The sequence below is a fragment of the Streptomyces odontotermitis genome (genome assembly GCF_050510915.1).
In the GTDB taxonomy this organism is placed as follows: domain Bacteria; phylum Actinomycetota; class Actinomycetes; order Streptomycetales; family Streptomycetaceae; genus Streptomyces.
The window spans coordinates 55,454-145,592 of sequence record NZ_JBNJLS010000025.1; the positions used below are offsets into that span (position 1 = coordinate 55,454).

Annotated in this window: 65 protein-coding genes, 1 tRNA gene and 1 pseudogene (1 of these 67 only partly in view); 32 read left to right on the top strand and 35 right to left on the bottom strand. The window is 71.6% G+C overall.

Annotated elements, in window-relative coordinates:
• From ACQB60_RS40095 to ACQB60_RS40115, 5 genes are all read left to right on the top strand, one after another.
• On the top strand, nucleotides 1-29 hold the end of the coding sequence (locus ACQB60_RS40095; protein ID WP_496931031.1) for an alpha/beta fold hydrolase. Its footprint begins 763 nt before the window's first position; only the last 29 of its 792 coding nucleotides appear in the window; its start codon lies beyond the left edge, outside the window; the stop codon is at nucleotides 27-29.
• A 200-nt stretch (nucleotides 30-229) separates the two neighbouring features.
• Complete coding sequence (locus ACQB60_RS40100) at nucleotides 230-2,056, top strand: acyl-CoA dehydrogenase (RefSeq protein ID WP_496931032.1); 1,827 nt, start codon at nucleotides 230-232, stop codon at nucleotides 2,054-2,056.
• 118 nt (nucleotides 2,057-2,174) lie between these two features.
• Nucleotides 2,175-3,479 carry a M18 family aminopeptidase gene (locus tag ACQB60_RS40105; protein ID WP_496931033.1) on the top strand — a complete coding sequence of 435 codons (1,305 nt, stop codon included), beginning with the start codon at nucleotides 2,175-2,177 and terminating at the stop codon, nucleotides 3,477-3,479.
• A 31-nt stretch (nucleotides 3,480-3,510) separates the two neighbouring features.
• Complete coding sequence (locus ACQB60_RS40110) at nucleotides 3,511-6,330, top strand: AfsR/SARP family transcriptional regulator (protein WP_496931034.1); 2,820 nt, start codon at nucleotides 3,511-3,513, stop codon at nucleotides 6,328-6,330.
• 216 nt (nucleotides 6,331-6,546) lie between these two features.
• On the top strand, nucleotides 6,547-7,047 hold the full coding sequence (locus ACQB60_RS40115) for an LURP-one-related/scramblase family protein (RefSeq protein WP_384829352.1): 501 nt from the start codon (nucleotides 6,547-6,549) through the stop codon (nucleotides 7,045-7,047).
• 35 nt (nucleotides 7,048-7,082) lie between these two features.
• On the opposite strand, the gene ACQB60_RS40120 is transcribed toward ACQB60_RS40115, so the two are convergent.
• Entirely contained in the window at nucleotides 7,083-8,606 is a 1,524-nt protein-coding gene (locus ACQB60_RS40120; protein WP_496931035.1) for a hypothetical protein, read from the bottom strand.
• A 320-nt stretch (nucleotides 8,607-8,926) separates the two neighbouring features.
• Between ACQB60_RS40120 and ACQB60_RS40125 the strand changes: the two genes are divergently transcribed.
• The 5 genes from ACQB60_RS40125 to ACQB60_RS40145 all read left to right on the top strand — a co-directional run bounded on the left by ACQB60_RS40125 (nucleotide 8,927) and on the right by ACQB60_RS40145 (nucleotide 13,462).
• Nucleotides 8,927-9,922: a hypothetical protein gene (locus ACQB60_RS40125; RefSeq protein WP_496931036.1), complete on the top strand. Its 996-nt coding sequence runs from the start codon at nucleotides 8,927-8,929 to the stop codon at nucleotides 9,920-9,922.
• 105 nt (nucleotides 9,923-10,027) lie between these two features.
• The gene (locus tag ACQB60_RS40130) at nucleotides 10,028-10,411 is read left to right on the top strand and encodes a hypothetical protein (RefSeq protein ID WP_496931037.1); all 384 of its coding nucleotides are present in this window, start codon (nucleotides 10,028-10,030) and stop codon (nucleotides 10,409-10,411) included.
• Nucleotides 10,412-10,443: 32 nt separating this feature from the next.
• Entirely contained in the window at nucleotides 10,444-11,274 is an 831-nt protein-coding gene (locus ACQB60_RS40135; protein ID WP_496931038.1) for a hypothetical protein, read from the top strand.
• A 138-nt stretch (nucleotides 11,275-11,412) separates the two neighbouring features.
• Nucleotides 11,413-12,387: a hypothetical protein gene (locus ACQB60_RS40140; RefSeq protein ID WP_496931039.1), complete on the top strand. Its 975-nt coding sequence runs from the start codon at nucleotides 11,413-11,415 to the stop codon at nucleotides 12,385-12,387.
• A gap of 136 nt (nucleotides 12,388-12,523) precedes the next feature.
• Nucleotides 12,524-13,462 (top strand): FKBP-type peptidyl-prolyl cis-trans isomerase, encoded by a 939-nt coding sequence (locus ACQB60_RS40145; protein WP_496931040.1) that lies wholly within the window; start codon nucleotides 12,524-12,526, stop codon nucleotides 13,460-13,462.
• An 81-nt stretch (nucleotides 13,463-13,543) separates the two neighbouring features.
• Here the strand turns inward: ACQB60_RS40145 and ACQB60_RS40150 are convergent, their stop codons facing one another.
• Together ACQB60_RS40150 and ACQB60_RS40155 are read right to left on the bottom strand one after the other, a co-directional pair.
• Nucleotides 13,544-15,709, bottom strand: coding sequence for an L-type lectin family protein (locus ACQB60_RS40150; RefSeq protein ID WP_496931041.1), 2,166 nt, complete (start codon nucleotides 15,707-15,709; stop codon nucleotides 13,544-13,546).
• A gap of 206 nt (nucleotides 15,710-15,915) precedes the next feature.
• Nucleotides 15,916-16,809, bottom strand: a complete 894-nt coding sequence (locus ACQB60_RS40155; RefSeq protein ID WP_496931042.1) for a carbon-nitrogen family hydrolase — start codon at nucleotides 16,807-16,809, stop codon at nucleotides 15,916-15,918.
• 146 nt (nucleotides 16,810-16,955) lie between these two features.
• On the opposite strand from ACQB60_RS40155, the gene ACQB60_RS40160 reads away from it, so the two are divergent.
• Entirely contained in the window at nucleotides 16,956-17,780 is an 825-nt protein-coding gene (locus tag ACQB60_RS40160) for a maleylpyruvate isomerase family mycothiol-dependent enzyme (RefSeq protein WP_496931043.1), read from the top strand.
• 16 nt (nucleotides 17,781-17,796) lie between these two features.
• On the opposite strand, the gene ACQB60_RS40165 is transcribed toward ACQB60_RS40160, so the two are convergent.
• A complete protein-coding gene (locus ACQB60_RS40165) occupies nucleotides 17,797-19,116 on the bottom strand; it encodes an MFS transporter (RefSeq protein ID WP_496931044.1) in 1,320 nt (439 codons plus the stop codon).
• On the bottom strand, nucleotides 19,113-19,775 hold the full coding sequence (locus ACQB60_RS40170; RefSeq protein WP_496931045.1) for a GntR family transcriptional regulator: 663 nt from the start codon (nucleotides 19,773-19,775) through the stop codon (nucleotides 19,113-19,115). Before ACQB60_RS40170 ends, ACQB60_RS40165 begins: the two co-directional genes overlap by 4 nt.
• A 223-nt stretch (nucleotides 19,776-19,998) precedes the next feature.
• Between ACQB60_RS40170 and ACQB60_RS40175 the strand changes: the two genes are divergently transcribed.
• Complete coding sequence (locus tag ACQB60_RS40175; protein ID WP_496931046.1) at nucleotides 19,999-20,907, top strand: D-alanyl-D-alanine carboxypeptidase family protein; 909 nt, start codon at nucleotides 19,999-20,001, stop codon at nucleotides 20,905-20,907.
• Between the two features lie 110 nt (nucleotides 20,908-21,017).
• Here ACQB60_RS40175 and ACQB60_RS40180 read toward each other — a convergent pair whose 3' ends face one another.
• From ACQB60_RS40180 to pdhA (ACQB60_RS40190), 3 genes are read right to left on the bottom strand one after another with little or no spacing between them, the layout of a single operon-like run.
• Nucleotides 21,018-22,421: a dihydrolipoamide acetyltransferase family protein gene (locus ACQB60_RS40180; RefSeq protein WP_496931090.1), complete on the bottom strand. Its 1,404-nt coding sequence runs from the start codon at nucleotides 22,419-22,421 to the stop codon at nucleotides 21,018-21,020.
• A gap of 33 nt (nucleotides 22,422-22,454) precedes the next feature.
• Nucleotides 22,455-23,435: an alpha-ketoacid dehydrogenase subunit beta gene (locus ACQB60_RS40185; RefSeq protein ID WP_496931047.1), complete on the bottom strand. Its 981-nt coding sequence runs from the start codon at nucleotides 23,433-23,435 to the stop codon at nucleotides 22,455-22,457.
• 2 nt (nucleotides 23,436-23,437) lie between these two features.
• Nucleotides 23,438-24,700, bottom strand: a complete 1,263-nt coding sequence (gene pdhA / locus ACQB60_RS40190) for a pyruvate dehydrogenase (acetyl-transferring) E1 component subunit alpha (protein ID WP_496931048.1) — start codon at nucleotides 24,698-24,700, stop codon at nucleotides 23,438-23,440.
• Nucleotides 24,701-25,058: 358 nt separating this feature from the next.
• Here pdhA (ACQB60_RS40190) and ACQB60_RS40195 point away from each other — a divergent pair, with 358 nt between their 5' ends.
• Together ACQB60_RS40195 and ACQB60_RS40200 are read left to right on the top strand one after the other, a co-directional pair.
• On the top strand, nucleotides 25,059-25,718 hold the full coding sequence (locus tag ACQB60_RS40195) for a response regulator (protein ID WP_496931049.1): 660 nt from the start codon (nucleotides 25,059-25,061) through the stop codon (nucleotides 25,716-25,718).
• A 147-nt stretch (nucleotides 25,719-25,865) separates the two neighbouring features.
• A complete protein-coding gene (locus ACQB60_RS40200; protein WP_384829321.1) occupies nucleotides 25,866-26,300 on the top strand; it encodes a pyridoxamine 5'-phosphate oxidase family protein in 435 nt (144 codons plus the stop codon).
• Nucleotides 26,301-26,383: 83 nt separating this feature from the next.
• Here ACQB60_RS40200 and ACQB60_RS40205 read toward each other — a convergent pair whose 3' ends face one another.
• Nucleotides 26,384-27,988 carry a protein kinase domain-containing protein gene (locus ACQB60_RS40205; RefSeq protein WP_496931050.1) on the bottom strand — a complete coding sequence of 535 codons (1,605 nt, stop codon included), beginning with the start codon at nucleotides 27,986-27,988 and terminating at the stop codon, nucleotides 26,384-26,386.
• A gap of 307 nt (nucleotides 27,989-28,295) precedes the next feature.
• Here ACQB60_RS40205 and ACQB60_RS40210 point away from each other — a divergent pair, with 307 nt between their 5' ends.
• Nucleotides 28,296-29,930, top strand: coding sequence for a protein kinase domain-containing protein (locus ACQB60_RS40210; RefSeq protein ID WP_496931051.1), 1,635 nt, complete (start codon nucleotides 28,296-28,298; stop codon nucleotides 29,928-29,930).
• 100 nt (nucleotides 29,931-30,030) lie between these two features.
• Here the strand turns inward: ACQB60_RS40210 and ACQB60_RS40215 are convergent, their stop codons facing one another.
• Nucleotides 30,031-30,576: a bacterial proteasome activator family protein gene (locus tag ACQB60_RS40215; protein ID WP_384829315.1), complete on the bottom strand. Its 546-nt coding sequence runs from the start codon at nucleotides 30,574-30,576 to the stop codon at nucleotides 30,031-30,033.
• Between the two features lie 157 nt (nucleotides 30,577-30,733).
• Between ACQB60_RS40215 and ACQB60_RS40220 the strand changes: the two genes are divergently transcribed.
• Nucleotides 30,734-31,312 carry a hypothetical protein gene (locus ACQB60_RS40220; RefSeq protein WP_496931052.1) on the top strand — a complete coding sequence of 193 codons (579 nt, stop codon included), beginning with the start codon at nucleotides 30,734-30,736 and terminating at the stop codon, nucleotides 31,310-31,312.
• Between the two features lie 48 nt (nucleotides 31,313-31,360).
• On the opposite strand, the gene ACQB60_RS40225 is transcribed toward ACQB60_RS40220, so the two are convergent.
• The 7 genes from ACQB60_RS40225 to pdhA (ACQB60_RS40255) all read right to left on the bottom strand — a co-directional run bounded on the left by ACQB60_RS40225 (nucleotide 31,361) and on the right by pdhA (ACQB60_RS40255) (nucleotide 39,860).
• Nucleotides 31,361-32,341 carry an NAD(P)H-quinone oxidoreductase gene (locus ACQB60_RS40225; protein ID WP_496931053.1) on the bottom strand — a complete coding sequence of 327 codons (981 nt, stop codon included), beginning with the start codon at nucleotides 32,339-32,341 and terminating at the stop codon, nucleotides 31,361-31,363.
• 90 nt (nucleotides 32,342-32,431) lie between these two features.
• The gene (locus tag ACQB60_RS40230; protein WP_496931054.1) at nucleotides 32,432-33,556 is read right to left on the bottom strand and encodes a potassium channel family protein; all 1,125 of its coding nucleotides are present in this window, start codon (nucleotides 33,554-33,556) and stop codon (nucleotides 32,432-32,434) included.
• Nucleotides 33,544-35,073, bottom strand: coding sequence for a molybdopterin molybdotransferase MoeA (locus ACQB60_RS40235; protein WP_496931055.1), 1,530 nt, complete (start codon nucleotides 35,071-35,073; stop codon nucleotides 33,544-33,546). The genes ACQB60_RS40230 and ACQB60_RS40235 overlap by 13 nt, the downstream gene beginning before the upstream one ends.
• Nucleotides 35,070-36,056: an NTP transferase domain-containing protein gene (locus ACQB60_RS40240; protein ID WP_496931056.1), complete on the bottom strand. Its 987-nt coding sequence runs from the start codon at nucleotides 36,054-36,056 to the stop codon at nucleotides 35,070-35,072. The genes ACQB60_RS40235 and ACQB60_RS40240 overlap by 4 nt, the downstream gene beginning before the upstream one ends.
• A gap of 176 nt (nucleotides 36,057-36,232) precedes the next feature.
• The gene (locus ACQB60_RS40245) at nucleotides 36,233-37,648 is read right to left on the bottom strand and encodes a dihydrolipoamide acetyltransferase family protein (RefSeq protein WP_496931057.1); all 1,416 of its coding nucleotides are present in this window, start codon (nucleotides 37,646-37,648) and stop codon (nucleotides 36,233-36,235) included.
• Nucleotides 37,648-38,673 (bottom strand): alpha-ketoacid dehydrogenase subunit beta, encoded by a 1,026-nt coding sequence (locus tag ACQB60_RS40250; RefSeq protein ID WP_384829302.1) that lies wholly within the window; start codon nucleotides 38,671-38,673, stop codon nucleotides 37,648-37,650. The genes ACQB60_RS40245 and ACQB60_RS40250 overlap by 1 nt, the downstream gene beginning before the upstream one ends.
• On the bottom strand, nucleotides 38,670-39,860 hold the full coding sequence (gene pdhA / locus ACQB60_RS40255) for a pyruvate dehydrogenase (acetyl-transferring) E1 component subunit alpha (protein WP_496931058.1): 1,191 nt from the start codon (nucleotides 39,858-39,860) through the stop codon (nucleotides 38,670-38,672). The genes ACQB60_RS40250 and pdhA (ACQB60_RS40255) overlap by 4 nt, the downstream gene beginning before the upstream one ends.
• A 191-nt stretch (nucleotides 39,861-40,051) precedes the next feature.
• Between pdhA (ACQB60_RS40255) and ACQB60_RS40260 the strand changes: the two genes are divergently transcribed.
• Complete coding sequence (locus ACQB60_RS40260) at nucleotides 40,052-40,552, top strand: Lrp/AsnC family transcriptional regulator (protein ID WP_496931059.1); 501 nt, start codon at nucleotides 40,052-40,054, stop codon at nucleotides 40,550-40,552.
• A gap of 45 nt (nucleotides 40,553-40,597) precedes the next feature.
• Here ACQB60_RS40260 and ACQB60_RS40265 read toward each other — a convergent pair whose 3' ends face one another.
• Together ACQB60_RS40265 and ACQB60_RS40270 are read right to left on the bottom strand one after the other, a co-directional pair.
• Complete coding sequence (locus tag ACQB60_RS40265; protein WP_496931060.1) at nucleotides 40,598-41,191, bottom strand: TetR/AcrR family transcriptional regulator; 594 nt, start codon at nucleotides 41,189-41,191, stop codon at nucleotides 40,598-40,600.
• Nucleotides 41,188-42,717 (bottom strand): 3-hydroxyacyl-CoA dehydrogenase, encoded by a 1,530-nt coding sequence (locus ACQB60_RS40270; protein ID WP_496931061.1) that lies wholly within the window; start codon nucleotides 42,715-42,717, stop codon nucleotides 41,188-41,190. The genes ACQB60_RS40265 and ACQB60_RS40270 overlap by 4 nt, the downstream gene beginning before the upstream one ends.
• Nucleotides 42,718-42,941: 224 nt before the next feature.
• Between ACQB60_RS40270 and paaN the strand changes: the two genes are divergently transcribed.
• Nucleotides 42,942-44,627, top strand: coding sequence for a phenylacetic acid degradation protein PaaN (gene paaN / locus ACQB60_RS40275; RefSeq protein WP_496931062.1), 1,686 nt, complete (start codon nucleotides 42,942-42,944; stop codon nucleotides 44,625-44,627).
• Between the two features lie 22 nt (nucleotides 44,628-44,649).
• On the opposite strand, the gene ACQB60_RS40280 is transcribed toward paaN, so the two are convergent.
• The 3 genes from ACQB60_RS40280 to ACQB60_RS40290 are packed head-to-tail and all read right to left on the bottom strand — an operon-like array spanning nucleotide 44,650 to nucleotide 47,563.
• Nucleotides 44,650-45,444, bottom strand: a complete 795-nt coding sequence (locus ACQB60_RS40280; protein ID WP_496931063.1) for a TrmH family RNA methyltransferase — start codon at nucleotides 45,442-45,444, stop codon at nucleotides 44,650-44,652.
• Nucleotides 45,445-45,461: 17 nt separating this feature from the next.
• A complete protein-coding gene (locus tag ACQB60_RS40285; RefSeq protein WP_496931064.1) occupies nucleotides 45,462-46,697 on the bottom strand; it encodes an HTTM domain-containing protein in 1,236 nt (411 codons plus the stop codon).
• Nucleotides 46,694-47,563 carry a DUF5819 family protein gene (locus tag ACQB60_RS40290; RefSeq protein WP_496931065.1) on the bottom strand — a complete coding sequence of 290 codons (870 nt, stop codon included), beginning with the start codon at nucleotides 47,561-47,563 and terminating at the stop codon, nucleotides 46,694-46,696. Before ACQB60_RS40290 ends, ACQB60_RS40285 begins: the two co-directional genes overlap by 4 nt.
• Before the next feature lie 258 nt (nucleotides 47,564-47,821).
• Here ACQB60_RS40290 and paaA point away from each other — a divergent pair, with 258 nt between their 5' ends.
• The 6 genes from paaA (at nucleotide 47,822) to ACQB60_RS40320 (ending at nucleotide 52,670) form a co-directional block, all read left to right on the top strand.
• Nucleotides 47,822-48,847 (top strand): 1,2-phenylacetyl-CoA epoxidase subunit PaaA, encoded by a 1,026-nt coding sequence (gene paaA, locus ACQB60_RS40295; protein ID WP_496931066.1) that lies wholly within the window; start codon nucleotides 47,822-47,824, stop codon nucleotides 48,845-48,847.
• Nucleotides 48,844-49,134, top strand: a complete 291-nt coding sequence (paaB, locus tag ACQB60_RS40300; protein ID WP_384829287.1) for a 1,2-phenylacetyl-CoA epoxidase subunit PaaB — start codon at nucleotides 48,844-48,846, stop codon at nucleotides 49,132-49,134. Before paaA ends, paaB begins: the two co-directional genes overlap by 4 nt.
• Nucleotides 49,131-49,853, top strand: coding sequence for a 1,2-phenylacetyl-CoA epoxidase subunit PaaC (gene paaC / locus ACQB60_RS40305; protein WP_496931067.1), 723 nt, complete (start codon nucleotides 49,131-49,133; stop codon nucleotides 49,851-49,853). The genes paaB and paaC overlap by 4 nt, the downstream gene beginning before the upstream one ends.
• Complete coding sequence (gene paaD, locus ACQB60_RS40310) at nucleotides 49,847-50,347, top strand: 1,2-phenylacetyl-CoA epoxidase subunit PaaD (RefSeq protein ID WP_384829284.1); 501 nt, start codon at nucleotides 49,847-49,849, stop codon at nucleotides 50,345-50,347. Before paaC ends, paaD begins: the two co-directional genes overlap by 7 nt.
• The gene (locus ACQB60_RS40315) at nucleotides 50,347-51,423 is read left to right on the top strand and encodes a 2Fe-2S iron-sulfur cluster-binding protein (protein ID WP_496931068.1); all 1,077 of its coding nucleotides are present in this window, start codon (nucleotides 50,347-50,349) and stop codon (nucleotides 51,421-51,423) included. The genes paaD and ACQB60_RS40315 overlap by 1 nt, the downstream gene beginning before the upstream one ends.
• A gap of 113 nt (nucleotides 51,424-51,536) precedes the next feature.
• Complete coding sequence (locus tag ACQB60_RS40320; protein WP_496931069.1) at nucleotides 51,537-52,670, top strand: acyl-CoA dehydrogenase family protein; 1,134 nt, start codon at nucleotides 51,537-51,539, stop codon at nucleotides 52,668-52,670.
• A 31-nt stretch (nucleotides 52,671-52,701) separates the two neighbouring features.
• Here the strand turns inward: ACQB60_RS40320 and ACQB60_RS40325 are convergent, their stop codons facing one another.
• From ACQB60_RS40325 to ACQB60_RS40340, 4 genes are all read right to left on the bottom strand, one after another.
• Entirely contained in the window at nucleotides 52,702-53,031 is a 330-nt protein-coding gene (locus tag ACQB60_RS40325; RefSeq protein WP_496931091.1) for a rhodanese-like domain-containing protein, read from the bottom strand.
• A gap of 105 nt (nucleotides 53,032-53,136) precedes the next feature.
• Nucleotides 53,137-54,150: a J domain-containing protein gene (locus ACQB60_RS40330; RefSeq protein WP_496931070.1), complete on the bottom strand. Its 1,014-nt coding sequence runs from the start codon at nucleotides 54,148-54,150 to the stop codon at nucleotides 53,137-53,139.
• A 172-nt stretch (nucleotides 54,151-54,322) separates the two neighbouring features.
• Nucleotides 54,323-55,762 carry a DUF2252 domain-containing protein gene (locus tag ACQB60_RS40335; RefSeq protein ID WP_496931092.1) on the bottom strand — a complete coding sequence of 480 codons (1,440 nt, stop codon included), beginning with the start codon at nucleotides 55,760-55,762 and terminating at the stop codon, nucleotides 54,323-54,325.
• A 239-nt stretch (nucleotides 55,763-56,001) separates the two neighbouring features.
• A tRNA-Leu gene (locus ACQB60_RS40340) sits at nucleotides 56,002-56,085 on the bottom strand.
• 404 nt (nucleotides 56,086-56,489) lie between these two features.
• On the opposite strand from ACQB60_RS40340, the gene ACQB60_RS40345 reads away from it, so the two are divergent.
• The 6 genes from ACQB60_RS40345 to pknB all read left to right on the top strand — a co-directional run bounded on the left by ACQB60_RS40345 (nucleotide 56,490) and on the right by pknB (nucleotide 64,648).
• Nucleotides 56,490-57,350: an FHA domain-containing protein gene (locus ACQB60_RS40345; RefSeq protein WP_496931071.1), complete on the top strand. Its 861-nt coding sequence runs from the start codon at nucleotides 56,490-56,492 to the stop codon at nucleotides 57,348-57,350.
• Nucleotides 57,351-57,360: 10 nt separating this feature from the next.
• Nucleotides 57,361-57,882, top strand: a complete 522-nt coding sequence (locus ACQB60_RS40350) for an FHA domain-containing protein FhaB/FipA (protein ID WP_496931072.1) — start codon at nucleotides 57,361-57,363, stop codon at nucleotides 57,880-57,882.
• 120 nt (nucleotides 57,883-58,002) lie between these two features.
• On the top strand, nucleotides 58,003-59,538 hold the full coding sequence (locus ACQB60_RS40355) for a Stp1/IreP family PP2C-type Ser/Thr phosphatase (RefSeq protein ID WP_496931073.1): 1,536 nt from the start codon (nucleotides 58,003-58,005) through the stop codon (nucleotides 59,536-59,538).
• Nucleotides 59,539-59,564: 26 nt separating this feature from the next.
• Nucleotides 59,565-60,998 (top strand): FtsW/RodA/SpoVE family cell cycle protein, encoded by a 1,434-nt coding sequence (locus ACQB60_RS40360; RefSeq protein ID WP_496931074.1) that lies wholly within the window; start codon nucleotides 59,565-59,567, stop codon nucleotides 60,996-60,998.
• A complete protein-coding gene (locus tag ACQB60_RS40365) occupies nucleotides 60,995-62,458 on the top strand; it encodes a peptidoglycan D,D-transpeptidase FtsI family protein (RefSeq protein ID WP_496931075.1) in 1,464 nt (487 codons plus the stop codon). The genes ACQB60_RS40360 and ACQB60_RS40365 overlap by 4 nt, the downstream gene beginning before the upstream one ends.
• A gap of 168 nt (nucleotides 62,459-62,626) precedes the next feature.
• Nucleotides 62,627-64,648 (top strand): Stk1 family PASTA domain-containing Ser/Thr kinase, encoded by a 2,022-nt coding sequence (gene pknB, locus ACQB60_RS40370; protein ID WP_496931076.1) that lies wholly within the window; start codon nucleotides 62,627-62,629, stop codon nucleotides 64,646-64,648.
• Between the two features lie 87 nt (nucleotides 64,649-64,735).
• Here pknB and ACQB60_RS40375 read toward each other — a convergent pair whose 3' ends face one another.
• Genes ACQB60_RS40375 through ACQB60_RS40400 form a run of 6 tightly spaced genes read right to left on the bottom strand, consistent with a single transcriptional unit; the run spans nucleotide 64,736 to nucleotide 69,153 of the window.
• Nucleotides 64,736-65,485 (bottom strand): class E sortase, encoded by a 750-nt coding sequence (locus ACQB60_RS40375; protein ID WP_496931077.1) that lies wholly within the window; start codon nucleotides 65,483-65,485, stop codon nucleotides 64,736-64,738.
• A 41-nt stretch (nucleotides 65,486-65,526) separates the two neighbouring features.
• Nucleotides 65,527-66,783: a class E sortase gene (locus ACQB60_RS40380; RefSeq protein WP_496931078.1), complete on the bottom strand. Its 1,257-nt coding sequence runs from the start codon at nucleotides 66,781-66,783 to the stop codon at nucleotides 65,527-65,529.
• Nucleotides 66,780-67,433, bottom strand: a complete 654-nt coding sequence (locus ACQB60_RS40385; RefSeq protein WP_496931079.1) for an aminodeoxychorismate/anthranilate synthase component II — start codon at nucleotides 67,431-67,433, stop codon at nucleotides 66,780-66,782. Before ACQB60_RS40385 ends, ACQB60_RS40380 begins: the two co-directional genes overlap by 4 nt.
• Nucleotides 67,430-67,591, bottom strand: a complete 162-nt coding sequence (locus ACQB60_RS40390) for a hypothetical protein (protein ID WP_496931080.1) — start codon at nucleotides 67,589-67,591, stop codon at nucleotides 67,430-67,432. Before ACQB60_RS40390 ends, ACQB60_RS40385 begins: the two co-directional genes overlap by 4 nt.
• Before the next feature lie 32 nt (nucleotides 67,592-67,623).
• The gene (locus ACQB60_RS40395) at nucleotides 67,624-68,322 is read right to left on the bottom strand and encodes a class E sortase (protein ID WP_384829255.1); all 699 of its coding nucleotides are present in this window, start codon (nucleotides 68,320-68,322) and stop codon (nucleotides 67,624-67,626) included.
• 36 nt (nucleotides 68,323-68,358) lie between these two features.
• Nucleotides 68,359-69,153: a DUF881 domain-containing protein gene (locus ACQB60_RS40400; RefSeq protein WP_496931081.1), complete on the bottom strand. Its 795-nt coding sequence runs from the start codon at nucleotides 69,151-69,153 to the stop codon at nucleotides 68,359-68,361.
• 142 nt (nucleotides 69,154-69,295) lie between these two features.
• Here ACQB60_RS40400 and crgA point away from each other — a divergent pair, with 142 nt between their 5' ends.
• Complete coding sequence (gene crgA, locus ACQB60_RS40405) at nucleotides 69,296-69,553, top strand: cell division protein CrgA (RefSeq protein ID WP_496931082.1); 258 nt, start codon at nucleotides 69,296-69,298, stop codon at nucleotides 69,551-69,553.
• Nucleotides 69,554-69,806: 253 nt separating this feature from the next.
• Here the strand turns inward: crgA and ACQB60_RS40410 are convergent, their stop codons facing one another.
• Both ACQB60_RS40410 and ACQB60_RS40415 read right to left on the bottom strand, forming a co-directional pair.
• Nucleotides 69,807-70,700, bottom strand: coding sequence for a rhomboid family intramembrane serine protease (locus ACQB60_RS40410; RefSeq protein ID WP_496931083.1), 894 nt, complete (start codon nucleotides 70,698-70,700; stop codon nucleotides 69,807-69,809).
• Between the two features lie 118 nt (nucleotides 70,701-70,818).
• Nucleotides 70,819-71,346, bottom strand: coding sequence for a peptidylprolyl isomerase (locus tag ACQB60_RS40415; RefSeq protein WP_496931084.1), 528 nt, complete (start codon nucleotides 71,344-71,346; stop codon nucleotides 70,819-70,821).
• A 337-nt stretch (nucleotides 71,347-71,683) separates the two neighbouring features.
• Between ACQB60_RS40415 and ACQB60_RS40420 the strand changes: the two genes are divergently transcribed.
• Entirely contained in the window at nucleotides 71,684-72,421 is a 738-nt protein-coding gene (locus tag ACQB60_RS40420) for a DUF5324 family protein (protein WP_496931085.1), read from the top strand.
• A 175-nt stretch (nucleotides 72,422-72,596) separates the two neighbouring features.
• Here ACQB60_RS40420 and ACQB60_RS40425 read toward each other — a convergent pair.
• Nucleotides 72,597-90,139 (bottom strand): annotated as a pseudogene (locus ACQB60_RS40425) (amino acid adenylation domain-containing protein); the annotation flags it as partial.

The following is a 90,139-nucleotide window of genomic DNA, read 5'->3' on the forward strand; positions in this document are numbered from 1 at the left end:
CGGAGTTCCTGGCCGCGCACGGCGCGTGACGCGGGCGGCCCCCGCGCGGGCGGCGGCGGGGGCGGGTCCCGGGCGACGAAAACAGTTGGCCGCACGATGCGGCCAAGAGCGACAGCGCTCACACTTCGGGCATCAGGGGTTGCGCCTTATTACCGACGGGTAGCATCATCAGTAGCTACTAACCGGTACTGATCCTGATGATCCCTTTCCTGCTTACGGAGACGTCGCCATGGGGCACTACAAGTCGAATCTCCGCGACATCGAGTTCAACCTCTTCGAGGTGCTCGGGCGCGACAAGCTGTACGGCAGCGGCCCGTTCGCGGAGATGGACGTCGAGACCGCCAAGAGCATCCTGAGCGAGATCCTGCGCCTCTCGGAGAACGAGCTGGCGGAGTCCTACTCCGACGCCGACCGCAACCCGCCGGTCTTCGACCCGGAGACCAACACCGCGCCGGTCCCGGAGAGCTTCAAGAAGAGCTACCAGGCGTTCATGGACTCCGAGTACTGGCGCCTCGGCCTGCCCGAGGAGATCGGCGGCACCACCTCGCCGCGCTCCCTCATCTGGGCCTTCGCCGAGCTGATCCTGGGCGCCAACCCGGCGGTCTGGATGTACTCCTCGGGCCCCGCCTTCGCGGGCATCCTCTTCGAGGAGGGCAACGAGGCGCAGAAGAAGATCGCCGAGATCGCCTGCGAGAAGCAGTGGGGCTCGACGATGGTCCTGACCGAGCCGGACGCCGGTTCGGACGTGGGCGCGGGCCGCACCAAGGCCGTGCAGCAGGAGGACGGCTCCTGGCACATCGAGGGCGTGAAGCGCTTCATCACGTCCGGCGAGCACGACATGTCGGAGAACATCCTCCACTACGTCCTCGCCCGCCCCGAGGGCCACGGCCCCGGCACCAAGGGCCTCTCGCTCTTCCTGGTCCCGAAGTTCGAGTTCGACTGGGAGACCGGCGAGCTGGGCGAGCGCAACGGCGTCTACGCGACGAACGTCGAGCACAAGATGGGCCTCAAGGCGTCCAACACGTGCGAGATGACCTTCGGCGACCAGCACCCCGCCAAGGGCTGGCTGATCGGCGACAAGCACGACGGCATCCGCCAGATGTTCCGCATCATCGAGTTCGCCCGCATGATGGTCGGCACGAAGGCGATCTCGACCCTGTCGACGGGCTACCTGAACGCCCTGGAGTACGCCAAGGAGCGCGTCCAGGGCCCGGACCTCGCCCAGTTCATGGACAAGACCGCGCCCAAGGTGACGATCACCCACCACCCGGACGTGCGCCGCTCGCTGATGACGCAGAAGGCGTACGCGGAGGGCATGCGCGCCCTGGTCCTGCACACCGCGGCCGTCCAGGACGACATCCAGGTCAAGGAGGCGGCCGGCGAGGACGCGTCCGCGCTGCACGCCCTGAACGACCTGCTCCTGCCGATCGTGAAGGGCTACGGCTCGGAGAAGGCGTACGAGCAGCTGGCCCAGTCGCTGCAGACCTTCGGCGGCTCCGGCTATCTGCAGGAGTACCCGATCGAGCAGTACATCCGGGACGCCAAGATCGACACCCTCTACGAGGGCACCACGGCCATCCAGGGCCAGGACTTCTTCTTCCGGAAGATCGTCCGCAACCAGGGCGCCGCGCTCAACGGCCTGGCCGAGGAGATCAAGAAGTTCCTCGCGGTCGGCACCGGCGGCGAGGAGCTCGCCGCCGCCCGTGAGGCGCTCGCCCAGGCCGCCGTGGACCTGGAGGCCATCGTCGGCGCCATGCTGACGGACCTCGCGGCCACCGAGCAGGACGTGAAGTCCATCTACAAGGTGGGCCTGAACACCACGCGCCTGCTGATGGCCTCGGGCGACGTCGTCGTCGGCTACCTGCTGCTTCGCGGTGCCGCCGTCGCCGCCGAGAAGCTGGAGACGGCCTCCGCCAAGGACGTCGCCTTCTACCGGGGCAAGATCGCGGCCGCGAAGTTCTTCGCCGCGAACGTCCTGCCGGGCGTCACCTCGGCCCGCCAGCTCTCCGAGCGCGTCGACCTGGACGTGATGGAGCTGGACGAGGCGGCGTTCTAGCCCCAGCCGTACGTGTGTGGCCCGGCCGGCGCATCCGGCCGGGCCGCGCGCGTGTGAGGTCGGCAAAGGGATCACCACAGCCCGGAAAGCCACCGGGCTCCGAAGTTATGGTTCAGGCATGAGCAACGCGCCCCGCTTCGACCGCGGTCACACCGACGACCTGATGTCCTTCCTGGCGGCCAGCCCCACGCCGTACCACGCCGTGGCGAGCTCGGCCGAGCGCCTGGAGAAGGCCGGTTTCCGGCAGGTCGAGGAGACCGACGCCTGGGACGGCACGTCGGGCGGCAAGTACGTGCTGCGGGGCGGCGCCATCATCGCCTGGTTCGTCCCCGAGGGCGCCGCCGCCCACACCCCGTACCGGATCGTCGGCGCGCACACCGACTCGCCCAACCTCCGCGTGAAGCCGCTGCCCGACAGCGGTGCGCACGGCTGGCGGCAGGTGGCCGTCGAGATCTACGGCGGGCCGCTGCTCAACTCCTGGCTCGACCGGGACCTGGGCCTGGCCGGGCGGCTCTCGCTGCGCGACGGCAGCCAGCGCCTCGTCGACGTGGACCGGCCGCTGCTGCGCGTGCCGCAGCTGGCGATCCACATGGACCGCTCGGTGAGCACCGACGGGCTCAAGCTCGACAAGCAGCGCCACATGCAGCCCATCTGGGGCCTCGGCGACGACGTCCACGAGGGCGACCTGATCCGCTTCCTGGAGGCGGAGAACGGCATCGGCGAGGGCGAGGTCACCGGCTGGGACCTGATGACGTACTCGATCGAGGCGCCGTCCTATCTGGGCCGGGACCGCGAGCTCGTCGCCGGGCCGCGCATGGACAACCTCATCTCCGTGCACGCGGGCACCGCCGCCCTCGCCGCCACCGTCACCGCGCCGGGCGCGGCGGACCTCCCGTACATCCCGGTCCTGGCCGCCTTCGACCACGAGGAGAACGGCTCCCAGTCCGACACCGGCGCCGACGGCCCGCTGCTCGGCTCGGTCCTGGAGCGCTCGGTCTTCGCGCGCGGCGGCACGTACGAGGACAAGGCGCGCGCCTTCGCCGGGACGGTCTGCCTCTCCTCCGACACCGGGCACGCCGTGCACCCCAACTACGCGGAGCGGCACGACCCGACGCACCACCCGCGCGCCAACGGCGGCCCCATCCTCAAGGTCAACGTGAACAACCGTTACGCCACGGACGGCGGCGGCCGCGCGGTGTTCGCGGCGGCGTGCGAGCGGGCGGGCGTGCCGTTCCAGTCGTTCGTCTCCAACAACGCGATGCCGTGCGGCACCACCATCGGACCGATCACCGCGGCCCGGCACGGCATCAAGACGGTGGACATCGGCGTGGCCATCCTCTCGATGCACAGCGCCCGCGAGCTGTGCGGCGCCGACGACCCCCACATGCTGGCGAACGCTCTGTCGGCGTTCCTGCAAGGCTAGGAGGGGAGGCAGGTTCGAGGAGGGACGGCACGTGGAATTCCAGCTGCTCGGTCCGGTCTCCGTCACCGGTGGCAGCGGGCCTCTCCCCCTCGGCCCCGCCAAGCGCCGCAGCCTGCTCGCCGCGCTCCTGCTGCGGGCGGGCACCCCGGTCACCGTGGACTTCCTGACCGAGGCGCTCTGGGACGTCGAACCGCCACTGCACGCCCGTACGGTGATCCAGGGCCATGTCTCCCGGCTGCGCGCGCTGCTCGTCGAGGCGGGACTGGACGCGTACGGGGTCGAACTCGCCACGCAGGGACGGGCGTACGCGCTGCACCTGCCGGAGACGCTGGTCGACGCCCGCCGCTTCGAGGACCTGGTGAAGCTCGCGGGGCGGCAGAGCGACCCGGCGGACGCGGCCCTGATGCTGCGTGAGGCGCTCGCCCTGTGGCAGGGCCCCGCGCTCACCGGGACCGTCGCGACGCCCCCGCTGCTCGCCTCGGCGGCCGCCCTGGAGGAGAGCCGCCTCGAAACGGTCGAGCAGCTCGCCCGCACATACGGCCGACTCGGTGCGCACGCCCAGGCGGTGGCGCTGCTCAGCGCCGAGGTCGTCGCCAAGCCGCTGCGCGAACCGCTGGTGGCGTGCCTGATGCGGGCCCTGTACCGGTCCGGCCTCCAGTCCGACGCGATCGGCCACTACCACCGCACGCGGCGGCTGCTCGCCGACGAGATGGGCGTCGACCCGGGTCCGGCGCTGCGGGAGGCGTACGAGGAGATACTCAACGGGGACGGCAACGGAGGCGGCAGCGGAAACAGCGGCAGGAGCGGCGACAGGAGCGGCGGTGGCGCCGAGAGCCTGGCCCCGCCGCCCGAGCCCGCCGTGGACGGGCCCGCCCCCGCGGCGGCCCCGGAATCCGCCGAGCCCACCGCCCCCCGCCAACTCCCGCGCCCCCCACGGGGTTTCACCGGCCGCACCGATGAACTCGCCGCCCTCGGCCGGACCCTGGACGCGCAGGCCGACACCCCCATCGCGCTCATCACCGGGCCCGCGGGCGTCGGCAAGACCTCCTTCGCCCTGCACTGGTCGCACCGGCACGCCGACGCCTTCCCGGACGGGCAGCTCTTCGCGAACCTGCGCGGCCACAGCGGCACCGACCCCACCGAACCGGCGCGCGTACTGCGGGAGTTCCTGCTCGCCCTCGGGGTGCGGGCCCAGGCGATCCCCGGCTCCACCGAGGCCGCGGCGGCCCTGTACCGCTCCCTCGTGGCGGACCGGCGCCTGCTCGTCGTCCTCGACAACGCCCTGGACTCCGCACAGGTGCGCCCGCTGCTGCCCGGCGGCCCCGGCTGCACCACCCTCGTCACCAGCCGCACCCGCCTGGACGGCCTCATCGCCTCCGACTGGGCCCGGCCCGTGCCCCTGGACGTGCTCACCGAGGCGGACGGCGCGCGCCTGCTCGTCCGCGCACTCGGCGCCGAGACGGAAGCAGCCGCGGACGACGCCGACGTACGCGAAGTGGTGCGGCTCTGCGACGGGCTGCCGCTCGCGCTGCGCATCGCCGCGGCCCGGGTCAGCGGGCGGCGGCACTGGACCGTGGCCGGGCTCACGGCCGAACTCGCCGACGAACAGGAGCGGTTGGCGGTCCTGTCCGCCGAGGACCGGGGAGTCGCGAAGGCGCTGAGCGGGTCCGTCGCGCGGCTGCCGGAGGGAGACGCGCGACTGCTCGCGGCGCTCGCGCGCGGCTTCACGCGGGATACGGACGTGTACGCGGCCGCCGCGCTCGCCGCGGCCCCGGTGGCCACCGCACGGGCGGGTCTCGACCGGCTCGCCGCCGCGCACCTGCTCCAGGAGGAGGCGCCGGGGCGCTACACCCTGCACGATCTCGTACGGCTCTACGCGCGCGGGCTCGAAGGGCCGGACGAGCCGGAGGCGACCCGGCGCCTCGTCGACCACTGGCTGCGCGCGGCGCACGCCGCCGTGAACGCCATCGACACCACCGGATACCGGGGCATCCCGCTGCCCGACGGCTGCGAACCCGGTCTGCCCGTACCGGAGTTCACGGACCGGGACGCGGCGCGCCGCTGGTTCGCCGTGGAGCAGGACGGCCTGGTCGGTGCCGTCTTCGCCGCCGCCGGGCTCGGCGACGACGAGCGGACCTGGCGGCTCGCGGCCCTGCTGTGGCCGCTGGTGCTGTGGCGGCCGCACCCGGGCTGGCAGGCGCCGCTGGAGGCGGGGCTCACCGCCGCCGAGCGGACCGGGAACCGGGAGGGCACCGCCAGGATGCGGTCCACGACGGGCGTACTCCTCATGGAGATCGGGCAGTTCGCCCTCGCCGAGGAGCACTTCGAGCACTCCCTGGGCACCTACCGTGAGCTCCTGCCGGAGCTCGCCGCCCAGGTCCTCGTCCTCATCGGCATCGCCCGCAACCGCCTGAACGACCCGGAGGCCGCCCTCGAATCGCTCGCCGACGCGCGGCGCACCGTGCTGGACGCGGGCCATGCCACCGCTCCGATGCTCGACCATCACGTCCAGGCCCAGCTCGCCCTGAATCAGGGCAGGTTGACGGAGGCCGCCGAGCACGCGGGGCGCGCCCTCGCCGCCGTGCCCGCCAATGAGACCGCCGGGTGGCGGCCGCTGATCTGGGAGTCGTACGGCATCGCCCTGCACCGGGCCGGCCTGCACCAGGAGGCCCGCGACGCGCTGCTCGCCGCGCTCGCGGCCACCGAGGAGGAGGACCTGCCGGCCCGCACCGCCCGCGCCCTCACCCACCTGGGCGACATCGCCGCCGTCCTCGAAGGCCCCGCGGTCGAGGAGGCGTACCGGCGCCGTGCGGAGCAGGTCCGCAACGGCATACCGGATGCCCGCGCATAGCCGTGCGCCCCTGCCCTGAAAGGCGAGAACGTCACGTTAGTCGGGTGTTAGCGGAACGCCAACGGCGGGCGGGAAGCTCGACGTGCGGCAGGGCCCCGGCGGCACAGGCCCCTCCAGTAGGACCCCGCCCCACAGACCACAGCCGGCTCGCGTTGCTGTCCCCCACGGGGCGCGGGCCGGCTGTGCCGTGCCCGGCCCGGTGGTAGGCATGACGGCATGAAGCTTCTCGTACGCGACCGGCTGCTCGGCATCGGTGACGACTACTGGATCGAGGACGACCGGGGCCGCAAGGTCTTCTTCGTCGACGGCAAGGCGATGCGCCTGCGTGAGACCTTCGAGCTGAAGGACATGCAGGGCCGCATCCTCGTCGAGATCAAGGCGAAGCTGCTCGCCCTGCGCGACACGATGGTGATCGAGCGGGACGGCGAGGCCCTCGCGAAGGTCAAGCGCAAGCGCCTGTCGCTGCTGCGCAACCACTACCGGGTGGAGCTCGTCGACGGCACCGAGCTCGACGTCAGCGGCAAGATCCTCGACCGCGAGTTCGCCATCGAGTACGACGGCGAGATGCTCGCGGACATCTCCCGGCGCTGGCTCACCGTCCGCGACACGTACGGCGTGAACATCGTCCGGGAAGACGCCGACCCCGCGCTCCTGCTCGCCGTGGCGGTGTGCGTGATCCGCCTGGCGGAGAAGGAGCGCGGGGACGGGGACGACTAGTCAGTCGGCCAGTCAGTTACCGGCTGGTCGGACGGTCAGCGCAGGGCGCTGCCGAAGAGCGCCGACGCGTACGGGCCGCCGACGTCCTTGGGGCCGAACGCCACCGACTTGGTCGCGGTCACCCCGGACGCGGTCCCCGGCAGGGACCACAGGGCACCGGCGTTGGCGTTCTCCTTCACGGACGAGGCCGCGAGGTCCCGGTGGCCGTCGCCGTTGGAGTCGGCCAGCGCCACCGCCGCGCCGAACTCGTCGCCCTTCTCGGCGACACCGGGCACGTTCGCGGTGTTCTGGTGGAACACCTGCGCCCCGGTCCCGGTCACGCCCTCGGCAGAGCCGTGGAGCACCGCGACCGAGCCCGCGTCGGTCACGCTGCCGACGTCCTCGCCCGGGATGCCCAGGGCCACGTCCGCGTAGCCGTCGCCGGTCACGTCGGCCACGGCGACCGAGGCGCCGAGACGGTCCCCGCTCTCCTCCGCGCCGGGGAAGCCGGGCAGGCCCTGGTCGAACTTCTGGACGTCGCCCTCGCCCAGCTGCAGGCCCTTCTTCGAGCCGAACGCGACCTGGACCTTGGACTCGTAGTCGCTGTCGCCCACCACCACGTCGTCGTAGTGGTCGCCGTTGATGTCGCCCACCGCGAGCGCGCCGCGGGAGCCGGGGGCGTCGCCCCGCGTGAAGCCGGTGGGCGAGCCGTACAGGACGCTGTTGCCCCACTCGCCGTCACCGGCGTAGTCGTTCATCGCGATGTCGTCGCGGCCGTCGCCGTTGATGTCGCCCACGGCCTTCGGCACGACCGGGCCCTCCACGGAGCCCGGACCGTCGACGCAGGTGTCGGTGCGGCCCGGCAGCGGGGAGCAGTTCGGGTTGGGGCGCTGGTCGGTGTCGTAGCTCCACCACAGCGACTTGTCCATGAAGTCGAGGGTGGTGGCCGGCTTGCCGGTGCGCTTGATCGGGCCCTTCCACAGGCGGGCCTGCTGGTCGGCCGGGTCGTCCCCGAAGGCGCTGACCTTGGTGAACAGGGCCAGGTCCGTGGTGCCGTCGCCGTCGAAGTCACCGGCCTGCGGGTTGAGCCCGAAGGTGTCGATCTTGGTCCCGCCGGTCAGGCCCGAGGCGGAGCCCCACAGGATGACCGAGCCGGCCTTGGCGTCCCCGGACCCGATGACCAGGTCGCTGTAGCCGTCCTTGTCCAGGTCGCCCTTGGTGAAGCTGGTGCCGAACCCCTGCTTCGCGGTGGCCGAGCCGGGCACGCCCGCGGTGGAGCGGCTGATGAGCTTCTTGTGGGCGGGGTCGAGGCCCTTCGCCGAGCCGTACGTCACCGCGACATAGCCCGCCTTGGCCTTGCCGGAGATGGTGGCGCCGGGGGCTCCGGCGACGACGTCGGCATAGCCGTCGCCGTTGAAGTCGTCCGCCTTGTCGGCGGCTCCCTTGGCGTTCGCTGGGGCGGCGTCGGCGTGGTCGGACCCGAAGGACCAGGCCGTGAGACCGCCGCCGAGGAGGGCTGCGGCTATCAGGGGCGTGGCGAGCCGGGCGCTGCTGCGGCTCCGGCGACGTGCGCGTGACATGCGGCGTGTTCCCTTGCGATCGGAGGTGCACCGGGACAGTGCCGGTGAGGGGTGGCGTGAACGTACGGCGCAATTCACCGCACGTTCACGCCAGTTGACCTACCGGGCGCCCCAATGGTTGCCCAAGGTCACAAAATCCCCATGAATCCGAGACCGGCCCGGAACAGAGCGGGTACCGGCCGGGGGCACCCGGACGGCGGCTCCCCGGATGGCCAGCCACCGCATGCGCGCCACATAACGCGATGTTCCTCTTACGCACAGTGGCCGAACGATCGCAGCGATCACCCGGCCTTCACCCGTAACGAAGGGAACAGGTGGCTATGTCTGCATGGCGCACCTCGGGTCTGCGCGCGGTCGTCGCGTCCGGGCTCGCAGCGGCAATGGCGGTCACGGTGGCGGGCACGGCGCAGGCCGCGCCGGTCGGCGACGGGCCGGGCCCCGACGACTGGGGCACCGTCGTCAAGACCAAGGACGGCGTCCAGGCCAACTCCTGGCTGATCGGCGTCACGGGCCTCGGCCGGATCGTCAACGCGCGGCTCTTCGAGTCCGCCTCACCGACCACCCCGAAGGCGCCCAAGGACGAGGCCGGCGGCAAGGAGCTGATCAACCTCGCGCCCGGCGGCTTCGGCCTCGGCAAGGCGTCCGCGCTCTACTCGCGGGCCATGACCAACTCGACCCCGGCCAACAGCTCGGGCGGCAAGGTCGTCGCTCCCGGTGTCGCGTACGGCGGCGCGGGTGCCGCCTCGGTCGACGTCGGCGTGCCCTACATCCAGCCCACGACGCCCGAGGGCACCCAGCTCTCCGGCATCGGGCTGCACATCAACGCCATCGACGTGCACGCCATGGCGGTGCCCGGCAAGCCGGTGCAGTTCGAGGGCGGCGCGGCCAGCGGCTACCTCTCCATCGCGGGCCAGCGCCTCATCGACATCCCGCGCCTGTGGGCGGTCAACCTCGGCCTGAACATCCCGAGCGGCAAGACCGGCGCCCCGATCGCGCTCGCCATGACCAACGAGCAGATCACCACCGACAACAAGGGTGTGCCGACGCTCGGCAAGGACGGCGACTACAAGTACGACCCGAAGGCCACCAGCGGCTACGTCAACGGCATCCACGTGAGCGTCCTGGGCCAGGAGGTCGCGGACATCACGGTCGCCCACGCCGCCGTCATCCGGGACGCCGCCAAGACCGACTCGCTGGTCCCGAAGCTCCCGAAGAAGCTGCCGACCCTCGCGGACCTGGCCAAGGACGCCATGGAGCCCATGAAGCCCACAAAGCCCACGGAGCCCATGAAGCCCATGGTGCCGAAGACGTCCTGACCGTTCCGCCGTCCACCGGCCGCCGCGCGTCCCGCCTGCGGACGCGCGGCGGCCGGACCGGTTTCCCCGACCGCACCGGATTCCCGACCGAGAGGGGCCACCTCTGTGTTCTTCCGTACGTCGTCCTTCCGCACGTCGCCCAGCCGTACGCCGCTGCGTATCGCCGCCCCGCTGGCGCTCGCCACCACGCTGCTCCTGGGCGGCACAGCCGCCGCCCACGCCGCCGCCCACGCCGAACCACCGCCGTTCCCGCCGCCCGCCGGGGTGCCGGTGAGCAAGGACGGCACCACCCCGGCCACGTCCGACCCGGGCAAGCCGGAGCCGACCGAGCCCGACAAGCCGCACACGATCGTGGACGACTTCTGGCAGGCCATCGGCACCGGCGTCGGCGACATGATCCACGGCGCCACCGACATCTGGAACGGCGTCTTCGGCATCAAGAAGCCCGCCGCCGAAAAGCCCGACTCCCCTACCGACCCCACGAGTTGACCCCCCATCGCCCAGCCGAGGAGCCCCCCGTCATGCCCACTCCCACCCGCCGCGCGGCCCGCACGGCGCTCGCCGCGGCCGCCGCGCTCACCGCGGTGACGGCGCTCGGCGCGGCCGTCGCCCCCGCCGCGGCCGCCGACCCCTCCCCACCGCCCCCGGTCAACTGGGGCACCGTCCTCGACCTGTCGGCCCCCGCGCAGGCCAACGCCTGGAGCCTCCGGGTCCTCGGCCGCGGCGTGGGCGACGACATCCGCGTCGCCGAGGCCCACCACCCCGCGGCCCCCGGCACCCCCGCCCTGGTCAGCTCGGCGCCCGAGCGCACGTACCCACTCGCCACCCGCCGCTACACGTTCGGCTCGCTGCGCGGGGTGCGCTCCGCCACCGCCGAGCGCAAGGGCACCGTCACCGCGAGCTCCCACCTGGAGCAGGTCACGCTCGGCCTGCCCTATCTGACCAAGCCCGGCAGGCCCTCGGCGCCGCCGCCCGTCCTCGCCCTGGAGCTGACCGGCGCCGACGCCTCCGCGTCCTCCGCGCGGGGCAAGCCGCTCGCCCTCGCCACGACGACGCGGAGCGGCAGCGTGAGCGCGTACGGGACGAAGCTGCGCACCTTCAAGGAGGCCCCGGCCGCCAACACCGGCCTGCGGGTCCCCGCCAACCCGCTGCTGCCCGCGCAGGCCCTGGTGACCCTCAACGAGCAGATCACCACGGACGCGCAGGGCCACCCCAGCACCGCGGCACTCGGCGGCTACCGGCGCGACGCGCACGCGACGAGCGGCTATGTGAACGCCGCCCACATGACGCTCCTGACCCCCGAGCCCACCGACATGACCGTGGCCCACGCGGCGGTCATCAGGAGCGACTGAGGTGTCCCGGGCGCCGGAGCGGGCGGAGGTTAGTGGCTCGCACCCCCGGATGGCCGCTACGACATGCGCACATCGCTCTGTGTAGCGAACCTTTCACTAACAGTGGTCATCACTTTGGATCGAAAGAGAGGGTCGGCCATGGCCTCATGGCGCACTCAGGGGCCGCGTGCCCTGCTGACAGCGGGGATCGCCCTGACCGCGGTGGCGGCGGCCGCACTCCCCGCCCACGCGGAAGCAGCCGCTCCGATCGGCGTCGACGACTGGGGAACCGTCGTCGACACCGACGACTGCGTCCAGGCGGACGCCTGGGTCGTCGGCGTCAAGGGACTCGGAAAGATCGTGAACGCCGCGCTCTTCGAGTCGCACTACCCGACGACCCCCAAGGCCCCCAAGCAGCACGCGGGCGGCAAGGACCTCGTCAATCTGGCGCCGGGCGGCGTGGGCATCGGGCAGGTCTCGGCCCTGTACTCACGGGCCATGGGGCACAGCCACCCCTCGTCCACCTCGGGCGGCCCGGACGTCCCGGCCCGCGGCGAGGTGTACGCGGACGCGGGCGGCGGCGCCGTCGACGTCGGCATCCCGTACATCGCCAGCCCCACCGGCGACACCCAGCTCTCCCCGATCGGCGTACACGTCGAGGGCATCACCGTCTCCGCGTACTCCAAGCCCGCCAAGGCCGTGGAGTTCACCGGCGGCGCGGCCCGCGGCTACATCTCCATCGGCGGCGTCCGCATGGTCGACATCCCGCCGATCTGGGCGGTCAACCTGGGCGTGCGCGTGCCGGACGACTACAGCAAGTCCCCGCTCGTCCTCGCCACCACCAACGAGCAGGTGACGACCGACGAGAAGGGCATGCCGACGCTCGGCAAGAACGGCAAGTACGCCTACAACCCCAAGGCCACCAGCGGCTACGTCAACGCGATCCACGCCTCCGTGCTCGGCACCGAGGTCGCGGACGTGACGATCGGGCACGCGGCCGTCATCCGTGATCCGAAGATCACGGACAAGTTCGCCAAGCCGGCCCCGAAGACCGCGGAGCGGGCGACGACACGGGCCGGGGTGCCCGAGGTGCGCACCCGCGCCCCGTTCGCCCCGCCGGTCGGCAACGGATAACCGGTACGCGAAAAGCCGGGTGCCGTACGCCGAAAGGGCGTACGGCACCCGGCTTTTCGCGTGCGGTCCGAGGCCCCGCGCGCCCCGGCGGCAAAGGTGGTGGTCCCCCCACCCGAACCGCCTGAAGGAGGCCGCGATGATCCCCCGCACCCCCCATCGCCTCGCCCGTGCCGCCCTGCTCCTCGCCACCGCGGCCCTCGTGTCCGGCTGCGCGGACCCGGGGCCCAAGAACATCCCCACCGTCTCCGGCGAGTTCGGCAAGCGGCCCACCGTCGTCATGCCGAAGCTGCCCGCCCCCAAGCAGGCCCGCATGACCGTCCTGAAAGAGGGCGACGGGCCCGTCACCCGCAAGGGCCAGGTCATCGTCACCGACGTCGACATGCGCCTGTGGGAGTCCGGCAAGCCGCTGATGGACACCTACCGGCTCGAACAGCCCACCACCGCGGTCCTCGACGGCAAGCACGTGGCGCGCACCTGGGACCAGTCCCTGATCGGCCGCAAGGCGGGCAGCCGCGTCCTCCTCGTCTCCCCGGCCACGCACGGCTTCGGCCCCAACGGCATGGCACCCGCCCAGGTCAAGCCCAGCGACCACATGGTCCTCGTCTTCGACGTGATCGGCGGTTACGACCCCAAGCAGCAGGTCAGCGGCGGCAGCTCGGCCTCCGGCGCGGCCTCCGCACACCCGGCCGTCTCGGTCCGCCCCGGCCAGGAGCCGGTCCTCTCCGACTGGGGCCCGGCCCCGAAGAAGTTCGCCGCCCGCACCCTGGTCGCGGGTACCGGCCCGGAGCTGAAGCCGGGGCAGCGGATGGTCGTCCAGTTCAGCGGCGTCGAGTGGGGCAAGAAGGGCTCCTTCAACTCGACGTACCGGCGCAGCGGCCCCAACGGCTTCCTGCTCAAGGACCGGGCGCTGCTTCCCGGCTGGTACGAGGGCCTGACGGGGCGGCGCGTCGGCAGCCGGGTCCTGCTCACCGTCCCGGCGGGGCACCGGCCCGGGTTCACGCACACCGACGGCGGGCTCGCGGCGCCGAAGAACCGCCCGGTCGCGTACGTGGTGGACATCCTGGACGCGCGCTGAGCGCACCCCCCCCCCCGTACGCGCGAACCGGCCCCCGGAGCACCAGGCTCCGGGGGCCGGTTCGTGTACTACCGAAGGGGGTCACTCACACGGCTTGCCCGCGCGGTTCAGCCCCTCGACCCAGCCACCACAGCTGATGTCCTGGTTCGCGTTCTCCTTCACGACGAACGTGTCGAAGACCTTGGAGCCGCTGTTCGGGTCGCCCTTCGTGGTGAAGTCCGTGGCGCCCTCCAGCTGGCCCTTGGCGTCCTTGTCGACCTTCGTCTCGATGCTGATCGGCGGGAACTTGCCGCCGGGCTTCAGCACGTCGGGACGCTGACAGCTGACCGTCTGGCCGCCGATGACGCACTCCCAGCCGTCGCCGGACGCCTTGGTCGGCGTGACCCCGTCAGGGAAGGTGCGGGTGACGACGGTCCGGCCACGGGTCGGGCCCGCGTCCTTCGCGTTGTCCACGTCGACCTGGAACTTGGCGGGCTTGCCCGCGACGACGTCGCCGACCGGCTTCGTCGCCACCGTCAGGTTCGGGTCCTTGACCGGGGCCGGCTTGACCGTGGTGGTGTCCTTCACCGGGCCCGCCGGGTGCTGCTGCCCCGGCGTCGTGGTCTCGGTGGTGCCGGTCAGGTCGCCCTTGGCGTCGTCGGCCACCCGGGTGCCGATGTTGATGGTCGGGTAGGACTTGCCCGGGTTGAGCACATCGGCTCCGGTGCCGGGACGCGTGCAGGTGACGGTCTGTCCGGCGATGGCGCACTTCCAGCCGTCACCGGCGGCCGAGACCGGGGTGATGCCCTTCGGGAAGGTGCGGACGACCTTGACCTCGCCGTTGGTCGGACCGGCCGTGGGCTTGTCCGCGACGTCGATCGTGTAGCCCGCGTTCTGGCCGCCGACCACGTCGCCGACCGGCTTGGTGGTGACGGTCAGGTCCGGGCCCTTGGCCGGGGTGACCGTGAACTTGCTGGTGTCGGGGACGGCGGGGCCGCTGCCCGGAGTCGTGGCCTGCGAGGTGACGGTCTTGTCGCCCTTGGCGTCGCCCGCGACCTTCGTCTTCACCTTGACCGGCGGGTACTTCTCGCCGGGCTTGAGGGTGTCGGGCCGCTTGCAGGTGACCGTCTGGCCCTTGATCTCGCACTTCCAGCCGTCGCCCGCCGCCGAGACCGGCGTGACGCCCTCGGGGAAGGTCTGGGTGGTGGTGACCTCGCCGGTGGTGGGGCCCGCCAGCTTGTCGTTGGCGGTCGTCATCTCGAACTCGGCGTCCTGGCCCGCGTTCACCGGGCCCGTCGGCACGACCGTCGTCGACAGCTTCGGGTCGAGGGTCTCCAGCTTTCCGTTCCACAGCTCGTGGATCTCGGTGCTGTCACCGGTGGACGCCGCGAAGCCGAGCCGGAAGGTCTCGGGCACCTTCGGCTGGCCCTTGATGTCGTCGAGGTCGAGGGGCTCGATGACGTCCCGCCAGCCGCGGCCGTCGTGGAAGTCGATGGCGACGGCGAGCTTGCCCGCGGGCGACAGCTCGATCTTGGCCGTGCGGACGGCCTCGGTGCGCGTCTTGGCCGTGGTGACGGCCAGCTTCCGGCCCGACTGGTAGGTGGCGACCATGGGGTTGTCGACCGAGGTCGCGCCGCGCACCGTGATGGAGTTGGGCATCCGCTTGGGGGTGCCGCCCGAGCCGTACGCCTGCTTGGTGAAGTTGCCGAAGACGTCGAGGCCGACGCCCAGGTAACCGCCCTTGATCCCGGTGTAGCCGAGACCGCCGCCGTAGATGCCGCCCGCCTTGGGCATGGGCGCCGTGCCGTCGAGGAGCATCAGGGAGATGCCGTCGGCGGCGTCCTTCGTGGTCGGGTCGTAGGCGGCGAAGTCGATGGTGAACTTCATGCCCGCGCGCGACGGGAAGGTGTTCTTGGTGGCGACGAACCCGGTCTGCTTCCCCTTGTTCGTCGTGAGTCGCAGCGCGCCCTGTCCGGGCTTGTCGCCCACCGGCGTCTGACACGCCTTCAGGGGGGCCTTCTCTCCGGTGGCCGCCGTGAGACAGCCGTAGCCGGTCGGGTCGTCCGGTCCGGTGGCGCCGCTGAACCACTTGTTGGTGTCGATCGTCGTGCCGGTGAACGACTCACTGGCGATCTCGTCCGCCACCGCCTGCTGCGGCGCGGCCAGCGAGAGTCCGAGCGCCACCGCAGTGGCAAGGCCGAGCGGTCCGGTCAGACGTGCTCTGACCTTCCCGGCTCTGCTTGCGCGACCATGTCCAATGTCCGTCATGTGGGGTGCCTCCTTGGGCGCACCGAGCCCTGCCACGTGTCTGATGGATTACGTTCTGTATGCAGTTGACTGCACACAGTGACCAGCTTTTCGATCATCAGAACACCGGGCCCGGGATGCCGCGATCGGCGAAGCCCAAGCGAGTGAGAGCCCCAGGGCACATCAGGCCCCGCCAGGGCCTGTCAGGACCTGGCGGGCGGGGCCACTCAGGCCCTATCGGGCGCGGCCACCCCGAGCAGCCGGTCCTTGAGCGCCGGGAACTGCTCCCTGGTCCTGGCCACCTTGCCCAGGTCCAGGTCCACGGTCAGCACCTCCTCGCCCGCGCCCGCCTCGCCGAGCACCTCGCCCCAGGGGTCGACGACGATGCTGTGCCCGGCCTGCTCCACGCCGCCGTTCGTGCCGACGGCGCCGCAGGCCAGGACGTACGCCTGGTTCTCCACGGCGCGCGCCTGGGCCAGCAGCGTCCAGTGCGCGCGGCGCCGCTCGGGCCAGCCCGCGGGGATCACCAGGGTCTCGGCGCCCGCGTCGACCAGGCCCCGGAAGAGCTCGGGGAAGCGGAGGTCGTAGCAGGTGGCGAGGCCGAGGGTGGTCTCCGGCAGCCGCACGGTGGCCAGTTCGGTGCCCGCGGCCATCAGGACGGCCTCGCCCTTGTCGAAGCCGAAGCGGTGGATCTTCCGGTAGGCGGCGGCGAGTTCACCGTCGGGGGAGAAGACGAGCGAGGTGTTGTAGAGGGCGCCCTCCCCGGCACCCTTCCCGGCGCCCTCCCCCTCGGCGGAGCCGCCGTCGGGGGCGCCGCCTTCGGGGGCGCCGCCTTCGGGGGCGGCCCGCTCGGTGATCGAGCCCGCGTGCAGCCAGACCCCGGCCTCGCTCGCGGCCTTCGCCATCGCCTCGTACGTGGGGCCTTCGAGCGGCTCGGCGTCGGCGGCGAAGGACCGGTAGGCGAAGGCGCCCGTCGTCCACAACTCGGGCAGCACGATCAGCCCGTCGCCCTCGAGTCCCTCCCGAGCCGCCACCTCGCGCACGCGGGAAGCCACGCGCCCCCGGCGGGAGTTGACCGATTCGTCCTCGTCTGCAGCGATCTGGATCAGCGAAGCGCGCACAGTACCACCGTCCTGGCATTCGAGCCCTGGGCTACCTTCGGGAACAGCCTACGATCGTCACACGAAAGCTCTGCCGGGGTGCCTTTGGGCGGCGTAACTTATCGTTCCAGACACCCACCGCCCGCGTACGACCGCCGAGGGGTCCCGTGAGTCTCCATCCCAGCCTGCAAACCTACGCCGATGCCTGGACCCACTCCGTGGAAGCGATATCCGAGTTGGTCACCCCGCTCGCCGAGGGGGAGTGGAGCTGGGCGACGCCCTGCCCCGGCTGGTCGGTGCGCGACATCGTCTCCCATGTCATCGGTCTGGACTGCGAGATGCTGGGCGACCCGCGGCCCATCCACACCCTGCCGCGCGACCTGTACCACGTACAGACCGAGGGCCAGCGGTACATGGAGATGCAGGTCGACGTCCGCCGCCACCACACGGCGCCGGAGATGACCTCCGAGCTGGAGTACACGATCATCCGCCGCTCCCGCCAGCTGCGGAACGAGTCGCGGGAGCCGGGCACCAAGATCCGCGGCCCCCTCGGCAGCGAGGTCACCCTCGAACTGGCCACGCGCATGCGGGCGTTCGACGTCTGGGTCCACGAGCAGGACCTCCGCACCACCCTGAACAAGCCCGGCAACCTCGACTCCCCCGGCGCGTACGTCGCCCGGGACCTGCTCCTGCACGGGCTGCCGAAGGTCGTCGCCAAGAAGGCCGGCGCCCCGGCGAACTCGGCGGTCGTCTTCGACGTGAGCGGCCCCGTCGAGTTCCTGCGCACGGTCCGCGTGGACGCCGAGGGCCAGGGCACGGTGGACAACGCCCCCTCGCTCGGCCCCCTCGTCACGTTCAGCCTCGACTGGGAGACGTACTTCAGGCTGGCCTGCGGCCGGGTCACCTACGCGTCGGTGGCGGACAGGGTGAAGGTCGACGGGGACCAGGAGCTGGGCGAGGCGATCCTGCGGGAGTTCGCGGTCACACCCTGACGCCGCGCGCTACGCGCTACGCGGGAACGTGCACCATCTCCACCCGGCTGGCCACGAGCCGTTCCCGCTCCCGCGCGACCGCCCGCCTGCGGAGCCGCAGGATCTGTGAGACCCCCAGCGCCTCCAGGACGAAGACCGAGCAGAAGGCGAGCTGGTAGTTGTCGCCGGTGGCGTCGAGGAGGACGCCGATCGCGAGCAGCGTGGTCATGGAGGCGATGAAGCCGCCCATGTTCACGATGCCGGAGGCCGTCCCCTGCCGCTCCGGCGGATTCGCGGGGCGGGCGAAGTCGAAGCCGATCATGGACGCGGGTCCGCAGGCGCCGAGGACCACGCAGAGGGTGACCAGGAGCCACATCGGCGCGTGCTCCGCGGGGTACGCGAGCGTGGCCGCCCACATCGTGGCGGTCACGCCGACCGTGCCGAGCGCGATGGGGGCGCGCGCCGTGTGGTGCCGGGCCACGATCTGCCCGTACACCAGGCCGATCACCATGTTCGAGACGACGACGAGGGTCAGCAGCGCCCCGGCGGTCCCGCGCGAGAGCCCCTGCGCCTCCACGAGGAACGGCAGCCCCCACAGCAGCAGGAACACCATCGCCGGGAACTGCGTCGTGAAGTGCACCCACAGGCCGAGCCGGGTGCCGGGCTCCCGCCAGGACGCGGCTATCTGACGGCGCACGAAGGCGGCCCCGGTGTGCTCGGCATGGTGCAGCGGATCCGGCGCATGCCCCTCCGGGTGGTCCTTCAGGAAGAGCAGCAGGAGTACGAGGACGACGGCCCCGGCGAGCGAGCTGCCCGCGAACGCGGCGGTCCAGCCCACCGAGTGCAGCAGGCGCGCGAGCACCAGGGTCGAGACCAGGTTGCCCGCCATGCCGACGAGTCCGGCGAGCTGGGCGACGAGCGGCCCGCGGCGGGCCGGGAACCAGCGGGTGCCCAGGCGCAGGACGCTGATGAACGTGAGCGCGTCACCGCAGCCGAGCAGCGCGCGCGAGGCGAGGGCCATGCCGTACGAGGGCGAGAAGGCGAAGCCGAGCTGGCCCACCGTGAACAGCACGACGCCCATGGTCAGCACCTTCTTGGTGCCGAGCCGGTCGACCATGAGGCCGACGGGTATCTGCATGCCCGCGTACACGAGCAGCTGGAGGATCGAGAAGGTCGACAGGGCCGAGGCGTTCACGTGGAAGCGGTCGGCGGCGTCGAGCCCGGCGACGCCGAGCGAGGTGCGGAAGATGACGGCGACGAAGTAGACGGCGACGCCGACGGACCAGACGAGGACGGCGCGCGAGCCGCCGGGGGGATCCCCGGGCAGCCGGGCCTCCCGGGCGTCGAGACTGCTCAACGGACCGCTCCCTGGGCCAGGTTCTGGAACCAGCCGACGTGCCGGGTCACCACGTCGACCGCCTCGGCCGCGTCGCCGACGCGCAGCGCCCGCAGGATCTCGCCGTGCTCGGTGAGGGTCTTGGCGATCCGGTCCGGGTGCGAGTGCATCACCGCGACGCCCATCCTCAGCTGCCGGTCGCGCAGCTGGTCGTAGAGGCGGGAGAGGATCTCGTTGCCCCCGCTGCGGACGATCTCGGCGTGGAAGCAGCGGTCGGTGGTGGCGGCGCCCGCGAAGTCCCCGGCGGCGGCCTGTTCCCGCTGCTGTTCGAGCAGTTCCTCCAAGCGCGCGATGAGCTGCGGGGGCGCGGGCGCGGCCTTGCGCACCGAGTGGGTTTCGACCAGGAGCCGCGTCTCGACGACGTCCGCGATCTCCTGCGCGGAGACCGGGAGCACCAGGGCGCCCTTCTTCGGATAGAGCTTGAGCAGCCCCTCCACCTCGAGCTTGAGCAGCGCCTCCCGCACCGGGGTCCGGGAGACCCCGACGGCCTCGGCGAGCTCGCCCTCCGTGAGCAGCGTGCCGCCCTCGTAGCGGCGTTCCAGTACCGCCTGTTTGACGTGCGCGTACACGCGCTCGGCGGCGGGGGGCGGCTTCAGGGCGGGGGCAGGGGCGGCTGGCATGCGCACAGCATAGATACAACACGTACGCATGAGGAGAGCGGTCCAGAATGCGGGACGGGCAGCGAGCCGCCCCCACCGGGCTGCCCGGAAGGGCAAAGACCCGCAAAGCCCGGAACCGTACATCCTTCGCGGTGTCTCATACGTCTCATAAGGAAGGGCGGTACTCCCATGTGACCGCCCTTCATGGCCAATTGCACTATTGAGACATCTCGGGGCGGAACAGTTGAACATCGGCATCACGGGCAGAGGCCGTCGCGCGCGGCAGGCCACCACCGTCATCCTCACCGCGGGCGCCGTCGTGGCGGGGGGCGCGCTCATCGCCCCGGCCGCACAGGCCGCGGCACCGCCGAAGCCGTCGATCGTCGCCAAGGGCGGCTTCGTGATGAACAACGGCAACGGCAAGACCCTGTACACCAAGGCAGCGGACACCCGCCGTTCCACGGGCTCCACCACCAAGATCATGACGGCGAAGGTGGTGCTGTCCCAGCGCAACCTGAACCTGAACGCCAAGGTGAAGGTCCAGAAGGCGTACAGCGACTACGTGCAGCGCAACAACGCCTCGCAGGCCCACCTGATCGTCGGCGACAAGGTCACCGTCCGCCAGCTCCTGTACGGGCTGATGCTGCCGTCCGGCTGTGACGCGGCCTACGCCCTCGCCGACAAGTTCGGCTCCGGCTCCACCCGTGCGAAGCGCGTGAAGTCCTTCATCGGCAAGATGAACAAGACCGCCCGCGACCTCGGCCTGCGCAACACCCACTTCGACTCGTTCGACGGCATCGGCAACGGCTCCAACTACTCGACGCCGCGCGACCTGACGAAGATCGCCTCGTCCGCGATGAAGAGCTCCACGTTCCGCTCGATCGTGAAGACGAAGAAGACGAAGCAGAAGGTCACCACGAAGACCGGCGGCTACCGCTACATGTCGTGGTCCAACACCAACAACCTGCTCGGCAGCTACCGCGGCGCGATCGGCGTGAAGACCGGCTCGGGCCCCGAGGCCAAGTACTGCCTGGTCTTCGCGGCGACGCGTAACGGCAAGACGGTGATCGGCACGGTCCTCACGTCGTCGTCGGTCAACGCGCGCACGGCGGACGCGAAGAAGCTGATGGACTACGGCTTCAAGGTCGCCTGAGACCTGACTCCTGACTCCTGACTCCTGAGTTCTGAGTTCTGACTCCTGAGTCCTCGTACGAGAAGGGGTCCGCCACGGCCTGTGGCGGACCCCTTCTCGTATGTGTGGAGCTAGGACCAGGTGAACAGCCGCTTCGGCTGCTCGAGGACCGCGGCCACATCGGCCAGCACCTTGGAGCCCAACTCCCCGTCCACAAGGCGGTGGTCGAAGGAGAGCGCGAGGGTGGTCACCTGGCGCGGCTTGACCTTGCCCTTGTGGACCCACGGCTGCAGCTTGATCGCGCCGACCGCGAGGATCGCGGACTCTCCGGGGTTCAGGATCGGAGTGCCGGTGTCGACGCCGAAGACGCCCACGTTCGTGATGGTCACCGTGCCGCCCTGCATCGCCGCGGGCGACGTCTTGCCGGAGCGGGCCGTGGACACCAACTCACCCAGGGACGCGGCGAGTTCGGGCAGGGTCTGGGCGTGCGCGTCCTTGATGTTCGGCACGATCAGACCGCGCGGGGTGGCCGCCGCGATGCCCAGGTTCACGTAGTGCTTCTGGACGATCTCCTGGTTCGCCTCGTCCCAGGCCGCGTTGACGTCCGGGTTGCGGCGGATCGCGACGAGCAGGGCCTTGGCGATGAGCAGCAGCGGGTTCACCCGCAGCCCCTCGAAGCCCTTGTCCTGCTTGAGCTCCTCGACGAGCTTCATCGTGCGCGTCACGTCGACGGTCACGAACTCCGTGACGTGCGGCGCCGTGAAGGCCGAGCCGACCATGGCCTGGGCGGTGGCCTTGCGCACGCCCTTGACGGGGATGCGGGTCTCGCGGGCGTCGGCGGCCGCCACGGGGGCGGGCGCGGGCGCGGCCGCGGGCTCCTCGACCACGTGCGGGGCGGGCGCCTCGGTCACCTTGGCCGCTGTCGCGGCGTGCACGTCCTCGCGGGTGATCACACCGTCCGGGCCGGTCGGCGTGACCGTCGCGAGGTCGACCCCCAGGTCCTTGGCGAGCTTGCGCACGGGCGGCTTGGCGAGCGGCCGGGCGCCGCCGGTCGCCTGCGGGGCAGGGGTCGCGGCGGGGGCGGGGGCCGGGGCCGCGCTGCCGTTCAACTCGGCCTGTACGGCGGACGCGTAGTACCTCCCGGCGGGCGGCTCCTCGGCCTGGCCGGGGACGGGCTTGCGGGCGCGCCGCTTGGTGGAGGACTCGGAGACCCCGTAACCCACCAGGACGGGCTGCCGCCCGGTGGGGGCCTCCTCCTGCGCGGGCTCGGCGGGAGCCTCGGCGACGGGCTCGGACACCGAAGCGGCAGCGCCCCCGCCCACATCCACCGTGATGATCACCTGGCCGACATCCACCGTCGTGCCCTCGGGAAAGCGCAGCTCGCGCACCACCCCGTCGAACGGGATCGGCAGCTCCACGGCTGCCTTCGCCGTCTCGACCTCGCAGACCACCTGGCCGTCCGTCACCGAATCGCCGGGCTGTACATACCACTTGAGGATCTCTGCCTCGGTCAGGCCCTCGCCCACATCGGGCATCTTGAACTCGTTCACCACAGCCGGACCCTCCTTTCAGTACGCAAGCGAGCGGTCGACGGCGTCGAGCACCCGGTCGAGGCCCGGCAGGTACTCCTCCTCGATCCGGGCCGGCGGATACGGCGCGTGGAACCCGCCGACCCGCAGCACCGGAGCCTCCAGGTGGTAGAAGCACCGCTCGGTGATGCGCGCGGCGATCTCCGCGCCGGAGCCGTAGAACACCGGGGCCTCGTGGACCACGACAAGCCGGCCCGTCTTCTCGACGGACGTCTGCACGCTGTCGAAGTCGATGGGCGACATGGAGCGCAGGTCGAGCACCTCGAGGGACTTGCCCTCCTCCTCGGCGGCGGCCGCGGCCTCCATGCAGACCTTCACCATCGGCCCGTAGGCCGCGAGCGTCAGGTCCGAACCGGCGCGCACCGTACGGGCCTTGTGCAGCGGGCCGGGGATGGCCTGGGTGTCCACCTCGCCCTTGTCCCAGTAGCGCCGCTTCGGCTCGAAGAAGATGACCGGGTCGTCGCTCTGGACGGCCTGCTGCATCATCCAGTACGCGTCCGCCGCGTTCGACGGCGAGACCACCTTCAGGCCCGCCACGTGCGCGAACAGCGCCTCGGGGGACTCGCTGTGGTGCTCGACGGCGCCGATGCCGCCGCCGTACGGAATGCGGATGACGACCGGGAGCTTGATCTTGCCGAGCGCCCGCGCGTGCATCTTCGCGAGCTGCGTGACGATCTGGTCGTACGCGGGGAAGACGAAGCCGTCGAACTGGATCTCCACGACCGGCCGGTAGCCGCGCAGCGCGAGCCCGATCGCGGTACCCACGATGCCGGACTCGGCGAGCGGGGTGTCGATGACCCGCTCCTCGCCGAAGTCCTTCTGCAGCCCGTCCGTCACGCGGAAGACGCCGCCGAGCTTGCCGACGTCCTCGCCCATGATCAGGACCTTGGGGTCGGACTCCAGGGCCTGGCGCAGCGACTCGTTGATCGCCTTGGCGATGGGAAGCTTCTGTACGGCCATGGCTACTTGCCCTCCCCGCCCACGGCGGAGCCGTTGTCGGACTCAGTCGCGAACGAAGCCTGGTACGCGGCGAATTGGGCGCGCTCCTCGTCCACGAGGGCGTGGCCGTCCGCATATACGTTGTCGAAGATCGCCATCGGTTCCGGATCCGGCATCGCCCGCACCGCCTCTCGCACTCGTTTGCCCAACGCTTCGCTCTCCGCTTCGAGTTCCGCGAAGAATCCCTCATCCGCGTGACCTTCGGACTCGAGGTAGGCGCGCAGGCGCTGGATCGGGTCCTTCGCCTCCCACGCCTCGCGCTCCTCGTCCCTGCGGTACTTGGTCGGGTCGTCGGAGGTGGTGTGCGCGCCCATGCGGTAGGTGAACGCCTCGATGAGCGCCGGTCCTTCACCCCTGCGCGCCCGCTCGAGCGCCCACTTGGTGACCGCGAGACAGGCCAGCACGTCATTGCCGTCGACGCGGATGCCGGGGAAGCCGAAGCCCTGCGCACGCTGGTACAGCGGCACCCGGGTCTGCCGCTCGGTCGGCTCGGAGATCGCCCACTGGTTGTTCTGGCAGAAGAACACCACCGGCGCGTTGTAGACCGCGGAGAACGTGAAGGACTCGGCGACGTCTCCCTGGCTGGAGGCGCCGTCACCGAAGTACGCGATCACGGCCGAGTCCGCGCCGTCCTTGGCCACGCCCATCGCGTAGCCGGTGGCGTGCAGCGTCTGCGAGCCGATGACGATCGTGTACAGGTGGAAGTTGTTGCTGTTGGGGTCCCAGCCGCCGTGGTTCACGCCGCGGAACATGCCGAGCAGATTCGTCGGGTCGACCCCGCGGCACCAGGCGACGCCGTGCTCGCGGTAGGTCGGGAAGACGTAGTCGTCGTCGCGGGTGGCCCGGCCCGAGCCGATCTGGGCGGCCTCCTGGCCGAGCAGCGAGGCCCACAGGCCCAGCTCGCCCTGGCGCTGCAGGGAGGTGGCCTCGGCGTCGAACCGCCGGGTGAGGACCATGTCGCGGTACAGCCCGCGCAGCTCCTCGGCGGTGATGCCGTCGACGTACGCGGCGTACTCGGCGTGCGGGGAGTTCTTCGGGTGCTTGACCCGCTTGCCCTCGGGGGTCAGCAGCTGAACGAGCTCGGGCTGCGCGGCCACCGCGCGCGTGGCCTTACGGGGTGCGGCCTTCTTGGCCGCCGCCTTCTTGGCTGTGGCCTTCGCGGGCGTGGCCTTCTTGGCCGCCGCCTTCTTCGGCGCCGCCTTCTTGGCGGTGCTCTCCACGGTCACGTGTGCTCCTCCGTCGGTCCGGACCCCGGGGTTGCCGGGAACCAGTACGGCTCGCCTGCTCCGTGCCCGCGCACGGGGGTGGGTGCGACTCGGCCGGGAACAGGCGTGACAGGTGCCCCGGCGAGTGCCCTGCCTTATGCACGTTACCCAGTGAATACCGAAACTGTGAAACCCCATCTGACCTGCGACTTTGCTTGGAAATCCAAGTAAATGGTTGCTCGGATTTCCAAGTAAATCGAGAAAGCGGGAAACCGTTCCTGGTCACAGCACTGATCACAGCCTGGCAGGGGGCCGGAACACCGGCACGTTATCCCGGCCACCCCGGGCACGGGAAGAGTTCGTGTGTGACACTGACACCGTGCGCGAAGATGGAAAAATCACGGTATTCCTCCTCGACGACCACGAAGTGGTGCGCCGCGGAGTCCATGAGCTGCTGTCCGTCGAGACCGACATCGAAGTCGTCGGCGAGGCGGGAACGGCGGCGGACGCCCTGGTCAGGATCCCGGCCACGCGCCCGGACGTGGCCGTCCTCGACGTCCGGCTCCCCGACGGCAGCGGGGTCGAGGTGTGCCGCGAGATCCGCTCGCAGAACGAGGACATCAAATGCCTGATGCTCACCTCGTTCGCCGACGACGAGGCGCTCTTCGACGCGATCATGGCGGGGGCGTCCGGCTACGTCCTCAAGGCCATCCGCGGCAATGAGCTGCTGACCGCCGTGCGCGACGTGGCCGCGGGCAAGTCCCTGCTCGACCCGGTCGCCACGGCCCGCGTCCTGGAGCGGCTGCGCGACGGCAACAACGCCAAGGGCGACGACCGCCTCGCGAACCTCACCGAGCAGGAGCGGAAGATCCTCGACCTGATCGGCGAGGGCCTCACCAACCGCGTCATCGGCGAGCGTCTCCACCTCGCGGAAAAGACGATCAAGAATTACGTCTCCAGCCTGCTCTCCAAGCTGGGCATGGAGCGGCGTTCGCAGGCCGCGGCCTATGTGGCGCGCATGCAGGCGGAGAAGCACTGATCCGCGCTCGCGCGTCGCTGCCCCGCCGACCCGTATTTTTGCGGGTCTTTTCCTGACCTTTACCCGGGGACGGGGAGGACTTACGTCCCCGGGACGAGGGGCGGGATCCCCTTTTCCGACGCCTTGTCCGTCAACGATGGTGGGGTCATGCCCACCGACGCCACCGACGAACAGCTCGCCTTCGAACTGCTCAGCCGAACCGACTACGGCCGCGTGGCGACCAGCATGCGCGCGCTGCCCTTCCTCGCGCTCGCCCGGCACGTCGTCATCGACGGCCGGATCCTGCTGCGCATGCACAAGGGCTACGGCCACCACCAGGCATGCATCGGCAGCGTGGTGGCGTACGGCTCCGACAACTTCAGCCCCCGCACCCCGCACGACGGCGGCTGGTCCGTCCAGTTCGTGGGCACCTGCGAGGCGATCGAGCCGACCACCGCGGAGCTGGAGCTCTTCGGCGCGGGCCCGCGCTTCGTCGACGGCGAGCCCTTCGACCCGGTCTATCTGCGCATCGAGCCGCAGATGGTCACGGTGAACACCCTGCAGGGCGCGGGCGAACGCCAGCGGGTGCTGCGGCTGGCCTGAGCGGCACACACGTACCTGAGCACCACACGCATAAGGGCGCGGAACCCCGGTCGGGTTCCGCGCCCTTATGGCATGTCCGTGGCTCAGGCCCCGTTGGGCCCGCCGAACGACCCCTCGTCCGTACCGCCGTTGCCGCTGCCGCCGTCGGCCGACGTCTCCGGGTCGGAGGGCTCCGTCTCCGGGTCCGAGGGAGTGGTCTCCGGGTCCGACGGGGTCGTCTCCGGGTCCGAGGGCGTGGTCTCGGGGTCCGTCGGCTGGCTGTCGCTCGGCGACGGGTTCTGCGACGGCGTGTTGTGCGAGGGCGGCGGGCTGTACTCGGACTGGCCGCCGGTGCCGCCGCCGGGGTCCGTCTCCTCGTCCGTCGTCTCGTCGTCCGCGCTCTTGCTCGGCTTGTCCGACTGGGACTGCTTCGTGGAGGGCGACGTCGGGCCGTTGTCGGGCTTCTCCTTCTTATGCGTCGCCTGCAGCGCGAACGCGACGCCCGCCGCGATCGCGATGATCGCAAGCACCGCGAAGAGCCACATCTTGCCCCGGCCCTTGCCGCGCCCGCCGTCGCGGTATCCGCCGTCGAAGCCGCCGTCGTCCCCGCCCGGCTGCCGCAGCATCGGCTGCGCCGGGATCTGCGCGGTGCCGGAGTCGCCCGGGTGCGGCATCGCCGCGGTGCCCGCGACGCCCATCGCCGGGGTGTTGCCGCCCTCGTGCATGCCGATGGCGGCCATGTCGACGGGGCCGGTGTTCCACGTACCGGTGTGGCTGCCCTGCTCGCCGAGCATCGACAGGCCGTACTGGACCAGGCCGCGCATCTCCTCGGCGGTCTGGAACCGGTCGTCCGGGTCCTTCGCGAGCGAGCGCATGACCAGGCCGTCCAGCTCCGGCGGCGCCGCGTCCGAGACCTCGGAGGGCGGCACCGGGGCGTCCTGGACGTGCTGGTAGACGACGGAGAGCGGCGTCTCACCCGTGAACGGCGGCCGCAGGGCAAGCAGTTCGTAGAGCAGACAGCCGGTCGCGTACAGGTCGGAGCGGTGGTCGACCGCCTTGCCGAGCGCCTGCTCGGGGGAGAGGTACTGCGGGGTGCCCATGACCATGCCGGTCTGCGTCATCGTCGACTGCGCGCCGTGCAGGGCGCGGGCGATGCCGAAGTCCATCACCTTCACCGCACCGGTGTTGGTGATGATCACGTTCGCGGGCTTGATGTCGCGGTGCACGATGCCGTGCTGGTGCGAGTAGGCGAGCGCCTCCAGGACGCCGGAGACGATGATCAGCGCCTGCTCGGGCCCGGGGGCCTCGGCGTTGATCAGCAGGTCCCGGATCGTCCGTCCCTCGACGATCTCCATGACGATGTACGGGACGATGTTCGGCCCGACCTGGTCCTCGCCCGAGTCGTAGACCGCCACCACCGCATGGTGGTTGAGGCCCGCGACGGACTGGGCCTCGCGCGTGAAGCGGGCCTTGGAGACCGGGTCCTCGGCGAGATCGGAGCGGAGCAGCTTGACCGCGACCATGCGCCCGAGCCGGACGTCCTCGGCGGCGAACACCTCCGCCATGCCGCCCCGGCCGAGCCGCCGGGTGAGTCGATATCGGCCATCGCCGACAAGCCCGCCGTTGCCCCACATCTCCGGCGCGTCTGACATACCGCCGCCAGTCGCCTCGGGGTCGGACGGGCCCTGAGCGCGCTGCGTCTGTGCCATCAGTCCTCGCCGTCGTTTCTGATCGTGGTACGTCTTGATTGCGTACGTCGCGGTACAGGGGTCTCCGCCGTGCCACGCTACAGCCTTCGCGGGGCATGCCGGTCCGAGGTGGACCGGACATCCAACCCCCCACAGGCCCCTTCGCGCAAACTTGTAACGCTTCCGAGACGCTTCTTGCGCGTACGGTCACGGAACGGGCACCGAGCTTGACGCGTCATCGTCCTCGGGCAGACTTGGCCTGGAATAGCGGTAATCGATCACCAGCCGCGGAGCCGTCCGGGCCACCGCGCCGATGGGGGACGCACAAATGAGCCAGGACGGCGCTGCACAGGGCCGGTATGCGGGGCGTTCCCTCGCCGGCGGCCGCTACCAGCTGCAAGATCTGCTGGGCGAGGGCGGCATGGCCTCCGTACACCTGGCCTACGACTCCGTCCTCGACCGACAGGTCGCGATCAAGACCCTGCACACGGAGCTCGGCCGCGAGCAGTCCTTCCGCGAGCGCTTCCGCCGCGAGGCCCAGTCCGTGGCGAAGCTCACGCACACGAACATCGTGTCGGTCTTCGACACCGGCGAGGACGAGCTGGACGGCGCGACGATGCCGTACATCGTCATGGAGTACGTGGAGGGCAAGCCGCTCGGCTCCGTCCTGGACACCTCCGTCCAGCAGTACGGGGCGATGCCCACCGACCAGGCCCTGAAGATCACCGCGGACGTCCTGGCGGCGCTGGAGATCAGCCACGAGATGGGCCTGGTCCACCGCGACATCAAGCCCGGCAACGTGATGATGACGAAGCGCAACGTCGTCAAGGTCATGGACTTCGGCATCGCCCGCGCCATGCAGTCCGGCGTCACCTCGATGACCCAGACCGGCATGGTCGTCGGCACCCCGCAGTACCTCTCGCCCGAGCAGGCCCTGGGCCGCGGCGTCGACGCCCGCTCCGACCTGTACTCGGTCGGCATCATGCTCTTCCAACTGTGCACCGGGCGGCTCCCGTTCGAGGCGGACTCGCCCCTCGCGATCGCGTACGCGCACGTCCAGGAGGAGCCGGTCGCGCCCTCCTCGATCAACCGCTCCCTTCCTCCCGCGGTCGACGCGATCGTCGCCCGCGCGCTGAAGAAGAACCCGAACGAGCGCTTCCCGACCGCCGAGTCGATGCGCGACGAGTGCCTGCGCGTCGCCCAGTCCTTCCAGGCGGCGGCGCCGAGCATCGTGCCGGGCGCGCAGACGGCGAGCGGCGCGGGCGTCGGCTCCGCGGTGTTCCCGCCCGTCGACTCCTCGCTCCCCCAGCAGGGCGGCGTCCAGACCCCGTACCAGCCGGGCCCCTACGGCGCCCCGACGCCCACGCCGTCCCCGGCCCCCACGCCGGGCTACGGCTACCCGCAGCAGGGCGCCTACCAGACCCCGGCGCCGACGAACGCGTACGCGCCGCAGGCGTCCCAGACCCCGCCGCCGTACACCATCAACCCCGCCCCGACACAGACGTCGAACGCCCCGGGCGGCGGCGGCAGCAAGAAGAACATGCCGGTGATCGTCGGGTCGATCATCGTCGCCCTGCTCGCCGTCGGCGGCCTGATCACGGCGATCTCGCTGAACGGCGACGACAAGGGCGGCGACCCCTCCGACAAGAAGTCCAAGACGCCGGTCGCGGGGCACCGGGGACCGGACCGCTCGAAGACGATCGAGACGACGGAGTGCACCGAGCCGGACACGGCGTACAACGACGAGACCAAGATCAAGATGCCGAACTTCACGTTCAAGGACATCTTGTCCGTGAAGAAGTGCCTCCAGAAGGCGGGCTGGCACTACACGCCCAGCGACTACGACGAGAACACGTACGGCGAGGGCATGGTCATGGAGCAGTACCCGAAGGCCGACGAGGACGTGGACCCGAAGGACATGCCCAACATCGAGCTCAAGGTCTCCACGGGCAACCCCTCCTGACCGAGGCGGAGCGCGTCGACCGTCCGACGTACGAAGGGGCCCGGCCACGCGTGCTGCGTGACCGGGCCCCTTCGTGTGTGTCCGTCGAGCGGTGAGGATGTCAGAGGTAGGGGCCTCCGGAGCGGCCCGCGATGCCGCCGCCCTCCGCCTCCTCCTCGCCGCCGCCCACGCCCGGCGGCAACGCCCGGCGCATCTGCTCCAGTTGGGCCCGCGCCGCCATCTGCTGGGCGAACAGGGTCGTCTGGATCCCGTGGAACAGGCCCTCGAGCCAGCCCACCAACTGGGCCTGCGCGATGCGCAGTTCGGCGTCGCTCGGCGTTCCCTCGTCCGTGAAGGGCAGGGAGAGGCGCTCCAGCTCCTCGACGAGCTCGGGGGCGAGACCGTCCTCGAGCTCCTTCACCGAGCTGGCGTGGATCTCCTTGAGGCGCTGCCTGCTCGCCTCGTCCAGGGGAGCCGCCCGCACTTCCTCGAGCAGCTGCTTGATCATGCTGCCGATGCGCATGACCTTCGCCGGCTGTTCGACCATCTCCGTCACCGGGACCTCGCGGGAGTCGTCTTCTCCTCCGCCGCCGAGGGCCATTCCGTCCTGGCCAACGACCAGGACCTGGGGGTTCTCCGGCGACCTTTCGTTCCTCGGCATCTCCATGCCGCCATTCTCTCGCACGCGTCCGTCTCCCCTCCGTGGTGCCCCCGGAGAGCGGTGATCCACCACTCATTGCCCGAGATGCCGGATTCCTCGCTCCATGTGACGCTGACAGCACGCGTTGATCTTGGCAACCCGGTGACGGGAGGGGGCGACGACGGTGTTCTCACGGCTCCTGCCGGCAGCCGCCCTGACGGTGGCGCTGCTGGTGCCCGGGTACGTCGGGTCCGCCGGTCTTCCGTCCGCCGTGTACGCGGGCGGGGGTGCCCCCGTGGCCATGGCCTCCGTACCGGCGGCGGCCGAGCCCAGCGGGGACACGCGGGCCGGGAGCCGGGCCGGGGAGGGGCGGGCGCGGCCGGGACGGGCGGAGCCCGTGGAACCCGCCGAGCCCGTGGAACCCGCCGAGGCCATGGATCCGCCCGCGGACCAGAGCTCCGCACCGGCTTCGGAACCGGCTTCGGAACCGGCTTCGCCCAAGGAACCCGTGCGGTCGACGCCGCCGACCCCTGTGTCCCCTGCCTCCCCTGTGTCCCCGCAAGAGACGAAACCGAGTCCGGCGCGCACCCCCGCGCGCACCTCGACCGAGGCCCGCGAGGCCCGCGAGGCCCACGCCGCAGCGGCCCGGACCGCCTCGGGGAGCCGGCAGGCCGTCCCGGGGCTGCGCATCCTGCCGCTCGGCGCGGGCCTCGTGTTCATCGGCCTGGGGCTGGCGTTCCTGGCACTGCGGCTGCGCCGCTAGGTCAGACACGGCCCGGGGCTGTACGGCCCCGGACCCGTCGTGGGCCTTCTAGGCACGCGTGAGCAGGACCTTGCCGATGTGGCTGCTCTCCTCCAGTACGCGATGGGCCGCGGCCGCCTCGCTCATCGGCAGCGTGCGGTCCACGACCGGGCGCACCCGGCCCCCGCCGATCAGCGGCCAGACGTGCTCCCGCACCGCCGCGACGATGGCCGCCTTCTCGGCGATGGGGCGGCCGCGCAACGAGGTCGCGGTGACCGCTGCGCGCTTGTTCAGGAGCGCGGCGATGTTCAGCTCGCCCTTGACGCCGCCCTGCATGCCGATGATCGCGAGGCGCCCGTTGACCGCGAGGGCGCGCACGTTCCGGTCCAGGTACTTGGCGCCCATGATGTCGAGGATGACGTCCGCCCCGGCGCCGTCCGTGGCCCGCTCGATCTCCTCGACGAAGTCCTGCTCGCGGTAGTCGATCAGGATGTCCGCGCCGAGCTCGCCGCAGAACGCCAGCTTCTCCTTGCCGCCCGCCGTGACCGCCACCCTGGCGCCGATCGCCTTCGCGAGCTGGATCGCCATGGTGCCGATGCCACTGGCGCCGCCGTGCACCAGGAGCGTCTCACCGGGGCGCAGATGGGCCACCATGAACACGTTGGACCAGACAGTGCAGGTCACCTCGGGCAGCGCCGCGGCCTCGGCCAGGGAGAGGCCCTCCGGCACGGGCAGCAGCTGGCCCACGGGCACGGCGACCTGCTCCGCGTAGCCGCCGCCCGAGAGCAGTGCGCACACCTCGTCGCCGACGGCCCAGCCGGAGACGCCGGGGCCGAGCGCGGTGATGCGGCCCGCGCACTCCAGGCCGGGGTAGGGGGAGGCGCCGGGCGGCGGGTTGTAGAAGCCCTGGCGCTGCAACAGGTCGGCGCGGTTCACGGCACTGGCCGCCACCTCGACCAGCACCTCACCCTCACCGGGCACGGGGTCGGGCACTTCGGCCCACACAAGCGCTTCGGGGCCACCGGGTTCGGGGATCGTGATCGCATGCATGGCCGCGAGGCTACTCCTGAGGCGCCTCGTCGGGACGGCGCCCTCCAGGGACGCGGGGAACTGCTCAAGCCCTACGAACTGCTCAAAGCCCTACGGAGAGCCGAACCCCTGCTCCGCGTCCCGTGGGCGCCCCATGGGCGCAGCCTGCTCCCCCCGCGAGACCCGCACGATCGTGATCAGGCGGTCCGTAGCCTTCAGCCCGCCCACCGCAGGGTCGTCGTACCCCAGCAGCCGATGCCCTCGCACCACGCTCACCACCAGGTCGTCCGTCTCCCGCGGCCCCTTGCCGACCTCGGCCTTTATCACCGGGCGCTCCACGAGATCGAGGCCGCTGCCCTGCTGGATCAGGTCCTCCATGACCATGCCCGCGCTCGGGCTGAGCACGGAGAGCCCGAGCAGCCGGCCCGCCGCGCTCGCGCTGGTGATGACCGCGTCGGCGCCGGACTGGCGCAGCAGCGGCGCGTTCTCCTCCTCGCGCACCGCCGCGACGATCTTCGCCCCGCGGTTGAGCTGCCGCGCGGTGAGCGTGACCAGGACCGCCGTATCGTCGCGCTGGGTCGCGATGATGATCTGGCGGGCCCGCTGCACCTCGGCGCGGAGCAGCACATCGCTGCGGGTCGCATCGCCGATGACACCCGCGAAGCCATGGGTCGTGGCGGCGTCGACGACCTTGGAGCTGGGGTCGACGACCACGATCTGCTCCGGCTTGAGACCGGTGGCGCAGACAGTCTGGATCGCGGACCGCCCCTTGGTACCGAAGCCCACGACGACGGTGTGATCACGCAAGTTGGACCTCCAGCGGGCCAGCCGCCACTCCTCGCGCGTGCGTTCCGTGAGCACTTCGAGCGTGGTGCCGACCAGGATGATCAGGAAGAGCACGCGCAGCGGCGTGATCAGCAGGATGTTGCAGAGCCGCGCGCTGTCACTGGCCGGGACGATGTCGCCGTATCCGGTGGTGGAGAGCGTGACGGTCGAGTAGTACGCGGCGTCGAGGAAGTCGACGCCGTTGTCGGTGTTGTCGTTGTAGCCGTCGCGGTCGATCCAGACGATGAAGGTCGTCAGGGCGAGCACGAACAGGGCCATCGCAAGGCGCTTGGAGACCTGCCGCAGCGGGCGCTCGACGACGCGGCGCGGCAGTTGGATCCGGTGGGTGACGAGGTGCTCGTCGGCCTGGCGGGCGATCGCGTCATGGCCGGGCAGTTTCACGTGAAACACACCCCGTCGTCCTGCCGGCCGACCCTCAACTCCCCTGCCGGTGCGCCCGGTTCGGCCCACGGCAGATCGAGGATCTCCAGCTCCTGGCCCTGTCGGGCACCCCCGGGCGGGACCACTGCGAGGCCGTCGGCGGCGGCGATGCCGCGGAGCATCGCCGGGCCGTTGTAGTGCAGCGGCACCGCCTGTTCGCCGCGCACGGCGACCGGCACGAGCCGGGTGTCGTGCGGATGGCCGTGCACGTCCTCACGCAGGGAAGCGGCATACGGCTCCGCGGCGGCCCGGCCCGAGAGCGTGCGCAGCAGCGGCTCGGCCAGCGTGAGGAGGCCGGAGACGGCGGCCAGCGGGTTGCCGGGCAGGCCCACGAGGTGCTGGTCCCGGCTGATGCGGGCCAGCAGCATGGGGTGCCCCGGGCGGACCGCCACCCCGTCCACGAGTAGCTCGGCGCCGATGCGGCGCAGGGTGGGGTGTACGTGGTCGACCGGTCCTGAGGCGGTGCCGCCGGTCGTCACGATGAGGTCGGCGCCGGACGAGGTGACCGCGTCGTGCAGGGCCTCGGCGTCGTCACCGAGCCGTCGGACGGCGGTGACGTCGGCGCCGAGGGCGCGCAGCCACGGCGGCAGCATCGGCCCGAGCGCGTCACGGATGAGTCCGTCGTGGGGGCGCCCCTTGGTGAGCAACTCGTCGCCGAGGACGAGGACTTCGACGCGGGGGCGGGGGAGCACGGCGAGCTCGTCGTACCCGGCGGCCGCGGCGAGGCCGAGGACGGCGGGGGTCACCAGGGCGCCGGGGGGCAGGAGTTGGTCGCCGGAGCGGCACTCCTGGCCGCGCGGGCGGATGTCCTGGCCGGGGACGACCTCGCCCTTGCCGTGCAGTCGGCCCTTGTCGTCGACGCGGCCGTGCTCGCTGCGGATCACGGCGGTGACGTCCTGCGGGATGCGGGCGCCGGTGGCGATGCGGACCGCCTCGCCGTCCGCGAGCGGCTCGGCGTCGCCGTGCCCCGCGAGCACCCCGGCCTCGTCGGGCCGCACGGCCCAGGGTCCGGGCCCCGCCACCGCCCATCCGTCCATCGCGGACGTGTCGAAGGAGGGCAGGTCGGTGAGGGCGGCGAGCGGTGTCGCGAGCACCAGGCCGAGCGCCCGGTCGAGGGGCGCGGCGACGGCGGCGGCCGCGAGCGCCGGGAGGTCCAGGGGACGCAGCGCCCGGGCGGCGACCTGACGGGCGGCGGGCCAGGAGGTGGTGTGCGCGTGGGGCCGGGCTCGCCGGGTCCGGGCGCCCGCGCTCTCGGCCGCCTTTCCGTCCGGGGCGCCGGTCGGCTTCTCGCCGCGCGCCTCTCGGCCGGGTCGGCGCGGGCCGGGGGCGGGACCGGCGGACGCGGCGTCGGCCAGGGGTGCGGCGGAAGCGGTGTCGGCCAGGGGTGGGGCGGGCGCGGCCGGTGGCGTCGTGCTCTGCGGCCGGTCCCCGTTCACCAGGGCGAGGGCCTCGTCGAACTCGGCGTCGGGTGCGGGCTGCCCGCTCATCCGGTGCCCGAACCCGCGTCGGGGGCGCCCGGCTTGGCGTCCGGCTGGTCCTCGTCCGCCCAGCGGACCGCGAGCGCGGCCGCCTTGCGGGCGGCCTCCGCCACGGCTTCGGGGCCGCCGGTGCCGCCCTGGGCCGCGGCCTGTGCCGCCGCGTACCCGACGAGGAAGGTGGTCAGCGGTGCCGCCGGCCTGGCCACGCCGTGCGCGGCGTCGCGCGCGAGGTCGAGCAGGACGCCGGTGTCGACGTCGATGTCGATGCCCAGTTCGGCTTTGACTGCGGAGATCCATTCATCAAGCACTCGTCCATGCTCCCTGATACGCGCCCGAGCGGCGGCGATGTCGTCCCAGGTGTCGCAGTCGAAGGACGCGACGGGGTCGCTGACCCGCACCAGCGCGAGCCGCTCGGTGAGGCGCCGCAACGGCAGCCCGCCCGACCCGCCGTGCACGGCTGCCAGGTGCGCGATCTCACGCCGGAGCGAGGCGCTCCGATAGGCCGCGACCAGGGGCTGGTCCCGCCCCTCGGGGTCGGTGAGCACGGCGCCGTCGGCGGGTGCGAGGGCGCCGGCGAAGGTGGGGGTTTCAGCGGGGACTCGGGCTTCGGCGGGTGCGCCCCCGCCCTGAAGCGCCGCCAGCAGCGCCCGTACCGTCCGCTCGCCGAGGAACGGCAGATCGGCGGAGAGCACGACCACGGCCTCCGCCTCCGTGTGCCGCAGGCCCGCCTCGAGCGCGGCCAGCGGGCCGCCGCCCGCCGGTTCCTCGCGCGCCCACACCACCGGCCGTACGGTGTGCCGCCGCTCGGCCACCACGACCGTGGTCCCGGCGTCCGCGCAGGCGGTCAGGACCCGGTCGAGCAGCGACCTGCCGCCGACGCGCACGGCGGGCTTGTCCGCCCCGCCGAGCCGCCTCGACCCGCCCCCGGCGAGCACCACGGCGTCGTACGGGACGGCGGGCGCCGGGTCGGCCGGGTCCTGGTGCGCGGTCATCCCCCGAGTATGGGCGCACGCCCGATCAATGCCACCCCCGCGAAGGGTCCCTCCTGTACGGGACTTCCGTCACACCACTCCCACGCGTGTGGGCGCCGCGGACCTCACGTGCGCTGCGGACGTCACGTGAGCCACGGACCTCACGTGCGCTGCGGACCTCACATGCGCCGCGGGTCTCACATCGACCGCAGCAGCACAGCCGGTTGCTCCACACAGTCCGCCACGAACCGCAGGAACCCGCCCGCCGTGCCCCCGTCGCACACCCGGTGGTCGAAGGTGAGCGAGAGCTGCACGACCTGACGTACCGCCAACTCCCCCTGGTGCACCCAGGGTTTCGGCACGATGCGCCCGACGCCGAGCATGGCTGCCTCGGGGTGGTTGATGATCGGCGTGGACCCGTCGACCCCGAACACCCCGTAGTTGTTGAGGGTGAACGTGCCGCCGGTGAGCTCTGCGGGCGTGAGCGTCCCGGCGCGGGCCGAGTCGGCGAGCCGCCCCAGCTCGGCACTGAGCGACTCCGTGGCGCGCGCGTGCGCGTCCCGTACGACGGGAACGACGAGCCCCCGGTCCGTCTGCGCCGCGAAGCCGAGGTGCACCTCGTCGAGCTGCACGACCTCGCGCGCCTCCAGGTCCACCGTGGAGTTGAGCTCCGGGTGGCGGGCGAGGGCGGCGACGCAGATGCGGGCGAGCAGCGCGAGGACGGAGATCTTCGGGCCGCCCGACGCGTTCATCTCGGTGCGCACCCGCATCAGTTCCGTGGCGTCCGCGTCCACCCAGCAGGTCGCGTCCGGTATCTCGCGGCGGCTGCGGGACAGCTTGTCGGCGACGGCACCGCGCAGTCCGCGCAGCGGGATCCGGGTCCCGCGCGCGGGGGCGGGCCCCGCACCGGTGGCGGACGACACCGCAGGCGTGGCGGCACGGGCCGAGGCGCGCAGCACGTCCTCGACGTCGGCCCGCATGATCAGCCCGTCCGGACCGCTGCCCGCCAACTCCCGCAGATCCACGCCGTTCTCGCGGGCCAGCTTGCGTACGAGAGGCGAGATCACCGGGACCGGTCCGCTCGGTGCCTGCGCCGCCCCCCGGGACACGGAAGGCTCAAGGCGCGCAGGAGGCGCAGGAGGCACAGGCTCGGGCGCCCGCACGCTCCGCACCCTCCTGCGCCGCGCGGGAGCGGCGCCGGTGCCGTACCCGACGAGGACGTTGCCGGACGACTCGTCGGCCGCTGGGGCCACAGAATCCGCAGAGGGCGCGGAATCCGCAGCGTCCACGGAGTCCGCCGCCGGCCGCACCGAGGACCCGGCGGCCCCCTCGGCCGCCTCCCCGCGCGCGGGAGTCCCCACCGCCACCGTCAACAGCGGCGCCCCCACCGGCAGTTCCTCCCCCTCCTCGCCGAAGCGGGCCGTCACCACCCCTCCGTAAGGACAGGGCACCTCGACCATCGCCTTGGCCGTCTCCACCTCGACGACCGGCTGGTCCACCTCGACGACGTCCCCGACCTGCACGAGCCAGCGGACGATCTCGGCCTCCGTGAGGCCCTCGCCGAGGTCGGGCAGCCTGAACTCCAGGCTGTTCACATCAAAAGCAGGCGCCATCAGCTCTCCGCCTCCCACTGCAAGCGGGCGACCGCGTCCAGGATCCGGTCCACTCCCGGCAGATGATGCCGCTCCAGCATCGGCGGCGGATAGGGGATGTCGAACCCGGCCACGCGCAGCACCGGTGCCTCCAGGTGGTGGAAGCAGCGCTCGGTGACCCGCGCCGCGATCTCGCCGCCGGGGCCGCCGAAGCCGTTCGACTCGTGCACGACCAGGGCCCGGCCGGTGCGGCGCACGGACGCGCAGACCGTCTCGTCGTCGAACGGCACCAGGGAGCGCAGATCGACCACTTCGAGGTCCCAGCCCTCCGCGCGCGCGGCGTCGGCCGCCTCCATGCAGACGGGGACGGACGGGCCGTACGTGAGGAGCGTGGCGCTGCGGCCGGTGCGCCGCACCACCGCGCGCCCGACCGGCTCGACCCGCTCCGGGGCGTCCGGATTCCACTCGGCCTTCGACCAGTAGAGCCGCTTGGGCTCGAGGAAGACGACCGGGTCGTCCGAGGCGATCGCGGCCCGCAGCAGGCCGTAGGCGTCGGCGACGGTGGCCGGAGCGACGACATGGAGACCGGGCGTCGCCATGTAGTACGCCTCCGAGGAGTCGCTGTGGTGCTCGACGCCGCCGATCCCGCCGCCGTACGGGACGCGGATGGTGATCGGCAGCGGCATCGCCCCGCGCGTGCGGTTCCGCATTCGCGCCACATGGGAGATGAGCTGCTCGAAGGCGGGGTACGCGAAGGCGTCGAACTGCATCTCGACGACGGGCCGCAGCCCGTACATCGCCATGCCGACCGCCGTGCCCAGGATGCCCGCCTCGGCCAGCGGCGTGTCCGTGACGCGGTCCTCGCCGAACTCGGCGGCCAGCCCGTCGGTGATCCGGAAGACGCCGCCGAGCGCCCCGACGTCCTCTCCGAAGAGGTGCACCGAGGGGTCCTCGGCCATCGCGTCGCGCAGCGCGCGCCCGAGGGCCTGCGCCATCGTGGCGGGTTTGGTGGCCTGCTTGGCGGACCGGGCCGCGACCGTGGTCATCGCGCGTTCTCCTCGCCTGCCGTGCCGTGCCCGGCCTCGCCCGTCCCGCCCGTCTCGCCCGCGTCCTCCGCCGACGCCTCCAGCTCGGCCCGCAACTGGGCCGCCTGCTCGCGCAGTTGGGAGGTCTGCTCCGCGTACACGTGCGTGAAGAGGTCCATGGGGTCGAGGACCGGGTCCTGGTTCATGCGCTCCCGCAGGTCGGCCGCGAGGGCCTCGGCGTCCTCGCGGGCCGTCCGTATCGCCTCGTCGTCGAGGAGGCCGCGCTCGGTCAACTCCCGCTCCAGGAGCAGGATCGGGTCGTGCGCGCGCCAGGCGTCGACCTCGGCGTCGACCCGGTAGCGGGTCGCGTCGTCCGCGTTCGTATGCGCGTCCATCCGGTACGTCACCGCCTCGACGAGCGTCGGGCCGTCGCCCGCGCGTGCGCGGGACACGGCTTCGCCGAGGACGTCGTGCATCGCCACCGCGTCGTTGCCGTCGACCAGGCGGCCCGGCATCCCGTACCCGACGGCCTTGTGGGCCAGGGACGGTGCGGCCGTCTGCTTGGCGAGCGGGACGGAGATCGCGAAGCCGTTGTTCTGCACCAGGAAGACCACGGGGGCCTGCCACACGGCGGCGAAGTTCAGTGCCTCGTGGAAGTCGCCCTCGCTGGTGCCGCCGTCGCCGACCATGGCGAGCGCGACCACGTCGTCCCCCTTGAGGCGGGCGGCGTGCGCGAGGCCCACGGCGTGCGGGAGTTGGGTGGCGAGCGGGGTGCTCAGGGGGGCCACGCGGTGCTCGCGCGGGTCGTACCCGGTGTGCCAGTCGCCGCGCAGCAGCGTCAGGGCGGCCACGGGGTCCAGGCCGCGGGCGACGGCGGCGAGGGTGTCGCGGTAGCTGGGGAAGAGCCAGTCCCGCTCCTCGATGGCGAGCGCGGCGGCGACCTCGCACGCCTCCTGGCCGGTGCTCGACGGATAGACCGCGAGCCGTCCCTGCTTGGTGAGCGCCGTCGCCTGCGCGTTGTACCTGCGGCCGCGCACCAGCTCCCCGTACAGCCTGCGCAGCAGCTCGGGGGCGGCCTTTCCGGCGGCCTCGGTGCCGAGGACGCGGTAGGGCTCCGCGTCGGGCAACAAGGGTGCGGGATCGGTCCTGAGCTGCCAGGCAGGGGGTGGGGCGGGCCGGTAGGAGCCACGCTGCTCCATGACCGTCATGACGGCACCTCCTGGGGGAAGCTGTCTCCTTGTGGGAACGGCATCAGAGGCACGCGATCTGTGATGCGCCTCACCTACCGATTGTTCGGTCGTCGGCACATTTTGGCTACAGGCACCTTCAGGCTGTGGACAAACGGTTCTGCACAGCCTGAGATGAATGCAGTACGTCCATGGTAAGGAGGCGGGGGGACATGGCATCTGAACGAATGGCCGACGGGCCCGGCGGCAACTCCCCTGAGCCCCAAGCGCGCTCCCTCGACCCGATCGACCGCGACATCCTGCAGATACTGCACACGGACGGTCGCGCCTCGATACGCTCCGTGGCCGAGCGCGTGCATGTCTCGCGCGCCAACGCGTACGCGCGCATCAACCGCCTCATCGACGACGGGGTGATCCGCGGCTTCGGCGCCCGGATCAATCACGAGCGGGCCGGGCAGGGGGCGTCCGCGTACATCACGCTCAAGATCGTCCAGAACACCTGGCGGACGGTGCGCGAGCAGCTGCGCGCCCTGCCGGGGGCCTCTCACATGGCCCTGGTGAGCGGGGACTTCGACGTCCTGCTGCTGGTGCACACCCCGGACAACCGCGCCCTGCGCGAGCTCGTCCTCACCCGCATCCAGGCCATCCCCGAAGTGCTCAGCACGCGCACGCTGCTGGTCTTCGAGGAGGACGACCTGGAGCCGGACCACTGAGCGGCGGCCCGGCCCTGCGGGGCCACCGCCGCCCTCGGCGCGGCCTCAGCCTTCTTTGCGCAGCCCCGCGAACGCCAACTTCACGACGGCGTCGGCCACTTCTGACGAGGCGGCCGCGCCACGGCTGTCCGGCCGGTACCACTCCACGACGGAGTTGATCATCCCGAAGAGCAGCCGGGTGGCGAGCCGCAGCTCGACGTCGGAGCGCAGGTCCCCGTCGGCGACGGCTTCCTTCAGCAGCTCGGCCACCTGGTGGTCGAACTCCCTGCGCCGCTCCATCGCCCACCGCTCGGTGTCGGTGTTGCCGCGCACCCGCAGCAGGAGGGTCACATACGGCAGTTCGGCGACGAGCACCTCGACGGTGCGCCGTGTGACGTACTCCAGACGCTCCACCGCGCTGCCCACGCGCGCGTGCTCCTCGGCGAGGATCCCGAAGAGCCCGTCGATCGCCCGGCTGACGGCCCGGCGCAGCAGCTCCTCCTTGCCCGCCACGTGGTGGTAGATCGACGACTTGGAGATGCCGGCCGCCTTGGAGAGGTGCTCCATGGACGTGCCGTCGTAGCCGCGTTCGTTGAAGACCCGGACCGCCACCGAGAGGAGGGTCTCGGGGGTGTAGGTGTCGCGTCTGGCGGTGGTCATGCGTCCTCCTCGCGTGCGGCCGACTCGGCGGCCGCACGGCGGCGCAGCGCCTGCGACGGCGCGTAGCGGCCGGTGGGGTACTCCTCGTGCAGGTACTCCAGGGTGTCGAGGACCCACCCCGCGCCGAGCTCCGCGCCCCATGCGAGCGGCCCGCGCGGGTAGTTGACGCCGAGGCGCATCGCGGTGTCGACGTCCTCCGGCCCGGCGACGCCGCGCGCGACGGCGTCCTGGGCGAAGTCGACGAGCATGGCCACGGTACGGGCCACGATCATCCCGGGGACGTCGGCGACGACGCTGACGCGCTTGCCCAGCGCCTGAAAGAGCCCCACGGCCTCGCCGAGCTGCTCCTCGCTCACGGTGGCGGCGGGGGCCAGGGCGATCCGGGTCGCGGCCTTGTAGTCGAGGGCGAGATCGAAGTGGATCACCGGTGCCGAGGCGTCGTCGGCGGCCGAACCGTCGGCCAGGAAGAGCCTCACCCCGCTGGGGAGTTCGATCCAGCCGGGGTAGTCCGGATCGACGGGCTCCTCGTGCGCGACCTCGATCCCGGCACCGTCGATCAGCTCGACCAGGGCGCTCGCCTGGTGCAGTTCCCCGTACACGGCGGCCGACTCCGGGGCGGGTGCGGGCGCCGCCGTGTGCGGCTCCGCGCGCGGGACGCCGTCCCCGTACGCGTACCAGCCCTGCCCCGACTTGCGGCCGAGGCGGCGCGACTCGACAAGGCGGCGCTGGGCGAGGGACGGCGTGAACTTGGGGTCCTGGAAGAAGGAGTCCCAGACGGAGCGCGTGACGGCCTCGTTGACGTCCTGGCCGATGAGGTCCGTGAGCTCGAAGGGGCCCATCTTGAAGCCGCCGCTCTCCCGCAGGACGGCGTCGATCGTGGCCGGGTCGGCGGCCCGCTCCTCGTACAGGCGCAGCGCCTCGGCGTAGAAGGGCCGGGCGATGCGGTTGACGATGAACCCGGGGGTGTCGGCGCTGCGCACCGGCGTCTTGCCCCAGGCCCGTGCCGTCTCGTACGCGCGCGTGGCCGCCGCCTCGTCCGTCGCGAAGCCGCTGACGACCTCGACGAGGGGCAGCAGGGGCGCGGGGTTGAAGAAGTGCAGGCCGACGAAGCGCCCGGGGCGCGCGAGCGGGCCCGCGATGGCGGTGACCGACAGTGACGAGGTGTTGGTGGCGAGCAGACAGTCCTCGGCGACCACCTCTTCGAGGTCCTGGAACAGCCGCTGTTTCACGTCCAGTTGCTCCAGGACGGCCTCGACGACGAGTCCGCAGCCGGCGAGGTCCGCGAGGCTCTCGGCGGGCGTGATCCGCGCGATCGCGGCGTCCCGGTCCCCGGCCGTGAGGCGGCCCTTCTCGACGAGCCGGTCCAGGCGTCCCGTGATCGCCACGACCGCCTCCTGGGCGCGGCCCGGAACGGCGTCGTACAGCCGCACCGGGTGGCCCGCGACCAGGGCGACCTGGGCGATGCCCTGGCCCATGGTGCCGGTGCCGACCACGGCGACAGGGCTGCTGAGATCGAGTGCTGTCATCCCGTGATCCTCCCGTACAGCAACTGTGGACGGGTTTTCGGGGTGCCCCCACCGGGGCGTTCCGCAGCGAACTCTGGGGTGGTTTTCCACAGGTTCGACAGACCCTCTTGTCCCGACCGATCGTTCGGTTACTCTAGCTCTGTCTGCTTGCTCCTGCCCACCATCCGCAGCCACCCGGCTCACCAGCTCGACGAAGAGCTGACCCGACGAGGAGTTGGTTCGTCATGGCCGCCGAACTCACCGCGCACCAGCTGATCGCCCAGCACCGGCCCGTCCTCGACCAGGCACTGGAGACGATCCGCACCCGCGCGTACTGGTCCCCCCACCCCGAGCACCCCAAGGCGTACGGGGAGAACGGGAGCCTGAGCCTTCCCGAGGGCAAGGCCGCCTTCGACGCCCTCCTGGGCAGCCGCTTCGACCTGGACCAGCCCGGCACGGACGACTGGGTGGGCGCCGAAGTGTCGCCGTACGGCCCGGAGTTGGGGATCACGTACCCGCACCCCGACATCGACACGCTGCTCCCCGCGATGCGCGCCGCAATGCGCGCCTGGCGCGAGGCGGGCGCGGAGCTGCGCGCGATGGTGTGCCTGGAGATCCTGGCCCGGATCAGCGCCCGCACGCACGAGTTCGCGCACGCGGTCATGCACACCAGCGGCCAGGCGTTCATGATGGCGTTCCAGGCGGGCGGCCCGCACGCCCAGGACCGCGGCCTGGAAGCGGTGGCGTATGCCTATGTGGAGCAGTCCCGCACGCCGGACGCCGCGGAGTGGAACAAGCCCCAGGGCAAGCGCGACCCCCTCGTCATGGACAAGCGGTTCACCCCGGTCGCCCGCGGCATCGCGCTCCTCATCGGCTGCAACACCTTCCCCACGTGGAACGGCTACCCGGGACTCTTCGCCTCCCTGGCGACCGGCAACCCCGTCCTGGTCAAGCCCCACCCGCGCGCGGTGCTGCCCCTCGCCCTGACCGTCCGGGTCGCCCGCGAGGTCCTCGCCGACGCGGGCTTCGACCCGAACCTGGTCGCGCTGGCCGCCGAGCGGCCGGGCGAAGGCATCGCCAAGACCCTCGCCGTCCGCCCCGAGATCAAGATCATCGACTACACGGGCTCGACGGCCTTCGGCGACTGGCTGGAGGCCAACGCCCGCCAGGCGCAGGTCTACACGGAGAAGGCGGGCGTCAACACGGTCGTCGTCGAGTCGACCGACAACTACAAGGGCATGCTGTCGAACCTCGCGTTCTCCCTGTCCCTGTACAGCGGCCAGATGTGCACCACCCCGCAGAACCTCCTCATCCCCCGCGAGGGCATCGAGACGGACGCCGGAACGAAGTCGTACGACGAGGTGGTGAGCGACCTGGCGAGCGCCGTCGGCGGCCTCCTCGGCGACGACGCCCGGGCGAACGGGATCCTCGGCGCCCTGGTCAACCCCGATGTGAAGGCCCGCCTCGAAGCGGCACCCGGCATCGGTGAAGTCGCCCTGGCCTCACGGGAGATCACCAACCCGGAGTTCCCGGACGCCGTGGTCCGCACCCCGGTGATCGTCAAGCTGGACGGCGCGAAGCCGGACGCCGAGGCCGCCTACCTCAGCGAGTGCTTCGGCCCGGTCTCCTTCGCGGTCGCGGTCGACTCGGCGGCGGACGCGGTGGAGCTGCTGCGCCGCACGGTCCGCGACAAGGGCGCGATGACGGTCGGGACGTACACGACGTCGGACGAGGTGGCGGACGACGTCCAGGAGGTCTGCCTGGAGGAGTGCGCCCAGCTGTCCCTGAACCTGACGGGGGGCGTCTATGTGAACCAGACGGCGGCCTTCTCGGACTTCCACGGCTCGGGCGGCAACCCGGCGGCCAACTCCGCGCTGTGCGACGGCGCGTTCGTGGCCAACCGCTTCCGGGTGGTCGAGGTGCGCCGCTAGGTCGTGTGCGGCGCGCGGCGGTTCAGGCTCCCGGGACCGGGGGCCTGCCCGCCGACGCCGACCAGTGGAAGAGGGCCATGCCGACGCTCGTCGCCAGGTTGTAGCTCGACACCTGGGGCCGCATCGGCAGGGAGACCAGATGATCCGCGCGGGCCCGCAGCGCGGCGGACAGGCCGCTGCGCTCGGAGCCGAAGGCCAGGACGGCGTCGTCGGGCAGCTCGAGGCCGCGGATGTCCTCGCCCTCCGCGTCGAGGGCGAACAGCGGACCGCTCGGCAGCTCCTCGACCGCCATCCGTTCCACGGCCGTCGCGAAGTGCAGCCCGGCGCCGCCGCGTACGACGGTGGGGTGCCAGGGGTCGAGGTTCCCGGTGGTGATCACCCCGGTGGCGCCGAAGCCCGCCGCGAGCCGGATCACCGCCCCCGCGTTGCCCAGATTGCGGGGATCGTCGAGCACGACGACCGGAGTGGCGCGCGGGGTGCGGGCCAGCGCCGCGAGGTTCTCCGCGCGCGAGGGGCGCTCGGCGAGGGCGGCCACCGCCGTGGGGTGCAGCCGCGGCACCAGGGAGCGCAGCGCGTCGTCGGGGACCTCCGTGACCAACTCCGCGAGGCCCGCGCGGACATCGGGGGCGAGCTCGTCGGCGAGGGCCAGGACGGCGGTGCGGTCGCTGCTCAGCACCACCGGGATCCGGGCGCCGAAGCGCAGCGCGTGCTTGATCGCGTGAAAGCCGTCGAGCAGCACGGAGGTCTCGGCGAGCCCACGCCAGGCGCGCAGCGCCCCGTCCACGCCCTCGCCACCCGTCCCGCTCGTGGATCCCATGTGTCCGTTTCCAGCCGTCACGGCGTGAAGCCTACGCGCGTCTCCTCGGCGCTCTCCCGGGCCCGCCCCTCGTCCGCCTGCTCCGCGTGCCCCTCCGTACGACGCTGCCCCGGAAGCCCCGCTCCGCCGCGTGCGAGCACCCGCCCACGCGCGCGGGCAGCCCACCCGCCCACACGCCGCAGGAACGACGTCGGCAGGAACACCGCGTCGGCGGCGATCATCGCGAGCGAGAAGAAGGGCAGGCCGAGGACGACCGCGATCACGGCGTGCTCGCACATCATGGCCGCCAACAGCACGTTCTTCACGCGGCGGTTGATGAGCGTGAAGGGGAAGGCGACCTGCACCGCGACCGTCCCGTAGGTCACCAGCATCACCATCACGCCGTGGTCGGTGAGCAGGTCGGAGAGCGCGGGCCAGGGCGAGAAGTAGTCGAGGTGCAGCGGGTAGTAGACGGCCGTGCCGTCCTGCCAGCGACTGCCCTGGATCTTGTACCAGCCCGCCGTGGCGTAGATCAGACACGCCTCGACCATGATCACGAGCAGGGCCGCGTTGTGCGCAAGCGAGGCGATGACGTCGAGGAGCAGCCGCGCCTTGCCCAGCGACTCCCGCCGCCCCACGGCCCACCACAGGCCGTGCGCCACCCACAGCCCCCAGAACAGCAGCAGCCAGCCGCCGGAGAGCTCACCCATGAACGTCACCACGGAGAGGGCGAGTCCGAGCACCCACCACAGGACGATCCCCACCGGGTCGTCCCCTTGTGCGCGCCTGTTGGCACGCGCGCGTGCCGCCCGCCGCGCGTCCAGGGACCAGACCTGGCCGCAGCGCGTGAACACGAGGTAGATCGCCATGAGATGGATGACGTTGTCGCCGCCGTCGCCCATGAAGATGCTGCGGTTCTGCAGCGAGAGCACGCCGATCATGAAGAGCACGGACATCGCGCGCGTGTGCCAGCCGAGCAGCAGCAGGGCGCTGCTCACCATCGCCAGGGCGTAGACGACCTCGAACCAGAGCCGCCCGTCCGACCACATCAGCGCCGTGAACGCGTGGTTGCTCGCGATGAGCTGCTGGGCCATGTCCCAGTTCCACGGCCCGTCGGGCCCGTACAGCTCGCGCCGGTTGGGGAGTTCGCGCAGCAGGAACAGCAGCCAGGTGGCGGAGAACCCGATGCGGATCACGGCCGTCTGGTACGGGCCGAGACCGGACGCGGTGACGTGGTTGATCCCGCGCGCGAGTCGCTCTGCGAATCGGTTCACCGCTCGTTCCCCCGTGTCTGCCGCTCCTGCGCTGCGGTCTTGGTGCGGGCCTCGTCGCGCAGGGGCATGTCCTCGGGCGTCACCGTCCACCACGGCAGCAGCCGGAGCACCGGCTTGGCGCCGGTCTTCTCGTCACTCCACCGGGGCGGCCGCACATTGGTCGTACGGGAGCGGATCTGGACGCGTTCGATGCGGGCGTCGGGACCGCCCGCCTGCTCGCGGTCGATCCGCATCAGCACGATGCGCCGGACATAACGCTCGGAGAGCTGCCCGCGCAGTCCGCTGGGACGATTCTCCGCGTCGTGCGAACCGACGTAGAAGTCCCAGGCGCGGCGCAGCTCGTTCTGCTGGATGTGGCTGGGCAGCGGATTCCCGTCGATGTCCGCGCCGTCCTGCGCGGACAGGTCGTACCACTCGGTGGTCCTGGTGCCCCCGTCGGCCGTACGGAACTCCGCCCGCGCCTGCACCGCGACGTTCTGCTGCAGCGGGTTGGGCGCGAACAGCTTCCAGTTCTGCTCGAACTCGGGGTAGACCCACCAGTCGACGGCCTCGCTGTGCTTCTTGCTCACCGTGTTCGAGGGCGCGACGTGCAGGAAGACCATCCCGACATGGACGCAGGCCGTGACGGCGATGACCGCGAGCGCCAGGGCCGCCACGAGCTGGTAGCCGAGCGGGAGGCCGGCGATGCCGGGGCGGGGCGGGGCCGGGGGATGAGGCGGAGGGGGAGAGGCAGGAGAGGCAGGAGAGGCGGGGAACGCGGCGGGCGGGGTCGAGGAGCCGGCCACGGGATCGGCCGATGGGTCGGCCGAGGGATCGGCCGCCGCCTCACCGGGCCGGGGGTGCACCCCGTCGTCGTACGCGTCCATTCCGCCCCGATTCCCGTCGCCGCACCGACCCCGGCCGCTGCGCGCCGAGTACCCCAGCGGCCGCTCTGCCGGGCCGCTGCGCACGGGCACGGTACTCAGACCGGCCCGTCAGGCACAGCGTCCGTGAGGTTATCCACAGGGTTGACACCTTATGGCGGCGGCCCGCACCATTGAATTCCAGCGGACCGAACGATCGGTCGGTAGACTGGCCGCAGCGCATGCCCGAGGCGAATGGTCAAAAGGTCGAGGGGGACCGAGATGGCGACACCAGCCGCGCACGCGAAGAACACCGCGGACACGGCGGACGCGACAGGCACCGCGGACACCGCGGCGCTCCAGTCGGCGTTCGACACGGCCGTGGCGGCCGACGAGCGCATCGAGCCACGCGACTGGATGCCCGACGCCTACCGCGCGACGCTGGTCCGCCAGATCGCCCAGCACGCCCACTCCGAGATCATCGGCATGCAGCCGGAGGCGAACTGGATCACGCGCGCCCCGTCCCTGCGCCGCAAGGCGATCCTGATGGCCAAGGTCCAGGACGAGGCGGGCCACGGCCTCTACCTCTACAGCGCCGCCGAAACCCTCGGCACCGGCCGGGACGAGCTCCTGGACAAGCTCCACTCGGGCCGCCAGAAGTACTCCTCGATCTTCAACTACCCGACGCTGACCTGGGCCGACGTCGGCGCGATCGGCTGGCTGGTGGACGGCGCCGCGATCACCAACCAAGTCCCGCTGTGCCGCTGTTCGTACGGGCCCTATGCGCGCGCGATGGTCCGCATCTGCAAGGAGGAGTCCTTCCACCAGCGCCAGGGTTACGAGCTGCTGCTCAGCCTCAGCCGCGGCACCCCGGCCCAGCACGAGATGGCACAGGACGCGGTGAACCGCTGGTGGTGGCCGTCCCTGATGATGTTCGGCCCGCCGGACGACGAGTCCTCGCACTCCGCCCAGTCGATGGAATGGAAGATCAAGCGCCATTCGAACGATGAGCTGCGCCAGCGCTTCGTCGACATCTGCGTCCCCCAGGCCGAGACCCTCGGACTGACGCTCCCCGACCCGGAGTTGAGGTGGAACGAGTCGCGGGGCCACCACGACTTCGGCCCCATCGACTGGTCGGAGTTCCGGTCGGTCCTGAAGGGCAACGGCCCGTGCAACGAACAGCGGATCACCCAGCGCAGGCGAGCCCACGAGGAGGGCGCCTGGGTCCGCGACGCGGCGGCCGCTTACGCCGCGAAGCAGGGCGAGACACAGCGCACCACCAAGACCCCCGGGGAGGCGACGGCATGAGCAGCTCGACCGACTGGCCGCTGTGGGAGGTGTTCGTCCGCTCCCGGCGCGGGCTCTCCCACACCCACGCGGGCAGCCTGCACGCACCGGACGCGGAGATGGCCCTGCGCAACGCCCGCGATCTGTACACCCGCAGAAGCGAGGGCGTCTCGATCTGGGTCGTCCCGTCCACGGAGATCACCGCCTCCTCCCCGGACGAGAAGGACGCGTTCTTCGAGCCGGCCGGTGACAAGCCCTACCGCCACCCGACGTTCTACGACATCCCGGAGGGGGTGAAGCACCTGTGACCGCCCCCGCCCGCACCGAGACCCCGGCCCTCCCCCTCGGCGACGACGCCCTGGTGCTCTCCCACCGCCTGGGAGAGTGGGCGGGCCACGCCCCGGTCCTCGAAGAGGAGGTCGCCCTGGCGAACATCGCCCTCGACCTGCTCGGCCAGGCCAGGGTCCTGCTCTCCCTCGTCGGCGACGAGGACGAGCTGGCGTATCTCCGCGAGGAGCGCGCCTTCCGCAACCTCCAACTGGTCGAGCAGCCGAACGGCGACTTCGCGCACACCATCGCCCGCCAGCTCTACTTCTCCACGTACCAGACGCTGCTCTACGGCCAACTGGCCAGTGGAGAGAGCGAGTTGGCCCCGCTCGCCGCGAAGGCCGTCAAAGAGGTCAGCTATCACCAGGACCACGCCGAGCAGTGGACGCTGCGCCTCGGCGACGGCACCCCCGAGAGCCACGAGCGGATGCAGCGCGGCCTGGACGCCCTGTGGCGCTTCACCGGCGAGCTGTTCCAGCCCGTGCCCGGCCTGGACATCGACGGCCGGGAGCTGAGGGAGAAGTGGACCGCCTCGGTGACCTCGGTCATCGGCGCCGCCACTCTCACCGTCCCCTCCGGCCCGCAGGACGGCGCGTGGGCGGCGGGCGCCGGGCGCCAGGGCCTGCACACCGAGTCCTTCGGCCGCATGCTCGCCGAGATGCAGCACCTGCACCGCAGCCACCCGGGGGCGTCATGGTGACGACCGCGCCCACCCCCCTCGAAGAGCGGCTGCTCGCCCTCGCCGGCTCGGTGCCCGACCCCGAGCTGCCGGTGCTGACGCTCGCGGAGCTCGGCGTGGTCCGCGACGTCCGGGTGAGCGACTCGGGCCGGGTCGACGTCGAGCTCACCCCCACCTACACCGGCTGCCCCGCGATCGAGGCCATGAGCGCCGACATAGAGCGGGTCCTGCACGAGCACGGCATGGCGGACGTCCAGGTCCGCACGGTGCTCGCCCCCGCCTGGTCGACGGACGACATCAGCCCCGAAGGCCGCCGCAAACTGGCCGAGTTCGGCATCGCACCACCGCGCCCGCACACCGCCGAGGGCCCGGTCCCGCTCACCCTCTCGGTCCGCTGCCCGCACTGCGGCTCCACCGACACGGAGCTGCTCAGCCGCTTCTCGTCGACCGCGTGCAAGGCCCTGCGCCGCTGCGTCAGCTGCCGTGAACCCTTCGACCACTTCAAGGAGTTGTGATGGCCCGCTTCCACCCGCTCCGCGTGGCGGCGGTCGACCGGCTCACCGACGACTCCGTGACGCTGACCTTCGACGTCCCGCCCGCGCTCCGCGCCGACTACCGCTACACGCCCGGCCAGCACCTCGCCGTGCGCCGCTTCGCAGAGGGCGACGGTACGGAGATCCGGCGCACCTACTCGATCTGCTCCCCCGCACCCGGCCCCGAACAGCCGGGCGGGCCCGAGCGGTTGCGGGTCGGGGTGCGGCTCGTCGAGGGCGGTGCCTTCTCGACGTACGCGTTCAAAGAGGTGGCCGTCGGCGACGAGCTGGAGGTGATGACCCCGGCGGGACGGTTCACCCTGGAGCCCGCGCCCGGCCGCTACGCAGCGGTGGTCGGCGGCAGCGGGATCACCCCGGTGCTCTCCATCGTCACCACGCTGCTCGAGCGGGAGCCCGAGGCCGCCTTCTGCCTCATCCGCAGCGACCGCACCGCCGCGTCGACGATGTTCCTGGAGGAGGTCGCCGACCTCAAGGACCGCTGGCCGGACCGCTTCCAGCTGGTGACGGTGCTCTCCCGCGAGGAACAGCAGGCGGGGCTCGGTTCGGGCCGCCTCGACGCGGAGCGGCTCGCGTCGCTGCTGCCCGCGCTGGTGCCCGTCACGGAGATGGCGGGCTGGTTCCTGTGCGGCCCGTACGGCCTCGTCCAGGGCGCCGAACGCACCCTGCGCGGCCTGGGAGTCGACCGCCACCGCATCCACCAGGAGATCTTCCACGTCGACGACGCCCCCTCGGCGAGCGTCTCCACGGCCCCCGCCCCCGAGCACAGCACGGTGACGGCGACGCTGGACGGCCGCTCCGGCACCTGGCCCGTACGGGACGGCGAATCCCTGCTCGAGACGGTGCTGCGCAACCGAGCGGACGCCCCGTACGCCTGCAAGGGCGGGGTCTGCGGCACCTGTCGCGCCTTCAAGGTCTCGGGCGAGGTGCGGATGGACCGCAACTTCGCGCTGGAGCCCGAGGAGACCGAGGCGGGCTATGTGCTGGCGTGCCAGTCCCATCCGGCCACCGCCACGGTCGAGTTGGACTTCGACCGCTGATCGTGGACCGGCCATTCCCTTCGCATCCTGGACCGTCCATTCCCTTCCCGTAGAACCTGTTCTATCTTGACGGCCCGTCAGAAATGACCGACCGGTGCGCGGAGGGACAGGCAGTGGACTTCACCTTCACCGAGGAACAGCAGGCGGCCGTCGAGGCGGCGAAGGCGCTCTTCGCCGACGTCGCCCCGGACGGGGTGCCCAGCCCCTCCCTCACCTCCGGCGCCGTCGCGGACGACTTCGACCGCGCCCTGTGGGCCAGGCTCGCCGACGCCGATCTGCTCAGCCTGCTCCTCGCCCCGGAGCACGGCGGCGCGGGGCTCGACGCGATCGCGCTCTGCCTGGTGCTGCGCGAGTCAGCGAAGGTGCTCGCCCGCGTCCCGCTCCTGGAGAGCAGCGCGGCGGCGTACGCGATCCAGACGTACGGCGGGGACGAGTTGAAGCGGTCGGTCCTGCCCAAGGCCGCGCGGGGCGAGCTCGTCCTGACGGTCGCCGCCAACGGCCGCACCGGTCACGACCCCGCCGAACTCGCCGTCACCGCCCGCGAGGACGGCGACAGCTGGCTCCTGGACGGCGTGCAGACGGGCATCCCCTGGGCGCGGAACGCGGACCTCGTCGCCGTCCCCGCCCACACCTCCGGGGGCGACGCCGTCCTCGCTTTCCTGCCCCGCGCCCACGAGGGGCTCACCCTCGCCGAGCAGGTCTCCACCAGCGGTGAGCACCTCGGCGAGCTGCACCTCGACGGCGTACGGGTCGACGGCTCCCAGGTGATCGGGACGGCAGGCGCCTGGGAGTGGCTGCGCCACCTGCTCACGACCGGGACCTGCGCCCTCGCGCTCGGCCTGGGCGAGGGCGTGCTGCGGATGACCAGTGAATACACCAGCAAGCGCGAGCAGTTCGGCTTCCCCGTCGCCACCTTCCAGGCGGTGGCGGTGCAGGCCGCCGACCGCTACATCGACCTGCGCGCCATGGAGGTCACCCTCTGGCAGGCCGCCTGGCGGATCAGCACCGGGGCGAGCGGCGCGCTGCCCGCCGCGGGGGACGTGGCCGTCGCCAAGATCTGGGCGTCGGACGGCGTGCGCCGCGTCGTGCAGACCGCCCAGCATCTGCACGGCGGCTTCGGCGCCGACACCGACTACCCCCTGCACCGCTACCACGCCTGGGCCAAGCAGCTCGAGCTCGCCCTCGGCCCGGCGGCCGCGCACGAGGAGTCCCTGGGCGACCTCCTGGCCGCCCACCCCCTCGGCTAGCGGGCTCCGGGAATCAAGGAGACCGGGAGCATCAGGCCACGAAGCCCGGCTGGCCCTTGTCGTCGACGACGGGCCGGCCGGCGCCCGCCCATGCCTCCATGCCGCCCGCGACGTTCGCCGCTTCGATGCCCTGCTGCGCGAGGTACATCGTGACCTGGGCGGACCGCCCGCCGGACCGGCAGATCACATGAACCCGGCCGTCCTGCGGCGCCGCCTCGGTCAACTCCCCGTACCGCGCGACGAATTCACTCATCGGAATGTGCAGCGCACCCTCGGCGTGGCCCGCCTGCCACTCCTCGTCCTCGCGAACGTCCAGCAGAAAGTCACCGTCCGAGAGATCGCCGACCGTGACCGTGGGCACCTGTCCAAAACTCATGCCCCGACGCTACCGGACCACCCGGGGACGATTCACGGCGGACGTTCCGGAGGGACGCTTCAGCGGGCGTCCGGCTTCGGAGGGGACGCTTCAGCGAGCGTCCGGCGCCGTCAGCCGCTCCAGCTCGGCCTCCCGCTCGGCGACCTGCGCGAGCAACTGCTCGGCGATCTCCTCGAGCAGCCGGTCGGGGTCGTCCGGGGCCAGCTTCAGCATCGCCCCGATCGCACTCTCCTCCAGCTCCTGGGCCACCGCCGTCAGCAGCTCCTTGCGCTGGGAGAGCCATTCGAGACGGGCGTACAGCTCCTCGCTGGGGGTCGGCCGCTGCTCCTCCGGCACGGGCCCGGCCGCCCACTCCTCGGCGAGCTCGCGCAGCGCGGCCTCGTCGCCGAGCGCGTACGCGGCGTTGACCCGCGCGATGAACTCGCCGCGGCGCTCCCGCTCCTGCTCGTCCTGCGCGAGGTCCGGGTGGGCCTTGCGGGCCAGCTCGCGGTAGAGCTTGCGGGCCTCGTCGCTGGGCCGCACCCGCTGCGGCGGCCGCACCGACTGCCCGGTCAGCATGGCGCCGGCCTCCGGCGAGAGCCCGTCCGCGTCCATCCAGCCGTGGAACAGCTCCTCGACGCCGGGCATCGGAAGGACCCGCGCCCGCGCCTCCTCCGCCTTGCGCCGGTCCTCGGGGTCACCGGTGCGCGCCGCCGTGGCCTCGGCGATCTGCGCCTCCAGCTCGTCCAGGCGCGCGTACATCGGGCCGAGCCGCTGGTGGTGCAGGCGGGAGAAGTTCTCCACCTCGATCCGGAAGGTCTCCAGCGCGATCTCGTACTCGATCAACGCCTGCTCGGCGGTCCGCACGGCCCGCGCGAGCCGCTCCTCGGGCCGCTCCCCGGCGTCGCGCTGCCCCGTGGGCGCGGTCTCACCGGCGTCCGGCTGCGGCCCCGTGGGCCCGGCCTCCCCGGCATCCGGCTGCGGCCCCGCGGAGGCGTTCTCACCGGGCTCGCGCCCCGCACCTGAAGCGGGTTGCCCGACCTCCGAAGGGGGCTCCCCCGAGCCCGTCTCAAGGGGCTCAGCGGGCGTCTCGGGCGGCGTCGGCTCGGCTTGCGGGGTCGTCACCCGTCCAGCCTAGGCCACCGCCCAGGACCCCCTCCCCACGGCCACAGCACCCGCCCCGGCCGAGCCCCGCACCCGCCCAAGGGCGACCGCTCACCGAGTCAGCAGGCGCGCCACCTCACCACCAGAGCACCCCAGTCGGCAGACACGCGCTCCCCCGCACCCCCATGCCCCATCACACCCCCAACTCCGCGGCCACCCGCCCCTCCCGGACCGCCCGCACCAGCCGCGCGTGGTCCGCCTCCGTGCGGTCCGCGTAGGTCACGGAGAAGCGGGCCACGGCCTCGTCCAGCTCGTCGTTCTTGCCGCAGTACGCCGCGATGAGGCGCGGGTCGGCGCTGTGCGCGTGCGCGCGGGCCAGCAGGGCGCCCGTCATGCGGCCGTAGTCGTCGAGCTGGTCCGCGGCGAGCGCCGCCGGGTCGACACTGCCCTTGCGGTTGCGGAACTGCCGTACCTGGAACGGCCGTTGCCCGATCGTCGTCCAGCCGAGCAGCACATCGCTGACCACCTGCATCTGCTTCTGCCCGCGCACCACCCGGCGCCCCTCGTGCACCACCGAGGGGCTCTTGAACCCGGCCACCGGCAGCTGCGGCAGCAGCGCCGAGGGCCGCGCCTCCTTCACCTGCAGTACGAGCGCCTCGCCCCGGTGGTCCAGGAGCAGCGCCACATACGACCTGGTCCCCACACTCCCGGTGCCCACGACGCGGAACGCCACATCGTGCAGCGCGTACCGCGCGAGCAGCGGCAGCCGGTCCTCCGGCACCGTGCCCAGATACTCCTCGAGGGCCCCGCCCACCGCGGCCGCCTCCGCGTCCGGCACCCGCCGCAGCACCGGAGGCGCGTCCACGAACCGCCGGGTGCCGTCCTCCAAGGTCCGCGTCGACTTGGCCGCGAACCGCGCGCTCGTGTTCCGCCGGGCCTTCTCCGAGACCCGCTCCAGCGTGCCGAGGAGGTCCCTGGCGTCGGTGTGCGAGACGAGCTCCTCGTCCGCGATGGCGTTCCACGCGTCCAGGGCGGGCAGCTTCGCCAGGACGCGCATGGTCCGGCGATAGGCGCCCACCGCGTCGTACGCCGCCTCCCGGCAGACGTCCTCACCCGCGCCCGCCTCACGCCCCGCCAGCACCAGCGAGGCGGCGAGCCGCTTCACGTCCCACTCCCAGGGGCCGTGCACCGTCTCGTCGAAGTCGTTGAGGTCGATGACGAGTCCGCCCCGCGCATCCCCGTACAGCCCGAAGTTGCCCGCGTGCGCGTCGCCGCATATCTGGGCGCCGATCCCCGTCACGGGCGTGCGCGCGAGGTCGTACGCCATGAGTCCGGCGGAGCCGCGCAGGAAGGCGAACGGGGTCGCCGCCATCCGCCCGTTCCGTATCGGCACGAGGTCCTCGATGCGGCCGCGGCTCGACTCCTCCAGCGCCGCCACCGCGTCCGGCCGCGCGGCGTCCTGCTCGAACTCCGCGTGCGCGGACCGCGCGACGCGCTCCCGCAGCGCCTTGCCCTCCGCCTTGGGCGAGACCGCCCCGGCCGCCGAGACGTCCGCGAGCCCCCGCACCCGTGGCAGCCGCGCCCCCGCCGCCCCGGCCCGCTGACCCGGAACCACCGCACCGCCGTCGACCATGGCCAACCGCCCCCGTCTCCCCTCCGCGCGCACCCGCCGTGCGACTCCGCGTGACAATGAAGGTACTCGCCGCCACCGACAACGGAGCCGGTCCGGCGCCTCCTTCATACGAAGGACAGGACGCCCCCGGACCCTCCGCGGATCACCGCACGGCGTGGTCCGTACCTGAGAGACTCCTCACACCCGAGAACGCACAAAAAACGGTCCTCATCGTGATCACGATGAGGACCGTTTCGCTGTGCGCGAGGGGGGAGTTGAACCCCCACGCCCTTGCGGGCACTGGAACCTGAATCCAGCGCGTCTGCCTATTCCGCCACCCGCGCATTGGGTGTGTCTCCCGGCTCCCTCCCCGTGGGGCGAGCGCCTGTCGACATCCAGAAGATTAGCACGCTGCCGGGGGTGGATTCACATCCCTTTCCGCAGGGCATCCGCCCCCGGGGCGCCTCCCGCGGTCCCGATGGCCGAGAGGTCCACAGCCGGGTGCGGGACACTGGCTTCAGGCCCCCTCTACGATCCCTGGGAAGACCCTGAAAAACCGGGGCACCGACTAGGGGTCCCCTCAGGGGCCGGGAAGGGTCCAGGAGCCTTCTGAACGGGCATGCTGCGGGCATGCCTTGTGAGAGGCGACACTCGTCGACTGGGCGGACAGGGGGAACCAGCCGATTTCCCGGCGCGTGGATACGATCAGTAAGCAGTACCAGGACGACAACGACGGAGGAGGTGCCCCATGGGAGTCCTGAAGAAGTTCGAGCAACGACTCGAAGGTCTGGTCAACGGCACCTTCGCCAAGGTCTTCAAGTCCGAGGTCCAGCCCGTCGAGATCGCCGGCGCCCTGCAGCGCGAGTGCGACAACAACGCGACAATCTGGAACCGCGAACGGACCGTGGTCCCCAACGACTTCATCGTGGAGCTCAGCGCGCCCGACTTCGAGCGCCTGAGCCCCTACTCGGGACAGCTCGGCGACGAACTCGCCGGGATGGTGCGCGACTACGCGAAGCAGCAGCGCTACACCTTCATGGGCCCCATCAAGGTCCACCTGGAGAAGGCCGAGGATCTCGACACCGGCCTGTACCGCGTGCGCAGCCGCACCCTCGCCTCCAGCAGCTCCCAGGCCGGTGCCCCCGCGACACCGGCCCCGGCCCCGGCGAGCCCCGCCCCCGGAAACCGCGCGCCCGGCGGTGGCTACGGATACCCGCAGCCCTCCGCCGCCCCTCCCATGCCGGCCGCGCCGCCTCCCGGCGGCCGTCCCGGCGGGCAGGCGCCGCAGCGTCCTCAGGGACCGGGACCCGGCGCCCTGCCGGGCGCCCAGGTGCGGCGCTGGATCGAGATCAATGGAAATCGCCATCAGATCTCCCGCCCGACGCTGGTGCTGGGACGCAGCACCGACGCCGATGTGCGGATCGACGACCCCGGCGTATCGCGCCGGCACTGTGAGATCCGGACCGGAACGCCCTCGACGATCCAGGATCTCGGGTCTACCAACGGCATCGTGGTAGACGGGCAGCACACCACCCGCGCTACGCTCCGCGACGGCTCGCGGATCGTCGTGGGCAGCACCACCATCATTTACCGGCAAGCCGAAGGGTGAAGCGGGGGCAATGTCAGAGCTGACCCTGACGGTCATGCGGCTGGGTTTCCTGGCCGTTCTGTGGCTGTTCGTGATCGTGGCCGTCCAGGTCATCCGCAGCGACCTGTTCGGTACGCGCGTCACGCAGCGTGGATCGCGCCGTGACAGCGCGCGCCCGCAGCAGGCCGCCCGCCAGCAGCAGGCCGCGCCTCCGCAGCAGCGCCAGCAGGGCGGCGGCGGTGGCCGCCAGCGCCGCGGCGCCCCCAGCAAGCTGGTCGTCTCCGAAGGCAGCCTGACGGGCACGACGGTTGCCCTGCAGGGCCAGACGATCACCCTGGGCCGGGCACATGACTCCACGATCGTGCTGGACGACGACTACGCCTCCAGCAGGCATGCCAGGATCTACCCGGACCGTGACGGCCAGTGGATCGTCGAGGATCTCGGGTCCACCAACGGCACGTATCTCGACCGGACCCGACTCACCACCCCGACGCCCGTTCCCCTTGGCGCGCCGATCCGCATCGGCAAGACCGTCATCGAGCTGCGGAAGTAGTACGACAATGAGCGAGCGGAGCGAGCGAGCCGACGCGGTCCAGGACTTGGACGCCAGCGCGCTCCCGACCGGAGGGTGGGCACCGTGCGGATGTACCCGGAGCCGACGGGCGAGGTGCGCATGAGTCTGTCTTTGCGCTTCGCCGCCGGATCGCACAAAGGCATGATCCGGGAGGGGAACGAGGACTCGGGCTACGCCGGTCCCCGTCTCCTCGCCATCGCCGACGGCATGGGGGGCCAGGCCGCGGGTGAGGTCGCGAGCTCCGAGGTCATCTCGACGCTCGTGACGCTCGACGACGACGTACCGGGCTCGGACATCCTCACGTCGCTCGGCACCGCCGTGCAGCGGGCCAACGACCAGTTGCGCCTGATGGTCGAGGAGGACCCCCAGCTCGAGGGCATGGGCACCACCCTCACCGCCCTCCTGTGGACCGGTCAGCGCCTCGGCCTCGTGCACGTCGGCGACTCCCGCGCGTACCTCCTGCGGGACGGCGTCCTGACGCAGATCACCCAGGACCACACGTGGGTGCAGCGCCTCGTCGACGAGGGCCGCATCACCGAAGAGGAAGCCACCACCCACCCGCAGAGGTCCCTCCTCATGCGCGCCCTGGGCAGCGGCGACCACGTCGAGCCGGACCTCTCCATCCGCGAAGTCCGCGCCGGCGACCGGTACTTGATCTGCTCGGACGGTCTCTCCGGCGTCGTCTCGCACCAGACGATGGAGGACACCCTCGCCAGCTACCAGGGCCCCCAGGAGACCGTGCAGGAGCTCATCCAGCTCGCGCTGCGCGGCGGCGGCCCCGACAACATCACGGTGATCGTCGCCGACGTCCTGGACATCGACAGCGGCGACACCCTCGCGGGCCAGCTCTCCGACACCCCCGTGGTCGTCGGCGCGGTCGCCGAGAACCAGCTGCAGGCCCAGGACAGCGACGCGATGCAGACGCCCGCGGGCCGCGCCTCGGGCCTCGGCCGCCCGGTGCCGCCCCAGCCCTCCGGCGGCGGCTTCGGCCCGCCCGGCAGCGGCGACACCACGGGCTACGTCCCCGAGGGCGGCTTCTCCGCCTACGGGGACGACGACTTCGTGAAGCCCGGCGGCCGCCGGAAGTGGCTCAAGAGATCCGCGTACATCGCGCTCGCGCTCGCCGTCGTGGGCGGCGGTCTGTACGGCGGCTACCGCTGGACGCAGACCCAGTACTACGTGGGCACGAAGGACAAGCACGTCGCGCTCTACCGCGGCATCGACCAGGACCTGGCCTGGGTCAGCCTGTCGAAGGTCGAGAAGGACCACCCCGAGATCGAACTCAAGTACCTGCCGCCGTACCAGCGCAAGCAGGTCGAGGGGACCATCCCCGAGGACGATCTGAAGGCCGCCCAGAGCAAGATCGAGGAGCTCGGCGTGCAGGCGTCCGCGTGCCGCAAGGAAGCGGACCGCCGCGAGGCCGAGCGCGACAAGAACGCGAAGACGGGCGAGGGCGAAGCGGGCGGCACCACCGGCATCAAGCAGACGCCGACCCCGAACCCGACCACGAGCGGCGACGCCGACAAGAACAAGAAGACCGACGACAAGGCCAAGACCGAGCCGCCGACACCCACCGACAGCCCCAGCTTCACTGAGGAAGAGAAGAAGCTGGTCTCGCTGTGCGGTAAGCAGTAAGCAGCCGTTGGGGGCCCCTGCACACCATGAGCAGTAGTACTACGCATACGTCGACGATCGGCGCGATCGGAGCGCCCAGCCGGCGCAACACCGAGCTCGCGCTCCTCGTGTTCGCCGTCATCATCCCCGTGTTCGCGTACGCCAACGTGGGCCTGGCCATCGACGACCAGCTCCCCGCGGGGCTGCTCGGCTACGGCCTCGGCCTCGGCCTGCTCGCGGGCGTCGCGCACATCGTGGTGCGCCGCTTCGCGCGCTACGCCGACCCGCTGCTGCTGCCGCTGGCGACGCTGCTCAACGGCCTCGGCCTGGTGGTCATCTGGCGCCTGGACCAGTCGGAGCGGCTCCAGCAGCTGCCCAACTTCAGCGCGGCGGCGCCGAACCAGCTGATGTACTCGGCGATCGGCATCGCGCTGTTCGTCGGCGTGCTGCTGCTCCTCAAGGACCACCGCGTCCTGCAGCGCTACACGTACATCTCAATGGTCGCGGCCCTGGTCCTGCTGCTCCTGCCGCTCGTTCCGGGGCTCGGCCTCAACATCTACGGCGCCAAGATCTGGATCCACGTCGGCGGATTCTCCATCCAGCCCGGCGAGTTCGCGAAGATCGTCATCGCGGTCTTCTTCGCCGGCTACCTGATGGTGAAGCGCGACGCCCTCGCCCTGGCCAGCCGCCGCTTCATGGGCCTCTACCTGCCGCGCGGCCGCGACCTCGGCCCGATCATCGTCGTCTGGGCGATGTCGATCCTCATCCTCGTCTTCGAGACCGACCTCGGTACCTCGCTGCTGTTCTTCGGCATGTTCGTCGTCATGCTGTACGTGGCCACGGAGCGCACCAGCTGGATCGTCTTCGGCCTGCTGATGTCCGCGGTCGGCGCCGTCGCCGTGGCGAGCTTCGAGCCGCACATCCAGACGCGTGTGCAGGCATGGCTCGACCCGATGCGCGAGTACAAGCTCAGCCAGGCCGGTGTCCAGGACGGCGTCGTCCACTCCGAGCAGGCCATGCAGGCCCTGTGGGCCTTCGGCTCCGGCGGCACCCTCGGCACCGGCCTCGGCCAGGGGCACTCGGACCTGATCAAGTTCGCCGCCAACTCCGACTTCATCCTCGCCACCTTCGGCGAGGAGCTCGGGCTCGCCGGGATCATGGCGATCCTGCTGATCTACGGCCTGATCGTGGAGCGCGGCGTGCGCACCGCGCTCGCGGCCCGCGACCCCTTCGGCAAGCTGCTCGCGGTCGGCCTGTCCGGCGCCTTCGCCATCCAGGTCTTCGTGGTCGCGGGCGGCGTCATGGGCCTGATCCCGCTGACGGGTATGACGATGCCGTTCATCGCGTACGGAGGTTCGTCGGTCATCGCCAACTGGGCGCTGATCGGCATCCTGATCCGGATCAGCGATACGGCGCGCCGTCCGGCGCCCGCCCCCGCAGCGAACCCCGACGCCGAAATGACCCAGGTGGTCCGACCGTGAACAAGCCCCTGCGTCGGATCGCGCTCTTCTGCGGGTTCCTCGTCCTCGCCCTGCTCGCCCGGGACAACTGGCTCCAGTACGTGAAGGCGGACACCCTCGCCAAGGACGAGGACAACCGCCGCGTCACCATCGAGCGCTACGCCCAGCCGCGCGGCGACATCATCGTCGACGGCAAGCCCATCACCGGCTCCAGGGCGACGCCCGGCAACGACCTCAAGTACAAGCGCACCTGGAAGAACGGGCCGATGTGGTCGCCCGTCACCGGGTACGCCTCGCAGCGCATCGGCGCCACCCAGCTCGAGTCCATCGAGGACGACATCCTCACGGGCAACAGCGACCGCCTCTTCTTCCGCCGCAGCCTCGACATGCTGACCGGCAAGAAGAAGGAGGGCGGCAATGTCGTCACGACCCTCAACTCGGCGGCGCAGAAGGCCGCTTACGAGGGTCTGAAGGGCCGCGGCAAGGGCGCCGTCGCCGCGATCGACCCGTCGACGGGCGCGATCCTGGCGCTCGCCTCCACGCCGTCGTACGACCCGTCCAGCTTCGCCGGGAACACCAACAAGGAAGCGGAGACCTTCCAGGACCTGGACAAGGACAAGGACAAGCCGATGCTGAACCGCGCCCTGCGCGAGACGTATCCGCCCGGCTCCACCTTCAAGGTGGTCACCGCGGCGGCCGCGCTCGAGCACGGCCTCTACAACGGCATCGACTCGCCCACCAAGTCCCCGCTGCCCTGGACGATGCCGGACACGCACACGGAGCTGAAGAACGAGGGCCCGATCGACTGCAAGAACGCCTCGCTGCGGCAGGCGCTGCGGGTGTCGTGCAACACGGTCTTCGGCAAGATCGGCTCGGACCTCGGCAAGGACAAGATGCTGGAGACGGCCGAGAAGTTCGGCTTCAACTCCGAGCAGTTCGTCCCGGTCCGCTCGAACGCCTCCAACTTCCCCGAGAAGATGGACCGCCCGCAGACGGCCCTCTCCTCCATCGGTCAGTTCGAGACGGCCGCGACGCCGCTGCAGATGGCCATGGTCGCCTCGGCGGTCGCCAACGACGGCACGCTCATGGAGCCGTACATGGTCAGCGAGCTGCAGGCGCCGAACCTGGACGTCGTCGAGAAGCACTCGCCGAAGGAGCTGAGCAAGCCGCTCTCCAAGGAGAACGCCCAGAAGCTCCAGGAAATGATGGAGACGGTCGTCAACGAGGGAACGGGAACCAACGCCAAGATCTCCGGCGTCACCGTGGGCGGCAAGACCGGTACGGCTCAGCACGGCATCAACAACAGCAAGAACCCGTACGCCTGGTTCCTGTCGTACGCGAAGACCGACTCCGGGTCGCCGGTCGCCGTGGCCGTCGTCGTCGAGGACTCCAAGGCGAGCCGCGGCGACATCTCCGGCGGCGGTCTGGCCGCCCCCATCGCGCGGGACGTGATGAAGGCGGTCGTCGAGAGCAAGAAGTGACCCGTGTCACGCCCCCTCCACATCGGTGCACGTTGCGGTACCGGTCCGGTATCGGGTGACGGTCGCGGCCGGGTCACGTAAGGCGAGCCGGGTACGGTATGCCCGGACAGCACACCGCCGGACCACACAACGGTGCGGTCGGGACCGACGGAGAGGGCTGGATTAGCTATGGAAGAGCCGCGTCGCCTCGGCGGCCGGTACGAACTGGGCCAGGTGCTCGGCCGCGGCGGGATGGCGGAGGTCTACCTCGCGCACGACACCCGCCTCGGTCGCACCGTGGCGGTGAAGACGCTCCGCGTCGACCTCGCCCGCGACCCGTCGTTCCAGGCCCGGTTCCGCCGTGAGGCCCAGTCGGCCGCCTCGCTCAACCACCCGGCGATCGTCGCGGTCTACGACACCGGCGAGGATTACGTCGACGGGGTCTCCATCCCGTACATCGTGATGGAGTACGTAGACGGCTCGACCCTCCGGGAGCTTCTCCACTCCGGCCGCAAGCTCCTGCCGGAGCGCGCCATGGAGATGACGATCGGCATCCTCCAGGCCCTCGAGTACTCCCACCGCAACGGCATCGTCCACCGCGACATCAAGCCCGCGAACGTCATGCTGACGCGCAACGGCCAGGTCAAGGTCATGGACTTCGGCATCGCCCGTGCGATGGGCGAGTCCGGCATGACGATGACGCAGACGGCCGCCGTCATCGGCACGGCGCAGTACCTGTCGCCCGAGCAGGCGAAGGGCGAGCAGGTCGACGCCCGCTCCGACCTGTACTCGACGGGTTGCCTTCTGTATGAGCTGCTGACGGTCCGACCTCCATTCGTGGGTGACTCTCCGGTCGCGGTGGCCTATCAGCACGTACGGGAAGAGGCACAGCCCCCGTCGGTCTTCGACCCCGAGATCACGCCCGAGATGGACGCGATCGTTCTGAAGGCCCTGGTCAAGGACCCCGACTACCGCTACCAGTCGGCCGACGAGATGCGCGCCGACATCGAGGCCGCACTCGACGGCCAGCCGGTGGCGGCCACGGCGGCGCTCGGCGCGGTCGGCTACGGCGGCCACCCCGACGACCAGCAGACGGCGATGCTCCGCCCCCAGAACGGCGGCCAGCAGACCTCCATGCTCCCCCCGGTCAACCCGGACGACGGCGGCTACGGCTACGACGAGGGCGGCCACGGCCGCCGCCAGAAGAAGAGCAGCGCTTCTACTTGGTTGCTGATCCTGGCTGGGCTGTTGGTGCTTGTGGGCGCGATCCTCATCGGGAAGTGGGTGGTCAGCGACAGTGGGAACAGCAACAGCTCGCTGAAGGCGCCGAACCTCGTGGGCGAGAAGCTCGAAGAAGCCAAGAAGACGGCGAGCAACGTGGACCTCACCGTCGAGGTGGGCGAGCAGAAGCCGTGCGAGAAGTACCCCAAGGGGCAGATCTGCGATCAGGATCCCGGGGCTGACGCCAAGGTGAAGAAGGGCGACACGATCACGGTGACCGTGTCGACGGGAGCGCCGAAGGTCGCGGTGCCGAACGTCATCGGCATGGACGTCGACAAGGCCACGGAGAAGCTGGAAGACGACAAGTACCAGTTCGACGTCAAGACCAAGTCTGTCGAGTCCACGCAGCCTGAGGGACAGGTCCTCGAAACGAACCCGTCCTTCGGGGATGAAGTGGAGAAGGGCAGCAAGATCACGCTGTCCATCGCCAAGGAGAAGGAGCAGAAGCAAATCCCCGACGTCACCGGCCAGACGTACGAAGACGCGGTCAAGCGGCTGACCGAAGAAGGCTTCAAGGTCGGTACCAAGACAGAAGTCGCCAGCGACACCGTCGAAGAGGGCAAGGTCATCACGACGACCCCTGCCCCGGGCGTGCAGGCCGACCCCGGCTCGAGCGTGAACATCCAGGTCGCCAAGAAGAAGGAAGACCAGCCCGTCACCGTCCCGACCCTCACCGGGCAGAAGCTCAAGGACGCCCGTAAAGCCATCGAGGACAACGGACTGGTGGTCGGCCAGATCAGCGGCTCCCAGGACGACAACGCCCTGGTGATCTCGTCCACGCCGAACGGCGGCGAGCAGGTGACCGAGGGCACCCAGATCAACCTCGTCACCGTGGGCGGCGGCGGTGGCCCCGGCGGCAACAACGACCAGGGCCAGACCGGCGGAGACGGCGAGGACGACGGAGGGGGCGGCGGCGGCCTCTTCGGCTGACACCGACGCCCGGCCCCGGCCGACACACCACGGAGCCCCGGCCCCCTGTTGAGGGGGCCGGGGCTCCGTCGTACGAAGACCTACCGTTCAGCGCAGCTCCGCCGGCGGCGTCCTCTTGTTGTCCACCTTCTCCACCCGCTCCAGCTCGCCCCACACCACATAGCGGTAGCGGGACGTGTAGACCGGCGTGCACGTCGTCAGCGTGATGTAGCGGCCCGCCTTCTTCTTGCCCGATTCCTTGGGGATCTGGTCGAGGACGCGGACGTTGAACTTCGAGGTCTCCGGGAGCGTCGCGAAGACCTTGTAGACGTACCACTTGTCGCGCGACTCGAAGACGATCGGGTCGCCCTTCTCGATCTTGTTGATGTTGTGGAACTTCGCGCCGTGGCCGTCGCGGTGGGCGGCGAGCGTGAAGTTGCCCGACTTCGCGTCCGGCAGGGCCGACTTGACCGGCTCGGTGTAGTAGCCCGCGACGCCGTCGTTGAGGGTCTTGGTGCTGGTGCCCTTCTTGACCAGGACCTCGCCGCCGCTCATCGAGGGGACATGCAGGAAGCCGATGCCGTCCTTCGTGTTGAGCGCGCCCGGGCCCTTGGACGCCCAGTGGTCGCGCACCTTGTTGCCCTGCTTGTGGGCCTCGCGGTCGGCGACCACGTTCGTCCACCACAGGGAGTAGACGACGAAGAGGGCGAGCAGCACGCCCGCCGTGATCAGGAGTTCGCCGAAGACGCTGACCGCCGTCGCTATGGGGCCGCGGGCGTTCGGTCGCCGCGGTGGCGTCGTGGAGGACTCCACGCGCTCGGCCCGCTCGTCCTCGTCCTGGCCCGTCGTGGGTGCCACGTCATCTGCCCCGTCTGTCCGTCACCTGTCGGCTGGTCCCGCTAGTCGACGAGCGCGCTCGGCTTTCCCTTGCTGCGCGGCCGTTCCTCGACCATCTTGCCCCAGACGATCATTCGATACTTACTCGTGAATTCCGGGGTGCAGGTGGTCAGTGTGATGTACCGGCCCGGCTCCGTGAAGCCCGACCCCTTTGGGATGGGGGCGATGACTCCCGTATTGCCGGGGCTGGTCTGCGGGAGGATGCTCGCCATCTTGTAGACGAAGTACTTGTCCTGCGTCTCTACGACGATCGGGTCGCCGGGCTTGAGGTGGTTGATGTAGCGGAACGGCTCGCCGTGCGTGTTCCGGTGCCCGGCCACCGCGAAGTTGCCCTTCTTCGCGTCCGGCATCGGCGTCTTGGTGGAGCCCTCGCTGTAGTGGCCGACCATGCCGCGGTCGAGCACGTTCGGCTTGCTGATGCCCTCGGCGATCGGCACGACGACATCGAGCTTGGGTATGTGCATGATCGCGAAGCCCTGGCCCGGCTCGAAGGCATCCGGCTTGCCCTTGCCCTTGGCCCAGCTGTCCTGGAGGTCATGCGTGGCTCTGTTCGCCTGCTGATGCGCGCGGACGTTCGTCCACCACAGCTGGTACGTGACGAACAGCAGCATCAGGACGCCGACCGTGATGAACAGCTCGCCGACGGCACGGCTGGCCACGGCGGCCGGGCCCGGCTTGCGGGCCCGTTCGGCCCGGCGGGCCTCGACCCGGGACAGCGGAGCACCCGTTGAGGCGGGTCTCGCGCCCCCGACGGCGCGGCGGCCGCCGCGCTTGGCGGCCTTGCGGCGGGCGGCGCGGCCCTCGCTCTCGCTCTCGCCGTCGCTCTCGACGGCACGGCGCGTGTCCGAGGTGCGCAGCCCGACGGTCTCGTCGTCGAACTGCTCAAGCTGCTCCAGCTGCTCGAACTGCCCGAATTCCTCGGGCTGCTCGGGCTGCTCGGGCACGGATATGGGTTCAGATATGGGCTCAGGCGCGGGCTCAGCCACGGGCGGCGCTTGAGGAGCCGCCTGCTGCTCCCCGTACCAGTCCTGCACGTATCCCTGTGGGTCGTACCACTCGGGTTCCGGCTCCTGCGGCAGCTCCTGCTGCCGCTGGCCGCTGCGGAACCACGGCGACGGGTGCTGGCCGGGCAGGGGGTCCGTGAGCGGGTCGTCCAGACCGTTCACGGCCGCCTCGAACGTGCCGCGGTCCCCGTACGAGGAGGGGTACTCCTCCTCGTACGGGGACCCGGAGTCACGCTCGGGGCGAAGGGCCGTCACGCCGAGGCCCTGCCCACCACCGGGGCCAGGCCGCTCGACCGCTCGACGGCCCCCGTGTCTCCGCACTCCACCAGCCAGTTGGCCAGCATCCGGTGGCCGTGCTCGGTGAGGACGGACTCGGGGTGGAACTGCACGCCCTCGACGGGCAGTTCGCGGTGGCGCAGGCCCATGATGATGCCGTCCTCCGTGCGCGCCGTGACCTCCAGCTCGGCGGGGACGGTCGGCGGCTCGGCGGCCAGCGAGTGGTAGCGGGTCGCGGTGAACGGGGACGGGAGCCCGGCGAAGACGCCCTTGCCCTCGTGCGTGACCGGTGAGGTCTTGCCGTGCAGCAGCTCGGGGGCGCGGTCCACCACGCCGCCGTACGCCACCTGCATCGACTGCATGCCGAGGCAGACGCCGAAGACCGGCACCCCGGTCGAGGCACAGTGCCGCACCATCTCCACGCAGACGCCGGCCTGCTCGGGCGTACCGGGGCCGGGCGAGAGCAGTACGCCGTCGAAGCCGTCCTGGGCGTGCTTCAGCTCGACCTTGTCGTTGCGGAGCACCTCGCACTCGGCGCCCAACTGGTACAGGTACTGGACGAGGTTGAAGACGAAGCTGTCGTAGTTGTCGACCACAAGGATGCGGCTGGGGGTGCTGGGAGTACTCACTGGCCGTCCACCGTCACGTCGTTGAAGGGGAGGAGCGGTTCCGCCCACGGGAAGATGTACTGGAAGAGCACATAGATCACCGCAAAGACGAGCATCAGGGAGAGCAGCGCCTTCACCCAGGCGTTTCCCGGCAGATGCCGCCAGATCCAGCCGTACATGCCGTCCCTTCCGTCGCTCTACGGCACCCAGACTAACGGCGCAGCGCCTCGGGTTTACCGGCCTCCACTGGTTGAGTGGCATCAAGATGCGCCCAGACGATCAGCCTGTGACTGTGGCCCCACTCTGGCTCACACGTCGTAAGCGTGAGGTAACGGCCCGCCCCCTCAAATCCAGACTTACGCGGAACCGGGTCGATCACATCGACATCGCTGGGCAGCGTCTTGTAGGGCTCCGCGGTGTCGATGCGGTACGTGAACCAGGTGGTCCCGTCGGTCAGCACCACCGCATCGCCCTTGCGCAGCTTCGGGAAGTCCTTGAAGGGGTCGCCGTAGGTGCGGCGGTGGCCCGCGACGGAGAAGTTCCCCTTCTGCCCGAGCTGGGCCGTGGAGGCGTAGTGCCCGAGGCCCTTTTTGAGGAGATCGGTCCCGGTGCCCTGGAGCACGGGCTTGTTCCACGTGAAACCGAAGCGTGGGATGTACATCACGGCGAAGGGCTCACCGTCCTTGTACGGGCCGGGCTTCGCGGGGGCGGCATCCGACGGTGAGCCGCCCGAACTCGCGGGCACGGAGCCCTGCGCCCACTTGTCCTGGAGCTTGTCGATCTGGTGGTCCATGGCGTTGTCGGCCTTCACGCCCGTCCAGAACAGGACATAGACGACGAAGAGAACAATCAACGCGCCTACGGTGATGCACAGTTCGCTGAACGTCCTGACGAGCACGCGGACCGACACAGGACGGACCTCCCGAGGGCTACGAGGCTACGAGGGCTACTCCACAGGCTTCGCGTAGTGGAGATCCACTGTGCCCGAGTACCCGGGAAGAGTCACCGCCCCGTCGTCGTCGACTTTCCAGCCGAGTCCGTACGCGTTCACGTACAGCATGTAGTTCTGGATCTCCGGGGACGCGGCGAGCGCGTTCTTCAGCTCGTCGGGGTCGCCGACCGCGGTCACCTTGTACGGGGGCGAGTAGACCCGGCCCTGGAGGATCAGGGTGTTGCCGACGCAGCGGACCGCGCTGGTGGAGATCAGGCGCTGGTCCATGACCTTGATTCCCTTGGCCCCGCCGTTCCAGAGGGCGTTCACCACGGCCTGCAGGTCCTGCTGGTGGATGACCAGGTCGTTGGGTTGCGGGTCGGGGTAGCCGGGGAGCTTGGGGGTCGCGTTCGGCGGGGCGTCGTTGAGGGTGACGGTGACGGCTTTGCCCTTGAGCTTCTTGGTGCCGGACGCCTTCTCCAGGGCGTCCAGCTTGGCGTCCTCTTCCTTGGTGTTGCCGTTGTCGCGCTCGGCGAGGGACTCGACGTCGTCGCGCAGGGAGCCGTTGGACTCGTCCAGCTCCTTGTTCTTGTGGCTGCGCTCCTGGATGAGGTCGGAGAGCTTCAGCAAGGACTGGTCGGTGCGGATGTTGGTGCCCTTGGCCGTGTTGAAGCTGGTGAAGAAGATCAGCCCCGCGAGGGCGAAGACGGCCGCCGTGAGCAAGCGCACCGGACGCCAGCGGGAGGGGGGTCCGGAACGCCAGGGCGCGCGGCTCTTGCTGCCTTCGTGGGAGTCGGCGGAATTGCTCAACGTACCCTTATCTCCTTCGGCGCCGCGGAAGCACTACGCTAACGGACGCCCGGGGGAGCGCTCAGTTTCCCCTTGTACGCTGCTCCGGAGCCATCCCACGTTCCCTGCGCGGCCACGCAGCGCATCGACAGGAGAAACCCTCGTGCCGAAGTCACGTATCCGCAAGAAGGCAGACGACTACACTCCGCCGCCCAGCAAGAAGGCGACGAACATCAAGCTGACCAGCCGCAGCTGGGTTGCTCCGGTGATGCTGGCGATGTTCCTCATCGGACTCGCGTGGATCGTGGTCTTCTACGTCACCGACGGCAAGCTGCCCATCGACGCCCTCGGCAACTGGAACATCGTGGTCGGCTTCGGCTTCATCGCGGCGGGCTTCGGCGTCTCCACGCAGTGGAAGTAGCCCCCGGAACGTAGGGCCGCCGCACAGTTGTCCACAGCGCGTGCCGGATCTTGTGCGGGCTGTGGGGAACCGGTGGGAACAACCGTCCGCCGGATCCGCAGGCGGGTTTTCCCAGGAAAGACAAGGGGCGAGCGGCCGTCCGCACTGCGGTCGGCCGATCACACCGGCGTCAACCTTCAAAGGGTTATCCACAGATCTTCAGACCTATCCACACTGGGGATAGCGCTGTGGATAACTCAGGGCAAGGCTTGCATCAGGCGAGCTGAGCGGTCCTGACCACGACGGTCACCAGGACCGCCACGAGAACCAGCGCACAGACTCCCCACTGCACGAGCGCCCGCCGCTCCCGGGGCGCGTGCACCATCCCGTACGCGATCGCGACCCCCGCGACCAGGCCGCCGACGTGCGCCTCCCAGGCGATGTCCGGCCAGGTGAAGGTGAAGAGCAGGTTCAGCGCGAGCAGCGCGAAGACCGGCCGCATGTCGTAGTTCAGGCGCCGCATCAGGACGGCGGTCGCGCCGAGCAGGCCGAAGATGGCGCCGGACGCGCCGAGCGAGGAGTCGCTCGCGCCCGCGGCGGCGTACGTCAGGGCGCTGCCGGCCAGGCCGGACAGCATGTACAGGGCGAAGTAGCGGGCCCGGCCGAGCGCCGCCTCCAAGGGGCCGCCCAGCCACCACAGGCCCAGCATGTTGAACGCGATGTGCCAGATCTCCTGGTGCGCGAACATCGAGGTCACCAGGCGGTACCACTGACCCTCGGCGACACCCTCGGTCGGCGCCCACGGGTGCGGCGGCCACTGGCCGACCAGGACGAGGTCCCCGACGAGCTGGTCGTCGATGCGGATGGCGATGAACACCAGCACGTTGATCGCGATGAGGATCTTGGTGAGCAGCCGGGGATCCGCGGCGATCGTGCCGCCCGCGAGGGTGCGGGGCTGGTTGGCCGCCGGCGCGTGGCCGGTGCCCGAGCCGCCGCGCACACAGTCCGGGCACTGGAACCCGACCGAGGCGCTGACCATGCACTCCGGGCAGATCGGGCGCTCGCAGCGGGTGCAGCTGATGCCGGTCTCGCGGTCCGGATGCCGGTAGCAGCCGGGCAACCCCGCTGCGTCCCGCGGTTCCTGCGGGCTGCCTGGCGCCTGGTCCATGTCGGGTCCCCTCACTGTCCGTACGAAGGCGGCGCTGATGTGTCTCTTGGCGAACGCACCGCCCCGCCCTTCCTTACGGACGGGCGGGGCGGATTGGTTCCCTCGGTGTCCCTCGGTGTCAGCGGCTCTCGACGACCACGGACTCGATGACCACGTCGTTCACCGGGCGGTCGGTGCGCGGGTTGGTCGCGGTGGCCGCGATGGCGTCGACGACCTTCTGGCTGGCGTCGTCGGCGACCTCGCCGAAGATGGTGTGCTTGCGGGTCAGCCACGCCGTCGGGGACACGGTGATGAAGAACTGCGAGCCGTTGGTGCCCGGGCCGGCGTTGGCCATCGCGAGCAGGTACGGCTTGTCGAAGGAGAGCTCCGGGTGGAACTCGTCCTCGAACTGGTAGCCCGGGCCGCCCGTGCCGTTCCCGAGCGGGTCGCCGCCCTGGATCATGAAGCCGCTGATCACCCGGTGGAAGACCGTGCCGTCGTACAGCTTGTCCGTGGACGTGGCGCCCGTCTGCGGGTGGGTCCACTCGCGCTCGCCGGTGGCGAGGTCCACGAAGTTCTTGACCGTCTTCGGGGCGTGGTTCGGCAGGAGCCGGACCACGATGTCGCCCTGGTTGGTCTTGAGGGTGGCGTAAAGCTGCTCGGCCACGGTCTGCCTTCCGTTGTCTTCTGTGACTCCCCGATCCTCGCACGGACGGGATGGCGCGAGTAGCCGACGAGGAAGAGGTGAGTAGTCGGCTGTAGTCCGTGGGTAGACGGCCAATAAGCGACGGTGGGGGACGCTCGGCGGGAATCCGTGGCATCGTCGTCCGAGAACTCCCGTTGCACGTTTCCTGCACCGAATTGATGGGACTTCGGACACAGTCCGGATCAGCGCCCGTGACCCGGATGCCCCGCCCTCGCATGCCCCGGAGCTCTCCGGAAGGCATGATCCCTGAAAGGGTGGAAAGGTGACATACCTATACGCCACCGAGGAGGAGGATCCCGTGACCCGCAAAGACAGCGTGCGCGCCGCGGCCGGCTCGGCGAAGGACAGCGTGCGTCACGCCGCGGAAGTGGTGGCGCCCTACGCCGGAACGGCCAAGGATCAGGCCGCGCACTACGCACACGAGGCGCGCGTACGTCTCGCACCCAAGGTGTCCACGGCTGCCCAGCTCGCCGCCGAGCAGGCCCGCACCCAATACGGCAGCCGGGTCGCGCCCCGTATCGAGCAGGCGCGCACGCATGTGCCGCCGAAGGTCGACCACGCCGCGCACGAAGCGGCTGTCCGGACCCGCCGGGCCGCCCGGCAGGCCGCCGACTACTCGCGTCAGGCCGCCGACTACTCGAAACCGCGGATCGAGCACGCCGTGTCCGCCGCCCAGCCGGTGCGTGAGGAGGCGGCCGCGCGCGGTGCCGCCGCGCTCGCCGCGCTGCGCGGTCAGGTCTCGCCGAAGGAGATCCAGCGGCTGGCCCGCAAGCACGAGCGCCGCGCCCGGGCCGGCCGGCTCGCCAAGGGTCTCGCCGTCTTCGGCGTTCTCAGCGCCGCCGCCGTGGTCGCCTGGAAGTGGTGGGACAAGCAGGCCAACCCGGACTGGCTGGTCGAGCCGCCCGCCCCGACGGAGGTCCGCGAGAGCACGACGCCGCTGACCTCGGTCGACGGCAGCGGCCAGGGGGCACTCGACCCGGAGGTCGAGGCGAAGCAGGCGGAGGCCGAGGCGGCGGAGCGGGACGAGCGGGGCTGACGCTCCCCCGTACCGCGTCCGCCCCCGCGGCACACGAGAGGCCCGAAGCAGCACGCTTCGGGCCTTTCGCGTTGCCGGTCACCAGCTGGCGGTAACCAGCTGGCGGTCACCGGCTGGCGGTCACTGTTTCACGTGAAACTCAACTCGCCCTCGCCCGCCAGAAGTTGATGATCATCCCCTCGTCGATCTCCGGCACCGTCACCCCGAGCCGGGTGAGCTCCCGCAGAGTCGCGTCATTGCGGTACGCGTTGAGGGCGTCCTGCGGGGCCGTCTCGGCCAGGTGCTCCTCGATCACCCGGAGGTAGGGCAGGAAGGGCAGGTCACGCCCCGATTCGGCGGCCTCGCGGAGGCGAGTCAGCCACTCGGGCAAGGGGAGCGGCAGGGTGCGGGTGGCGTGGAGGGCGTCGTGGACGCGCAGGAAGTCGGCCGGGGACGTCTCCTCGGGGTGGTGGAGGTGGTGGACCGCCCCCTGGGGTCCGGCTCCGGTGGCGTCGTCCAGGAGCAGGGCCACCAGGGCGCGGGCCGTCGTGTCGGCGGGCAGCAGCGCCGCCGACATCGACGGGTCGTCCGGGTAGGAGCCGAGGGCGGCGCAGGTGGCGAGGAGACGGCAGAACATGTCGTCCTCGTTGACGGCGCCGCTGTCCGTCTCCGCCCAGATCCGGCCGAGCCGGTGGATGCGGGCGCTCGCGCCGCGGTCGATGGCCCGCTGCACCAGTCGGTCGGCGGCCCACTTGCTCGCCGAGTAGCCGTCCTCGTGCTGCTCGGTGTCGCAGGACGAGTCCTCGGTGACGAGGCGGCCGTCGCCCTGGAAGACGCCGAGCGTGGAGACGTGGTGCAGCCGCTTGGGGCGGCCCTCGGCGGCGAGGCGCAGCAGGGCGCGGGTGCCGCCGACGTTCGCCGCCTTGAGGCGTTCGTACGGGGCGAAGTGGTGGACGTGGGCGCCCGCGTGGACGATCGTGTCGACCTCGTCGCGGACCCTGGACCGCTGCTCCGGGTCCAGGCCGAGAGCGGGCCGGGCCAGGTCGCCGCGGACGGCGTGGACGCGCCCGGCGTGGGGCGTGATGTCGATTCCGTACGAGGTGAGGGCGTCGTGGAGGCGTGAGCGGGCCTCCGTGTCCGTGGCGGCCCTGGTCAGGCAGAGGACGTCGGCGCCGGTCCGGTCGAGCAGCTCGCGCAGGACGAAGGCGCCGACGAAGCCGGTGGCTCCCGTCAGGAGGACGGTGCGCGGGGCGCCCGGCGGGACGGGCGGGAAGCGCAGGCCGGGGTCGAGCTCGGTCTCGCTCTCCGGCAGTGCGTGCCGGGCGGCGGGGGGTGCGGTGCCGTCCGACGCCTCCAACCGGTCGATCAGGCGGGCCAGTTCCTGCACCGTGGACCCGGCGAGGAACTCCGTGACCCGCACGCGCACCCCGAACTCGGCGTCCACGCGGGCGAGCAGCCGGATGATGAGCAGGGAGTGGCCGCCGAGGGCGAAGAAGTCGTCGTCGATGCCGATCTCGTGCGCGGGCACGCCGAGTGCCTGGGCGTAGAGGTCGATCACGGTCTGCTCGCGGCCGGTGCGGGGCGCCCGGTAGGCGACCGTGGTCAGCTCCGGCTCGGGCAGCGCGGCCTGGTCGAGCTTTCCGTTGGGGGTGAGGGGCAGCCGGTCGAGGACGGTGAAGGTCGCGGGGACGAGGAAGCGGGGCAGCCGGTCGGTGAGGAAGGCGCGGAGGGAGCCGGTGTCGATGGGGGCGAGCGTCGGCTCGCTCTCCACACCTACCGGAACCACGTACGCCGCCAGCTGCCTCCCCTGCGTCCCGTTCCTGTTCTCGTTCTCGTTCCTGTTCTCGTTCCCCTTCCTGTTCCCGGGTTCGTGGGCGACGACCGCCGCCTGGCTCACGTCGGGGTGGGCGAGCAGGGCCGCCTCGATCTCGCCGGGTTCGAGGCGGAAGCCGCGGACCTTGAGCTGGCTGTCGGCGCGGCCCACGTACTCCAGTTGCCCCTCGGCGTTCCAGCGGGCCAGGTCGCCCGTGCGGTACATGCGGGCGCCGGGCGGGCCGTACGGGTCGGGGACGAAGCGGGTCGCGGTGAGGGCCGGTTGGCCGTGATAGCCGCGGGCGACGTTCCCGCCCACGTAGAGCTCGCCCGTCACGCCCTCCGGGACCGCGATGAGCCCCGGGCCCAGGACGTAGGCGCGCATGTTGCCGAGGGGTCCGCCGATCGGGGCGCTGCCGGAGGTCGCGGGCAGCTCGCCACCCGGCACCGTGAACGTCGTCGCGTAGAACGACTCCGTCTGCCCGTACGCGTTGACGATCCGCACCCCCGGGAACGCCTCCCGGACCCGGCGCACCAGCCCCGACGGCAGGCCCTCGCCCGCGAAGACCACCGTGTCCATGGCCGTCGCGCCCGCGATCTCGTCGAGGAGCTCGGCGAAGACCGACGGCACGGTGCTGATCACGTTGCCGCGCCAGTTCCGCCGCTCGCCCAGCTCAAGGACGTCGCGGACCAGTTCCACGACGCCGCCCCGCACCAGGGTCGTGAAGAGCTCGAAGACGGAGATGTCGAAGTTGACCGAGGCGCCCGCGAGGGTGCGGCTGCCCGGCTCGACGCCGAGCTGTTCGGCGAGCCGGAGCACGCCGTTGACGACCGTGCGGTGGCTGATGTCGACGCCCTTGGGGGTGCCCGTCGAGCCGGAGGTGTACATCACGTACGCGAGGTTGCGCGGGAGCAGCGGGCTGCTGCGGTCGGCGTCCGTGAGGTCCGCGCAGGTGCCCGGCGTCAGGTCCAGGTCGAGGTCCTCGACGCGGAGCACCGGAATGTCCGTCGGCGGCAGCACCGCGGCCGCCGTCGCCGCGTCGGTGAGGACCAGGCGCGGCCGGGCGTCGTCCAGGATGAATCCGAGCCGCTCGCCCGGGTATGCGGGGTCGAGCGGCAGGTACGCGCCGCCCGCCTTGTGCACGGCGAGGAGGCCCACCACGAGTCCGGCCGAGCGCGGCAGCGAGAGGGCCACGACCGTCTCGGGGCCGACGCCGCGGTCCACGAGTTCACGGGCGAGCCGGTTGGCGCGCGCGTTCAACTCCCCGTACGTCAGCGACACTTCACCGGACACGAGCGCCACCGCGTCCGGCGTGGCCGCCGCCTGCTCCTCGAAGAGCCGGTCCACCGTGACCTCGGGCGTCGGCACGGCCGTGGCGTTGCGCTGGCGCAGCGACGGCACGCGCTCGGCCTCGCTCCTGGCGTCGACCAGGACGGCCGGGGTGGCCGGGTCGGCGAGGAACTGGCGCAGGACCCGCACGAGCCGGTCGCCGATGACCTCGACGGCGTCCTTGCCGACGGCGTCCGGCCGGTACTGGAGGGAGAGCCGCAGGTAGGGGTCGGCGCCCGCGAGCACCGTCAGCGGGTAGTGGGAGCCGGTGAACGGCCGCAGCCCGGTGAAGGTGATCCCGGCGGCGCCGCCCGCGTCGGCGAGGCCCGCCTGGTCGACCGGGTACGACTGGAACACCACGAGGGTGTCGAAGAGCTCCTTGAGGCCGGTGGCCCGCTGGATGTCGGAGAGCCCGTAGTGGTGGTGGTCGAGGAGGGCGCTCTGCCGGTCCTGGAGGGCGGTGAAGACCTGGCTGAGGGTGTCGCCGGGCGCGTACCGCACGCGTACGGGCAGGGTGTTGATGAAGAGGCCGACCATGGAGTCGATGCCGGTGACTGCGGGCGGGCGGCCCGAGACGGTGGTCCCGAAGACGACGTCCTGGCGGCCGGTGAGCCCGGACAGGAGGACCGCCCAGGCGCCCTGGACCAGGGTGTTGAGGGTGACGCCGAGCTCGGCGGCGCGCCGCGAGAGGGCCCGTGCCTCCTCGACGGGCAGCGGGACGTCGAGGTGGCCGATGCCCACGGGTGCGCCGGGGTCGCGGCCCGTGCGGGGCCCGCTCAGGAGCAGCGTCGGCTCGTCCACGCCCGCGAACTCCTCGGCCCAGGCGCGGGCCGCGGCCTCGCGGTCGTCCTGCCCGGTGAGCCAGGCCAGGAAGTCGCGGTAGGGGCGGAGCCGCGGCAGGGCGGCCGTGAGCTCGCCCTGGGCCCCGTACTCGCCCTGGGGCCCGCCCTGAGTCTCGCCCTGAGCCCCGTACAGGAGCAGCAGGTCCCGCATGAGCAGCGGGAACGACCAGCCGTCGAAGAGGACGTGGTGGGCGGTGAGGACCAGGTCGGAGCGGTCGTCCGCGAGCCGCACCAGGGAGAGGCGCAGCAGCGGCGGTTCGGCCGGGTCGAAGTGGGTGGCGTGGTCGTCGGCCAGGAAGCGGTCGAGGGCCGCCGAGCGCTCCGCTCCGTCCATGTCCCGCAAGTCCAGCTCGCGCCACGGCAGTTCGACGCCCTCGGCGACGATCTGGTGGAGCTCGCCGCCCGCGTCCGGGGCGAACGCGACGCGCAGGTTGGCGTGCCGGTCGAGCAGCGCCTGCCCGGCGGCACGCATCCGCTGCGAGTCGACCGCGCCGGACACGTGGAAGGTCAGCTGCATCTGGTACGCGTCGAACGCGTCGTCGTTCAGGAGCGCGTGGAAGAGCAGCCCGGACTGGAGGGGCGTCAGCGGCCATACGTCGGTCAGGCCGGGGTAGCGCCGCTGCCAGGTCTCGATGTCGGACTGGGCCACCTCGACCAGGGGCAGGTCGGAGGGGGTGAGGCCGCCCGCGTCCGGGCGCTCCACGTGCCGGGCGAGTCCGGTGAGGGCGCGGCACCACAAGTCGGCCAGTTCCTGGACCTCTTGGGCGGTGAGCAGCCCGGCAGGGAAGGCCAGGTGGGCGTCGAGGACGGGCCCGTCGGCCGTGTCGGTGACCAGGGTGTCGATCTCCAGGGCGGAGAGCGCGGGCAGGTCGTCGCCCAAGGACGTCTCCAGGCCCAGGAGTTCGGGCGCCCTGGACCAGCCGAGGCCGGACAGCTCCTCGGGCATGTCGGCGGCGGAGAAGCGGCCCAGGTAGTTGAAGGAGATCTGTCCGGACGGCAACTCCCGCAGCTCAGCCGCGCTTTCCTCATTCAGGTAGCGCAGCAGCCCATACCCGATGCCCTTGTCGGGGAGGGCCAGGAGCTGCTCCTTGACGGCCTTGACGACGCCGCCCGCGGCCGGACCCCCGTCGAGGGCGTCCTCCACGTCGAAGCCCGCCACGTCGAGCCGTACGGGATACATGCTGGTGAACCAGCCCATGGTCCGCGACAGATCAGCACCCGGAACCACGGCCTCCTCACGACCATGCCCCTCCAGACGTACGAGGGCGGAGGACTCCTCGACACCCCGCCCGCGCCGCCACTTCGCCACAGCAAGGGCGAGCGCGGCCAGGAGCCCGTCGTTGACCCCGCCGTGGAAGGCGGCGGGCACCCGCGTCAGCAGCGCCTCGGTCACCGCCGTCGGCACACGCACCGAGAACCGCTCGACCGTGGACATGACGTCGACCGCAGGATCCAGGCGACGGGCACCGATCAACGGATCCGGGCCGTCCAGCACCCCGCACCACAAGGGAAGTTCGGCCGTGCGCTCAGGGCGTTCGGCCTCCTCGGCAAGGGCGTGTGTCCAGCGCCGTACGGAGGTCCCGACAGCCGGAAGGCGCGGGGGCCTGCCCTCCCGAACGTCCTTCCAGGCGGCCGCGAGGTCCGGAAGCAGGATCCGCCACGACACCCCGTCCACCACGAAATGGTGCAGCACGATCAGCAGCCGCCCACTCTCGGCAGCACCCCGGTCGAACCACACGAACTGCGCCATCACGCCGGACTCGGGGTCCAGCCGGCCTGCCGCGGCGTCCAGTTCGGCCTCGGCCTGCTCGCGCGCGGGCTCTTCCCCGCACTTCGAGCCGTACTCCGAGCCGCACTCCACCCGGTGGATGAGCGCGGCCACGTCCACCGAGCCCGGTGCCCCGACCGACAGCACGCTGCCCCGCAGGGCGGAACGCAGGACGTCGTGGCGGTCGATGACGGCGGTCAGGGTCGCTTCGAGACCGGCACCGTCGATCCCCACCGGCAGCTCCACCGCTGTGGACATCGCGAACCGGCCGTGGTCGCCGCCGAGTTCGAGGAGATAGGAGGCGATGGGCAGGAGCGGGAAGGCTCCGGTGCCGCCGCCCTCGAACTCTTCGAGGACCGCGTCCGCGCCCTGGTCGGTGGCGGCCGCGGCGAGCTCCGCCACGGTGCGGCGCTCGAAGATCTGCCGGGGCGTGACGGTGACGCGCTGGGCGCGGGCCCGCGAGACGACCTGGATGGAGCGGATACTGTCGCCGCCGATGGCGAAGAAGTCGTCGTCGACGCCCACCCGCTCCAGGCCGAGCACGTCCGCGTAGACGGCGGCCAGGATCCGCTCCCGCTCGGTGCCGGGGGCCCGGTACCCGCCGCCGGTGTACTCCGGGTCGGGCAGGGCCGCCCGGTCCAGCTTCCCGTTCGGGGCGAGCGGCAGCCGGTCGAGGACCACGAACGCCGACGGCACCATGAACTCGGGCAGCCGCCGCGCCACGGAGCTCCGCAGGTCACGCACGGAGAAGGTGGCGGTCAGGTCCACGTCGAGGTCGCCGACGGACTCCGCACCGGCACCGATGGACGTCGCGTCCGGCACCACGTACCCGACGAGCCGTCCGCCCGCACGGGCCACCACGGCGGCCTGGGCGACCCCCCGGTGCGCGGTGAGGGCGGCCTCGATCTCGGCGGGCTCGATGCGCAGGCCGCGCACCTTGATCTGGGTGTCGCCGCGGCCCACGTATTCGAGGTGCCCCTCCGCGTTCCAGCGGGCCAGGTCACCGGTCCGGTACATGCGGGCGCCGGGCACGTCGGTGAACGGGTCGGCGACGAACCGCTCCGCCGTCAGATCGGCGCGCTCGTAGTAGCCGCGCGCCACGCTCCCGGCCACGTACAACTCGCCGGTCACGCCCGGGGGTACGGGGGCGAGGGCCGGGCCGAGGACGTAGGCGCGCATGTGGTCCAGGGGGGTGCCGACGGGCACGGACTCACCCTCACCAGGAACGGCGGCCCCCTCGTCGCCGGGAGAGGCGGCGAAGGTCGTGGCGTAGAACGACTCGGTCTGCCCGTACGCGTTGACGATCCGCACCCCCGGAAACGCCTCCCGCACCCGCCCGACGAGCCCGGCCGGCAGCGCCTCCCCCGCGAACACCAGCGTGTCCACGGAGACCTTGCCCGCGATCTCGTCCATCAGCTCGGCGAAGACGGACGGCACGGTGCTGATGACCTGGCCGTGCCAGGAGTCCCGCTCGCCCAGTTCGAGGACGTCGCGGACCAGGTCGACGGTGCCGCCGTGCGCGAGGGTCGTGAAGATCTCGTACGCCGACACGTCGAAGTTGACCGAGGTGGCGGCGAGAGTCCGGGTGCCCGGGGCGATCCCGGTGCGCTCGGCGAGCCGCAGCACGCCGTTGACCACGCCGTGGTGGGTGAGGGAGACGCCCTTCGGGTGGCCCGTCGAGCCGGACGTGTACATCACGTACGCGAGGCCGGCCGGGGAGAGGGGCGCCGTGCGGTCGGCGTCCGAGAGGTCGTGGCCGGGGCCCGCCGCCAGGTCGAGCGCGTCGACGAGGACCACCGGCACATCTGTGCGCGCCAGCACGTCCGCGCGCGGCAGAACGTCCCTACGCGGCAGCACATCCGCGCGCGACAGAACGTCCGTACGCGGCAGCACGTCCGTACGCGGCAGCACATCCGCGCGCGTGCCGGACTCGGTCAGGATCAGCTTCGGGCGCGCGTGCCCGAGGATGAACTCGACGCGCTCTCCCGGGTACTTGGGGTCGAGCGGCAGATAGGCCGCGCCCGCCTTGAGGACGGCGAGCAGGCCCGTCACCAGGTCGGCGGTGCGCGGGAGCGAGACGGCGACCACGGTCTCCGGGCCGGCGCCGCGCCGGACCAGCTCCCGCGCGAGCCGGTTCGCGCGCGCGTTCAACTCCGCGTATGTGAGGGAGACTTCACCCGCCACCAGGGCGGGCGCCTCCGGCGTGGCCGCCGCCTGCCGCTCCACGAGGTCGGCCAGGGTGTCGGCCGACTCGGTCACGACCGCCTCGTCGCGCGCCCCGGACTCGGGGAGGAGCCGCTCCCGCTCCCCCTCCTCCAGCAGGTCCACCGCCCCTACGGGCCGTCCGGGCTCCGCCACCAGCTGCCGCAGCGCACGCACGTAGCGCCCCGCGAGGGACTCGGCCGTCGCCCGGTCGAACAGGTCCGTGGCCCACTCCAGGAAGCCCTGCACCTCGCGGCCGCGCCCGTCGGCGGAGGCGACCTCGGTGAGGTTGAGGAACAGGTCGAACTTGGCCGTGCCGGTCTTCACGGGCAGATGGTCCACCCGCAGGCCCGGCAGGTCGAAGGCGGCCTTGTCGAAGTTCTGCCAGGCGAACATCGTCTGGAACAGCGGGTGGTGGGCCGTGGACCGCTCGGGGTTCAGGAGCTCCACGAGCCGCTCGAAGGGCGCGTCCTGGTTCTCGTACGCGGCGAGGGCCTTGCCCCGTACGCGCTCCAGGAGTTCCTCGAAGGTCGGGGTGCCGGAGAGGTCGGCGCGCAGCACCCAGGTGTTCACGAAGAAGCCGACCATGCCGTCCAGGGCCTCGTCCGTGCGGCCCGCGATGGGCGAGCCGACGGGGATGTCGTCCCCGGCGCCCAGCTGGTGCAGCAGCACGGCGAGCACGGACTGCATGACCATCGCCACGGTCACGTCGCGCTCCTGCGCCAACTCCTCGACCTCGCAGAGGAGTTCCTCGTCGATGCGGAACTCCAGCATGTCGCCGCGGTGGCTCGCCCGGGCCGGGCGGGGCCGGTCGGTGGGCAGGCACAGCGGCTGCGGGACGCCCGCGAGCTCCTCGCGCCAGTACGCGGACTGCACGGCGAGCACGCTGTGCGGGTCCGCCTCGTCGCCGAGCAGCTCGCGCTGCCAGAGCGTGTAGTCGGCGTACTGGACCGGCAGTTCGGCCCAGGAGGGCGCCTCGCCGCGGCGGCGTGCGGCGTAGGCGGCGCACAGGTCGCGGACGAGCGGCGCGAAGGACTGGCCGTCGCCCGCGATGTGGTGGATGAGCAGCGACAGGACGTAGTCCTCGGAGCCGGTGCGCAGGATGCGGGCCCGCACCGGGATCTCCGCCGACAGGTCGAAGCAGTGTCCGGCGGCGCGCGTGACGGCGTCCCGCACGTATGCGGAGTCGACCACCGTGACGGGGATGTCGAGCCGCGCCTCGGCGGCGTCGGCGTCCAGGATCACCTGGTGGGGCACGCCCGCGCCGTCCTGCCGGTAGACGGTGCGCAGGGCCTCGTGCCGGGCCACCACGTCACGGACCGCGTCCGCGAGGGCCGCCGTGTCGAGGTCGCCGGTGAGGCGCAGGGCCAGCGGGATGTTGTACGTGGCCGAGGGCCCCTCGAAGCGGTCCAGGAACCAGAGCCTGCGCTGCGCGTACGACAGGGGGAGACGCTCGGGGAGGGTGCGGCGGGCGGCGCGGGCCAGCGGCGGGCGGATCTTCAGGCCGGGGGTCAGGGTGCGGGCGAGCTCCGCGACGGTGGGTGCCTCGAAGACGGTGCCGATGGGGAGTTCGGCGGCGAGCTCGGTGCGGATCCGGCTGACCAGGCGGGTGGCGAGCAGGGAGTGGCCGCCCAGCGTGAAGAAGTTGTCGTCGATGCCGATCTCGTCGGTGGGCACGCCGAGGACCTCGGCGAACAGGTCGGCGAGGACGCGCTCGCGCTCGGTGCGGGGGGCCCGGTAGGCGACCGTGGTGAAGTCCGGCTCGGGCAGCGCGGCCCGGTCGAGCTTGCCGTTGGGCAGCAGCGGCAGCCGGTCGAGGACCACGAAGGCCGAGGGGACCATGAACTCGGGGAGTCGGCGGACGGTGAACTCGCGCAGCTCTTCGGGCGATACGGCGTACGTCCACAGGTGCTCGCCGAACTCGTCGAACTCGTCGAACTCGTCGAATTCCTCGAACGCGTCGCATCCGTTGAACGCGCCGCATCCGTTGAACGCGCCGGAGGCCGCGAAGGCGTCGGGGTCGAGGTGGTCGGGGGCGTCGTCCGGGATGGGTGCCAGGTCCGCGACGGCGTACGCCACCAGCTGCCGGTCCGCGCTGCCGCCGCGCCCCTCGCGGGCGACCACGGCCGCCTGCCGCACCTCGGGGTGGGCGGTGAGGGCGGCCTCGATCTCGGCGGGCTCGATGCGGAAGCCGCGCACCTTGATCTGGGTGTCGCCGCGGCCCACGTACTCCAGCTGCCCCTCCGCGTTCCAGCGGGCCAGATCACCGGTCCGGTACATGCGGGAGCCGGGCGGCCCGAACGGGTCGGCGACGAACCGCTCCGCCGTCAGATCGGCGCGACCGAAGTAGCCGCGCGCCACGCTCCCGGCCACGTACAGCTCGCCGACGGCGCCCGGCGGCACCGGCTGGAGACCCGAACTCAGCACATAGGTGCGGGTGTTGCCGAGCGGCCGCCCAATCGGGGCGTTCCCGCCGCCCGTCCACTCGTCGCCGGGGGAGACGGCGAAGGTCGTGGCGTAGAAGGACTCGGTCTGCCCGTACGCGTTGACGACCCGCACCCCCGGGAACGCCGCCCGCACCCGCTCCACGAGGCTCGCGGAGAGCCCCTCACCCGCGAAGACGAGGGTGTCCACGCTGGTCCGGTCGGAGATCCGGTCGACCAGCTCGGCGAAGACGGACGGCACGGTGCTGATGACGGCGCCGTTCCAGCCCTCGCGCTCGTCCAGGACCAGCACGTCACGGACGAGCTCGACGGTGCCGCCGTGGGTGAGGGTCGTGAAGATCTCGTACGCCGACACGTCGAAGTTGACCGAGGTGCCGGCCAGGGTCCGGGCGCCCGGAGTGATCCCGGCGCGGCCCGCGAGCCGCAGCACGCCGTTGACCAGGGCGTGGTGGGTGAGGGATACGCCCTTCGGGGTGCCGGAGGAGCCCGAGGTGAACATGACGTAGGCGAGGTTCTGCGGGGAGAGGGGCACGGAACGCTCGGCGTCCGTGAGGTCCTCGCCGGACCCGGACCCGGCGCCGAGGTCGAGGTCGAGGTCCAGGTCCAGGTCAAGGTCAAGGTCAAGGTCGAGGTCATCGATGAGCAGCGACGGCACGTCCCCGGACACGGGCAGCCCAGGAGCCGTCCCCCGGTCCGTCAGGACCATGCGGGGCCGCGCCGCCACCAGGATCTGGTCGAGGCGCTCGCTCGGGTAGCGCGGGTCGACGGGCAGATAGGCACCGCCCGCCTTCAGCACGCCGAGCAGCCCGGCCACGAGGTCGGCGGTGCGCGGCAGGGCGACGGCGACCACGGTCTCCGGCCCCACGCCCCGCTCGACGAGCCGGCGCGCGAGCCGGTTGGCGCGCTCGTTCAACTCCCCATAGGTCCAGGTCACTTCACCGGCCACCAGCGCGACCGCGTCCGGCGTGGCCGCCGCCTGCCGCTCGAAGAGCCCGGCGAGGGTCACGTCCGGCACGGACACCGCCGTGTCGCCCAGCTCCCGCAGCCGGGCGTGCTCGGCGTCGTCCAGGACGTCGACGCGGTCCACGGCCACGTGCGGGTCGGCCACCAGCTGCCGCAGCACGCTCGCGAGCCGGCCCGCGAGCAGCGTCGCCGCCTCCTCGCCGACGGTCCGCTCCTGGTACTGGAGGGTCAGGCGCAGCGCCGGGTCGGCCTCCGCCATCAGCGTCACCGGGTAGTGGGTGCCGGTCGAGGGGCGGATCCCGGTGATGGCGAGTCCGGCCGCCGCGTTGGCCTCGCCCAGGCCCGCCCGGTCCACCGGGTACGACTCGAAGACGACGAGGCTGTCGAAGAGGGAGTGCAGGCCGGTGGCCCGGGTGATGTCGGAGAGGCCGTGGTGGTGGTGGTCGAGGAGCGCGGCCTGCCGGTCCTGGAGCCTGGTCAGGAGCTCGGCGAGGGTGTCGCCGGGCGCGTACTCGACGCGTACGGGAAGGGTGTTGATGAACATCCCGACCATCGAGCCGACGTCGGGCAGCTCGGCGGGACGCCCCGAGACGGTCGCCCCGAACACCACGTCCTGGCGGCCGGTGAGCCGTCCCACGAGGACCGCCCAGGCGCCCTGGACCAGCGTGTTCAGGGTGACGCCGAGCTCGGCGGCGCGCCGTGAGAGCACCCGCGCCTCCTCGGGCGTGAGGCCCACCTCGACCCGGCCCGCGCTGCCGGTCGCGGTGCGTCCCGCCACCACGCTCGGCACGAGCAGCGTCGGCTCGTCCACGCCCGCGAGCTCGTCCGCCCAGGCCAGGGCGGCCGTGTCCGGGTTCTTCCAGGAGAGCCAGGACAGGAAGTCGCGGAAGGAGCGGGGCCGCGGCAGCACCGCGAGATCGCCGTGGGACCCGTACAGGAGCAGCAGATCCCGCATGAGCAGCGGGAACGACCAGCCGTCGAAGAGGACGTGGTGGGCGGTGAGGACGAGCTCGGAGCGGTCGTCCGTGAGCCGCACCAGGGTCAGCCGCAGCAGCGGCGGCGCGGCCGGGTCGAAGTGGGCGGCGTGGTCGTCGGCGAGGACGCGGGCGAAGGTCGACTCGCGCTCGGCGCCGTCGAGTCCGCGCAGGTCGAACTCGTACCAGGGCAGCTCCACCCGGTCGAGGACGAGCTGGAACTGCCGTCCCGCCGCGTCGGGCGCGAAGGCCGTCCGCAGGCCCGCGTGCCGGTCGAGCAGCGCCTGCCCGGCGGCCCGCATCCGCTCCGGGTCGACCGCGCCGGACACGTGGAAGGTCAGCTGCATCTGGTACGCGTCCAGGGCGTCCTCGCGCGGCAGCACGGCACCCTTGCGCGGCAGCGCAGCTCCCTCGCGCGGCAGCACGGCACCCTCTGACCGCGGCACGGCTCCCTTGTTCAGGAGCGAGTGGAAGAGCAGCCCGGACTGGAGGGGCGTCAGCGGCCATACGTCGGTCAGGCACCGGCTTGGGTAACGCGCCTCCCAGGTCTCGATGTCGGCCTGGTCCACCTCGACCAGGGGCAGGTCGGAGGGGGTGAGGCCGCCGGCGCGCGGGGAGTCGGCGTGCCGGGCGATCCCGGTGAGGGCGCGGCACCACAAGTCGGCCAGTTCCTGGACCTCTTGGGCGGTGAGCAGCCCGGCGGGGAAGGCCAGGTGGGCGTCGAGGACGGGCCCGTCGGCCGTGTCGGTGACGAGGGCGGTGATGTCCAGGGCGGAGAGGGCGGGCATGTCGGCGTCGGGCGCGGAGATGAGGGCGGGCAGAGCGGTGTCCTGGGTCCAGCCCTGGCCGCGGAGGTGCTCGGGCATGTCCCCGGTCGCGGAGAAGCGGCCCAGGTAGTTAAAGGAGATCTGCCCGGACGGCAACTCCCGCAGCTCGGCGGCTGTTTCCTCGTTCAGGTAGCGCAGCAGCCCATACCCGATGCCCTTGTCGGGGAGGGCCAGGAGCTGCTCCTTGACGGCCTTGACGACACCGCCCGCGGCCGGACCCCCGTCGAACGCCTCGTCGACATCGAAGCCGCAGGTGTCGAGCCGTACGGGATACATGCTGGTGAACCAGCCGACGGTCCGCGACAGATCAGCCCCCGGAACCACGGACTCCTCACGACCGTGCCCCTCCAGGCGTACGAGGGCGGAGGACTCCTCGACACCCCGCCCGCGCCGCCACTTGGTCACAGCAAGGGCGAGCGCGGCCAGGAGCCCGTCATTGACGCCGCCGTGGAAGGCGGCGGGCACCCGCGTCAGCAGCGCCTCGGTCACCGCCGTCGGCACACGCACCGAGAGCCGCTCCACGGTCGAGGCGACGTCCACGGCAGGATCCAGGCGACGGGCACCGATCAACGGATCCGGGCCGTCCAGCACCCCGCACCACAAGGGAAGTTCGGCCAGGCGCTCCGGCCGCACGGCCTCCTCGGCAAGGGCGTGTGTCCAGCGCCGTACGGAGGTCCCGACAGCCGGAAGGCGCGGGGGCCTGCCCTCCCGAACGTCCTTCCACGCGGCCGCGAGGTCCGGAAGCAGGATCCGCCACGACACCCCGTCCACCACGAAGTGGTGCAGCACGATCAGCAGCCGCCCACTCTCGGCAGCACCCCGGTCGAACCACACGAACTGCGCCATGATGCTGGCCCGCGGGTTCAACCTCCCCACGGCGGCGTCCAGTTCGGTCCCGACGCGCTCGCGCCACCGCTCGCCCTTGACGGGCCCGTTGTACGCGACCCGGTGGATCAGCTCGGGCACGTCCACCCAGCCCGCGGGGCCGACCAGGAGGGAGCCGCCGCCCTCGCCGTCGGCCACGAGGGCCGAGCGCAGCATGTCGTGCCGGTCGATGACGGCGGTCAGCGTCGCGTCGAGACGTTCGTCGTCCAGCCCCGCGGGCACCTCCACGACCATGGACATCGCGAACCGGTCGTGGCCGCCGCCCAGTTCGAGGAGGTACCGCCCGATGGGCGTCAGCGGCAGATCGCCGGTGCCGCCGCCGACGAACTCCTCGAGCACGGCACCGTGCTCCGTGCCGGACGCGTGAGCGGGGCTGCCGTCCGCGTGAGCGGGCCTGCCGGGCGCATGAGCGGGCCTGCCGTCCGCGTGAGAGGGGCTGCCCCCTGCGGCGCGGTTCCGGCCCGCGGCACGGACGTCGTCCGGTGCCGCCGCCTCCGCGAGCTCCGCCACGGTGCGCTGCTGGAAGACGAGCCGGGGCGTGACGACGACGCCCCGCGCGCGGGCCCGCGAGACGACCTGGATGGAGCGGATGCTGTCGCCGCCGATGGCGAAGAAGTCGTCGTCGACGCCCACCCGGTCGAGCCCGAGCACGTCCGCGTACACCTCGGCGAGTATCCGCTCGCGGTCGGTGCGCGGCGCGCGGTACGTCCCGCCGGTGAACTCCGGGTCGGGCAGGGCCGCCCGGTCCAGCTTCCCGTTGGGCGCGAGCGGCAGCCGGTCGAGGACCACGAACGCCGACGGCACCATGAACTCGGGCAGCCGCCGGAGGGCGAAGGCGCGGAGCTCACGGGCGGAGACACCGGAGCTCAGGTCCACGTCGAGGTCGCCGACGGGCTCCGCGCCGGCACCGACGGACTCCGCACCGGCACCGACGGACTCCGCACCGGCACCGATGGACGTCGCGTCCGGCACCACGTACCCGACGAGCTGCCCACCCTGCCGCGCCACCACGGCGGCCTGGGCGACCCCCCGGTGCGCGGTCAGCACGGCCTCGATCTCCCCCGGCTCGATGCGGAAGCCCCGCACCTTCACCTGGGCATCGGCGCGACCCACGTATTCGAGATGCCCCTCCGCGTTCCAGCGGGCCAGGTCACCGGTCCGGTACATCCGGGCGCCGGGCTCGTCCGCGAACGGGTCGGGCACGAAGCGGGCCGCGGTGAGAGCGGGCTGCCCGTGATAGCCACGCGCGACCTTGCCCGCCACATAGAGCTCACCCGTCACACCTTGCGGGACCGGGACGAGGCCGGGGCCGAGGACGTAGGTGCGCATGTTGCCGAGGGGGGTGCCGATGGGGGTGATTCCCACTAGGTCGTTCCCGGGCTCCTGGCCGTACGGCGTGGCGTGGGCCGTGGCGTACGTCGTGGCGCAGGCCGTGGCGTGAGTCGTGGCGCAGGCCGTGTCGTACGTCGTGGCGTAGAAGGACTCCGTCTGCCCGTACGCGTTGACGACCCGCACCCCCGGGAACGCCGCCCGCACCCGCTCCACAAGCCCCGCCGGAAGCCCCTCACCTGCGAAGACAAGGGTCTCCACGGACACCTTGCCCGCGATCTCGTCCATCAGCTCGGCGAAGACCGACGGCACGGTGCTGATGACCTGCCCCTCCCAGGAGTCCCGCTCCCCGAGCTCCAGGACGTCGCGGACGAGCTCGACGGTGCCGCCGTGGGTCAGGGTCGTGAAGATCTCGTACGCCGACACGTCGAAGTTGACCGAGGTGGCGGCGAGAGTCCGCGTGCCCGGGGCGATCCCGGTGCGCTCGGCGAGCCGCAGCACGCCGTTGGCGAGGCCGTCGTGCGTGACGGAGACACCCTTCGGCGCGCCTTCGGAGCCGGAGGTGTACATCACGTACGCGGGGTGGGCCGGGGTGAGGGGCGCCGTGCGGTCGGCGTCCGAGAGGTCGTGGCCGGTGCCGGTGCCGAGGTCGGTGCCGAGGCCGAGATCGGAGTCAAGGTCAAGGTCGAGGTCAAGGTCGAGTCCGAGTTCGAGGTCGAGGACATCGACGAGCAGCACCGGCACATCCGTGCGGGGCAGCACCCCCGCCGCGGTCGCCGCGTCGGTCAGGAGCAGCGCGGGCCGTGCGTCACGGAGGATGAACTCAAGCCGCTGACCAGGGTACTTGGGGTCGAGCGGCAGGTAGGCGCCGCCCGCCTTCAGGACCGCGAGCAGCCCCACCACGAGGTCGGCGGTGCGCGGCAGCGACACCGCGACGACCGTCTCGGGCACCACGCCCCGCCGCCGCAGCAGCCCGGCGACCTGCTCGGCCCTCCGGTTCAACTCCCCATAGGTCCAGGTCACTTCACCGGCCACCAGCGCGACCGCGTCCGGCGTGGCCGCCGCCTGCCGCTCGAAGAGCCCGGGGACCGTCGCCTCGGGCAGGTCCACCGCGGTGTCGTTGAGCCCGTGGAGCAGCACCTCGTGCTCGGTCGCGTCGAGGAGGTTCACTGCGGCGACCGGGCGCGCGGGTTCGGCCACCAGCTGCCGCAGGGCGCGCACGAACCGGTCCGCGAGCCGCTCCACGGTCCCCTGGTCGAAGAGATCCGTGGCGTACTCCACCTGCCCCAGCACGCCCCGCCCCGCGGCCACCGGCACCTCGGCCAGGTTGAAGAAGAGGTCGAACCGCGCGGTGCCGGTCCTCGCCCACTCGAACGCCGCCTCGACCCCGGGGAGCCCGAAGCCGGTCCCGCCGAAGTTCTGCCAGGCCAGCATGGTCTGGAACAGCGGGTTGTACGCGGTCGACCGGTCCGGGCTCAGCACCTCCACGAGCCGTTCGAAGGGCACGTCCTGGTTCTCGTACGCGGCCAGGGCCTTGACCCGCACCCGCTCGAGGAGTTCGTCGAAGCTCGGTGCGCCCGACAGGTCGGCGCGCAGCACCCAGGTGTTGGCGAAGAACCCGACGACGCCTTCGAGGGCCGCGTCGGTGCGGCCCGCGATGGGCGAGCCGACGGGGATGTCATCCCCGGCGCCCAGCTGGTGCAGCAGCACGGCGAGCACGGACTGCATGACCATCGACACGGTCACATCGCGCGCACGCGCCAACTCCTCCACAGCGAGCAGGAGTTGCTCATCGATGCTGAACTCCACACGGTCCCCGAGGTGGCCGGCCCGCGGCGGCCGGGGCCGGTCGGCGGGCAGCCGCAACGGCTGCGGGACCCCCGCGAGCTCCTCGCGCCAGTACGCGGACTGCACGGCGAGCACACTGTGCGGATCCCCCGCGTCCCCCAGCAACTCCCGCTGCCAGAGCGTGTAGTCGGCGTAGCGCACCGGCAGCGCGGGCCAGTCGGGTGCCGCACCGCGACGGCGCGCGTCGTACGCGACCGCGAGGTCCCGCATCAGCGGCGCCAGGGACTCGCCGTCGCCCGCGATGTGATGGATGACGAGGGCAAGGACGTGCTTGCAGGGCTCCGCCCCACTGGTCAGCACACAGGCCCGTACCGGGATCTCGGCCGCGAGGTCGAAGCAGTGGGCGGCCGTCCGCTCGACGGCCTCGTCCAGCTCCTCCGCGGCGACCTCACCGACCAGCACGTCGAGCCGCGCCTCGGCGGCCGGGACGATCTCCTGGTACGGCACCCCGTCCGCGTCCTGCCGGTAGAGCGTCCGCAGACTCTCGTGCCGGCCCACCACGTCCTGCAGCGCCG

Bases quoted from the DNA above. Each gene is read 5' to 3' on its own strand.
- ACQB60_RS40100 (WP_496931032.1), top strand. From the start codon at position 230: ATGGGGCACTACAAGTCGAATCTCCGCGACATCGAGTTCAACCTCTTC.
- ACQB60_RS40105 (WP_496931033.1), top strand. From the start codon at position 2,175: ATGAGCAACGCGCCCCGCTTCGACCGCGGTCACACCGACGACCTGATG.
- ACQB60_RS40115 (WP_384829352.1), top strand. From the start codon at position 6,547: ATGAAGCTTCTCGTACGCGACCGGCTGCTCGGCATCGGTGACGACTAC.
- ACQB60_RS40120 (WP_496931035.1), bottom strand. From the start codon at position 8,606: ATGTCACGCGCACGTCGCCGGAGCCGCAGCAGCGCCCGGCTCGCCACG.
- ACQB60_RS40125 (WP_496931036.1), top strand. From the start codon at position 8,927: ATGTCTGCATGGCGCACCTCGGGTCTGCGCGCGGTCGTCGCGTCCGGG.
- ACQB60_RS40135 (WP_496931038.1), top strand. From the start codon at position 10,444: ATGCCCACTCCCACCCGCCGCGCGGCCCGCACGGCGCTCGCCGCGGCC.
- ACQB60_RS40140 (WP_496931039.1), top strand. From the start codon at position 11,413: ATGGCCTCATGGCGCACTCAGGGGCCGCGTGCCCTGCTGACAGCGGGG.
- ACQB60_RS40145 (WP_496931040.1), top strand. From the start codon at position 12,524: ATGATCCCCCGCACCCCCCATCGCCTCGCCCGTGCCGCCCTGCTCCTC.
- ACQB60_RS40150 (WP_496931041.1), bottom strand. From the start codon at position 15,709: ATGACGGACATTGGACATGGTCGCGCAAGCAGAGCCGGGAAGGTCAGA.
- ACQB60_RS40170 (WP_496931045.1), bottom strand. From the start codon at position 19,775: ATGCCAGCCGCCCCTGCCCCCGCCCTGAAGCCGCCCCCCGCCGCCGAG.
- ACQB60_RS40180 (WP_496931090.1), bottom strand. From the start codon at position 22,421: ATGCCCGATGTGGGCGAGGGCCTGACCGAGGCAGAGATCCTCAAGTGG.
- ACQB60_RS40185 (WP_496931047.1), bottom strand. From the start codon at position 23,435: ATGGCCGTACAGAAGCTTCCCATCGCCAAGGCGATCAACGAGTCGCTG.
- ACQB60_RS40200 (WP_384829321.1), top strand. From the start codon at position 25,866: ATGCCCACCGACGCCACCGACGAACAGCTCGCCTTCGAACTGCTCAGC.
- ACQB60_RS40205 (WP_496931050.1), bottom strand. From the start codon at position 27,988: ATGGCACAGACGCAGCGCGCTCAGGGCCCGTCCGACCCCGAGGCGACT.
- ACQB60_RS40210 (WP_496931051.1), top strand. From the start codon at position 28,296: ATGAGCCAGGACGGCGCTGCACAGGGCCGGTATGCGGGGCGTTCCCTC.
- ACQB60_RS40215 (WP_384829315.1), bottom strand. From the start codon at position 30,576: ATGGAGATGCCGAGGAACGAAAGGTCGCCGGAGAACCCCCAGGTCCTG.
- ACQB60_RS40225 (WP_496931053.1), bottom strand. From the start codon at position 32,341: ATGCATGCGATCACGATCCCCGAACCCGGTGGCCCCGAAGCGCTTGTG.
- ACQB60_RS40235 (WP_496931055.1), bottom strand. From the start codon at position 35,073: ATGAGCGGGCAGCCCGCACCCGACGCCGAGTTCGACGAGGCCCTCGCC.
- ACQB60_RS40240 (WP_496931056.1), bottom strand. From the start codon at position 36,056: ATGACCGCGCACCAGGACCCGGCCGACCCGGCGCCCGCCGTCCCGTAC.
- ACQB60_RS40245 (WP_496931057.1), bottom strand. From the start codon at position 37,648: ATGGCGCCTGCTTTTGATGTGAACAGCCTGGAGTTCAGGCTGCCCGAC.
- ACQB60_RS40250 (WP_384829302.1), bottom strand. From the start codon at position 38,673: ATGACCACGGTCGCGGCCCGGTCCGCCAAGCAGGCCACCAAACCCGCC.
- pdhA (WP_496931058.1), bottom strand. From the start codon at position 39,860: ATGACGGTCATGGAGCAGCGTGGCTCCTACCGGCCCGCCCCACCCCCT.
- ACQB60_RS40260 (WP_496931059.1), top strand. From the start codon at position 40,052: ATGGCATCTGAACGAATGGCCGACGGGCCCGGCGGCAACTCCCCTGAG.
- ACQB60_RS40265 (WP_496931060.1), bottom strand. From the start codon at position 41,191: ATGACCACCGCCAGACGCGACACCTACACCCCCGAGACCCTCCTCTCG.
- ACQB60_RS40270 (WP_496931061.1), bottom strand. From the start codon at position 42,717: ATGACAGCACTCGATCTCAGCAGCCCTGTCGCCGTGGTCGGCACCGGC.
- paaN (WP_496931062.1), top strand. From the start codon at position 42,942: ATGGCCGCCGAACTCACCGCGCACCAGCTGATCGCCCAGCACCGGCCC.
- ACQB60_RS40280 (WP_496931063.1), bottom strand. From the start codon at position 45,444: ATGGGATCCACGAGCGGGACGGGTGGCGAGGGCGTGGACGGGGCGCTG.
- ACQB60_RS40290 (WP_496931065.1), bottom strand. From the start codon at position 47,563: ATGGACGCGTACGACGACGGGGTGCACCCCCGGCCCGGTGAGGCGGCG.
- paaA (WP_496931066.1), top strand. From the start codon at position 47,822: ATGGCGACACCAGCCGCGCACGCGAAGAACACCGCGGACACGGCGGAC.
- paaB (WP_384829287.1), top strand. From the start codon at position 48,844: ATGAGCAGCTCGACCGACTGGCCGCTGTGGGAGGTGTTCGTCCGCTCC.
- paaD (WP_384829284.1), top strand. From the start codon at position 49,847: ATGGTGACGACCGCGCCCACCCCCCTCGAAGAGCGGCTGCTCGCCCTC.
- ACQB60_RS40315 (WP_496931068.1), top strand. From the start codon at position 50,347: ATGGCCCGCTTCCACCCGCTCCGCGTGGCGGCGGTCGACCGGCTCACC.
- ACQB60_RS40335 (WP_496931092.1), bottom strand. From the start codon at position 55,762: ATGGTCGACGGCGGTGCGGTGGTTCCGGGTCAGCGGGCCGGGGCGGCG.
- ACQB60_RS40345 (WP_496931071.1), top strand. From the start codon at position 56,490: ATGGGAGTCCTGAAGAAGTTCGAGCAACGACTCGAAGGTCTGGTCAAC.
- ACQB60_RS40350 (WP_496931072.1), top strand. From the start codon at position 57,361: ATGTCAGAGCTGACCCTGACGGTCATGCGGCTGGGTTTCCTGGCCGTT.
- ACQB60_RS40355 (WP_496931073.1), top strand. From the start codon at position 58,003: ATGAGTCTGTCTTTGCGCTTCGCCGCCGGATCGCACAAAGGCATGATC.
- ACQB60_RS40360 (WP_496931074.1), top strand. From the start codon at position 59,565: ATGAGCAGTAGTACTACGCATACGTCGACGATCGGCGCGATCGGAGCG.
- pknB (WP_496931076.1), top strand. From the start codon at position 62,627: ATGGAAGAGCCGCGTCGCCTCGGCGGCCGGTACGAACTGGGCCAGGTG.
- ACQB60_RS40390 (WP_496931080.1), bottom strand. From the start codon at position 67,591: ATGTACGGCTGGATCTGGCGGCATCTGCCGGGAAACGCCTGGGTGAAG.
- ACQB60_RS40410 (WP_496931083.1), bottom strand. From the start codon at position 70,700: ATGGACCAGGCGCCAGGCAGCCCGCAGGAACCGCGGGACGCAGCGGGG.